This is a genomic window from Paenibacillus sp. ALE2, assembly GCF_054113385.1.
The window spans coordinates 1,030,001-1,122,500 of record NZ_CM134213.1 but is presented as its reverse complement, the minus strand read 5'-3'; the positions used below and the strand labels follow the sequence as shown (position 1 = coordinate 1,122,500).

Below are 92,500 nucleotides of genomic sequence, written 5' to 3'. Positions count from 1 at the left end.
TGGATGTCCGTCTAAGCAGTGAGGCTGATGTGTAGGCAAATCCGCACATCGTAAGGCTGGGCTGTGATGGGGAGCGAAAATTATAGTAGCGAAGGTCATGATCTCAGACTGCCAAGAAAAGCCTCTAGCCAGGAGAAGGTGCCCGTACCGCAAACCGACACAGGTAGGCGAGAAGAGAATTCTAAGGCGCGCGGAAGAACTCTCGTTAAGGAACTCGGCAAAATGACCCCGTAACTTCGGGAGAAGGGGTGCCTCGGTAGGGTGAATAGCCCGAGGGGGCCGCAGTGAAAAGGCCCAAGCGACTGTTTAGCAAAAACACAGGTCTGTGCGAAGCCGCAAGGCGAAGTATACGGGCTGACGCCTGCCCGGTGCTGGAAGGTTAAGGGGAGTGGTAAGCCTTCGGGCGAAGCTATGAACCGAAGCCCCAGTAAACGGCGGCCGTAACTATAACGGTCCTAAGGTAGCGAAATTCCTTGTCAGGTAAATTCTGACCCGCACGAATGGCGTAACGACTTGGGCGCTGTCTCAACGAGAGATCCGGTGAAATTTTAATACCTGTGAAGATGCAGGTTACCCGCGACAAGACGGAAAGACCCCATGGAGCTTTACTGCAGCTTGATATTGAATTTGGGTACGATCTGTACAGGATAGGTGGGAGCCGTAGAACTTTGAGCGCCAGCTTGAAGGGAGGCATCCTTGGGATACCACCCTGATCGTATCTAGGTTCTAACTTGGTACCGTGATCCGGTACGAGGACAGTGTCAGGTGGGCAGTTTGACTGGGGCGGTCGCCTCCTAAAGAGTAACGGAGGCGCCCCAAGGTTCCCTCAGAATGGTTGGAAATCATTCGAAGAGTGCAAAGGCAGAAGGGAGCTTGACTGCGAGACCTACAAGTCGAGCAGGGACGAAAGTCGGGCTTAGTGATCCGGTGGTACCGCATGGAAGGGCCATCGCTCAACGGATAAAAGCTACCCTGGGGATAACAGGCTTATCTCCCCCAAGAGTCCACATCGACGGGGAGGTTTGGCACCTCGATGTCGGCTCATCGCATCCTGGGGCTGAAGTAGGTCCCAAGGGTTGGGCTGTTCGCCCATTAAAGCGGTACGCGAGCTGGGTTCAGAACGTCGTGAGACAGTTCGGTCCCTATCTGTCGTGGGCGTAGGAAATTTGAGAGGAGCTGTCCTTAGTACGAGAGGACCGGGATGGACGTACCGCTGGTGTACCAGTTGTTCCGCCAGGAGCACCGCTGGGTAGCTATGTACGGAAGGGATAAGCGCTGAAAGCATCTAAGCGTGAAGCCCCCCTCAAGATGAGATTTCCCAGTATGTAAGACCCCTTGAAGACGACGAGGTAGATAGGTTGGGGGTGGAAGTGCAGTAATGCATGGAGCTGACCAATACTAATCGGTCGAGGGCTTATCCTAAAGAATAAGACGCAATGAAGTTTCGGATCCAGTTTTCAGGGTGTAACCTTGAAGGTATGTAGAAGTACATACGACAAGCGTATGGCTATTTATTCACACAATTTGTGATGAACCGAATAACCTTACGGAAGAATTTGCGAGGCAAATTCATGTTTGGTGGCGATAGCGGAGGGGTTCCACACGTACCCATCCCGAACACGACCGTTAAGCCCTCCAGCGCCGATGGTACTTGGACCGCAGGGTCCTGGGAGAGTAGGACGTTGCCAAGCAACAAGTAAAGAGGACCATGATCTTACTGAGATCATGGTCCTCTTTTGTATAACCGATTTATTTATCGGTCACCTGAACGGCTCATGCCATGCCTTTGGTTAGAAGTACTACAATACTCTGGTTGCTCCTTGTACAGTACTGCCTGACGTGCTGTTTCAACTGAGATCCAGTATTAACTGTGGGATGTTAATCTATTTCAACCTGTTCTGCCTGGAGGGCACTTAAGGCTTGAAGTTTACGGGTAATTTCCTTTTGCCACTTTGTATCTCCGACTTGTACGGCAAGATTGAGAAGATCCAAATAATCATCGATATGCAGGGAGGTTTTACTAAAAGCTTCTTTCACTGCGGTCCTGCCTCCTTTAAAGTCTATGTGTATTTATTATTTAATAATGATAATCATTATCAAATAAAGATCTTATTCATATTATGCCTGTCTTCTAGATAAATTGCAAGTTATGATATGAATGAATTTTGAAGCACGCAAATGATGGCTTAAAAAAACAAACCCTTCTCCTTAAGTTCACGCATTGTTCACGTCTTTTCTATGTAACATAATGAAAAGAACAAGCGGGCATTGAGTGTCCACCGACTAGGAGGATAAATTGCGCAATGCTTCAACCAGAGGAGGAAAAGGAACATGAGCAGAGTAAAAATGAAAGCGTTTGCCGTTGTGGCGGCGGGCGCCTTGGCATTGACGCTGGCAGCTTGTAATAACGGACAGAGCGCAAGTCCGGGAAATTCAGGGGAAAAGGGTGGAGGCAATGTAACGAAGGATGTGACGATTACCTTTCAAAACATCAATCCTGATCCGAGCACCCCTTCATACAAAATGATAAAGCAGATTGTAAGTCAATACGAGCAGAATCATCCTCATGTCAAAATTGAATTGGATTCGCTAAATACAGATCAGCAAAAGCTCAAGTTGAAAACACAAGCAGCAGCGAAGGAAGTACCGGATATTACGATTGTAAATCCGGCTGCACAGATGAAGCCATTCGTAGATGCCGGGCTACTGGCACCATTAAATGATGTAGCTGATAAAGAGGGGTTAAAAGATACGTTTCAGGATGGCCTTCTTAACTACTATAGCTTCGATGATAAGCTTTACGCTTTTCCAGATGGTAACAATATAGAAGTGGTCTTTTACAATAAAGAACTGTTCGAGCAGGCGGGAATTCAAAAGTTGCCGACCACCTTTGATGAGCTGATAACAACGGTGAAGACACTGAAGGCAAAGGGAATTACTCCAATTGCTATTGGGGAAAAGGATTCATGGACCGGTTCCCTCCTTTTTATGAATATTCTGTTGCGTACAAATGAAGGACCAAATTTCCTCAATGATGTGCTGGATGGCAAAAAGACGTTTAACGACCCGGCTTTTGTGGAAGCTGTGGATGCATTTCAGGAATTAGTGCAGGCCGGGGCTTTCCCGGATGGAGCTACATCTATTGACTATAATGCAGGCGGTAATATTTTTAAAACAGGGAAAGCTGCAATGTATATTATGGGCACCTGGGAAACAGGTTCTATTGATGCCTCCCCGGTAGCGGGTAAGGTCGGAGCGTTTCAATTCCCTACGGTGAATGGCAAAGGGAATGTGAATGAGTATGTCATTGCGCCGGGTAGCGCGTTTGCGGTATCTGCCAATAGTGAACATTTACAGGAGACGAAGGACTTTCTGCACTATTTTATTACAGAGATGCCCAAGATTCAGTTTGATCTGAAGAATGCAATTGGCAGCGGTCAGAAAATGAAAGGCGATCTGAAGGAAGCGGGTTATTCCGAGTTAGCCATTAGTCTCAATGAGCTGTTCAAAAATGTAAAAGGAGGGGACCTTGCTTTTGATAATACGATGAATCCGGCTATTGCACAGGCGCATCTAAGTAGCATTCAAAACCTGTTTGTACAACAAGAAGACTCTGCGCAAGTTGCGAAGGAACATCAGAACACTTTTGAAGCAAATAAATAATTGAGAATTTTGCAAACATCCAATAGGTGGCTTCCAATGAAGAATGTATAGATCGAAATGGCCTAGTTCGTCTAGATATTGCACTTTGGAGCGACTGGAATCGAATTTTGCGAAATCCTGGAGTAGCAGACTTGAGGGGAGGGAGCGAAAGTTCCCTTCCCTGATTCGGAATCACATATGGCTAAGCATTTCCCAGAAAGATGCTTCGAATCAACACAAAGGAGATTAGAGCATGAATGTACTGAAGGTGCCGGCACGCACGATTGCCGTTTTCGTGCTGCCCTGCCTGTTGCTGTATACCTGTATGGTATTTGTTCCGATTTTGGTATCTGTGTATTGCGGGTTGCTGGATTGGAACGGGATTGCAGAGGCGAAGTTTGTGGGGCTGACTAATTTTAAGCGTATTTTCACAGCCGATCCAGTGTTCTGGCCGTCCGTGAAGCGAACGATGATGTTCGCTGTATTTTCTATGCTGGAAATCCCGCTCTGTCTGCTGCTGGCCATTTTACTCAATCGTTATGTGCGTAAGGCAAATACATTGGTGACGATGTATTTTCTGCCGGTCATTCTATCGGTGGTTATTATTGGCCAGTTGTGGAAAACGATCTATAATCCGGCCTCGATGGGTGGGATGCTGAACGGTATATTGATGGCGGTCGGACTGGAAAGCTGGACACGCTCTTGGCTGACAGAACCGCAGATAGCAATGTATGCTCTATATTTTGTATCGTTGTGGCAATATTTTGGCTACCATTTGCTTATCCAGTTTACTGGGGTACAAAACATACCCAATGAGCTGTATGAAGCAGCTAAAATTGATGGAGCAGAAGGATTCAAAGCAGACCGTTACATTACGTGGCCACTCATTGTGCCTATTTTCAAAATATCTATTGTATTAGCCTTTATCGGGTCCTTGCAATCGTTTGATTTGATCTGGGTGATGACGGGTGGAGGACCAGCCCATGCGACGGATACAGTATCCACGTATATGTACAATATGTCCTTTTTATCTATGAAATACGGGTATGGCAGTGCATTGGCTTCGTTTCTCGTAGTAATCTGCTTGTCATTTACAATTGTGATAAATTTTGTTTTCAAACGAATCGAAAATAAGGTAAGCTAAAGGGGATGGGACTGTTGAACGCCTTGAAAAAAATGGGGGTTTTCTCCCTGTTGGCCGTCTTAGTGGTCACCCAGCTGTATCCACTCTTTTGGCTGCTGACCTATTCGTTGAAGACGAATGAAGAGATATTAAGTTCAAGCTTCTTTGCACTCCCTCAAGTGCCCCAGTGGCACAACTACCAGGAAGCCTATGAATCAGGGAGCTACTTACGTTATTTAGGAAACAGTGTGCTGGTGACTGGGGTTACGATGATTTTTGTCATTGTATTAAGCTCGATGACTGCTTATGCAATTACACGTTTTCGTTGGCGTTTCGGGGCTGTTGTGCTGACATTGTTTTTGGTCGGTATGATGATCCCCATGCAAGCTACACTGCTACCGCTGATGGTGATGTTTAAAAACGTCCATATTCTGAATACGTATTTCTCGCTGATTTTACCCTACATTGCTTTTCAGACACCGATTGCGGTCTTCATCCTATCCGGCTTTATGCGGTCCATTCCCCACGAAATTGAAGAATCCGCCTACATTGACGGAGCGAGCATCTATCGTATCTTCCGCAGTGTAATCTTACCCATCTCGATTCCGCCTATCATGACAGTGTGTATTTTAACCTTCATTAATATTTGGAATGAATACATTATGGCTGCCACCTTTATCTCGTCCGAAAAGCTAAAAACGCTCCCTTTCGGCGTGTATACGTTCGTCAGCCAGTATTCTGTGAACTATGGCAACATTGGTGCTTTTCTAGTCATGGGGGCCTTACCGGTCATTATTATTTATTTTGTCCTGTCCGAAAAAATCACCAAGGGCATGGTTGCAGGAGCGGTTAAAGGATAGGCGGCCGATGCGAAAGGAGCGCACAGAGGTATGATGCGCCGTTTTCAATCCATTCAATACCGCTTGTTTGTTCTGTTCCTATTGAGCATGTCCAGCATTGTGCTGGCGGTCAGTCTATTATTTTACAACCGTACTACGGTGCAGTTCCATGATAAGATCAGTGAGCTTGCGCGTAAAAATGTATCTCAGACAGCAGGTCTGTTCGAATTGCTGCTCGACAGCTATAACAGTCTCTCCAAGTCGATCAGCAACAATATGGATTTGGTTCGTCTGCTGACGACAGATCATAGTGATTTACCTGCTGTCAATTACATCAACGAACGTACGATTACGAATATCCTTGGAGCCATCTACTATTCGCGCGAGGATCTAATCGGCATTCATGTCATCACAGACACAGGCAAGGTATACAATTATGGAAATTATATGAATGTCATTGATACTCATTACGAGCATACGGAATGGTACAGGGAAATTCGAAGGTCGGCAGGCAAAATTGCATGGCTGGGTGTTTATCCTCACTCTGTAATCGACCAAGTGGAAACCAGGCCTGTGTTTGCATTTGGACGGCAGCTCTATGATCTGGATGAACACAAGCCGATTGGTATTGTTCTATTTGAGGCTGAACCGCGTTCAATATTGTCCGCTCTCCACAATTTACGGCTGAGCACTAATAGTCAGGTCTATCTGTTGGGCCATGAAAATCGAATTGTATCGGCTACTTCTTCTGATCCACCACCAGATTTGCGAAATCTAGAGCCACAGGTCCCGGAGGAGGATGTAATTGTAGATCGGAATAATGAGAGAGTTGTAATCGCTTCCAAACTTCCGTTTGCCGATTGGTCGGTGATTAGTGTGACACCCAGCGAGGATCTGAATGTGGAACTGGCTCAAACTCAAAGGTACTTATTTATCGTGGCACCTATACTCATTATGGTATCGGCGCTAATTGCGTCTATCGTCTCCAGGGGCATTTCCCTTCCGCTCAAACGAGTTATTCGGGAAATGAAACGGGTAGAGACAGGCAATTTCCGCCACACGGTAAACATCGAATCCTATGAAGAAATCAACCAGTTGGCTACCTCTTTCAACCATATGGTAAGGCAGATTGCAGAACTGATTGAGTTGGTGCGTATATCATCGGTCAGCGAGAAAAATGCGGAGCTACACGCTCTGCAGACGCAGGTTAATCCACATTTTCTGTACAATACGTTGGATATGATCTATTGGATGCTAGATGAAAAGGGGAAGGATCAGCTCGGTGAGGTGGTTCTCTCCTTATCCCATATGTTCCGTTACAGCAGTCACTGGGAAGAGGGAGCTGATGTGAGCCTTCGGGAAGAAGTAGAGCAGGTCGGTCACTACCTCACCATTATCCAGGCTCGGCTGGAGGGCAGGGTATCTGTTGACGTCCACATTGAAGAACGATGGCTGGATATCCGTTTACCTAAAATGACCTTACAGCCGTTGATTGAAAATGCGGTGAAACATGGGCTGGAGCCTCTTCATGCAGATACAGGTGGCACACTGCTCGTCAGAGCGGAGGAGTATGGCGGTGTATTGAGCCTGCACATCATCGACAACGGTGTAGGGATGGAATATGAACGATGGGGGGTGGTCCAGGTCGCTTTGGCAGAACCCGGCAAACAGGCGGGCAGCGGGCAGGCGGGAGGCATCGGCCTGCAAAACCTAAATTTACGGCTACGGCACATGTTCGGAGAAGAGTACGGCCTACGGATCTCCAGCGCACCAGGGGCCGGAACGACAGTCACTGTAAGTGTGCCTCTGCCACAGAAGGAGGAGAAACATGAATATTCTGATAGCTGACGATGAGAATATGATTCGACAGGGGATTCGGCGTACTATTGGCCAAGCACTACCAACCTGCGGCATTCATCTCGCTGCTTCCACCGAGGAAGCAGCAGGCATTCTGGCGGAGCATCCTGTAGATATTGTATTGACCGATATCCTCATGCCCGGTATGGATGGTCTGGAATTCATGCGCATTTCCAAGCGAAAGCATCCTCATCTGCAGTGGGTTGTCATTTCGGCCCATTCCGACTTCCAATATGCGCAAAGAGCAGTAAAGCTGGGTGCCAAAGACTACCTGTTAAAGCCGATCGGTAAAAAGAAGCTACTGGAATGCATTGAAGTGTTAGCAGCCGAAGCCCTTGTGGCCTCGCAACAGGCAAACGAGGGCAGACTTCTTAAATCCAATATGGTCTATTTGCGTGAAGCTGTTTTCCAGCGTTATGCACTCGGATTGGATACAGGTAAGCTGGATATACAGCCCTTCGTCGAAAATTATCCAGAATTCCATCTTTTTATGGTTCGCATGGAACCTGACCACAAGCAGACGCATTTGGAGCATTTTATGATTGAAAATGTACTGTCCGAGCTCATTGAGGCTGGAGGCAGCGGCTTTGTCGTTAGTCTAGACCGCCATAGTCTGCTGGGGATTGCAAGGCTAAGGGATGAAGCAGAGGCTGCACGGCTAGAGACGTTGCTTGAATCCCATTTGAAGCGTTATGTCAGGGTGCCTCTGCAAATTACACGTTCAGGTGTTCACCACAATTTCTCATCCATACCTGAAGAGGTAGCGCGACTAAGACGAACACCAGAGGAGATTGCAGCCGCAGCAGCGGATACAGGAGAATGCCTCCGCAAGGGCATGCATACGGTTGATGTAGCATTGCAATATATCCGGGCTCATTTTACAGAGGAGCTGTCACTGGAAAAAGTGGCCTCAATCGTATTTTTAAATCCGGTGTATTTCAGCCAGTTATTCAAGCAAAAGACGGGACAAGGCTATAAGGATTACGTTATTTCATTGCGTATGGAAGAGGCAAAGCGGCTGCTAAATGATCCTCATCTGCGGCTGGCTGATATTTCCGAGCGGATTGGATATCAAGATATGAGACATTTTACACAGGTATTTCGGCGCAAATGTGGAATGACTCCGACCGAGTATCGGCATCAAGGAGTTAAATAAGTTGGTATCAACGACCGAATGAAGGAAGTTCATACAGCATCAGACTGTTTCAGGAGTAGAGCGGTAGAGCATCTACTCGGGAACAGTCTTTTTCGTGTCTCCAGCTTGTAGCAGTTCAACAAATTTGCGAGCTGCATTGGATAAATAACGATCCTTGCGCCATACGACGGCAGGCTGTGTGAAAGGGAATGGCTCCTTAATGGAGAGTGTGCGAAATCTGTCCCCGTATTCTTGTCCCAAGCCAGCGTCTGGAATAATGGTAATTCCCATGCCTGTGGAAACGAGCGAGAGAATGGTCGATATTTCTGGACAGTCCAATACGACGCGCGGAATAAGATGGTGTTCCTGAAATTTGCGGATGACGGTTTCGTATAGTCCGTATCCTTCTGTTCGGCGTCCCAACAAGAGGTCATAGCTGGCAGCTTCCTGTAATGTAATTTCCCCACTGGGATGGCGATCTGCCCATTCACACGGAAGAACCGCAACAAAAGAAACGCCCTCCAGTTCAATCGTATGGTACGATTTGTCGTCTACCGGAAGCAGCAGCAGGGCCAGATCGACTTTATTTTGATGCAGCAGCTCTTCCAGATGATGTGTGTCTCCGTGTCCTATTTTAACGTATACCTCTGGATAAACCTGATGAAAGTGGCTGAGTTGTTCAGTAATCAGAGACATACAGGCGGATGACGTGCCTATGGCAAGTGTGCCGGTTACTCTGTTTTCAAACTCCCCAATTTCTCTACAGGTGTCCTCCATTTCAGCCAATAATCGTTTGGCGCGTGTATACAGTGTATATCCGGCCTCGGTAACTTCCCACTTCTTTCCTTCACGGTAAATCAGCTTTACACCAAGCTCGTCCTCCATATTTTTGAGTTGTTGACTCAGTGGAGGCTGGGCCATGTTGAGCGTTCTGGCGGCCTTGGTGATTTGCCCTTCCTCCACGATGACGCAAAAGTATTGCAGATGCTTCAAGTCCACTGGGGATTCCTCCTCATTTCTAAACAACGCTTCGACTTAAATACTTTTAAAGTATGCATTACATATATTATATATATTTTTCGTGTGCAGGGAACGGGCGTATAATTTTTGACAGTAATGCATGGGTGAACATAAAACGATGGGATGGAAGGAGGGGACATATGAAGAAAATCATTGTAGGAATATCGGGAGCGACAGGGTCAATCTTTGGTATCCGTATATTGCAAAAATTACGGGAGGCTGGAGTCCAAAGCCATCTGGTGCTATCCCCGTGGGCTATTGCCAACATTCCCTATGAGACAGGCTACACGGTGAAGGATGTGGAGGCAATGGCGGATGCAGTCTACTCGTATAAGGATCAGGCCGCACGTATTTCTAGCGGCTCCTTCCGGGTAGATGGTATGGTCGTCGCTCCTTGCAGTATGAAGACTCTTGCCTCTATTCGTATCGGTATGGCGGACAACCTGCTTACCCGATCAGCGGATGTGATACTGAAGGAGCGAAAGAAGCTGCTGCTCATGACCAGAGAAACACCATTAAGCAGTATCCATCTGGAAAATATGCTGGAGCTGTCACGTATGGGCGTGATGATCCTGCCGCCGATGCCTGCCTTTTATAATCATCCTGCAAGTATCGAGGAATTAGTGGATCATATTGTTTTTCGCGCATTGGATCAGTTCGGTATTGTCACAACCGCAGCCAAACGCTGGGATGGGATGAAGCAGAATGACTCCAGGCTGCACCAGAATTGAGAAATCGAAATACGAAGGAGAATGAATGATGGCTTATAAAGACTTTCGGGATTTTCTACACACCTTGGAAAAGGAGGGACAATTACTCACGATCAGCGATGAGGTAAAGCCGGAGCCGGACCTCGCAGCAGCTAACAGAGCATTAAACAATCTTGGAGATAAGACGCCTGCTCTCTTTTTCAACAACATCTATGGATATACGGATGCTCGTATTGCAATGAATGTGATGGGCTCCTGGCCCAATCATGCCCTCATGATGGGAATGCCCAAAAATACGCCGCTCAAGGAGCAGTTTTTTGAATTTGCCAGACGCTATGAACAATTTCCGGTGCCCGTGAAGCGGGAAGAAGCCGCTCCTTTTCATGAAGTCGAAATTACGGAGAATATTAATTTGTTTGATATTTTGCCGTTGTTTCGTTTGAATCAGGGGGACGGAGGGTTTTATTTGGATAAAGCAATTCTAATTTCACGCGATCTGGATGACCCGGACACCTACGGTAAGCAAAATGTCGGCTTATACCGGATGCAGGTGAAAGGCAAGAACCGTTTGGGCATCCAGCCTGTACCACAGCATGATATTGCGATCCATATCCGTCAGGCTGAGGAGCGTGGCGAAAATCTGAAGGTGGCTATTGCCCTCGGATGTGAGCCTGTGATTACAACGGCTGCTTCTACGCCGCTGATGTACGATCAATCCGAATATGAGATGGCGGGCGCCATTCAGGGCGAGCCTTATCGTGTGGTCAAAGCGAAGGATGCAGATCTGGATCTGCCTTGGGGAGCCGAGGTCATTTTGGAAGGCGAAGTGTTAGCAGGTGAACGTGAGTATGAAGGTCCATTCGGTGAATTCACAGGTCACTATTCCGGCGGTCGCGCGATGCCAGTCATTCAGATTAATCGTGTATATCACCGCAAACAGCCTATCTTTGAGCATCTGTACATCGGGATGCCTTGGACGGAAACGGATTATATGATCGGTGTGAATACAAGTGTACCGTTGTTTCAGCAGCTTAAGGATGCTTTTCCTAATGAAATCGTAGCTGTTAATGCCATGTATACGCATGGGCTGGTCGCTATTATTTCCACGAAAACCCGGTATGGCGGCTTTGCGAAGGCTGTGGGAATGCGTGCGTTAACGACTCCGCATGGATTGGGGTATTGCAAGCTGGTGATTGTGGTGGACGAGGAGGTCGATCCGTTCAATCTGCCGCAAGTCATGTGGGCTTTATCCACCAAGCTTCATCCAAAGCATGATGCTGTCATTGTTCCTGGCTTGTCTATTTTACCGCTTGACCCCGGCTCTGATCCGGCAGGTATGACGCACAAAATGATACTGGATGCGACGACACCTGTAGCACCGGATATTAGAGGCCATTACTCGCAGCCGCTCGATTCCCCGCTGGGTGTAGCGGAATGGGAGAAAAAGTTGAGCCAAATGCTTCGCTAAATATTTTTAAAAACAAAGAAAAATTAAAGGAGTGCTGACAGATGCATATTTGTCCCCGTTGTGAGTCCAATCGTTCAGAAGTCGTTTCCCATTCGCCGGTTAAAGGTGCCTGGGAGGTTTTGTTGTGCCCTGTATGCCTGTTCACATGGCGAACCTCAGAACCGGATAGCATTACTGATCCAGCAAAGTATAAATCGGCGTTCAAGGTAAACCCCCAAGATATTCCGGATGCTGCTCATGTTCCTCCTATTCCAGAGCGGATATAGGGTCGTTCGTAAGTAGCCGTAATTTATGGTATTTTGAAGTTATAGGCCAAATGTAAAGGGGATTATACTTCATGCAGACGCCAAGGATCGGTAAGGAACTGTTCACGCTGCTGAACGGCAAGGAGTTGGAGCACAAGCAACAGGAAGCAATGATGCTGTTGACGGTTACGGAAGATCAGTGGCCGCACGTAGCGATGATTAGTGTGGGTGAGATTGTAGCGCTGGACGAGAAAAATCTGCGTCTGGCACTGTGGCCCGGTACGACCACGACGGGCAACATGATCCGTACGGGGAAGGCGACACTTGCGGTGTTCACCGGGGGAAAGGCACATTATGTGCGATTGTCGCTGGAACATCTGCCCGCTTTGCGTGAAGCCAAGCATGTGCGTGAGCGATTTGCGGCACGGGTTTTCGCAGCTAGAGAGGATTCGGCCCAATATGCGGATATCTTGACAGGTGTCACAATTCGCCTGAAGGAGCCGGAATCGGTGATCAATCGCTGGAAAGAGACGGTGGCAGAGTTGTTGGTATAAAGCTATCTGATTATGACAAATCATCCTTGTAATTACCAAGTTTACCGTTAAAATAGATGCAAGGGAATAAGCGCTTACAAGGAGTCAGGTTGAGCTTGTTGGAACAGGAATTAGAGCGTGAGGGGAAGCTTGTTTCTTTTGAAGGAAAATAGGAGGGATGAAAATGTCTCGTTTTGACAAGGTAGATCAGCTATTGCAACAATTCTTAGCGAATGGACCGGCAGGGTGTGGTTGTGCCATTGCACAAAATGGCCAAGTGTTGTATGAAGGATATCATGGATATGCTGATGTGGAAACTCGGAAACGGATTACTGAAGATACCGTGTATCGCTTGTTTTCCATGACAAAGGTTGTTGTATGTGCGGCTGCCCTTATGCTGTACGAACGCGGACAATTTTTATTGAATGAGCCTTTGTGTGAATATTTACCTGAGTATCGCGATTCGTATGTATTCAAAACTGCTCCTAACGGATACACCTACGTTGACAAGGCGGATAATCCTATTTTAATTAAGCATATATTCAATATGAGTGCGGGGCTTCCTTATGCTTCCGAGTTTTCAGAAACAGGAAAAGCTATGCACAAGGTCATTACAGCTTTAAAGGAAAAGCAAGGGAAATATGACCTGCGTACAGAAATTAAAGCGCTTTCTAAAGTTCCGCTTGCATTTGAACCGGGAACACGATGGTTATACGGATATGGACATGATCTTGTTGCAGGTCTAATTGAAGTCATTTCAGGTAAATCATTAGGACAATTTTTGAAGGATGAAATCTTTGATCCACTTGGAATGAACAATACAGGTTACCGTTATCGTGGAGATATTGAATCGCGGATGGCCTCCATGTATCAACGGACAGACGCCGGAAAACTTGAAAAAATTGAAGGTTTCTTGGATGAACATCATCAGCCAGATGCTATATATGAAGGTGGAGGCGCAGGCTTATATTCGACAGTCAAAGAATACCTGACATTTTCACAAATGTTGTCAAATGGCGGCATGGTAGACGGTGTGAGGCTATTGGGGAGAAAAACCATTGATTTAATGCGCACAAATCATCTGAGTACAGCCCAACTATCGGATTTCACCAATTCATACCATACAGGTTATGGCTATGGACTGGGCGTGCGTACGTTAATGGATAAAGCGGCTGGTCATGCAAACAGCTCGATTGGGGAATTTGGCTGGACGGGAATGGCAGGCACATGGGTTTCTATAGATCCGAGCGAACAGTTCTCCGTCGTTTATATGCATCAGCTTGATCCCAATATGGAAGAGTATCACCATTTGAGAATACGTGCAGCAGCTTATAGCTGTTTGTAAAAGTAAGGGTATATTTTAACGATTTGATCTTCGGTAATACCGATTCTAGTTAATAAGGACCAAATTTTCTTTAAAGTCTAAACTATTCTTTTCCATATGACGACATAAAACGTAGGTGTAGGGATTTTGCGAAATCCTCAATTTTTAGCATTAAAATGGGAGGGAATTAGATTTTGAAGAATAGATGGTCCGGATTTCTGGCGTTGGTCATCCTGATTTCAAGTTTTACATCATATGCAGGGTTTGCATCTGCAGCAGATGCGGTGCTTTCCAAGATTGTCCTTTCCTCTAACGAGGTAACTTTGCAGCAGGGAGATACGGCTGCGCTGACGGCTACGGCTGTTTTTAGCGATGGGACGACCTCGAATGTAACCGTAAGCACGGATTGGAAAAGTGATAATACAGCTATCGCTACAGTGTATAACGGTACGGTTTCAGCCAAAGCTGAAGGGGAAGCGACCGTGGTAGCGACCTATAAAGAGAAGGTGCAATCGGTTCAGGTACATGTTACGAAAAAGGTTAAGGCGCTGACATCCAATGTACAAAGCCTGAACTTACGTTCGAGCGGCACAGGACAGATTGATTTGACAGCGACTTATAGTGATAATACGACAGCTCAGGTTTCAGGTGATGCGACCTGGACCTCGGATAACCAAAAGGTAGCGACTGTAGTCAACGGATTGGTTACTGCTCAGGGAGCAGGTACAGCTAATATTAAGGCTGTTTATGGTCAACAGACTGTAACGATTGCTGTACAGGTAGAGCAGGTTAAACGTCTCGATGTCAGTTCATCAGAGGTTTCTCTTTTGTTGAAGGATACAGAGAAGGTTAAATTGACAGCAACGTTCCCGGATGGATCGGTACAGGACGTGACAGAGTCTGCTGAGTGGAGCTCCAGCAATGCAGCTGTGGCAGATGTACTGAAAGGCACTATTACCGGCTATAGCGCGGGTAAGGCGACGATCACAGGTAAATATGGCACGATGTCCGCTACGATTGCGGTGGATGTAGATCAGACGAATAAGCTGAAAGCCAGCGAAACCAATATTTTTCTCCGTTTGGATGAATCTAAAAAAATTCAGGTATCTGCTGTCTACCCGGATGGAACAGTAACGGATATCACAGATAAAGCTACTTGGGCATCAAGCGATGAAAAAGTTGCAACGGTGAATAAAGGAACGATTATGGCCATTGGAGCGGGTTCAGCTACAGTGACTGCTAAGTATGGAGATAAGACAGTTTCGATCAAGACAGATGTCGAAACCTCTAGATTTCTGGATTTGAGCGAGGACAAGCTGAGCTTGAACGCCAAGGAATCCAAAAAGCTCAAGCTGACTGCAACGTACGTAACAGGTACGGAAGAAGATATCACAAGTAAGGCAGAGTGGAAATCCAGCAATGAAGATATCGCTTTTGTCAGCGCGGGGGAAGTCACAGGTTATAAAACAGGTGAGGCTACGATCACAGCTTCTTATGGCGGCAAAACAGCTACAGCTACAGTATCCGTAAATGTGCCTGGTGATCTGTCTTTGTCTTCCAAAACGGCAACGATTGATATTAATGAGGACTATACTGCAACTCTGACGGCTACTTATGCGGATGGACGCAAGGAAGACGTGACACAGGATGCGGAGTGGGCTTCAAGCGCGGAAGATATTGCTTCTGTATCCAAAGGAACGATTACGGGTAAAGCAGCCGGTAAAGCGGTTATTACAGCGACCTATAACGGCAAAAAACTGACAATAAACGTACAAGTGGGCCTTGTGGACCGTCTGGAAACAGACTCGCGTGTAATTGCGCTTGGTGCTCAGGAAACAAAGCAGCTGAAAGTAACAGGCGTTAAGAGTGGTGGCACAAAAACAGACGTAACCAAGGACGCCACTTGGACTACTAGTAATGTAAAAGTAGTTGAAGTTAGCGAAGGTTTGATTAAAGCGAATGCAAGCGGTAAGGCAACGGTCACTGCTTCATATGGCAAGCAAACCATTACGTTTACGGTAGAAGTGGACGTAGCGCAAAAGATTGAAGCGGATGCCATTGCGTTATCACTAAAATCCGGGGATCAAAAAACGATTGCGATTGTAGTTAAATCCAGTGATGGCAAAGAAAAGGATGTTACAACCCAAGCTGAATGGAAAACGTCCAACTATAAGGTAGCCACCGTCAAAAAGGGTCAGGTTACCGCGGTCAGCTACGGTAAGGCTAACATTCAGGCGAAGTTTGGCGGTAAGGTGATCAGCGTACCTGTTGATGTTGATACGCTTAAATACCTGCAAACGGACGAAGTCGCCTTGACTTTGAAGGCAGGGCAGCTGGCCAAGGTTACGGCTACAGCCACGTATAAGGATGAGTCGGAGAAGGATGTTTCCAAACCTGCTGTCTGGTCCTCGTCCAGAATTATTGTTGCGACCGTCAAAGACGGCAACATTAAGGCACAGGGCAAGGGCAAAGCTGTAATTACAGTGAAATATGCAGGTAAAATGACGAAGGTACAGGTAACCGTTCAGTAATCTGTTAAAATGAAAAGAAAAAGAGCAAGCATACGTCTAGAGACGATATGCTTGCTCTTTTATTTTTTAAAGCTTAGAAGCTACGATTTATTCTTCTTGGTTGATGTGTTGCGTGTCAGTGATTCGGTCAAACGCTTGCCAGTGGGTGTCTGGGCCAAGCCGCCTTTGGCGGTCTCGCGGTGCTTCGACGGCATTGCGCTGCCGACTTCAAGCATCACGTCAATGACTTCGTCAGACGGAATGGCGCTGCGCACACCCGCCAAAGCCATATCCGCTGCGGCAAGTGCGGTCACGGCTCCCAGCCCGTTGCGCACGATGCATGGAATCTCGACGAGGCCGGCGACGGGGTCGCAAATCAGACCGAGCGTGTTCTTGAGCGCTAGGCCTACGGCGTGAACGGCCTGCTCAGGTGTGCCACCGCGTAGCTCCACCATCGCGCCAGCGGCCATCCCGATGGCTGAGCCAATCTCAGCCTGACAGCCTCCCTCCGCGCCGGAAATGAAGGAATTGTTGGCGATGACGTAGCCAATGGCTCCGGCTGCGAACAAGCCGTGTACCATATGCTCATCATCCCAGCCGAACCGCTCCTGCGCACTAATGAACACACCGGGGATGACTCCACAAGAGCCAGCAGTGGGCGTAGCCACAATACGCCCCATGGACGCATTAACCTCCGACACGGAGAGCGCATAAGCCATGGCGAGTGCGGAGGCGTCGCCGGAGCAGGTTTCCCCTGCCCGCAGATACTCGGCCAGACGCTTGCCGTCACCGCCCGTTAATCCACTGCGGGATACGGTGTCTTGTGTCTGACCACGATGAACGGCCTCCTTCATGACTTCATAATAATCAGACATTTGGCGGAAGATTTCTTCTTCCGTTGTATTCGTCTCTTGTACCTGCTCTTGAATCATCAGGCGGCCAATCGTGGTGGATTCCTCCGCGCATATGGCGCTGATTTCATGCAGATGGCTAAATCGCATCAGATTCAGCTCCTTTTTTCAAATTAATCATTTTAATTTCGTACATATGTGGTAAGGATCGTAGTTTTGCGATCAGTTCAGCCGTAGGAGGACTGTCCGTTTCGATGGCGGTAAGTGCTTCTCCATCTCGGCCTTTGCGATCCACATGCATATAGGCAATGTTAATGTCGGCAGCGCCGAGTGCTGAAGTCACCGCACCTAATGTGCCGGGCTTATCCGAGTGAAGAAGCACCAACGTAGCCAGCTCCCCGGTCAGGTTGACTCGGAATTCGTTGAGCTGCTGGACATGGATGCTGCCGCCGCCGATGGAGGAACCCAGCAGTGTGCGCTGATCCTCACCCTTCCACAGTTCAAAACGGACGGTATTTGGATGGGGCGCGGGTAGTCCGCTGACGGCAAACTCCACGGCCATTCCAGCCTGCTCCGCCCATTGCTCGGCATCTGGAATTCGGTGGTCGTCTGTATCGTAATTGAGCAGGCCTGCGATGAGTGCCAGGTCTGTACCGTGTCCTTTGTAGGTGTCGGCGAAGGACCCGTACAGTGTCATGCGGGCACGGTCCGGCTGCGTCCCGAGCCAGTGACGGGCAACGCGTGCAAGCCGCACCGCGCCTGCAGTGTGTGAACTGGAAGGTCCGGTCATGGCCGGACCGATAATGGAAAATACATCTTTGAAACGCATGGTGTGGCCCCCTGTATGTTCTAGTACCATAGTATATGGTATTTCCGCGTTTGTGCGCAGCTATGACGGTTCCTAATGCTGACGTACAATGTGAGCGCAAAAAAGGACAGGATAAGGAAGTTTCCCTTATCTCTGTCCTCGTTACCTGAGAGTTTCGTGCGGTGTACTTACCGCCTTACCCCTTGGGTGGCTTGCGCTCTCTCCAGAGTTGCGTCAGATGACGATACATGGACCTGAGAGATTATCCGCCAGCCGGGTGCTGACGTCTTGCTCCTTCGGTGCCGCCAGCGTGTAAGCCCCTGGACAGACTCTCCCGTCATCTTCATTCGCGTATACCGTTCTACATATCTTTCTTAGCGTAATGTATGCCGTGCTCGGTGTCAATCGCAGGTTTCAATTTTTACATAAACAGGCGAGTTTCCGATAAAAAAGATTAAAATTTACATAATTATGGATGAAATCAGGAAGGAATTAGAAGATTGACAGCTAATCTGATAGAGGACAAGTACATTTATGGAATTATAGGAGGGATATTGACGTATGGTAAAAGGCTTGCGGTTCACAGGTTCACGCTTGAAAGGGGTGCTGCATCTAGCAGCGATCGTATCGCTGTTGATTGGGATCCTCGTTCCATTCGGTCAGGTCAAGGCAGAGGGAGCATTGACAGTAGACGAAGCACTTCAGCGCCAAGGCAGTGGAGGTACAGTGACGGTGGAAGGCTACATCGTCGGACATGCTACCGGATCGAAAACAGCTAATTTTTCTGCTCCGTTTGCGAATGATTTTAACGTACTGATTGCCGACCAGTCCAATGAACGTAGCACGTCTAATCTATTGGATGTGCAGCTGACATCTGCGTACAGAGGGCAATTTGGGTTAACAGGTCATCCTGAACTGGTCGGCAGCAAAATTCGCGTGACAGGTACGCTTGGTGCCTACAATAATTTTGGTGGAGTAAAAAGTCCAAGCGCTGTGGAACTGGTGAGTGGAAGCGAGCCGGGGGAACCAGGTGAACCTGGCGAACCTGAACCTGGCAACCCGGGTCAACCCGGTACTACACTGCCGGATGGAAAAGGCAAGAAGGTGCTGTTCGATAATACGCACGCACAGACGGCTGGTGCAGCAGATTGGGTCATTGAAGGCGCCTTCTCCGACTTTGCCAATGGATTACGTAATGTAGGCTTTACTGTGGATCAATTGAACCGCCCTATTCCTTTTACTTATGGAGAACAGGCCATAACCTATGATAAGCTGCGCCAATATGATGTGTTCATCATCGGTGAAGCGAATGTGGCCTTTAAGGCATCCGAGCAGGCTGCCCTGCTGCAATATGTGAATAACGGGGGAAGTGTGTTCTTCATCTCCGACCATTATAATGCCGATCGTAACAAAAACCGTTGGGATTCCTCCGAGGTTATGAATGGCTACCGTCGTGGAGCCTATACTAATCCGGCCAAAGGCATGACTGCAGAAGAAGCTGCATCGCCGGCGATGCAAGGATTAACAAGCTCCGATTGGCTGGCGACCAACTTTGGTGTTCGTTTCCGTTACAATGCGCTTGGCGATGTAAATGCTCCGGACATCGTAGCCGCAGATCAATCCTTCGGCATTACCAAGGGTGTACGCTCGATTGCCATGCATGCGGGATCTACGCTGGCTATTATTGATCCTACCAAAGCCAAAGGAATTGCCTATATCCCGACAGGTACAAAAAAATGGGGCAATGCAGTAGACCAAGGAGTCTATAACGGCGGAGGCCGTGCGGAAGGTCCTTATGCTGCGATCTCCAAGGTGGGTCAAGGCAAGGCAGCATTTATCGGTGATTCTTCCCCTGTAGAAGATGCTACTCCGAAATATGCGCGTGAGGAAAACGGACAGTCGAAAAAGACATATGATGGTTTTAAGGAAGTAGACGATGCCACCTTCCTAGTGCAAACGGTTCAATGGCTTGCGTGGAAGCAGGACTACACGAAATTATCCGATGTGGCAGGTTTAACGCTGGATCAACCGACGAAGCTGCTGCCGTTTGAAGAGCCTGCGGCTTCCACAGAACCGCAACCGGAGCCTTGGTCTGCTCCAGCAGCAGGCTACAAATGGTACGATCCAAGAACGTTCAAGCCGGGCTCCTATGGAGCGGCTTCATAATAAACGCAAAAAATAATTCAGTGTGAGTGGTTGGGTGCTAGTTAGCCGTTTGGTCCTCTGTAGGGGATCAAACGGCTTTTTTGTGATGAAAATTAACCTGTGGTTGGTTATTTTATTACATTTTGTGCCAGGAAGGTCGCGCTACGGCTGGATCATTGATTTTTTAAATGATGTTGATAGCATAATCTTAATTGATATATCCATATACTGGTGATAGGATGTATTCAAATTATTCCGACAAAAACGGTATGTAATGTTTGTGGAAGGTTTTAACATCAAACATGGTGAGAATAAGCAGGACAAGACCATGGAGAATGGAGGAAGCGCGCGCATTGAATATCGAACCTGTGTTGGAGATTAAAGGATTATCCGTATCTTTTCGCATCAGGGATCAATATCACCCTGCAGTCGATCATCTGGATCTGACGGTCAACCCCAATGAAGTGCTGGCTGTAGTCGGAGAATCCGGTTGTGGCAAAAGCGCGCTGGCGCTTTCCATCCCACAATTGCATGACATGGAGCGGACACGTGTCGAAGGAAAGGTTCTTTTTAAAGGCACGGATCTGATCCGTCTCTCCTCAGGGCAAATGAATAAAATCCGCGGAGCGGGCATTGGCATGATCTTTCAGGACCCGCTGACAGCACTGAACCCGTTAATGAGCATTGGCAAGCAGATCGAGGAAAATCTCGATTATCATACGTCCCTATCTACGAAGCAAAAAAGGGAACGTGTACTGGAGCTACTGGAAAGCGTGGATATACCCAACCCCGTACGTGTGTATGAACAGTATCCACATGAACTTTCAGGAGGAATGCGCCAGCGTGTGATGATCGCGATTGCCATAGCTTGCCGACCCTCACTTATTATTGCAGATGAGCCGACGACTGCGCTCGATGTAACCATTCAATCGCAAATTCTTGACTTGCTCAAACAGCTTCAACAGGAGACTGGAAGCGGAATTATTCTGATTACGCACGATCTTGGCGTTGTGGCCGAAGTAGCTGACCGTGTGGTGGTCATGTATGCCGGAGAAATCGTGGAAAGCGCTGATGTTTTTGAATTATTCCGGCATCCACAGCATCCGTATACGCGTTCCTTGCTAGCCTCCATGCCGGGATCACATACCAAGGGAGAATCGCTGCATGTCATTGGTGGCATTGTTCCCTCATTGCAAGATATTCCTCGCAATAGCTGTCGCTTTGCTTCGCGTATTCCCTGGATTCAGCAGAGAATGCATGAAGACCATCCCCGATTAAAAGAAATTTCCCCCGGCCATTGGGTCCGCTGTACATGTTACCAGCATTTTCATTTTGAAGACGAAACAAAGGGAGAGGCTGCTCATGGCACTACTGGAGCTAAATGATTTGAAGGTTCATTATCCGGTGCGCGGTGGTTTTTTCCAGCGTGTTGTTGATCAGGTAAAAGCAGTGGATGGCGTGTCGATCAGCATAGAGGCAGGCCAAACATATGGGCTGGTAGGAGAATCCGGCTGCGGAAAAACGACGACAGGCAGGACGATTATCGGCCTGAATAAGCTGACGAGCGGACAGATTCTTTTTAATGGAAAGGACCTTGCGGCTTTGAGTCGGAATAACCGCCATCCGCTGCGTAGAGACATTCAGATGATTTTTCAGGACCCCTATTCTTCGCTTAACCCGCGCAAGCGCGTATTGGATGTCATTGCTGAACCGCTGCGGAACTTTGAAAGGCTGAGTAATGAGGAAGAGCGGCGAAAAGTGCAGATGCTGCTGGAAAAGGTCGGCTTGAACGCTGATGCGGCCTACAAATATCCGCATGAATTTTCCGGAGGCCAGCGGCAACGGATCGGGATTGCGCGTGCGCTGACATTAAATCCAAAACTGATTATTGCTGATGAACCGGTATCGGCGCTAGATGTTTCTGTGCAGGCACAGGTGCTTAATTTTATGAAGGATGTGCAGCGAGAGTTCAAATTGACGTATTTGTTCATTAGTCATGACCTGGGTATTATCCGCCATATGTGTGACCAAATCGGCATCATGTACCGAGGTCGCTTAGTGGAACAGGGAAGCGAGCAGGACATTTATGAGCGTCCACAGCATTTGTATACCCAGCGGCTTATTGCCACCATTCCCAGTATTGATCCTGCGAAGCGGCTAGAAAATGCTCGAAAAAGGCAGAAGCTTTTATCCTCTTACAAGTCAGAGCTGCCCAAACATTTAGATGCGAGTGGAAAGCCGTTTGCACTAAAATCAGTAAGTCCATCCCATCAAGTCGCGCTACCTTAAGGGAGGTACAGAATATGTGGAAGTTTACAATGCGCCGGCTGCTGGTTATGATCCCTCAACTTTTTGCACTGAGTGTGCTTATATTTTTCCTAGCTAAGGCTATGCCAGGGGATGCCCTGACAGGGCTCATCACTTCAACACCCAATCTGAATCCGGCTGCACTGGAAGAACAGCGGCAAAAACTGGGACTCAATGATCCGGTGTGGGTGCAATATGGGAACTGGCTTGTCCAGCTTGCTCATGGGGATCTGGGCAAATCTTATGTACATAAAATTAGCGTTACCGATTTGATTGGCAGTCGTTTGGGGAACACGTTCTTTCTGGGTGTAGTGATTCTGGTTCTGACGTATCTGATCGCCATTCCGCTGGGAGTACTCAGTGGTCGGTATCAGCATAGTCTGCTGGATAAAACCGTGGTGGGGTATACCTATCTCAGCTTTGCAACACCTCTGTTTATACTCGCGTTGCTGCTGCTGTACGTGTTTGGATTCAGACTTGGCTGGTTTCCAACCAGCGGCAGTGTGGATGTAGGAGTGGAGCCGGGGACATGGTCATATTACGTGAATAAGTCGTATCATCTCATACTACCGGCGGTTACAGGCGCATTGCTCAGTACGACGGCTACCATTCAGTATTTGCGCAATGAGGTCATTGACACACGTCTGAAGGATTTTGTGAAAACAGCGCGTTCCAAGGGGGTACCCGAAGGAAAGATCTATTCCCGTCATATTTTCAAGAACTCTTTATTACCCATTGCTGCTTTTTTGGGCTACGACCTGACGGGTGTGATTGCCGGCAACATTTTCCTGGAATCTATTTTTGGTTATCCGGGATTGGGCCAGTTGTTTCTTCAGTCTATCACCCAACGGGACTTTTCAGTCGTGAACGCGCTGGTCATGATCTCTGGCTTCTTGGCACTATTAGGAACCCTTTTATCTGATGTCATCCTGAGCAAGGTCGATCCACGCATTCGAATTGAATAGCGAACAAGTCTAGAGAAAAGGAGGGGTTATGGTGTCTATGCAGGTGGAGGAGGTCTTCTCGCCGGAAATCATTCGTAAATCACCATCCAGTTGGTCTGTACTGCGTCGTGAGCTGGTACGTGACAAAATGGCCTTGATTTCCATTGGGTTTGTGGCTCTGTTCTTGATTTTTATATATGCCTCTGTCCTGTTTGTCAATCAGGATGTAGTCACGACGGTCGATTTGGGCGCGATCCGCGAAGCTCCCGGCTCAGTGCACTGGCTGGGTACGGACCGAGCGGGCAGGGATATATTCGGCCAGCTGGTCATTGGGGCCCGCAATTCCTTTACCATTGGCTTTACGATTACTTTGTTATCCGCCGCCATTGGCTTGACGCTGGGCTTACTGGCTGGGTTTTATGGAGGAATGGTCGATAACATCATCATGCGAATCATTGATTTTATTCTGGTGCTTCCATTCTTGATGCTGGTTATCGTATTTGTCAGCATTGTGCCCAAAAGTGGCATAGGGTCCTTTATTTTCATTATGACCGCCTTTTTGTGGATTGGAAAAGCGCGCCTGATCCGGGCCAAGGTACTGTCGGAGCGGGAACTGGACTACGTGCAGGCTTCCAAAACCCTTGGCACACCCAATTGGAAGATCATCTGGTTGGGTGTGCTGCCCAATCTCAGCTCTGTTGTGATTGTTAATCTAACGCTCAGTCTTGCAGGAAATATCGGGATTGAGACCGGGCTTTCCTATCTCGGCTTTGGCTTGCCAGAATCTACTCCAAGCTTGGGGACACTGGTGAGTTATGCCAATGACCCGGATGTATTGCAGAACAGCTGGTGGATGTGGTTGCCTGCCTCACTGCTTATATTAGTGCTGATGCTGGCGATTAATTTTATCGGTCAGGCGCTCAAACGTGCCACGGATGCCAGACAACGATTGGGTTAAACCGAAGTTCAAGGATAAGGACAACGACAAGGAGGGGTTTACAATGATTAAAAGCTGGAAAAAAGGAATTTTGCCTGTTCTATCTGCCATTTTGGTGCTTTCTTTGGCCGCATGCAGCGGCTCGCCTTCCACTTCGAGTGGAGCAAAATCGTCTGACGGTACAGGTGGACCAGGGTCCGACAACAAGCAGGTGAATACGACTGCGCTGGCAAAGGCGGTCAAGAACGATAAACCCCCGATTAAGGGCGGCATCATCAATTATGCACTCGTGTCCGACACCCCTTTTGAAGGTATTCTGAATCCTGTATTTTATGATGGAAATCCGGATTTTGAAGTCTTCCAGTTTTTCTACCCTTCCATGTTTTCGATTGATTCCAATCTGAATATTGACGATAAAGGAGCGGCGACGATTTCCTTTTCCGCAGATAATAAGGCGGTGACTGTCAAAATTGATCCCAAACTGAACTGGACAGATGGTAATCCCGTAACGGCAGAGGACTATGCCTTTTCCTATGAAGTGATCGGTAACAAAGACTACGAAGGTCCGCGTTATGATAGTTTTATGACCAACATTGTAGGGATGGAAGATTATCACGCCGGCAAGGCCAAAACCATTTCTGGCATCAAGGTGCTGAATGAGAAAGAGGTTACCATTCATTTTAAGGAACCTAATCCTTCGGTAAAGTCGGGACTCTGGTCCACACCACTGGAGAAGAAGGTATTTCAGAACATTCCTGTGAAGGACATGGCCGGATCTGATCCTGTCCGTAAACATCCGATTGGCTATGGGCCATTCAAAATTAAATCTATGGTCACAGGTGAATCTGTAGAATTCGTCAAAAATGAAGATTATTTCCGCGGTGCGCCCAAGTTGGATGGCCTTCATCTGAAGGTGGTGAATCCGAATGTCATTACCGAGGCGTTAAAAAGCGGAGAAATCGACTGGGCCAGCTATCCGACCACCCGTTACAATGAGGCCAGTAATCCGAAAAATGTACAGTTTCTCGGTCAGGAGGAATTGTCTTATAGCTATGTAGGCTTTAAGCTGGGCAAATTCGATCAGGCCAAGAGTCTGAATATCATGGACCCGAACGCCAAGCTGGCGAACAAGTCATTACGTCAGGCCCTTGGCTACGCGCTGAATAATGAGCAGGTTGGCAAGCAGCTCTATCATGGGCTTCGGACTCCTGCGACATCCCTGATCCCGCCCGCCTTCAAGGGATACCATGATGTGAATGCGAAGGGCATTGCGTATGATCCAGACAAGGCGAAAAAGCTGCTGGACGAGGCAGGATATGTGGATACCAATGGAGATGGATACCGTGAGGACCCTAAAGGTAAGGAACTGGTGCTCCATTATGCAGCAATGAGCGGGGATGCGACAGCTGAATCGCTGGCGAAGTTTTATTTGCAAAATTGGAAGGATGTGGGACTTCATGTCGAGCTGGTGGACGGTCGTCTGCTTGAGTTCAATTCTTTCTATGACCGTGTGCAGAAGGATGACCCTGGCATTGATATTTTTGGCGGCGCATGGAGTACGGGTACAGATGTAGACCCTAGTGGGCTGTATGGACGCGGAGCCAGCTTTAACTACTCGCGCTTTACCAGTGAAGAGAATGATAAGCTGTTGCAGGAAGGGGTGTCTGTGAAAGCCTTTGACGACAATTATCGTAAAGATATATACAACCAGTGGCAGGCGTATATGAGCGAGGAGGCGCCCATTGTACCGACGTTATTCCGTTATTCGCTGGAGGCAGTGAATAATCGGGTAGCCAATTACGATATTACCCGTGGCAAGGAGTACGATGCAGACGTGTTTGCGAATATTACGTTGACTTCGGAAAAAGCAGAAGTAGATCAATAATCTAAAAAAAGCGCAATAACCTGCGAAGAAGCGCGAACCGGAATGATCCGATCTCGCGCTTCTTTTGACCTGTTCATGCAAACATTCTTGGACTTTCGAAGGGAGAGAAGGAAGACGGAAATACGTCAGCTTCAATACTTCATAGCCGTATGCGAGGAACTGCATTTTACGAAGGCTTCGGAAAAGATCGGTATCTCTCAACCCACACTTAGCTTGCAAATTAAGGCGCTGGAGGAGGAACTGGGCATGACACTCTTTGACCGCGCAGGCAAGAAAATTAAAATGACAGATGCCGGTAAACTGCTGCTACAACACAGTGCCCATGCGCTCAAGGGATTACAGCAAGCAAAGGCATCCATTGAGGAGCTGCGTACCGAGCAACGCGGAAGTTTACGGATTGGTATCGCATTACCTGAGCTGGAGGAGCCTTTGCAAAAGATGCTTGCCCATTTTCATCGGTCATTTCCTAAAATCAGCTTGCACATCTGCCCATCCTTTGATGTAACAGAACAGCTGCTGGATAACCGTGTGGATATTGGCATCACCCTACACTCGGGTACAGATGAAAGGCTTGTCCGGCTTCCTCTCCGCACAGAGAACTACTGTCTTATTGTCCCGGTAAACCATGCATTTTCCAACCGTTCTTCCATTATGCTGGACGAATTGAGGCATGTCCCCTGGGCGATGCAGCCAGAATGCCATCCTGGCAGGAAGCTGATTGAGAAATGCTTTCGTGATCGCGGGTATCCCTTTGCAACCGTCTTGGAAACCAATTCTATAGCTTCAATCCTGCGCTGGGTGCAGGAGGGACTTGCCGTAACCTTACAGACGAAGTCCCTTGCGGCCGAACTGGATCGTTCGCATTTTTGTACGGTGCCTATTTCGCGTGGTGCGCCTCAAGGACAGCTAGAGTTGATTTATCGAGCTGACCGTTACCAGGGAGAAGCAGTGAAACGATTGATAGATAAGATACAAGCTGTGCTGACAGAGCGCTCCAACTAATGGCAACCGTGATGAGTATCACAAGCCTTAATGTGTACGAACCTCCAACCTGCGTGCAATCAGTGACATACTGTAATTAACGGCAAAGTACAGGAAAGCAGCGAACAGCAGAGCTGGAATGACAAAGGATTGATTTTGCCCACCGACGATCTGAATGTTATGCGTCAGCTCCGGCAAACTGATAATGACAGCCAGTGACGTATCCTTAAATAGGGAAATGAACTGGCTGACAATCGGGGGCACCATGCGACGAAGCGCTTGGGGCAGAATGATATGCCATAAGGTTTGAGAATAGCTTAGACCGGAGGAACGTGCGGCTTCCACCTGTCCTTTATGGACCGAATTCAGACCACTGCGCACAATCTCGGCGATCATGGCTCCCTCGAAGATTGACAGTCCTGTAATGGCTGCCCACTTGAGGGAAATTGAAAATCCGATGGATGGCAAAACCATGCCGATGAAGAAAATAATGAGCAATAAGGGCAGATTGCGAATCAGATCAATGATAAAGGCTGCAACCTGTGAGAGCACAGGTAAGCGGGTATAGCGCAGAATGCCGAATACGATACCAAGAGCGAAGCTGAATATGATAGAGTAAATGGCGACTTCCAGCGTGAGCAGGAAGCCCTCCAGTATAAAACGCACATTAGGCCATGCAAACAATCCACCGAAATCCATACGGGCTTCCCTCCTTAGGATGTTTTGGACAAGCGTCGCTCCATAAATAACACGAGAAAGCTGAGCGGAACCGTCAATACAAGATACAGCAGCGCCGTGATCGCATAGACTGTGATGGGCAGGAAGGTATCCGAGTTAATGAGATCCGAGTAATACATGAGATCCAGTCCGGCCACAATGGCCAGCACGGAAGAGTTTTTGACCAGATTGATGAATTGGTTGCCGATTGCAGGCAGTACAATTTTGATGGCTTGCGGTAAAATAATGCTGATCATCGTCTGGTTGTAATTCAACCCGGAGGATCTTGCCGCTTCAAATTGTCCTTTGGGTACAGATTGAATGCCGGCACGTATAGCTTCTGCAATGAAAGAGGCTGTGTACACAGTCAATCCAAGCGTTCCAGATACAAAGCCATCCAAGGGGATGCCCAAAGTGGGAAGACCGAGATAAAAAAACAGTACGACAATCAGCAATGGAATATTGCGGATGACCTCTACATAGACAGTACCGATCCAGTTTAGCCATTTAAAAGGCGCAATTCGGAAGATGGCAATGATAGAGCCCAGAATAAAGCTTCCGATCAAGGCAATAACACTAGCTTGAACAGTATGAAGCAAGCCCTCTCTAAAACGGTCGCCATGATCGAGAAGTACGTTGATATCAAAAGTAAGCATCTACGGGTATACCTCCTTATCCAGAGCTAAGAAAGGAAGGAGCACGCAATCGCGGCTCCTTCACAAGATCATTATTCGGGTTTAACCCCAAGCCATTGCTCATGCAGCTTATCGTATTCACCATTGCTTTTCAGTTCCTTGATCGTATCATTAATGGCTTGCAGCAGTTCGGTTTGTCCCTTCTTCACTGCGATACCGTAAGGTTCCTCTGTGAAGTTCCCGCCTACTAGGGTATAATTCGGATCTTGCTGCTGCATGCCAAGCAGAATAGAGTTATCGGTCGTCAGCGCTTGCCCTTTACCTGCCTTGAGGGCGTTGAAGGCATCTTGATAGTTTTCAAACTCTAAAATCGTTGCTTTGGGCGCTTTTTCGCGGATATTTTTTGCGGAGGTAGAGCCTTTAACAGCGAGCACCTTGGTATCGGGAGTCAGGGACTCCAGACCTGTGATCGGGCTTCCCTTTTTCACAAGCAGGGATTGCCCTGCATTAAAGTAGACATCGCTGAAATCGACCTGTTTTTTGCGTTCATCCGAAATGGTCATCGTGGCGATAATAGCGTCGATGTCCCCATTTTGCAGTAAGGTGATTCGTGTTTTGGACGTGACTTCCTTAAGCTCAAGCTTGGTTTCATCACCAAAAATATGCTTGGCTACAGCCTTAGCGATGTCGATATCAAAGCCCTCGACCTTCCCGCTAGCCGGGTCTTTTAGTCCGAACAACTTGGTATCGTACTTCACCCCAATGACCAGCTTGCCACGCTGTTTGATGGCTTCCAGCCCGTTGGAAGCTGCTGCCTCATTTCCTGACGTTGTTGCTTCTTGCTTGCCTCCACAGCCTGCCAAGACGAGCAGACAGGATAATGCAACCAGCACCAAAGTACTCCACTGAAATCTTTTTCTCATCAAGATGATCCCCTTTCGATTTTTATTCCATTAATAGTCTGTTTAATGATGAATCAGACGGCTCAGGAACAGGCGAGCCCGTTCTTCACCCGGATTCTGAAAAAACTCAGCAGGTTGGCTGTCTTCCAGGATCTGTCCTTTGTCCATAAAAATCACGCGGTCTGCCACTTCACGGGCAAAGCCCATTTCATGAGTGACGATGACCATCGTGATGCCCTGATGGGCAAGCGAGCGCATGACATCCAGCACCTCTCCGATGGTTTCGGGGTCCAGGGCTGAAGTAGGCTCGTCAAACAGCATAATTTTCGGATTCATCGCGAGTCCACGGGCGATCGCCACCCGCTGCTGCTGTCCACCGGACAATTGGGCGGGGTAGCTCTGTGCCTTTTCCTCGATTCCGACACGCTTCAGATAGGTGAGGGCTGTTTGAATAGCTTCTTCTTTCGGGATGCCCAGTACCTTCATCGGTGCCAGTACAATGTTCTCAATCACCTTTTTGTGGGGATACAGATTGAAATGTTGGAATACCATCCCGATATTGCGACGGAAGGCGTTAATATCAATCTTTTTGTCATGCACAGGGACATCGTTAACGATTAGCTCCCCATCGGATATCGTTTCCAGACGATTGATGCAGCGAAGCAGGGTGCTTTTACCTGAGCCGGAGGGACCGATGATGACAACGACCTCGCCCTCCTTAATCTGAAGATTGATGTCTTTAAGTACATGAAAGTGACCGTAATGCTTGTTGACATTGCGAAATTGGATCAGAGAGCTCACCCCTTTTTTTGACTTGAATACATCGCTTAGTAGACGACTGACATGATTAAGCTCTATTAGAATTTCAAAATTTCTCTCATGATACTATAAGCTTACAATAAAAAACAAGATTTTATGTCAATAAACTTTACGTTGAATATGTTTTTGAATGTATTTTTACTAGTTTACTGTTATTTATATGATGAAAGTGAGTATGTATCCACAATTTAATGTCATTAAATTTGACATAGTTTATTGATCTTCGACATGCAGAGGGAGAAACGTGACAAAAGCAGCGCTATGTTTTACAGTAGGGGAGAAGGAATTTAGGGTAAAGGAAGGATAGACAATGACGAAAGCTATTTCACCGCTAGTCACGGCATTGGGCATGGAGCCCCATCCAGAAGGCGGCTGGTACAAAGAGATGTGGAAGGCCAATTTTCAAATTCCGAAGCCTGTACTGCCGGATGTGTATTCCGGTCCGCGCTTTGCAGCTTCGTCTACGTATTTCTTGCTGCATCCGGGTGAGTTCTCCGAGTGGCATGTGGTCCATTCTGATGAGCTGTGGCTATACCATAGCGGAAGTCCTATAGAGCTAAAATTGGGTGGAAGCGGAGAAGAACCTGGCGAAGAAACGGTAATTATCGTTGGTGCAGATGTGGAGGCAGGACAACATCCACAAGCACTCGTACCAGGAACAGTATGGCAAACGGCACGTCCGCTGGGGGATGAGCCTGTGCTGGTAACCTGTGTTGTTGCACCAGGATTCCACTTTGATGATTTTAAGCTGATTGCCAAGAATTCAACTGAAGCATGATGTGAACTATGGCGGGTGTATTTCTGTAAACGAGCAGGAATAGCCCGCCTGATTTATTTTATCCATAGGAATGGGCGATTTAGCTAGGTTTAGGTGCTTAGCTTGGCTTGAACAATGAGACGATGGGTGGGATTCACGAGAGGGTCGCATGTAATTAGCGTGAGCAGCTTATGGTTTTTGAAGCTTTTCAGAACAGACACGTCCATTGGATCGACTACCTTTATGCTGTAAACTTTATACATATACTGGCTACCTTGAGCGTTAACAACAATTTTATCTCCAATCTTCAGTTCATGAAGACGATTAAATAAACGTCCGGGAGTACGGGCTCGATGAGCAGCAATAGCAGCATTCCCCACTTGTCCCAGCTTTCCCGTTTCCGGCATATGTACTGCCGCATATTTCATGTTTTTCCTCGTTGCGCCTTCCAACACAGGGAGCTTTAAAGCAATACGACTTATGCTAATAGTGGCTATAGGAGTTTGTTCATTAACGCTGGCATTGGGAGCGGGGGATGGAAAGGTATGTTGCCGTGCCTCACTAACCGGAGCTTCCGCAACCCGAGTGGGCAGGTGAGCATAGCTGTCTGCAAGACTAGAAGGCAATACCGAATTGCTTTTTTCTAGAGATAACTCCGCTGCTTGTAACAGCTTGTGTTGTTCTCGATCCTCATTCCATTCGGTCGCTTTAGGAAACAAAATAAAGAGTAAGCCCAACCCAATAAACAGATAGGAAAGTTTACGCAGATTCAGCAATCTCATCTCCCCTAAGCAATGTACGGATGATACATACTTTGAAAAAAATGCCCCATTTCCGTCTCATTCCACTCGGGAATGAGACGGAAGATCAGGGCAGGTAGATTGCATTTATTTTTTGTTTGTTCGTCTAAATTTCAAAAATACGCCGCATATAATCATGGCAATGCCTGCCAAATAAAACGGAACGGGGCTACTTTCACCTGTTTGGGGCAACTGATGCACTGCAGGTGGCTCCTCGGGCTCTTTCTCCGGATCATGGAGACGGATTTTAGGTTTGGGCTCGTCGTTCGGCTCCACTGGAGGAGACGGATCTTGATGAGGCATGACGGCTGGTGGTTCAGGCAGTGCTTTGGGTTCCTCCCGGGCTGCTGGTGGCGGTGTGGGTGCGGGTTGCTTCTGTGGAGGGACAATGCCTTCCGGAGGCCTTGGCAGTGACGGAGGAACGGTTATAGATGGTGTCACGGGCACCTCGGGATCTTTATCATGTTTTTTTCCGGAGCCTCCCGCTGGGGGAGACGGCTCTGGGTGGGTAGGTGTGCCCGGGTCTACAGGTGTTTCGGGTTCGTTTTTCTTTTCTTTACGATTGGTGATCACAACCCTCTTTATGCCAGAGCTTTGTTGGAGTGCTGCGTCTATTCTGATCTCAAGCTTACCCTCTGTTATTTCATACCCCTCCGGTGCTGCCAATTCTTCCAAAATGTAATCGTCATGAAGCAAGGAGGAAAAGATGATTTTGCCTTCCGCATTGGTCGTTTGTATAAGCGGTGCTCTTTTTTGTCCCTTATCATAGAGTGCAAACCGGGCGCCAGGCAGTACTCTGTCGGGAGCATCCTGATCTACCTTGGTCAGCTCAAGGGTTTCGGTTACGCCCCCACCAGAACCGGAGCCGGAAGATGTTCGTACGATGATTTCCTGACTGGTTTCCCGCAGTTCTGTCGTCAAACGATCTCCTGCAAAAGCAACCTTGTTGCTCACCTTAGCTTTATCCTCAGCATGAATGAACGATTGATATTCAAGAATAAAAGCAGTGGAAATATCCTTGGCAAAAGTAAGCTCAAAAGTTTGCTGGCCCTGAGTGTCTGTCTTGATGTGAAGCCAGTAATCTCGGTTTTTGATTAATTCGGTGCCCTTGGTGGTATTTCCATTGGCAGCCATGATTGCAGAGTATAAATGAAAGGAATCTTCAATTAAGATTTGGTTGTTGCTAGGCTGATCGACTATTTTAGCGTTGGACACATGTGATTGTCCTTCATTGATACGAATGCTCCAGTCGATCTTATTTCCATTTTGTGCGCCGGCCTTAGACACATATTCCCCGCCATGAGGTACCGTAACTTGGGCTGTCCAATCGGAGACGGTTTTTTGTCCATCCAGTAGAAGAGCGCGATTATGAATTTCCTTTTCAATCAATTCTCCTTCCAATGAAGTTTGAAAGGTAATCCAGTACGGAGTCTGTATCGGCTTCTTGAACTGGATACGCAATTCATTACTATTTTGTTTAGTGGGAGGAATAATTGTATATTGATCTGCCGGGATTTCAGCCCCTTTTTGTACGCCATCCCACCATCCCAGCAAGGTCATATCGTATACTTTTACGGAGCCAGGCAGTAACCTCTGACCTTGCAATAAGACATCTCTCACTTCCGCATGATTCAGGATCTTGCGATTATAGTTGGCTTTAATATCCCAGGTAATGAGTTTGGAGCTCGCATCATAGCTTCCTTGCTTGGCCCCGTTCCGTTGTGTCATAAAGTCCGGCCAGATCGGGCATTCCACCTCATGCGATGATGTTTCACCATTTTCATATTGATAATCTATAAAGGATTTGTTGCGAAATTCGGGCTTCGTCGTATCTGTTTTCCAATCATTGTTGTAGAGAGTTGAATATTTGATCGTATAAGCTTTCTGAATCGTTTTATGAAAAATAAGTGTAAACCCTTGTTTATAGTCCGCTGATCGTGGAACTAGCTCATAATCCATGGGTGCGAGTAGTTCCGTTGTACCGTCAACACTTTGAATTTTCAGGGTGTCGGGCAACAAGGCGAGGCCCCCATTAGGGAACACATCCTTAATGACAATATTTTTCATGGTGTATGAGTCTGTATTAATGGTGATCACCCAAGGTATGACTTTCGTGTTGTAATTGGGCGTGTCATACATTTTAGTCATAACTCCGCTTGTGATTTCCGTCGATATGATCTTCTGGGTTCCATCTGTGGTGATGATGTTTGTAATTTTTTCATCTTCATAGACGCGGCCTCTAGCCTGGGTCTGATATCGGATGGTATAGGCTGAATCTACGTCGAAGTTGAATTGAAGTTTGAAGCCGTTACGGTCGGGATAGTCAACCGGGATGACGGTGTACGCCCACGATGGAAGCTCCTCCAGTGTATTTCCCTTAAATACTTTCAAAGAACCGGGCAGCAATTTTTGAGTTTTGTTGAAATGATCAATTAAAAGGGCTTTGGCTTCGGGGATTTTTGTCTCGCCAAAGTTATATCTTATGGCCCACGAGAGTGTTTGTGTGGCATGATCATACTTTTCAACTTTTTTGGACAAAAATTCACCACGCTCCACCTGAACTGTAGCGGTGGCAGCAACGTTATCTATCGCATCCCCTGAAAGCGTCGCTGTGTTGGAAAAGCGAGTTTCGTTGCCAGTAATGCGGGTGGAGTATTGGATCTGATAGGCAGTGCTAATGCTAGCATCTTGAAAACGAATTGCAAATCCGGTCCCGGCTTGATCCGATTCAATGGCGTATTTACTCGCATTCACTAGGTCTTTGACAACGGTCGTGCCATCGATATTGACTTGCAGATGATAGAGTCGGATAGAGCCTCTCACGAGTTCCAGTCCTGAAGGAGTTGGATCGGTAATGAGGGCGTGTTTAACGGTGTTTAGCTGTTTGTTCACATCAATGGCCCAGTCGATCTGGTGGGTGCCATTTATTTTTCCTTGCTTGCTTAAGGTTGGCCCTGACTGGGGTTTCACATTTACGATGACCGTTTGAACCCCGCCTTTAATTGGAATCGCAATGATGACTTCTGTGCTGCCTTTCACCGTTTCTTTTGTGAATTCGGTTTTAATTTGCAGTTTGCCGCTGACATGGGAATGGTTCTCTACATATTGGTTAAAGGTCATGATGACCTTACCCTGACGATCTACTGTAAAGAACCCCACGGTCCCGTCTGTAGTCACTAGCGGAGATGAGATATCAGTGTAGATGACAAACTGTTCTGGTAAGTGAAAGGTGAAGGTATCCCCTGCTTTATAAGTATCGTCAGGAAGCTCCCATTCATAGCCAAGTTGGATGGCTGATCCAATGTCGAACGTACTACCTGGATTATATACCGCATCAATGACACGTCCGGCTTCGTCCGTTAGACTCAACTTCGTTAGTATACTCTGGGGAGCTGCTTCCTTTTGAGACTTTGAATGAGCTGCTCCTTGCACGGAAGGGACAGTGTTTGGCGGAACCTCCTTAGGGGGTTCAGGGTTTGGGACCGCATATACAGCATCCGTAACGGTTGTAGGATCGGATACAGCACTGTGCGGCAGTTCAGGGGCAGGAGGATCTGCGTAAGCCAGTGTGGTGCTGAAAAAGCTTTGGACAATGAGCAATAAGGCAATAATCATGACATTTATTTTGGTTCCCATGCTCCAAGTGATTCTCCTATTCATCGTAATATGGCAAGCTCCGGCGGTTATGTTGTGTTATATTGTTTTCCTTCCCTCCTCCTAGTTCGAAATTAGTATATTCAGCATGCTAGGTTGACATGACTACCCCAACAGAAAAAAACCTTGATCATAGTGATCAAGGTTTTTTCTTCGAGAGAGGTATAGCAATTTTGTGATGGAGCTATGTAAAAAGGCATAATAAAAAGCTCGTTCACCTGGTAACTGGCTGCCATCCGAGTAGGAAGGCCCTATAGTTTTGCGTCACTGTCTTTCGACAGCTTTGCCATTAGCTTGAATAGCTTGTTCGTCTATCGTCTATCAAACGGAGTACATGAGACCTCCTATTTACAGTTTGGAGCGGTTTCCCCATTTTTTACGGAAGGAATGAGGTGTTTCCCCTACATGTTCCTTGAATAGGTTGATAAAATGGCTTGTATTGGGAATCCCAACGTACCTTGCGATATCCACAATGGATATGTCACTGGTTTTAAGCCATCCCTGAGCGGCTGTGATCCGGACATTAATGAGATAATCAATTGGAGAAAATCCAATCTGTTTTTTGAAATTTTTAGCAAGATTAAATTTGTTTAGGTTGAACATGTCTGCCAGTGAGTCTAGCGTAATTCGTTCACAATAGGACTGGTCCAAGTACTGCTGCACCCGACGTACTTCGCTGAGCGTTCCAGCATTTACATGCCGCTGATCATAAGGATGCTGCAAAATGTACGTCAGTATCTCACCAATGAGTCTGGACGTTAGCAGCTCGCCGGAAAGGCTCCGATCAGACTGTCCGCAGATTAGAGCATGCAGCTTGTCCAATATAATAGACGGATTGTGCACGGATATTACCGGTTTATTATGCTTGGCAAATTGTTCGTAAAAATGCTCGATCAGGTTGCCGTACAGGTATAAGCTGATAAACTTCCAGGCTTCATCACCGGAGGTGCTGTATTGTACATATTCCTCGCAATTAACAAAAAACAAATCATGAGGCTTTAAAATATATTTCTTGTCCTGGTACAGTAACTCTCCCTTACCAGACAGCGTAAAAACAAGCAAAAAGGAGGTGAGTTCTTTCCTTTCTATTGTAAAATCAGAGGTTTTTTGGAAATATCCTAATTCCTGAATATATAAAAGGGATTGCTTGGCAAAAGCGGAGGGGGTGCGCACAATTACGACAGGTTCGCCGTTCCAGAGGCCCTCGATGTTTTTTTGGTCTGTTGTCATATTCAATTCCTTTACAAAAAAGCAATTTTATCTAGCTTATCTTGGTTTGTTTTACCAATATATAATGGCTGATTAAACATGATTTACTATTTAATAAAAGTTTATTTTATCACATTAAATATGTCTAATATCAAAATTTGCACTTTATAACATTAAATATGTCTATATATCAAATTAAGTGTGTTAGTTTTATTGAAGCCTCGCTTCTTATGGATATTCAACTTGGTCATCCGTATAAAAGGTCGAATATTGTTGAAAGAATTCTGAGGTCATCATGGATTCAAATCCTTTCTGGGGTCAAATATAGGATAGTGTTGAAAAAAATATCTTACATGCCCATTCAACTTTTCCATTCACTTCTCCTTTCGGTTTAAGAAATTTAGGACTTGGTTCTGATAAAATGGTTCGTAAGGCTTATTATTGAAAATGAGATTTTGGACCCAGTGTTGTGATTTGGTTCACGAACATGAATGTAAAAAAGAGAGATATATGCATAAAAAATTACGCAAAAAATGTCCTTATGTGTTGAATTATAAGTGCTCTCAACTTTGGAAATTACACAGGCAATGATATGATGGGTAATACATGTATAGTAGCTTAACTTATCGATAGTCAGTTTGGAGGATTACAGAATGGAAAAACCCAAAAATACGAAAACCGCAGCGGCTTGGTCGCTCGTTATTCTAGGGGCAGGCTTTGCAGCCACCGTGCCCTTCCAGCAATATGGCTGGGTTCGATTGTTAGCCGGAGCCTTTGAGGCAGGACTTGTAGGGGGACTGGCAGACTGGTTCGCTGTCACAGCATTGTTCCGTCATCCGCTAGGCATCCCGATACCACATACGGCGCTTCTCCCCAAAAATAGGGACAAGCTCACGAATGCATTGGTGAATACGGTGGAAAATAACTTGCTGAACAAAGACAGCATTGCTTCTAAAATCGCGGACATTCGTTTGGCGGAGCTGATGCTGGGCGGTGTGGAAAAAGGATTGCGTACACCAGAAGCAGCAGCATCGATAGATGTGCTCGCCAAGCGGCTCGTCCAGTCGCTCCCGCTCGCGGAATTGGCTCCGATTATCGTGGCTGAGATCAAGCGACAGGTGACGGACATCGATGCCGGACCACTACTGGAGGCGCTTGCCCGCCAATCCAGTGAGAAGGGCTATGATATTCGCGCACTGGATTACACGCTGGAGCAGGCGGAATCCTGGCTTTTGCGACCGGAAACAGGCTATACACTTGGCACCTTAGGGATGCAGGCTGTCAGTGGTTTGCAGGTGAGCGGGCTGATGCAATTTGCCTTGAACGCCTTCCTCGGCTATCTGAACGAAGAGCGCATGGGTGAAATGATTCGTCATTTCCTGCTGGATCAGGTAGCAGAGCTGCAAAGGGAAGAGCATCCGCGCCGTCTGGCAGTGATCGACGGTCTGAGAACACAGGTGACCCGATTGGCAACGAAGGAGACGGTTCAGGAAGGGCTGAACGGCTGGAAGGATAGCCTGATTGAAGCTTGGGAAGGCGAAGCGTCCGTGCTCGGTAAAATGGAAGAGCTTCGTACCCGCTTATTGAACTATATGGAAGACGAAGACTATGTGCCGACCTACATTTTACCGTTACTGGATCGGATGCTGGCTGATTTAAGAGGGAATACCGAATTGCTCGATAAAATTAATGCACGAATCGTGGAAGGAATTACTAGTCTCGTGGAAGCCAATCATAGCCGGATTGGTAACCTGGTGCGCGAAAATGTAGACAAAATGGATAACAAATCCCTGATTGCACTGATGGAGGACAAACTGGGACAGGATTTGCAGTGGATACGTATTAACGGCGCAGTAACAGGCTTCCTGATCGGTATTGTACTGACAGGTATCCGTATGCTAATCCAATAATACAGAAAAAGCTACAGATAAGGTTGTGGAAGCATGAGGCTTTGGCATGAACAATTGATTGGCAAGCTGCCCCGTCCCCAACTGTTGGGACAACATCGTGAGTGTTGTGCCCTGCGGGGGAACGGGTGGGGAAAGCCACACGCCACAGTGAATTATGTGTTCGACTATCACCCCATGCTGCTGGTACGCTATCATAAGCTCATTATGGACGAAATGAAAAGCAGAGGATACAATGTTGATCCACTATGGGAACAGCCATTGTATCGTGGTAAGCAGTGTGAACCTTGGGAAGCGGAGCTAGGCGAGGAACTGGCAGGCGTGGACGCATATGTGGAGCATGATGACGAATATATGAAGGAGTGCCTGGATAACCTGGCTTCCAAAGGAATTTTAATAGAGATTGAAGTGATCTAAAAAAGCGGGCTACGGTGTGTTCATCATTCAGATGAAGCGCCGTAAGCCCGCTTTTTAGATGCTTTAATGTCCAAGGTTTGGAAGGGTATGAGTCGCAGGCTACAGAACCCAGTGTGTGACCTTCTCCAGTGGTTGCCTGGATTTTTCCCGCTTGGGTTCATGAGCACGATAACCGAAGGCAGCGATGACTGAAATATCCAGCAGCCCGTCCTCCAGCAGGCCTTCTTCCTCCAAAATGGCATGCACCTGATCATAGTTAAAGCCTTCAATCGGGCAGGAATCAATGCCGATCTGAGCTGCCGCTGTCATCATATTACCTAAGGCAATATAAGTTTGCTTGGAGGCCCAGTCGAATAACGTGCGTTCGTTTTCCAGCAGGCGTTGGTTTTCACCTTGGAAAATCTTATAGCGGCCTGGTAGGGAGGCGAAGTCTTCGTCAGACATACCCTTCACCTCTTTATACATGTACTCCACGTAAGGTGAATCATAACGGACATCCTTACGTGCCAAAATCAAAACGACATGGCTGGCCGCTGGGATCTGCTTTTGACCACCACTGGAAACCGCAGCCAGTTTTTCTCTCAATGCCTGATTTTGTACGACTACAAACTGCCAAGGTTCAAATCCTACGGAGCTTGGGGAAAGTCGTCCAGTTTCGAGAATGAATTGAAAATCCTCCTCCGGTATGATGCGATTAGGGTCGAATTCTTTCGTGGCATGTCTGAATAGAAAGGCATCCAGAATTTCCTGTTTTTTAGCTGATGTATTGGACATGAAATGTACTCCTTTAGATTTGGGTTTAGTTGGTGCTCTATCGGTTTTCTGCTACTATAATGAGAGTTGATATCGAATATATAGTCATCATATAGAAAGTTTTTTGCGGGAACAAGTACGCACATATTTGTACCTTGTAGGTCTGGGGCTATTAGTCTACAACCTGTAGAAAGAAGGGGAATACATGGCACAGGAGATGGAACATACAGTTAGCGTTAATTTTGGGTGTCCTGTCGCGACAACTGTTGGGATTATAGGCGGCAAATGGAAGGGGGTCATCTTGTATCATTTGACCACAGGACCACGGCGCTATAATGAAATTCGACGGACCCTCCCTAATATTACACAGCGGATGCTAACCTTGCAGTTGCGCGAATTGGAGCGTGATGGCATTGTGCACCGTGAAATTTATAACGAGAACCCACCGCGTGTGGAGTACTCGCTTACCCCGTTGGGAGATACGTTAAGACCGTTGCTGGATTTTATGAGAGACTGGGGTATCTTCTACGGAGAACAGGGTTGCGAGACTGTGGCGACAACTTCCAAGTCAGGCAAGCATTTTGCTAAAATAGACATGAAAAAAGCCCACCAATGATTTCATAGCAGACGCATGAGAAACATTAGCGGGCGGAATAAGGACGGGATATCTTTATAAAATATAATCTTATTTAAACTCGATGGCTTCGTTCATCTGTGCCCAAGCTGTTTCTCCGATGATGCCCAGACGCCAGATAGCGATTCCTTTGAGGTCATAACGTTTGGCTAAACCGATCTTGGCGTTAACGGTGCTGTCTTTTTCGCTACCCATTGAAATTCCCAAAATGAGCTTATCCCGCGAGGTTTCCTTCAACGCCAGTTTTATGGCTTCGTCCACTTTATCCAATGGCTCAGGCGTAGATTTTTGTCCGTAATCATAGGCCATAATGATCAGATCGTCCGCCAGATTACCCAGCGTCTTGTAATCATAACCAGTGTAAGAGCTATTCAGCGGATGCAGAACGACGGTGAGCTTGAGTCCCGCTTGATGCGCTTTGGCCGATAACTTTTTAATAAAAGCGTTGTAATCAGAACGAGCTTTGGCCTTATCACCGCTCCAGCCTAACCCTTCAAGATCTAACGTAATGCCCTTGAACTGCTTATCGGTGGCAGTGCTGACGATTTGGGAAATGGTCTGTTCTTGAAGCTGCGTATTTTCCAAAACCTTGGTTAGCTCATGATTACCGTCTACAGAATAAACCATCAGGTAAGGGGAAGTCCCCTGGCTATCTGCCTCCTGTAAAATAGACTCAGGCGTTACAGCTCCGGCAGCTTGTGGCCATTTATATTCTTTGCCAGTCGTTGTGAATTGTCCGTTCGTATCAATTCGGCTCCAGCCGAAGGCAACGGCATTAAAATTTGGTATTTTGGATTTTTGGTCAAAGGAAGACAGCGCATAGAAGCCTACAGTATACATAGCTTCACGTGGCGATGTAATAGAGACCGTCCGTGTTCCCTGATTCCAGTTCACTGTGGCTCCAAACTGTTGCCCGAAAAAGCCCAGCGGAATCATCGTGCTGCCGCGCACGGTTTGCGGTGCGGCTGTTAGTTGAACGGTTTGTCCGTCTACTGTGGCATTGCGACTCCCCATTTTGAGAACTACCTGCTTGGTTGCACTGCCTTGCGTTTTGGTAGCGGTGATGCTTTGGCTGGCTTGATCCCATTTCACTGTAATGCCCAGAGCCTCAGAAATAGCGCGAAAGGGAACCATCGTCGTGCCGTCCATCATGGCAGGCTGTACAGGGAACGGCAATGGATATCCGTCCAGCATGATGCTGATCTTACTCGCCTCCGCTTGTGCCATGGGGCTATAGATGCCCGCTGCGGTACTCAGAAGGATAACGCTAGATAACAAAGCCTTATTTACGATTTTCATCCTATGATCTCCTATGCTCAATAGATTGCAATGCTATCATGTTAGAATCGTGAGGTTTCTACCATTTTACCAAAAAAATGATAGATAGGTGAATGTGAAATGATAGGATGAGATAAATCTGAGTATGTATTTAAGCTGAATAGTATAAGAAAAACATCGTTATTTTTCATATAAAAAAAGCTGACACCTTTTAAAACGGTGTCAGCCTTTTCTTTTTAAAACAGTCTTATATTTTATTGTAACCCAGATTATTTGCGGCGTTTGAGTGCAATGCCGACAGCTACGGCACCAAGAACGACTGCAATGATCGAGAGGACAAGTGCTGTGGTTTGTGCAGTAGAGCTGACTGGAGCAGAAGCAGCAGGGGCAGCCTCAGCAGCATTGTCCGAGGTAGGTGCGGTGCTGCTGCTATCTTTAGCCGTATCTGTGCTTGCATGACCCTCTGCGGTGCCTGCCGAATCATGTCCGCTGTCTGCGGCAGGAGCAGGAGTTTCCGGTGTGGCATCCGCCGTGATTGTAGTAATGGAATGAGGATTGTTACTTCCTTCATCGCCTGTCCATTCCACAATACTTCCGTCACTGTAATATTGGAAGGCGTCCCAGGCTGCTGCAGTATTCTGATCTGCATTTTGTGCTACAAAGCTGAACCGTTGGTACTGACCCGCTTGGATTCCGTCTTTTTCGGACGTCCAGGTGACGGTAGTTATTTTGCCGGAGCTGTCTTTTTCGGTGGCTACCTTCCATTCCGGTACAGGCTCGTATTGTTTGAAAACGACCTCTTTGGGAATTTTCAAGGCCACTTTGGTAGTTGGAATGTTTTTTTCCACAGGCACTTTCAACGTGTACGTTTCCCACGCATTAGGTTGTGAAACGGAAGGCTTGACCGTCACATGCGCACTGGCCATACCTGCAAAAAGCAAGGCACCAGCCGCAATTAGACCCATGGAAGTTGCTAACCTGGAAAACCTGGATTTTGCTGTTTGAATCGTTGTATTCATATTTATTTCGCTCCTTTTAAGAATAAAATAATTATTTTTTACCGTCTACTTGCAGAGTGAATTCAGCATCAACCGCATCGAGTGATGCTGTCAGAGCATGTACTTTTACCGCCCATGTTCCTTCGGAGGTTATCAATTCCTGACTGCGGAAAGGCTGTTGCTGCTTCACGGGCAAGACAAATTCCTGTTGATCTTGGTCAGGATTAGCTGGGATAAGCGTTAATGTGACCTGCTGGATTCCTGAAACGGCAGCCCCCTTGCTATCCTGAACGGATACCTTAAATTCATTGCTGCCCACAGCATTAGGGCTGACTGCCAGTGTAACGCTGTATTCGCCAGTAGTGCGAGTCTCCTCAAACGGTACAGCAGGTGCCTGGCCAGGTGACAGGTGAGTGAGCACCGCTGCCAGTAGCATCACGAGCAGACCGACGGACAGCTCGGTACGCAATCCTCCGGCGGCTCGCTTGCTCGCCGCCGCTTGCCGAGCGCTGCGAAACTGGCTGGCTGCGAAGACCAGCATCACTAGCAGTAGCGCTGCTTTACCAAGCAGAACGAGTCCATAGGATGTGTTCAGCAGCATGGAGGGAGCTGGAATGTACAGCACCGCTCCATAGATACCAGTGGCGAGTAGCGCCGCCACCATAGCCATGCCCCAGCCAGCGAAGCGGCGCAGGACCGTTTGTCGCAGAGTTGCCTGCACGGATACAGGGAGCTCCAATCCGGCAACAGGCAGGCACACCACCATGACGGCAAGTGATCCGATCCAAAAAGCTGACGCTGCAAGATGGACGAAATCTGCCACAATGGCTGGAGCCGGGTGGGTGGCTGCTGCCGGATGCCCGACAAAGGCCTTGGACAGCATGAGGCTCAGCGTGAGTAAAACGGAGCTGTAGCCCCAAACACGGCGCTGGCGATCAGAAATGCTGGGATCGATCGCATAAATTAGCGTTACGCTTAGAAGCAGCACGAGAATCATCTGGATAAACCAGATTTGCCCTGCTCCCGTAAATTGAAGAGCTTCTCCCAGAATAGGGAGTGAGAAGCCCTCCCCGATGGAAACTCCGGCATCCCAAGACGCCTGAAGCGGTAGGCTAATTAAAATGACAGCAGACGTTATGCCGTAGCCGCTCCAGAGGAGCTTAGTCCAACGGGGTAATGTGTCAGAGGGTCGCTGACTAAGCATCTGCTGTTCACTGCGATTCTTGGCTCGGTTTATGCTCGGTAAGAGGAACAGTCGGAAACAAATCGCTCCAAACAGCAGCGATAACCCTATGTAAAGGAGCCAACGGACAGCAATTAAGTCGATTCGTGATGTCCCAGAGCTTTCAGAAGGGGTAGCTTGATCGGTATACGCATTGGAACCGCCACCTACTTGAAATGGAATCACTCCATTGACTGGGTGTCCATCTGCGGACAAAGCTCTCCAAGTGATGGTGTAAATTCCATTCTTCACCCCTGGAATCAATTGGATTTCCATGGTGGATTGGTGCTCTGGATTGAGCTGTGCTTTTCCTGTGTCGACCCGCTTGCCTGTTTCATCAGTCACTTTGATGGACATGAAGGCAGACTGCAAATCTTCGTTGAAAGTGATAGTCACCTGAGAAGGGGACTTGTCCAAAACCTGATTTTCGGTCGGGCTGGATTCAACGACAAATGCATGAGCCCACGATGAGTGAGGAAACAGGAGCAGAAGAGGGAGACACAGCAATAAAAGACAAGCCGCACGGGCTGGTCTGGACAGGTACAACATGCCTGTGAAGTCACCTTCTCTCGATTACTTGAAGCGAGGATATCCTCATTTGTAGCATTTTATACGGACAAACCAATTCCTATCTTAATCATAGTGCATATAGCGTGAATAGATGGAGTGAATTATGACATTTATATGAAATTTGAAATAATAAGCATGATGCAAAATGCCGCTCTTATGAAAAGTCCCTACTGTGGAAGAAATCGCCTGGATTTCTTTTCACAGTAGGGATAAAGTGGAATAGTGTATGAGACATTAGATGCCTGCTTCTATAGACTGCGTGAAAGCAGGTTGCTTATGTTGAATATATTGGATAAAAATAGCCGTTAGATCGGGATCGAATTGGCTCCCCGAACAAGTACGCAATTCTTCAATGGCCTCCTCGAATGTTTTGGTCGGTTGATAGGGACGTTCTGTTGTCATCGCGTCAAAAGAGTCGATGATCGTCAGCATCCGACACAGTCTTGGGATTTGCTCGCCCTTAAAGCCAAACGGATAGCCTCCCCCGTCATAACGTTCATGATGCAGCTCCACAAAAGGAACTAAATCTATGAATCGTTCATTGGCTTCGACAATACGTTTGCCCCACATGACATGAGCTTGTACCATCCGCCATTCCTCGCTAGACAGCTTCTCTTTTTTATTAAGAATATTCCAGGGTATTTCCAGTTTGCCAATGTCGTGAATGAGAGCTCCCAGTAAAAAACGCCGCTTATCCTTCGGACCGAGCTGAAGCACATCGCTCATGTCCGCTGCATATCTGAATACCCGTTTGGAATGCTTGAAGGTGTTAATATCCTTGTACAAGAATAGATTAAGCTGCTGCTCCAGATCACGAATATCCTGTCCGAGATCGACCTCACGTTCCACTTCATTTAGACTGCCGTGTGTATGAACGATATTTTTGCCCTGTTTCTTGGCATAGTACAGTGCTTTATCCGCTAGATCGACCAGCTGTGATTTGTCGTAGATGTCAATGCGGCTTTGTGCAATGCCTGCGGAGAAGGACAGACACCCGTGTGGGAAAATTTCAACTCCCTCGTAACGGGAATCATTCAGTCTTTTTCGGATAGCATTGACCTTTTCATAAGCTTGTTCAGCAGTATGATCGGGCATAAGCAAAGTGAATTCTTCTCCACCATAGCGGGATACGGTAATATGAGTACCGAACGTTTCCTTTTTGAGAAACTCACCGAGAAACCCCAGTAGCTGATCGCCCTTGAGATGACCGAAGTGATCATTGTATTTTTTGAAATCATCAATATCAATCAGCGCCAGACTTAGGGGAGTATTCTGCGATCTGGATGTATTTAGTTCAGCTTCAAGTGTATTTTCAAAGTAGCTGTGATTGTACAGCCCTGTTCTGCGATCCGTGTTGGCTTTTTCTTCAATCTCACGATACATCGTGAACATTTGCTTGAACGCGTGGGATAAGAGCATGCTTAGCCCCAAGAACAGCAAAAGTCCTAAAATGCCGTTGTAATAAATCAGCGTGGTCAAGACCAAAGACAGGATGAGTGTACATAAGTATACAAGCAGGGATTCTGCCAAAAAAGCCTGTTTGAGCTCATTGAACGACCCTTTATATGCGATATAGAAGTAGATGCCCAAGGTGATTGTGTTTACCGTAAAGTAGCAGATCAATGCGAGCAGGTAGGAAGCAAAATGGTCCTCGTTCAAGGCTCCCTGCGTTCCGCCGCTTAGTTCGAACACGGTTGACGACAGGAAAATGGAAAGTGCGTAAATGGAAAAATTGACAGCATGTTTCCACCAGGACAGTTCTGTATGCCGAAACGCAGCAATGATCACATTGAACAGCAAAATCAAAATGGCAATTTCAGTGCCATGCACAAAAATACAAGCGAGGTACACGGAGGAATCCATGGACTGCTTGTTACTGGCTGGTGGCAACTGGAATGTAAAATGCTCCAGAATCAGAACTGCTCCCAACAGGGAATAGATCGTGACCCACTCTGTCGTCGAATAGTGCAAAAAGGACCAATGGTTCGTATACAAGAGAACGATCAGGCCTACCATACACATGAAAAATACGTATATTCCCGTCGTGGTAACCCGTTCTTGCAGCTTTTTTAATATACTCATCATTTTTTCTCCTGCCTTGTCGTATCTTGATGTCAAAGCTACCAGGGGTGAATGGGATAATTTACAATTTTGTAATCGAAAATTTCACATGAAAAAACAGGCCGGAATCCAGCCTGTTTTGTTGAGCCTGTGCTTCCTTTTTTTCTTTATCGGTGACTAGCCTCCAATTTTGTAACCGGAAGTCAAAGCGATTACGACAGAAGCAACGATAATAGCATTGATAATCACACGGGAGTATTTCAAGTTTTTCATACGGTTCCCTCCCTTCCTTGGAATAAGCTCTGAACTAGGCATGGTGGGGGTTGGTTTCTTGTTGATTATCCTTATTTCTTTTTACGACCATCACATTTTGGATAAACAGGAACATCCCGAAGTTCATGACGACATCTCCAATACTAATCACCTGCGTGCGGGGATAGGGCTTGGAAAGGGGAATGATGTCACCAAGCAATGATAAACGTGTGCTCGCATCCATCATGTAATGTTTCGAGATGACACTGCCGGATTTAAGCATATCTGTATAATAGGGACCCAGTACTTCAGAAGCGCTCAGCGAGACCGGCATCCTGCCGCCATTCACTGCCATAACGATAAAATTCATCAACACGCCGATTAAAATAAGCTTGAATCCCTTATGATGTCTGTTCAACCAGAGAAATATCAATCCGACCACGTAGACTCCCATAAATAGATACCCATTAATGGCTGCCAGCCAAGCCCACTTTTCCTGAGCATAAAAAATAATGAATTGAACCACCAGCAGCAGGGGGAACATCCAACCGGCTATAAGGCGAATATGACTGAAACGGATCAGACCTTGCCGCCAGCCTCCTCTAAACAGGCCTACAATGAGACCCAGCAGCACTCCATCATAGACCATTATCATTCTCCAAATTCTACAATTTTTTTGTTTTGGTTACCGTGTAATTCGACCTGAAATTGGTAAATTCCTGCCTGATTTATAGCAATTTTGAAAAAAAATCGCGGATTAGCGTGTAATTATTCGAAGCCAGACGAAATGAATGATATCATAATATATTGAAGTCATTATTTATATTTTAGTGAAAAGGATGATTATTATCATGAATCGGTTATCCAATACGGTAATGGTTGCCGCAGATATGACCAAATCACGAATATTATGGATTGCCTTTGTTCTGGGTGCATTAAGTGCCTTCGGACCATTGTCCATAGATATGTATTTGCCGTCACTGCCTACATTAGCCGACAATTTGCATACGACTACTTCGCTGGCACAGCTTAGTTTGACAGCCTGTCTGTTGGGACTGGCCGTTGGTCAGATCGTTGCTGGTCCGCTTAGCGATGTGAGGGGTCGCAGAGGACCGCTGGTGATTTCGCTTATTCTGTACGCCGCGGCATCGCTGTTATGTGTGTTTGCTCCAAATATCGCTGTGCTCATTGCGCTTCGCTTTATTCAAGGGCTTACGGGATCGGCGGGGATCGTGATTTCCAGAGCAGTGGCCCGTGATCTGTACTCGGGCAAAGAATTGACACGCTTTTTCTCACTGCTCATGCTGGTGAATGGTGTGGCTCCCATTGCTGCACCTGTGCTGGGCGGAGTCATTTTGAATTTTGTTTCCTGGCGCGGTGTTTTCATGGTGCTGTGTGTAGTTGGTGTGGCCATGCTAATTGCCGTTGTATTGGGTCTTCCAGAAACGTTGCCAACGAACCGTCGTTCATCCGGTGGCTTGAAGCAGACGCTAGGAACACTCGGTCATCTATTTGCAGATCGGCGCTTTATGGGTTATGCCCTCTCGCAGGCACTGATTACAGGGGCGATGTTTGCGTACATCGCTGGCTCGCCTTTCGTGCTTCAGGATATTTTCGGGGTTTCTCCCCAGACGTATAGCATCATTTTTGCGGTGAATGGTTTGGGGATTGTACTGTTTTCCCAGTTGACGGGTAGACTCGTGGGTCGATTTAGCGAACGACAATTGCTCTTGTCAGGTCTGATAATTGCGGCTGTAGCCGGGATCAGCTTGCTTACCGTAGCTTTTACCGGAGGCCAATTGTTAGCTGTATTAATTCCGATGTTTTTTGTCGTATCCTGCGTAGGTATTGTGAGTACAACGACGACTTCATTGGCCATGCAGAGTCAGCAGCGTTCCGCAGGCAGTGCGTCCGCCATGCTTGGCTTGCTGCCTCTATTGCTGGGCTCCATCGCTTCACCGTTGGTAGGCTTGGGTAGTGGAACAACCCCCGTACCGATGGCGGTTGTTATTGCTATAGCTGAGCTTGGTGCGCTGTTAAGCTTTGTTGTACTTGCCAAGGAAGCACGCTCAAAAGTGTGAAACAAGGCAAAATGGTGACATTTTTCAGGAATGTTGACATACCCCATGGGGGTATATTATGATGGGGGATATATTAAATGCATGAGTGCATTACACCACACAGGAGGCTGATGTATGGCTGAGGAGCAACCTGTTTCCCAAACTGAAGTCCACGGGACTCATTGTGGAACAGATGGGGAGAAGACAGTTAGAAAAAGTCATCATTCGGCGGAATTCAAGAACAGCCTTGTATCCCGGTTAAACCGTATTGAAGGGCAGGTACGCGGGATTAAGGGCTTGATTGAGAAGGACACTTACTGTGACGATGTGCTGAACCAGATTGCGGCTGTTCAGTCGGCCCTGAATGGTGTCGGCAAGCTACTGCTGGAAGGGCATATGAAAAGCTGTGTCATTGAGCGCATGCAGGCAGGAGAGCAGGAAGTGATTGATGAGCTGCTGGTTACGGTTAAGAAGCTAATCCGTTAAAAGTAGCAGATATACACATTATGGGTATGGACGTACCCTTGAGGAGGAAACGAAAATGGCACAAGTTACATTGAACGTAGAAGGCATGAGCTGCAATCATTGCGTGAAAGCCGTAGAAGGAGCTTTGGAAAAAGTAGGCGCTACCGGCAAGGTCAACCTCGAAACGAAACAAGTAAGTGTAGAATATGACGAATCCAAGCTGAGTGTTGAAGCGCTGAAAACAGCCATTGAAGACCAAGGCTATGATGTTGTTTAAGATTAAGATGCTGTATGATGCGTGAACAGATTTGTTCGAAGAAGAAGCTTCCTTGTAAGGAGCTTTTTCTTTTTGAACACAATATACCCCACTGGGGTATGTAGAAGGAGGACTACCATGGAAAACCGTGCGACCGACGGTGATAAGCATACAACACTTCATATTACGGGGATGTCCTGCGCAGCCTGCGCAAGCCGTATTGAAAAAGGTTTAAACCGAATAGACGGAGTGGCGCAGGCTAATGTGAATTTGGCATTGGAGCAGGCGTCTATATCCTATGACCCCAAGCAGGTGGAAATCCCTGAATTCCGCGATAAAATTGCTTCTCTTGGTTTTGGAACTGTGAGTGAAGAAGCCAATTTGAATGTGACGGGCATGACTTGCGCAGCCTGTGCAGCTCGAATTGAAAAAGGATTAAACCGAATACCAGGCGTAACAGGTGCTACGGTTAATTTGGCGATGGAAACAGCTCATGTGGAATATGCTGCTGGGAGTACTACGGTTAGTGATCTGGTAAGCAAGATTGAACAGCTGGGCTACAGAGCGATCCCACAGAGTGCTGAGGACAATATTGCGGATGTTCGCAGTAAGGATATCCAACGTAAAAAATGGAAGTGGATAGTATCGGCAGTGCTGTCGCTTCCGTTATTGTGGGCGATGGTGGCTCATTTTTCCTTTACCTCATGGATTTATGTACCGGAACTGTTCTTGAATCCATGGTTTCAACTTGTACTGACAACACCCATTCAGTTCATCATTGGATGGCAGTTTTATGTGGGCGCGTATAAAGCGCTTCGCAACGGCAGTTCGAATATGGATGTGTTAGTTGCACTGGGTACGTCTGCGGCTTATTTTTACAGCTTGTACCTTACCCTGCGTCCGTCTGATGTCATGGAGGGAATGGCGGGAATGCCTGTCATGACCATGCCAGAGCTGTATTACGAGACAAGCGCGGTACTCATTACGCTTATTCTGGTCGGCAAATGGTTCGAAGCGGTAGCCAAAGGACGTTCGTCTGAGGCGATCAAGAGCTTGATGAACCTACAGGCGACAACGGCACGTGTGGTACGTGATGGACAAGAGCTAGATATACCGATTGAACAAGTGCGTGTAAAGGATATCTTTATTGTGCGTCCAGGAGAGAAAATTCCCGTCGATGGTGTAGTCGTGGATGGGCGTTCGGCAGTGGATGAATCCATGTTAAGTGGCGAGAGTCTTCCGGTTGAAAAAGGAGAGGGTTCCCCAGTCACAGGAGCCACGCTCAATAAAAACGGAATACTTCGTATCCAGGCTGAGCGTGTGGGTGGTGATACGGCGTTGGCCCGTATTATTAAGGTCGTGGAAGATGCGCAAAACTCCAAGGCCCCGATTCAGCGGATTGCGGATCAAATCTCGGGTATCTTTGTTCCCATCGTAGTTGCTATTGCCGTGATGACGTTTCTCGTCTGGTTTTTCCTTGTGACACCGTCTGATTTTGCAGGATCATTGGAGAAAATGATTGCAGTTCTCGTCATTGCTTGTCCTTGTGCGCTCGGATTGGCTACCCCAACGTCCATTATGGCAGGATCGGGACGTGCCGCTGAGTACGGTATTTTGTTCAAGGGCGGCGAGCATTTGGAAATGACCCGTTCCGTCAACGCAGTGATTTTGGATAAGACAGGTACGGTTACGAACGGCAAGCCAGAGCTAACGGATGTTATGGTTGGCGCAAGCAGCCTGGCTGAAACGGATTTGCTGCGATTGCTCGGTGCGGCAGAAAAAGGCTCGGAGCATCCGCTGGCAGAAGCTATTGTAAAAGGGATTGCTGATCGAGGTATTGAGCTAGTGAGCCCGACGGATTTTGAAAATATTCCGGGTTATGGTGTGAAGGCCTCTGTGGAAGGCAAGCAGGTATTGGTGGGCACACGCCGGTTAATGAGCAGGGAAGGCATCGCGATTGATGACTCAACCGAGCAGCAAATGAATGAACTGGAAGGCGCAGGGAAAACGGCGATGCTTGTCGCTGTGGATGGTTCCTATGCCGGATTAGTGGCCGTCGCGGATACAATTAAAGAAACGTCACGAGAAGCTGTTGCCCGTCTGCGGGCGATGAACATTGAAGTCATCATGATTACGGGTGACAATGAAAGGACGGCGCGGGCCGTTGCCGCCCAGGCGGGAATTGAACGGGTGCTGGCGGAAGTGTTGCCTGAAGGAAAGGCCGAAGAGGTAAAGAGACTTCAGGAACAGGGCAAGATCGTAGCCATGGTCGGGGACGGTATTAACGATGCGCCGGCGCTGGCTACAGCTCATATAGGGATGGCAATGGGTACGGGTACGGATGTGGCTATGGAGGCTGCCGATATTACGCTCATGCGTGGTAACCTAAATAGCATTCCGGACGCGATCGAAATGAGCCGGCGGACCATGACAAACATACGGCAAAATCTGTTCTGGGCGCTCGGTTATAACGTGATCGGCATTCCGATTGCTGCTTTAGGCTTTCTTGCTCCATGGTTGGCGGGAGCGGCCATGGCATTCAGCTCTGTTTCGGTCGTGCTGAATGCGCTGCGTCTCCAGCGCGTGAAGCTGTAAATGTTTTGATGTATTAGGCAGACGCATACTGCTGGATATTTGCAGCAAGATCGATTTGTAATTTGGAGCAAGTACGCACAATTTTAGCTTTGTGCGTACTTGCTTTTTTGCTAAGTTTTTCATTTGTCTAATCCATGGTGCCATCTTTCATCGCGTCAGGTTGCTTATCATTGGCGAAAGTTTCATAATATTTGTAGGAGTGCCATGCAAACATGCAAAAACCTACTCGTGTACTCACAGCTTGAAGCAGATAAAGAGCTTATATTATGGATTAGGAGTGAAGCCGTCATGAATGATACGATTTCCTTGTTGATGAACCACCGGTCTGTTCGAAAATTCAAGTCAGACCCCATTACCGACGAGCAGCTCGCAGCTATTGTGGCAGCTGGCCAAATGGCATCCTCGTCCAGCAATGTGCAGGCATATACCGTTATTGCCGTTACCGAGCCTTCCTTAAAAACAAAACTGGCCGAGTTGGCAGGAGGGCAGGCTTATGTTGAGCAATGCCCTACATTTCTGGTGTGGTGCGCAGACCTGTATCGTTTGAAGCAGGTGACGATTCATCATCAGCCAGGCCAGCCTTCCTACGAAGGGTCCGTCGAAAATTATACAGTTGCAACCATTGATGCCGCGTTAGCTGCACAAAATGCAGCGGTGGCCGCTGAATCACTCGGCTTGGGCATCGTTTACATCGGGGGCATTCGTACTAAAATAGCAGAGGTATCCGAGTTGTTAGGGTTACCAGAGCTGGTATATCCAGTGTTCGGTATGTGCATTGGTGTACCGGATCAGGAAACGGGCTTGCGTCCACGTCTTCCACTGTCCGGTGTTTTGCATATGAATGGTTACGATAAAAATCAGACGATGAAAGCTGTAGAGGTATACGACCATACATCAGCTGAATATCTGAAGGAACGTACGGGCGGTCAACGCTCTACACCTTGGTCTGAGCAAATGGCGACGAGATTGACCGAGCCAGCGCGTTTGCAGTTGAAGCCATTTTTGGAACAGAAGGGTTTCTTGAAGCAATAAAGTGGAGCAACGTCAAAAAACGTTGCAATGGATGAGCCGCATTTTAAGCAACACGTGTATGTAAAATTACAAGAACCTCCTTAATTACGCATGATAAAGTATCGCGTATATAAGGAGGTTCTTTGCTTTGACTACAAGTTATGGTTGTGAGCCTTTTAGTAAATAGCTGATATGCCTTTATGAATTGGACAGGGAGTAGAAGCGGCTCGTATTATCATAAAACAATTGACGGACAGTAGCTTCATCTTGACCGGTCAGCTTGCTATACTCGCAAATGACCTCGGCAGTCATCCGTGGATGTGTCTGCTGTCCGGTAAAAGGGCCCTCGAATGGCCATGGGCCGTCTGTCTCTGCCATGACCTGATTAGACGGATACTGTCTTGCCAAACTGCGGATTTCTTCTTCGTACAGGAGATCCGGTGTGAAGGACACATAATAGCCATTACGGGCCATACGTTCGGTCGTGGCGGCAGAGCCCTTGAACCAGTGAAAATGCGCCTGCGTAACGCCGTGACGTTCCAAGAGGTCGCAGGCCATGTCTGCATCTTCATAAACGGCGTGCAGCACGATGGGTTTGCTATGCTTGCTTGCAAACTGGATAAAACGCTCCAGTAGCACTATGTAGGGAGCGAGGTCAAAAGCATCTCCGCTGCGTGAGGCTTCCAGCCGATTGTAATAGGGCAAGCCGACTTCACCCACCGCGACCATCTGGTGTACATGTTCGTCCATCCAGTGGAACAACAGGTCAAGCTCGGCTTGTGATGGCAGAGCCTGTTCTGGATGAAAGCCGAAGGCTGGACGTACTAGCCTGGGCCAACGCTCAGCTAGGCGCAAGTTGGCTTGGCTGGAGGCTAGATGCATGGACACGGCTACGATGGCTTCTACATGGTTGTCGACAAGCGAAGCGAGCAATAGCTCCTGTTGTTCAGGTGGGTAGCTGTCTACATGAATGTGTGCGTCGATTAAGGGAACAGTTGCTGTCGCGTTCAATCTCAATGCAGAGTGCACATTCCAATCATTCATAATGGTTTACCCCGCCGTCAGAGGTGTTTTTACGGACACTTTCAGCGGTGTCCATATCGCCGTCCAGTTTGTGCTTTTCCTCACGCATCCAGCCAGTCATTGTCCGCTTCCATTCCATAAAGCGTGGATCGAGGGTGATTTCTTCCCTACGCGGGCGAGGAAAAGGAACGTCTACGACATGCATCACTGAAGCAGGTCGCGCCGACAGCACATAAATGCGGTCGGAGAGCAACAGCGCTTCTTCAATGCTGTGGGTAATGAACAGCACAGAGCGGCGGTTCTTCTCCCACATCCGCAATAACCATTGCTGCATGTCTGCACGTGTCAGCGCATCGAGTGCGCTGAACGGCTCATCCAGCAGCATTAATTCCTGTGGGCTAAGCAGGGCACGAAGAAAGGCCGCACGTTGCTGCATGCCACCAGATAACGTATGCGGATACGCCTTCGCGAACTTGCCCAGCCCAACCTGCTCAAGCCATTGCAAGGCTTCTTTGCGCCGTTCACGTTCGCTGACGTATCGGGAGTCCGCTGCTGCATCCTTTCGCGGTGCGTTTTCCTGCCCGAGTAGTATGTTGTCCAGCGTGGTGCGCCAGGGGAAAAGGGCGGGCTGCTGCGGCATATAGCTAATATGACCGCGTTCACCAGTCACGTCCTGTCCATGCATACGAATACGTCCCTGCTGCGGCTTGAGCAGCCCGCCGATGATGTGAAACAGCGTACTTTTGCCACTGCCTGACGGACCAATGAGGGAGACAAATTCGCCCGGTTTAACGGTAAGGGATACATCCTGTAGTACAGGCAGTGAGCTTCGCTTTTCCCGGAAGGCGAGGCTGATCCCGTCCAATTCCAAAGCAGGAGGAGCAGGTGTCATTACCTGCGGTTCTCCGGCTTGTTGCTGTTCATCAGCCACGGGTGGTGATGTCAAGTCAGTCGGATGCAGACTCATATGTGCCACGTCCTTTCATTAATGCTTTAATGCAATATGTGGAGGCTATTCTTGATCAGGCTTCCAGCGCACCAACCATTTCTCCAGTAGTAGAATAACGACAAACATCAGTAAGCTGAGTGTAACAATAATCCCGATAGCGGCAAAAATGAGATCCGTACGATAGGCAGATTTTTGCAGCAACATATAATATCCAATTCCTTCACTGGCCCCAATCCATTCGGCAATAATCGCGCCCATCACACTGTAGGTAGCAGCGATTTTAATGCCAGAGAAGACTTGTGGCAGAGAGTGTGGCAGCTCCAGCTTCATAAAAATAGCCCTGCGGCTTGCACCCGACATCCGCATGTAGTTCATCATCATACGATCTGTCCGTGTCAGCCCGTCCATGGCTGCTACAGCCACTGGAAAAAAGCATACTAATGTAATGACCATAAGCTTGGGCAGCACGCCAAAACCGAACCATACCATGAGCAACGGACCGAGGGCGATGATCGGAATGTTTTGGCTAAGGATCAGGAGCGGGTACAGAGCAGATTTGAGAAAAGGAATCGTATGGAGAACGATGGCGATCAGCAGTCCTGTTGCTGTCCCTATAGCAAATCCCGCAAGCGTCAGGCGAATCGTAGCCCATGTATGGGCACCAAGCAACGCCGACTGCGCCATACCCTCTTGTACGATTAGGGATGGAGCTGGCAGCAGCCAGGATTCAATATGTAAATAGGAAACCGCTCCCTGCCAAGCCGCTAAAAAGAAGAGGACCGCCACAAGGGGCGGCCATACGCTTTTCCACCAGGATGCGTTCTTGCCTTTCGGATTCATGGGCGATACTTCTCGGTCAGCTTGTTCATGCTGATGCCCTGTGGGTTATGTGCAATTTTGATCTGTGAAATGACGCTGGGACTTCCAGCTTCCGTCAAAGCCTCGTGCATTTCTTTAACCACTTTCAGCAACTCGTCGAGCTCGCCCTCCATGGTCGTATCCAATGGATTCACCTGATGTTTGACACCGGAACGCTGGATGACCTCAATCGCCTTGTCTACATAGGGGTAAGAGTCTTCGTTATTAGGTGTTTTAGGGATTACTTGAATGCTGAGCAGTGTATTAGCCATGTGAATTTCACCTGTCCTTTATTGTTTAAGTTATTAGGAAAATAAATTGGTTTAAGGCGGGGAGACCGCTTCGCGTTTCATTTGATCCTACGATCGCTGTTGCCATGGGATTCTTTGAATTAAATTTTAAAGGTAAGAATTCCCTAAGTGTATGCTTCCGAAGCTAGCTTTCCTAAAGAAAGCTTCAGGCGAACGCTTCGCTTCTCCAGATTCAAATGAACCGCTCCGCTACCAACCGCCTTAAAAGCACTTTAGTTTTTTGATAGGTTGTGTGGCATTTTTACACACAAAGCGCGTAGTGGCGCTTCGTTCACTTCTCTAGTCAAGTCTTATTTAGCGTTTTAACAAAATGATCAACGCTTGGGCAAGAAGTCGTTTGTGAAGGCCTTATCGACTTCCAAAGGTTTGCTGAGCAGCTTGCGTTCATACATCCAGTCCGAGTAGTTTTGCCATACCTCTGCTTTTTGTAAGCCCCATTGCGTGGCATCGTCCTGATAACGCGGGCTTAGCCATTTTTGGCTAGCAAGTACCAGTTTTTTGTCCAGCTCTGGCACAGCTTTAGTTAAGATATTCGCCGCTTCTTCTGGATGGGCGATAGTGTATTCATAGCCTTGTGCGGTAGCATCCATGAACGCTTTGACTAGGTCAGGATCATTTTTTATCGTCTGTTCATTGCTCACAATTACAGGTGTATAGTAATCGAGACTTTTGGAATAATCTTTTACATACAGCATATCCAAGGGCTCGCCTCGAAGCTCGGCCTCAATCCCGGTCCATGCGTAGAAAATCCAGGCAAAGTCAATATCCCGCTTCACGGCTGTAAAATAGTCTGCATTGCCCATATTGACGATTTTCACTTTGCTCACATCACCTTGGTCTGAATCCATGATGGATTTCATGACCGCTTCTTCTACAGGAGAACCCCAGCCGCCGTAGCTTTTACCCTCGAAATCTTTCGGGCTTTTAATTCCGCGGTCTACCGGAGCTGCGAAGCCAGAGGTGTTATGCTGAATCACCGCAGCGATGGATACGAGCGGTACGCCTTGGATGCGAGCCTGAGTGACGCCTTCTTGATAGCTGATACCAAAAGGTGCAGCATTCGAAGCAACCATTTGGTCGGCTCCTCCTGAACCTGGTTGAACGATTTGGACATTTAAGCCTGCTTTTTCGTAAAATCCTTTGTCCTTGGCGACATAGAGTCCCGTGTGATTCGTATTGGGTGTCCAGTCGAGCACGACTTTAACATCTTTGAGCCCCTTTGCCGAGGTAGACGTTGAAGTGTCGGCAGCAGGAACCTCCTTTTGAGATGTAGGGGGATTGCCGCCGCAAGCGGTCAGAGTCATAGCCATGAGCCACAGACTGATCAGACCCAGGCTTAACATTTTCATGCGCTTCATCGTTGTGTTCTCTCCTTTTTAATTACCCGTTATCCGTCCAATCAGACAGTTTATATTCCCCATTTTCACAAAAATCACATCTGCCGGAAGCAATCTTTCCAACAACTTTATCTTCAACAAAAAAAGCGTCCCGAGATTCCGGGACGCTTGCGCTTGTATATACCAAAGTAAGGGATGTCCTGTTTTAATAAAAGGCACATCTTGCTTAAGCATTCCTACGCTGGCATTACCCAGATCAGGTTGTAAGGGTCAGTGTCTTGGGACACACTCTCAGCCGGCCGATTCCAGCACCCCTGGCATTGTATGGTTTAATGGGTTCGTTTATTCGGGTTTACTACGACGATTATATGCCTTGAAAGCGGGTCTGTCCAGCTTTGAGGAAGCGCTCACGGTTCATTTGCCGAACGACAGGGTACACTTTTACTGTGAGCTTTGATCTGAAAATGAACATGAATCATTCAGATCTGTTTGGTCATGTTATTTTTAGAACAGCTACACTGTATGTTTAGGAGAGCTGGTGCCAAGTGGCATAGCCCTATAGAATTCTAATTCGTAAAAAGGAGTTGTTGTACTGTGGGTAAAACGGAGACACTGGATCGCAGTCAGCTGGAACAAGCCATTGTGAAGGCTTTGGATAACAACAAATTTTGCTCGTTAGGTACGGTAGAGGGCGGAAAGCCGAAAGTACGCTATATGGCCCTTTTTAACGATGGAATGAACATTCATCTGGCGACGGATCGCAAAACACATAAAGTGGATGAGCTAAAGGACAATCCGAATGCTTATTTGCTGCTGGGCTATGAAGTGGGTGGCACGAAGGAAGTCTTGGAAGTGGAGGCTACCGTCCAGATTACAGCTGATGAGGGGTTACGCAAACAAGTGTGGAATGATTCTCTGAAAAAATGGTTTTCCGGACCAGATGATCCCGATTATGTCATTTTAGACGTCAATCCAACTCGTATTGAGTACGTGGGTCAACAAACGGAGCGCCAGGTGTGGACGAAATAGAAACAATATAAACGGACAAGCCAGTAAATTTCCAATTTTTTTAGGAGATTTACTGGCTTTTTTTATAAGCAAAATAATTATTTTTTCATAAATATTTTAAGCAAATGACTACTCTTTTGTCTGGCGTTGGATTAAAATAGGAATGGTGGGTTCAAAGCTTACATATATGTGCAAAAGTATGTATATGAGGCATACACCTTAATGAGGAGGGGTATATTTTGTTATTTCGTAAAAATTGGTTTAGAGGGTTTACAGCAGCAGTTGTAGCTTGTAGCCTACTGGTGTTTTCAGCCGCTCCATCCTGGGCAGCTAGCAATTCTCGCGATAGCGCTACGGTGAATTTGCGGATCATGGAGACAACGGATATTCATGGAGCGCTCATGAATTATGATTATTATTCGGACAAAGAAACCAACGAATATGGCTTGATTAGGACAGCAAGCTTGATCCAACAAGCGCGTAGTGAAACAAGAAACAGCATGCTGTTCGATAACGGTGATTTGCTGCAGGGCAATCCATTAGACGATTATATGGCCCGCAACAAAACCTTTGAGAAAGAAGGCGGTGTTCATCCGGTCTATAAGATGATGAACTTGATGGACTATGATGCGGCTACTGTCGGCAACCACGAATTTAACTACGGTCTCGATTTTCTGGACAAATCGCTCAAGGGTGCTGATTTTCCTTACGTAAATGCGAACGTTTATGTTGATAAAGGGGGGCAAGCTACTAAAAATTATTTTACCCCTTATCAGATTCTTGATAAAACAGTAACAGATGAGAAAGGCGAAGAGCATACACTCAGAGTGGGTGTTATCGGTCTAGTAACACCTCAAATTATGCAGTGGGATGAAGCTAATTTGAAGGATAAGGTCGTTACAAAGGATATCGTGGAAACAGCCAAAAAGTTTATTCCACAAATGAAAACAGAAGGTGCTGACATTATTGTTGTGCTTGCACATACAGGCTATGAGGATGTGCCGCAAACACCAATGATGGAGAATGCCGTTAAGTATTTGAGCCAGGTGGACGGAATTAACGCGATTCTGTTTGGGCATGCTCATAAATCTTTCCCTGGCCCTGATTTTAAAGATATGAAGGGTGTAGATCTGGATAGAGGAACCATTAATGGCGTGCCGGCCGTGGAAGCTTCTTCATGGGGTAAGGATCTGGGGATTATTGACCTGAGCCTGGAAAAGAAGAAAGACGAGTGGAACGTAATCAACTCTCAGTCTCAAGTGCGTCCAGTTGTGAGTACTACCAATCAGTCTGTGCAGTTTACTCCTGAATTTAAACTGATTGATGCGATCAAAGAAGAGCATCAAGGAACGCTGGATTATGTTCGTCAACCTGTCGGAACAACGACTGCACCGATTACCAGCTATTTTGCATTAGTACAGGATGACCCGTCCATTCAAATTGTGACAAATGCACAGAAATGGTATGTTCAAAACCATCTTAAAAGAACCGAATACGAAAATCTCCCCGTATTATCGGCAGGCGCTCCATTCAAAGCCGGTGGTCGCAACGGTGCCGAGTATTATACCAACATTCCTGAAGGTACAATAGCGATTAAAAACGTGTCCGATCTGTATGTGTACCCGAACACGGTTCATGCTGTAGAAGTTACTGGTGCTGAAATTCAGGAGTGGCTGGAGTGGTCTGCGGGTCAGTTCAACCGCATTGATCCTAGCAAAACTGAGGAACAATCGCTGATTAACAAAGATTTCCCAACCTACAATTTTGATGTGATTGACGGTGTGAATTACCAGATTGATGTAACTCAGCCTGCACGATATGATGCCAAGGGAACTATTATTGATTCTTCAGCCCATCGTATCAAGGATCTGCAATACAACGGGAAGGCTATTGATCCTGCACAGAAATTTATTGTTGCGACCAATAACTATCGTGCTTCCTCCTCCAAACTGGCCAACCCAGATGGCAAACGTATTGTGATGGCAGCACCAGATGAAAGTCGCCAAGTCGTTGTTGATTATATCCGTACGAACGGAACGATTAATCCGTCAGCGGACGGCAACTGGTCTATTGCTCCTTTTGGTCAGGCCAAGGTTACTTTTGAGTCCTCTCCTGATGCCAAAGACGTGCTGGCCGGAAATCAACAAATTTCATACTTGAGCAGCGCGGCAGACGGGTTTGCCAAATACAGCTTGAAAGCTGGCGCTAAGCCTAGTGCAGCAACGACCTCTGTGAAGGAAGCTGCGGCACCTGCGAAAGCAACCGCGAAGCCAGCTGTCAAAACAACTAAACCTGCGGCTGCAAAACCGGCTAAAACAACGAAGCCAAAGGCGTCCAAGTAACTTGGGATTTTAGTCTCCACTCCATAACAGAATGAAGCAGTAAGTCTCTTTAAATAAGAGATTTGCTGCTTTTTTTGATGCCCAATACAACAGTACCGTGTTTATTATGAGTGTAAAAAAGGCTTTGTTTTTGTCGAATATGTACTTAAGTCCTAAGTTGTTGTTCGGAATAAGCTTATTTTTTGTCAAAACACGTAATTATATAGTACTTTTGTTCTAATTGTTTGTGATATAATGGTGAAAAAACCGGGAAATTGTTCCGAGGAGGACCATTATGACTTGCAGCAATTGCAGCATCATATTACCTATTAAGGATCAAGGATTGCTGAAAATTAGGCATTCTAGGGTGTCGCTTACTCCAGCATTAGAGGGCTTGGGTATGCTATCGGAACAAATGAAACCAGAATATTGGTGTGAGGATAACATCGTGTTTCGCTACGACAGCCGTTCACAGTTGGAACAGCTAGTTAACGGACTGGCTCGTCTGCCGCAGGAGTGCTTGGACCGAATGCAAGTTGTGGTGACTGGTTTGCAACATGTTGAGGGATTTGAGGACTGGCTTTTATTTAGTCAATTGCAAGCTCGACTGCAACATCCGGATCTGGTGAGTATTATTAAGAATCAAAACTTTACCAGCCATATGCAGCCTATTGTTGACTACAAGCTGAATATCATCGGCTTTGAGTTTTTGCTGCGTCCATCACAGCCCGATAAGTCTTTTCAGCCTTTCCGATTGTTTGAAGTTGCTCGTGAAGCTGGCTTGCATGCTCATTTGGATCGCTCGGCTCGTATTTCCGCCATTGAAAAAAGTGCGACATGCCTTCCGACGGGAATTAAACGATTTATTAACTTTCTCCCTTCAACCATTTATAATCCGGCTTATTGCTTGAATCACACCTTTGAGACAATTGATCGGTTATCCATGAATACGGAGGATTTTGTGTTTGAGGTCGTAGAGACGGAAGAAATAGACGACCTGAATTTTTTGCATCAAATCTTTGAACAATATCGTACACGGGGAGTTTCGGTGGCACTGGACGATGTAGGGGCAGGCTATTCTACGACAGAGCTTATGAATTGCCTCCAGCCCGATTATGTTAAAATTGACCGCAGTATAATTGATGGCTGTCACAGTAACAGTGATCAAAAACGCCAAATTACTGGGATAGTGGAATCGGCTTTTCGTTTTGGTGGTCAGGTGTTGGCTGAAGGTGTAGAGCAAATGGAGGATTTTGAATTTTGTCGTGATGCAGGTGTGTCGCTAGCTCAGGGTTATTTGTTTGGTAAGCCGGAGCCTACTCCACCATCCAATTTTATACTTAGTAGAGTAGTGTAATCTGAAATAGCGTATTCTATAAAGAAATCGACACAAATAACCCGACGATCTATGGTCACCGGGTTATTTGATATTTTTAGAACAATTACATCTTAATTATATTCTTTGCACTATTGAGGCGACCCATGTGTCCATCTAATGTTATTACGATTATAGTGTGATCACGTATAAACCCAGCGGAGTAGTCGCGCTACCTGCAACCATGAAGCTAAGAGAATAGCTCGACTGGCCAGGCGGGACGCGGATGTCAGTCAGTCGGCATACCTTGGTATTATCTTGTAGCAAGGGGATACCGTATACATGACCATCTACGCGTACAGACCCGGCGAATGCACCTCCACGTGGATTGGCGTAAATTCGTACGGTACGTACCTCACTACTGTGATTAACGATAGGAATGGTTGCGTTATATATTGTTCCGAATTGTCCGCGATTATCAAGCGCAGGCCCCAGCTCGCTGCGTTCCCCTGTAAACAGTAGATCGGCAGGAGTTTCGCCGTTCAGTTTCTTAGTGGCACATGCTCGGTAGTTGGCGCTTTCTCCTACTACATACTCCGGCATACGCGCATTTGTTTCAGAAAAGGACCATACGCCCCGTGGATGCGCCTGTGGAGGGGGTACAGGAGGGAGCGCATCCTCATGAATCTCGCGCAGATCAGTCTGCGTATCTTTGCTGACTACGGTGCGAATCACATAGTCCAGCGTACCGTGGCCTTCGGCATATTCTACCGTGAGGTCATAGACGAATCCGGCCAGTGATCCTTCGGGTAGCTCAAATTCCTCCAGCAAGGCGGTGCCTCTGCCGAATTTGTGACGGTCTACTGGCTTCAGACGTTTCATCGTACCCGCCAAACAGCTTTTGGCAATAGATTGCCCGACATCAATAATCCAGTTGCCATCCTCAGGTACAATCTCCAGGGCACGTTCAATATGGCGTACTTCCAGGCGGGCCGTGCTTTTATTCTCTATGGTGATCCCCAGTTTAACAGAGCTGCCGATTTTGTTATAATGCCAGCCGAAAATTCGGTGCTTGACTGTCCGGGTGGTGGTGTGAACCACATCATGCCACAAAGTGGCTTGCTCGGTAGGTACCGTCACGTGGGTAAGCGTCTCCGGGTTATCACTAAGCATCAGGCGGCGTGTTCCCCCCTCAGTGGCTGACTCCACATCCACATGGATGTTGGGCGGGATCACAGCAGTTTCCACAATCAGATCCTTTGGCTCCTTGGGTCGATGGTTCATATCAATTCCTCCCTAAATTCAAGAATGGCACCGCTTTGGGTTCAAGTATATGGGTAGTTCATAAATATAGGTAACGCCAAGTCCATGTATACAACCTGTTTTTCAAAAAAAATTAAAAAAAACATATCGTAGGCTATAGCAGCTCTGCTTGTGTACCTAAGCAAGCTTACAAGTCCCTCATTTTCCTACACCGACGATTCGCATACAGGTATTGCGTGTATGTTAAGAGCATAAGCTATTGGATGTACAGAGAAGATACAGGAGGGAAACATGCCTAAAAAAATATGGTGGAAGGAAGCTGTTGTTTATCAGATATACCCGATCAGTTTTCAGGATTCTGACGGAGACGGAAAAGGGGACCTGCGCGGCATTTTGTCTCGGCTGGATTATCTGTCTGAGCTGGGTATTGATGTGATCTGGATTTGCCCGATATATAAGTCGCCCAATCACGATAACGGATATGATATTAGCGATTATTATGCCATTATGGATGAGTTTGGAACGATGGAGGATTTTGATGAACTCCTTCATCAGGCGCATGAACGAGGTATCAAAATTATGATGGATTTGGTATTAAACCATACGTCGGATGAGCACCCGTGGTTCACGGAGTCACGCTCGTCCAAGGATAATCCGAAGCGGGACTACTACATATGGCGAACAGGCAAAAATGGCGGATATCCGAACAACTGGGAATCGTATTTCTCCGGTTCTGTATGGAAATATGACAAGCTTACAGACGAATATTACATGCATCTATATTCCGAGCATCAGCCGGATCTGAACTGGGAAAATGAAGAGATGGTGGGTGAACTCTATCGTATGGTGGAATGGTGGTTAAAAAAGGGAGTCGATGGCTTCCGCTTTGACGCCATTGCCCATATTGTCAAAGCCGAAGGACTGCCGGATGCGCATAATCCTGACAAACAAACCTTGGTGCGTGCCTATCAGCTCTTTTCCAACCTTGAACAGGTACATGTACTTCTACGGATGCTGAACGAAAAGGTACTGGAGCGTTATCCCTTAATGACGGTTGGTGAAACGTCCGGTTTAGGGCCAGAGCAGGCACTGGATTATGTGGGAGATCAGCGGCATGAGCTGAATATGGTGTTCCAGTTTGAGCACATGTTTATTGATGCCCAAGGGTTAGGAACGGAAAAATGGAAGTACAAGTCGTGGACGCTGGTGGAACTGAAAAAAATAATGAGTAGTTGGCAGACGGTGCTTCATCAGGAAGGATGGAATGCCAATTATCTGAACAATCATGATCAACCGCGGGCTCTCTCGCGTTTTGCGAATGATGGCCAGTACCGTGCGGAATCAGCTAAAATGCTGGCAACCTTCACACATATGCTTGAGGGTACGCCTTATATTTATCAGGGTGAGGAAATTGGAATGACGAATATTGCCTTCCCGTCGATTGATGATTACCGGGACGTAGAAACATTGAATTATTATGAGCAGCAACGAAAGGTCGGTGAGCCAGAGGAGCAGATTATGGCCGCGATCTGGCGAAAAAGTCGGGATAATGCACGCACTCCCATGCAGTGGAATGCCGGACCTGCAGCCGGATTTACCGATGGAGAGCCGTGGATGAAAATTAATGATAACTACACGCACATTAATGCAGAGGCGGAAAGAAATAATCCGAACTCGATTTATCACTATTATCGCAAGTTGATTGCTCTGCGCAAACAACATGAGGTCATAGTCTATGGCGAATACAAGCTGTTGTTGCCACTTGATACAGAACTGTATGTATTTGCGCGCATGCTGGGACAAGAGCGTTTGCTAGTCATTCTGAATTTTTTTGACCGTGATCCAGTGTTCCACTGGCCCGACGGTGAGGAGTTTCCTATCGCCAAGGCGGAGCTGCTTCTCTCCAACTATGAACCGGTAAAAGGAGAAAATTTGCACGCTTTGAAGCTGCGCCCTTATGAAGCTAGAGTGTATAAGCTAACCTTAAAATAAATGTTTGTCATCCTTAAGATGCTAAAAAGAAGGGGAGGCTCATAGAGGAGCCTCCCCTTCCTTAGCGTTGGACTACACAGTTACTGTTTCAGCCAATTCGCGTATTTTGGCGATAATCCGTTCTTCTTGATTTTCCCCCTCATTAGGGATAGATTCAGTCGCGTAGGCAGCCAGTTCAGCATGATGATGAATCATGATGGCATGGTGTGCCTCTTTGAACATTGGAATATCATTCGCATCATTACCAAAGGCGATAAATTGACGAGGCTGCACACCTAGCTTCTGAAGCGCGTTCCATTTATGGATATTCTGTGGGCTAATGTCCAGTACCTGTTCATTGCGGTGTTGATGAATGACCACACCCAGCGGTAGAAGCTTAGCAGCCAAGCCTTCCATATCGTCAGCAGTTAAAATGAGTATTTTTACAATAGATTTCAGGGCCGCCAAAGGCAGCTTTTGCGCCAACTTGCTAACATCCACATTGTTGAGTATGGGATGATCAGCTGGGCCTGTATACGCATAATCCCACTCACTGTCAATCAAGTAGGTAGCTTGGTGTTCCTCCAGCAGTGGGAGCAGAGCATTCTGTACTTCCGGAAGAAAGGACTCTACGTATTTTACACTGCCATTTTGGGAGATCATTGAGCCGTTACCGCCAATCAGGGTATAGTTGTGAAAGCGTTCAGGAAGTACAGGCAGCATGTCGCGGATTGGTCGTGCCGAGGCAAAAATGACTTCATGTCCCGCTTGAGTTAACTGTTCCAAACAGCCTGCAATCTTATCCGACACACACTGCCCCTTGAAGCAGATCGTCCCATCCAAATCAAACACAAAGTGCATAATAGATGTACCTCCAAAAAAGTGTTCTCCAAATCGTTTCTTACGTCATTATATCCATGACCTTCCTTATTCGTAAACTAAAAAGCCCGATTCACACTGTCTGCTAGAGCAGATGTGGATCGGGCTGATGACGGTATTAAGTCATTAAGTTAGAGCTATTTTTAGTGATAATGCTTAACTTTAAGGTCATCCAGGCTTTTGAACTCATATCCTTGCTTACGAGCCTCGTCAATGATCGAGCCAAGTGCCTCGGCATTATCCTTGGATACGGAATGGAGCAAAATGACCGCTCCAGGGTGGAGCTGCTGCATGACTTGGCGATAGGCATAGTCCGTTCCTCGCTGAATATTCGTGTCCCAATCCTTGTAGGCTACCGACCAGAACACACTCGTATATCCGGCTTCTCGACAGGATGCCAATGCTTTTTCATTAAAAATGCCACGCGGTGGCCGGACATATTTCATTTCCTTTTGCCCGGTCAGCTCTGCAGATGCAGTTCGTACCCGATCCAGCTCAGATCGAATCTCTGCCGAAGAGATGGTGCTCATATCAGGATGGCTCCATGAATGGTTTCCGATAATATGGCCTTCACTCGCCATGCGGCGCATTAAATCCGGTTGGTCTTTTACAAAATGCCCAGTAACAAAGAAGGCGGCCGGAACCTTTTTCGCTTTCAATACATCCAGTACCTTGGGAGTATATCCATTTTCGTAACCGTTGTCGAAAGTAAGAAATAATTCTTTCTTAGTCGTATCCCCCAAAAAGATGCCGCCTTGTCTTTCAATCAGGTGCATAAAGCCTTCTTGTGCGATGGAGGGCAGCTCGCCGCCCTTGCTTTTTTTAAACCCAAAATGATACGGTTGTCCGTCCACAGCTTGGGTAGCTGATGCCGATTCTCCCATAACTGTGGACATTCCCATCATTGCAATGCATAGCCACAAGGTCAATATTCGCTTCATCTATGTTCCTCCGCTTCCGCCCCGGTTCGGGTAAGATGTGTATACTTCGGCATATTCCATACCATCTGCAATATCATGTTCATTTATGCAAAGAAAGAAATGCTTGCACCAAACTTAAAACACATATTGACATCAATATAAAATCGAAGTAGTATACTCTATAAAACTTACTAAAATACTCGGATTTAATTCGAGTATTCATGCCATAGGAAAGAAATCAACTCAGAGAGATCTTACATACTTGATGGAGCGGAAGGAGTTAGGAGCTATGATTGAACTTAGGAATGTATCCAAAACCTATGTAAGAAAAGGCTTAAGCATTCAAGCGTTAAAAAATATAAATATCACAGTAGATAAAGGAGATATCTTTGGTTTTATCGGATTTAGTGGTGCAGGGAAAAGTACGCTTATCCGTTTGGTCAATCGTCTGGAGAAAGTAACGACTGGTGAGGTTCTTGTCGAAGGGGAGAGCTTAAATGCCTATTCGACCTCCGGGCTGCGAAAAGTAAGGAAAAAGATCGGAATGATTTTTCAGCATTTTAATCTGCTGGAATCGAAAACAGTATTCGAAAACATTGCCATTCCATTGGTGTTGCTCAAGCGCAACAAGCGGGAAATTGAGAGGCGTGTAACAGAGTTGCTGGCATTCACAGGATTATCGGATAAGGCAAATAGCTATCCCAGCGAGCTTTCCGGCGGGCAAAAGCAGCGTGTCGGGATTGCGCGGGCGCTTGCGAGCAACCCGTCCATTTTGCTCTGTGATGAGGCAACCTCGGCACTTGATCCGCAGACCACGCAGTCTATTCTTGATTTGCTTCGCAAAATCAACAAGGAATACAAGATCACCATCTTGATCATTACCCATGAAATGTCGGTGATTCAGCGGATTTGCAATAAGGTGGCCGTCATGGAAAAGGGAGAAATCATTGAGCAGGGCAACGTGCTGGAGGTATTCGGACAGCCGAAGCATCCAACGACGCAAAGCTTTGTACGCACAGTTATTCATGATCAAGTGCCGGATAGTGTACTGCAAACGTTCGAGCAGCAAGAGTCGCAACGCATCTACAAGCTGGAATTTATCGGACAGGCAGCTTCCGACCCAGTGGTTCATGAATTGATTCGGAAGCACGATATCCATGTGAACATTTTGTTTGCCAACATGACGGAGATTCAAGAAACGACGATTGGCTATATGACACTTCAATTGCGCGGTGAGCAGCATGCCGTTCAGCAGGCTGTTGATTTTATCAAGAGCAAAGGAGTTCATATTCAGGAGGTGGAGAGTCTATGATGATTACAGGTACCACGATAACTTGGGATCAACTGTGGGAAGCTTTGTATGAATCCGTGCTCATGGTCAGCATATCATTATTTATTGGCGCTCTAATTGGTATCCCTATCGGTATTTTACTCGTCGTCACCCGTCCAGGCGGAATTTTGGAGAACAAATGGCTGTACAGTATTTTAAATCCGATCATTAACATTGTTCGTTCCTTACCGTTTATTATTTTGCTGATCGCGATCATTCCGTTAACCCGTCTGATTGTGCATACATCCATTGGGACCAGTGCGGCGATTGTCCCCTTAATTATTTATATAGCACCCTATATCGGTAGGCTGGTCGAAAATTCGCTGTTGGAGGTCAATCCGGGGATATTGGAGGCAGCAGATGCGATGGGAGCAACTCCGTTTCAGGTCATTCGATACTTTTTGCTGCCCGAGGCATTCAGTTCTCTGATTTTGTCGTTAACGACAGCCGCCATTGGACTGATTGGTGCAACGGCTATGGCTGGTGCGGTCGGCGGCGGCGGCATTGGTGATCTGGCGATAGCGTATGGCTATCAACGTTTTGATACGCTGGTTATGCTCATAACCGTCGTCATTCTAGTCGTGTTTGTACAAGGGGTTCAATCCTTGGGCAACCTGCTCTCTCGCAAAGCACGCAGGGGTTAATGAACAAAACGGATATTCACATATGTAGTTGGCATGTTAGGTTTTAGCATTATTCCATTATCCAAGAGCATCCTCGCTCACTATGAGCAAATTGCAAATATTTAGATTTCACCTCCTCATTTCTGATCAAGAACGCCCTATATCAATGGATAGGGCGTTCTTGTCATTTCTTATATTAGAACGGTCATAGTCATTTTCCACCGTCTCACCCATCCTCGCTAGTTCTGTCTAAATAACCATTCGCAGCAATAAATTAAATGAATACAAGCATATTAGGCCATGTGTAGTTAGCTCCAAGTCAAGCAATATTCTACGAAACACGTTGTATAGGCCTAATTGTTCAGAATCGGTTCAGTGGGGTTTCGTATAATTCTTTTAGCATAGTTCCTTGGTTGCATAAATCGTAGAACTAAACATGACTAAAGCCTTTGATATAACAGGATATATGCCAATAAATAGCGTCTAGGAGTGAAAATATTGAAACTTGTAAATCGAAATAAATGGATTGCATCTGCAATGGTGCTGGGGATTGCTTCAGGCTCCATTGTATCTCTGCCTTGGATGGGCGGCACCCAGACTGCTTATGCAGCGACAGCAGATACGCAAAGTGAAACTGGATTTGTAGCACAAGCTCGCACTTTGGGTTTGATGACAGGTGGTAATCAGGGCGATTTTATGGCACAAAAGAATTTGACCCGCGCCGAAGCGGCTAAAATTTTGTGCAGTCTGTTCCAGTTGGAAGTTAACAATCAGCCGCAAACTTCTTTTATGGACGTATCCTCGGATGCATGGGGTGCTCCCTATATTGAGGCTGTACGTGCAGCCGGGTATATGACAGGCAACGGAGAACTGTTCCGTCCGGGGGATGCCATTACCAAGGAAGAACTGATCGTTTCGCTAGTACGCGCAATGGACTTGCAGGATGCAGGTAATGCGGACGCACAGCAAAATGCAGTTCAGGTAGCTCGCAATTATGGTCTATTATCAGAGGATGCTTCTGCAACAGATTTGAAAAATCCGTTGAACCGGGAGAGTGGTGCCGAAGTATTTGTTAGCCTGTTGGATCATCCAGTAGGAGAAGTGAAATCAGAGGGCAATACGGTTCGAATCGGAAATATCCCTTACCAGCTGGAAGGATCTTTGCAAGGTTTGTTCGGTGAAAATAATAAAGCGGTATTAAAAGGGGCAAAAATCGATCTTAACCGTAATTTGCGTACACTCACAGGTGTAAATAAGCTGGAAATTAACGCAGACGGTGGCGTATTTGACGGTAAGGGTGTGTCTTTTGATGGGCGCCTAATCGTCAATGGTTCGGTAACCTTGAAAAACATGTCCTCCACAGGCGTATTAGAAATCAAAGGCTCAGGTACCCAGCCGGTATCAGCCATTTTGGAAAATACGACATGGTCTGGTGTTGAGCTTGGCTCTCAAGATGCACAATTGACAGCAACCGGGACGACAAAGATTGACAACTTGACGCTGAAAAATGATGCATCGATCGTGACCGAAGGTAATGCCGCGATTAGTCGTGTTTCATTGCAACAGGGACTTGGCAAGCTGTTGGTTAACGGTAGTATTGGTTTGCTGGATGCATCTCAATATGTGGGCGTTCCTTTTATTACGTTGGCTAAGGGAGCAGCAATCAGCCAGCTTAACCTGCCGGAACAAAAACAGCCACAGGATGTTATTATCAACTATAATGCGATGAAAGAAGCTGTTAGTCTCGTGAATGGTACGACGAAATCGTCCTCTACTGGAGCGGTTGTCACGGATACAGACAGCAAAGATAAGAAAAAACACAACAGTGACATTATCAGCGTAGACCGCAGTCGGCTGGAGACAGAAGTCCATGCAGCCAAAGAACTGCTGGAGCGTGCAGGCGAGGGTGGAACGGATCAAGCACTTTACCCAGCCGGAGCGAAGGAAAACCTGTCCATAGCCATCCATCAAGCTATGCTGGTACTAAACAATACAGCAGCTACACAAGTAGAAGTAGACCAAGCGCTCAGCACATTGAAACAGGACGTTTCTGTGTACACAGCCTCAGCCACAGAACCGGTGATTGGAACACAGGAATTAACTAGACTGATTCAGTTAGCTTCGACTACCCTTGAACAAAATCGAATGATTGGTGACGAATTTCCGCCTCTCTGGGATGACTCACTAAGTCAAGCGATTCGATTTGGCAACAATGTGTTGGAAGGGAATGCGCCTCAGAATATTGTGGATCGGGAAGTAGAAAGCTTGGGTCGAGTAATCAAGGTATACAAAGCATCAGTAAAACTCAGAGATACCTATCTGCATTTTCTCGATGTAACGGATCGTGTGGAGAATTTGAAAACGGACAAAGCGCGTTACAAGTCCATAGTGAGGGAAGGATCAAAAGTATATCTGAATCCATTATCTACAACTGAGCAGTTGGAGGAATGGACACAAAAAATAGAAGGTGCCACAGAATCATTCCTGGCACTGCAAGCAGCGGACTTCTCAGTGCTTAAAAATACTTTACAAGAAGCGCAGGTTATCTACGATCAGAGTGGTTCTCAAAATACTGAACTAGACAACCTCATTCAGGAATATACAGAGAAGATGCACACCGCTATGACGCAGCAGGATGTATTGAATTTGAACACGGAACTGAGTCAAAGGCTTGCGGAGTTCAACGCCCCAGAGCCTGCTACAGCTCGTGAAAAACTACAGCAGTTGGTTCAAGATGTTCAACTCAAGCTGCTGTCTAACCCTGTGGCTCGTAATTACTTGAATACGGAAATGCAGCTTTTAGATCAACAAACAATGCAAGCCCACTTTGCACTCATGTTTCCGCTTACTCCCGAGGAGCAATTGGTGATCTCTTATAACCAATTAAGTCAGGCTAAAGAGACCTATATTGAAAAATATAACGAGAAAAGGCTACAATTGAGACACGAAATCATTGAAATGCAGACATCGATCAATGAAGTTTTGTTGCAAAACTCAGGAGCGTTAAGCGCTGAAGCCCAACAAGCCCTGTCTTTTGCTTCAGAGCATGCCTCCATCTTCTTGGGGATGTCCAGCTTTGAATTGCAAGACGTTGTTCCCGTATACGAGGAGCTGCAACGGGTACAGAGCCAGTATGCTGCACCAATAGCAGTGGATACCATGTTGTTAAATTTCAACATAAGTATAGCTAATAATGAGGTTCAGACGTTCGGTCGTCATTATACCGAACAAGATAACGTAGAACTTCAAGGACAAATTAATCAGGCAAACCTTGTGCTTAATACTCCGTATATTACACAGCTGCAGGTAGATCAGGCTAACACAGATTTGATTACGGCGATTTCGAACTACCAATCCAAATGGATCGTAACTGATCTTGACATCCAAGAGCTCAAGAACATTGCGAACAATCTAATTACAGTAAATGGTACAGATCCTACGACGGTCTACTTTCACAGAGTAGTGGATGCATTCAATCGTCTGGACCCGTATTATCCTATGCCGGAAGTTAAGAAAAATTATATGAATCTGGAAGATGCGATTCAGGAGTATAAAGATTTTATAGACAGCCAGCAACAAAGTAGTGGTGGAGCAACGCCGCCAAGCGATAGCAGCGGAACAGGAAGCGGCGACAGCAGCGGTGGAGCAACGCCGCCGAGCGATAACAGCGGAACAGGAAGCGACGACAGCAGCGGTGGAGCAACGCCGTCGAGCGATAGCAGCGGAACAGGAAGCAGCGACAGCAATGGTGGAGCAACACCGCCAAGCGATAGCAGCGGAACAGGAAGCAGCGACAGCAATGGTGGAGCAACACCGCCAAGCGATAGCAGCGGAACAGGAAGCGGCGACGGTTCAGGATCGATTCCTGGCGGTGGCAATGATGACGGTTTGATTCCTTAATAGGAAAAGTTAGGAACTACAAGGATGTATAGAAGGGGACGATTCCGCACAGATTTTATCTGCGGCGGGCGTCCCTTTTTGTATGGACAACGCTTCTAATGTAGCTGGATAGAATAACCGATACAAAAAGATAGACGTTATTGAAAAGAGCGGGGGATTTATGAAAAAACAGGGTATTTTATTTTTTATTATACTTCTGCTTGCGGTTGCGTTGCCGGTGTATCCGTTAGTGTCGGGTGTATTATCCGGAAACAGTCATTGGAAAGCTCACAACGGTGTTATTGATTTGCGTAATTGGGACCCCGACAAGGAAGGCGCTGTACAGTTGGGAGGAGAGTGGGAGTTTTATCCTAATCAACTTTTGCAGCCTTCATCTTTTCAGGAAACGCGAGATCAGGATTGGGAAAATCGTGGAAACTCCTCCAAATTGGGATCAGGCACCGGATCTTCCGCCAAAATTGTGGATGTGCCTGGTAGATGGAATCAGTGGATGCCTGGGGGACAGGCGACTGGATATGGAACCTATCATGTTCGTGTACTGTTACCTGAAAAATTGGAAAATCTGTACGGCATCCATATGCAAAACATTCGCAACTCCAGCCGAGTATGGATTGACGGAGCAGAGGTGGGTGCGAGTGGTGTTCCCTCCGTTTCAGCCGACAAGGGCGAGCAGGGCAACGCCCCCTTTGTTGGATTTGCTGCAGTAGATGGACATTCGGCTGATATTACCGTGCATGTGGCTAATTACAGCTATTCCTCCGGCGGGATCATTTATCCGCTGCTGTTTGGGGATTATGCCAGTATTACGCATAGCCGGGAAGTAGCGATGGCGGAGGACACCGTACTAGTCGCAGGATTTTTTATCCCTACTGTATTTTTTATCATGCTGTACCTTTTACGTAAAAAAGAGAAGGCCTTGCTTTACTTAGCATGCTTTTGCGTCGCGGCACTATTTTACATTCTGACACATGGAGAGAAGCTGCTAGTCTGGGGCATGCCGTATTTACCTTATGAATGGATATTAAAAATACAGTCGTTCTCTTCAACGCTGTTCTATTATTTTTTAATCAGGTATGTTCATCTTTCGACGCAGATTGTTATGAATCGAATCGTGCTGCGACTCTATAGTATTACAACCGCACTGATGCTGGGTATGGGGCTATTGTTGCCTACACTGGTACTCTCATCCTTTGAAGCGTTTATCCTTCTTTTTGGTGTAGTCAGTGTGGGATATGTATTACTGATCCTAATTCGTGGACTTGTTCAACGTACGGACGATGCTGCACTGCTAGTCATTAGTATTATGAGCATTCTTATGATTGTGGTGACCAGTTTTGTGTATGTTCTGGGATGGGGAGATGTACGTGGGGTAACAGCCTATGAAATGCTCATATTCGTATTGGCTCAAACGCTGTTGCTGGCCAAACGTTTTGTATATTCGTTCATGGAGGTAGAGAACCTGTCACGACGGTTGCTAACCCTGGATGGGTTAAAGGACGAATTTCTGGCGAACACGTCACATGAGCTGCGCACTCCTCTACATGGAATTATTAATATTGCTCAATCCATGCTAGACCGCTATGGGACACAATTCAATGAGCCGCAAAAGCACAATTTGGCCTTGATTGCGAATGTAGGGCGCAGGCTTTCCTATTTGATTAACGATATTTTGGATTTTTCTAATTTGAAAAATGGAAGATTAGCCTTAAACCGCCGGCCTGTAAACGTACAAGCTGCAGTGAACTCTGTGCTGGAGGTATTGGGTCATTCGGTAGGTAAGAAAAAGCTCCAATTCGTCAAAGAATGGCCTAATTCGTTGCCTAAGGTGGATGCAGATGAACATCGCCTGAATCAGATCTTATACAATTTATTGGGGAATGCGATGAAGTTTACGGAGGAAGGCGAAATCGTAATCTCTGCCAAGACCAGGAACCGCGAAATGGAAATTAGTGTGAAGGATACCGGACCAGGTATTGCCCCAGACCATCTTTTGCACATATTTGAACCATTTAACCGAGGGGCGAATGCTGAGGACGAAGGATATAGTGGAACTGGGCTTGGGTTAGGCATAACCCGTCGTCTGGTGGAGCTGCATGGAGGCCATATCCGAGTAGAGTCCAGATTGGGTAAAGGTTCGACCTTTTATTTTACACTGCCCTTAGCGGAGACTGGTACGTCGGCACATGAAGCTCAAAAAAATGTTTTGTCTGAGGTTATATTGCAGCCTGGTGTGACCTCGAGTCAGGATGTGAATCCGCTTGAAGAAGATGGATTGGAGCAAGTAAGGAATGTTCCTTACAGAGTGCTGGCTGTAGATGATGATGAGGTTAACCTTCGGGTGTTGGAAGAGCTGTTATACACCACAGGTTGTAGTGTGGTGGCTGTGGAACATGCTGAGGAGGCGCTTCAGCTGCTGAATAGCCGTACCCGATTTGACCTGGTCATTACGGACTGGATGATGCCAGAAATGTCCGGTATTGAGCTGTGCCGACGGATTCGCGAACGGTATTCTCTCTCCGAACTACCCGTGTTGCTGCTGACGGCACGCGACCTGCCCGGCGATATCCGTGCAGGCTTCATGGCTGGAGCCAATGACTTTCTACGTAAGCCTGTTGATGCTGAGGAATTAAAGGCGCGTGTGCGCACCCTGCTGAACATGCGCCATTCGGCAGAGGAAGCGGTGCGTTCGGAAATGGCCTTTTTACAGGCACAAATCAAGCCGCACTTTCTGTACAATGCATTAAATGTCATTGTTTCGACCGTAGCGGTAGACCCGGACAAAGCAGCGGAGCTGCTCATGGAGCTGAGCCAGTATTTGCGGGGAAGCTTTGATTTTCAGAACAGGGAGAATACAGTTCCGCTATGCAAGGAACTGGAATTGGTAGAATCGTATGTGGCATTGGAAAAAGCACGTTTTGAAGAACGTTTGCAGGTGACTATAGAGGTAGGGAGGAACATCCGGTCGCTGATCCCGCCATTAAGCATTCAGCCCATTGTGGAAAATGCAATACGACATGGTGTAATGCAGCGGGCCACAGGTGGAACGGTGCGGGTGATTGTACAAGAGGCTGGAGCCGATTTTGTGGTCAGCGTGACCGATGACGGCGTAGGGATTCCGCCAGAGCGACTGCGACACTTACTGTCGGAGGAGCATGTATCCTCCAGTGTGGGGCTGCGTAATATCCATCGCCGTCTGATCCATATGTATGGAGAAGGATTGGAGATTGAAAGCAATCCTATGCAAGGGACGACAGTAAGCTTCCGTGTGCCGGAAATGACCTTATCTCGCCCTAGTGAATGAATAAAAAATACAGTGCATCTGCCGAAAAAAGCTAATGTCGCGCCCGAGTTTATACGATATATAAAATATAAGAAATTAAAAATCGGATGGTAAAGCAGACAGCTTGGTCATGGAGCAATGTAATGGATGGTTGCAGCAGGAAGGGAGCGCGGACACAGATGAAGGCGATATTGATTGATGATGAGAGGTCGGCACTAACCTACTTGGAACGGTTGCTGGAGGCGGACGGACGATTAACGGTCATGGGCAAATATACGTCTGCACAAGCTGGATTGGATCATCTGGCGGCAGAACGTGTGGATATTGTTTTTATAGATATCGGAATGCCGGAGATGAACGGACTGGAGGCCGCCGAGTGGATTCAACAGCTGGACTCGCATATTCATATCGTCTTTGTGACTGCGTACTCGGAATATGCTATTGAAGCATTCGAATTGCAAGCACTGGATTACTTGTTAAAACCTGTTCATGCCCGGCGGCTTAATAAAACGTTGGATCGGATTGTAGCCACGCTGGCAGATTCCCGTCCTTCCAGCTTGGTCGTCGCAGCAGAGCAATTACCCAAAGTACGTTGTTTTCAAAGGCTTGAAATTTTGGAGGATGGACAAGGAGCCGTGGGAGCAAAGCCATTCAAATGGCGTACATTAAAGTCGCAGGAGCTATTCTCCTTTTTACTACACCATGAAGGGGAATGGGTTAGCAAGGAGCAATTGCTGGATGCGCTGTGGCCCGAATATCATTTGGACAAGGCTGTTGTTCATCTACACACGTCCATTTACCAAATTCGCAAGGCGCTGAAAGAACGGATGCAAGATACGAAGCTGGAGTACAATCTGGATCGCTATCGTTTGAACCGTAATGGCTGGGTTACAGATGTGGAGCTATTCGAGCGGGGAATTTCCGAATGGGCGGCATCTGGCAGCGGCGGTACGCCGCGTATCGAGAGCCTGTTGGCCCTGTACCGTGGCAATTATCTGGAGGAGCACGATTACCCATGGGCGTATGCAAAAAGAGAAAAGCTGCGCAATATGTATCTGGCATGTGCTTCAGAACTGGCTAGAGAAGAGCTCCGTTCAGGTCGTGCCCGGCAGTCTGTCCAGCGCTTGCTCAACCTACAGCAGCGGGAACCTTATTCAGATGATATCTGCGGTTTGCTGCTGACTGCTTATGCCCAACTGGGAGAGTATATAGCTGCTCAAAAGCATTATGAAAGCTTCGTCAGCTTACTGGAAGATGAGTTGGGTATTGAGCCGCAGCAGGTGACACACCAGTTGTACGTACAATTGAAAACACAGACGCTACCTGCGTAGACTGTTGTACTGTTTCAGGTAGCCGCTCAAAAACCACTTCAAAAGGTACTTCATTTGAAGCGGTTTTTTTGTGTGGATAAAATCATTTTAATCGCCTCTTTTCGCTATGATCTGATATTCGCCGAGACCTGTTTTCTTCAGCGGCATATGCATATAGCATATCTCTTCACAGTTAGGCCATATTGAGAGGTTTATAAAGCCACGAAGACTTAAGGAGGCCATGGCATTGGGGAAAAGGAGACGAACTGGCTTTAAGGGCAAAAGAATTAGGGTGGATGTTAGACAATCTTCATCAGCTCACACAGGACAAGGCGGTAACCCCATTTCGATCAATGCTTCGGATGTTGGGGTAGTAAGAACAGATGTCAAAAATAAATAATCAGCTTGTGCAAAAGCTACATCCTCGACGTAAAAAGATCGCCGGGAACAAATTATCTAACTTGTTCCCGGCGATCTCGTTTTTTGCCATAGTCGGCAGGTGCTTTCATCAGCATCCGCGCCTACATAACTTATGCCTTTCTTCTCGTCTTCACACCACCATCTTAAGCAGGTTTTACTGACCGGGCAGGTGCTGCCTTCAGCACAGCGTATCCGTAGGGTGGAAGCTCGACATGCAGCCCCTCCGGTCCTACGGACCACTGGCTTTCGCCAAAGGCTACCTCCCATTCCTGCTCTGGAATAGACAGTTCAAAAGTGTGATGCTCATCGGAACGGTTGAATAGCACAAGCAGCACTTCTTCGTCGCTGCGGCGCTCATAGGCGAGTGAAGCACCTTCCGGCTGTGCCTCCAGGAAAGTGATGCTTCCTTGATCACGAAGGACAGGGTGTGCCTTGCGAAGAGCGATCAGCTCACGATAAAAGTCGAACAGCTCGTGGTCCTGCTTATCGGTGTCCCACTCCATGCACTGGCGGCAGCCTGGATCAGCATCTCCATCCAGACCGACCTCATCGCCGTAAAAAATGCAGGGCGCACCCATGTACGTGAACTGGAACAAAGCAGCCAGCCGCATCAGTCGCTTGTCGCCCCCGCACAGTGTCAACAGGCGCGGTGTATCATGACTATCCAGCAGATTGAAGGCAACCTCGGATGCCTGTTGTGGATAGCGGGCAAGCTGTCGCCCAATGGCAAAGGCAAAGCTCTGGGCATCGGTCACTTTTTTGACGAAAAAATCATTCACCGCATAGGTGAACGGATAATTCATCGTCGCGTCGAATTGGTCCCCCTGAAGCCATTCAGACGATTCATTCCACATTTCACCCAAAATATATGCATCTGGATTAGCCTGCTTGACCGTCGTACGGAATTCACGCCAAAAGGCGTGGTCCACCTCGTCTGCCACATCCAGTCGCCAGCCGTCAATACCAATCTCTTCAATCCAATGCTTTGCCACATTCAACAGGTATTCTTTTACCTCAGGATGTTCCGTGTTCAGCTTGGGCATCATCGGTTCCAGCCCGAATGTATCGTAGGTCGGTGTACCATCGACCACTTCCAGCGGAAAGCTATGGACATGGAACCAGTCCTTGTAAGGCGAGGCTTCGCCTTTTTCCAGTACGTCCACGAACGGTTTAAAGGTACGTCCTGAATGGTTGAACACCGCATCCAGCAGTACCCGGATTCCCCGCTCATGGCAGGCCTTGACCAGTTTTTTTAATATCTCCTTGTCCCCAAAGTGCGGATCTACCTCCATGTAATCCTCGGTATCGTATTTATGATTGGTCGTCGCCTTGAAGACAGGGGTCATATATATGGCGTTGATCCCTAGCTCGCTCAGATGATCCAGATGATCGAGAATCCCTTGTAGATCGCCACCGAAAAAATTGTCTCTTTGCGGTGTGCCACCCCAGTCCTCAGCACCTTCCGGGCTAATGGAGGGGTCGCCGTTGGCAAAGCGTTCCGGGAAAATCTGATAAAAAACAGCATCCTTCACCCATGCAGGTGGCTTCAATATATCAATCGGATTTAGAAACGGATATTGGAACAGACTGTCTGCATTTTGGGGTTCCTCGGTGGTGAAATCGTTCTCGTTCATCCAAATTCGTTCCTCGCCGTCTTCCAGCAAAAACCCATATTTCAGCCGACGGTGAGTAGGCTTTACAGTACATTCGTAGTAATCGAACCTGCCATCGGTGGCAAATTTAGACATCGGAATAAGCTGCCGAGTACGATCCCAGTCGTACTTATCTACGGTAAGAACGTGAACAGCAGTCAGGTCATTTTTCTTTGTACGGAGCCGTAAAATTATCGTTTCATCATCATAACCAAAAGCCCAATTACGTTTCGGGTGGTGGTATATCGCTTCCAGCAGCATCAGATAGGCCTCCTTGTTCACCTGCATTCAAATTTGAAATTGTGAAGCGTATGTCGTATAAGGTAGTTATTAACCTTTTTAAGTGGGTTATGTACCATAACTGCTATAATGCCCATTACATAAAAGAAAAACGATAAGTAGGTGTCTATTATGAAAACAAATGTGCTATACATCGAAGATGATCAAGATATTGGTGCTTGGACGCATCAGTATTTGGAAGAGAGGAATTACGCTGTAACCTGGCTTCGCAGTGGGGATGGAGCTGTGGAAGCAGCTCGCGCGTGCCGACTCGTGATTTTGGATGTGATGTTACCCGGCCTGGATGGGTTCACCATTGGGAAGCGGCTCAAGAAAGAGTACCCGGAGCTTCCCATCCTCATGTTGTCTGCCCGTACGTCCATTGATGATAAGTTACAAGGACTGGATTTTGCTGACGATTATGTGACAAAGCCCTTTCACCCCGACGAACTCATAGCACGTATGGAGATTTTGCTGCGGCGATCAGGAAGCGTGTCCGAAGAATCTCTACAACTGGGGCATCTGTCTGTGTTTCCTCCAGATAATCGTATTGTGAATCGTGATACCGGGGAGGAAATTACGCTAACAGGCAAGCAGTATCATATCTTTGCTTATTTGCTGCGGCATTTGGGCCAGATTATGACGAAGGAACAAATGTATGAGGCAGTCTGGGGAGATCCGTATATCGACGGAGACAAAACCTTAATGGTCCACATTCGGCACTTACGGGAAAAGCTGGAGATTGATCCTGCGGCACCCCGTATCATTGAGACGATCCGTGGTGTAGGTTATCGGGTGAAAGCATAATGAGCGGTATGCGTAAGAGGTGGGCATGGTGGCGTCGCAGCTCCCGTCCAGCCCAAAGAGGGCGGTTTCGTAATTCACTGTTGTTCCGCTATTTGGTCATTATTGTGTTGGCTATGATGCTGTTGCCCATTGTATTGCCTGTTACAACCTTGATATATAGCATACTGTTGAATTTGCAGACGGATATCAAGCCTAAGAATCCTTACTATCCCTCTACGACCCATACTGAACATAGCTGGCATCGAGAAGCTATAGACTTGAAGGGAGCTAATCCAGAGCAAATTTCAGCCCATCTGCGTAAAATACAGCAGGATATGTTCCCAGATTCACAAATATTTTGGGTCGATACCGCAGGGTTAACCAGACTGGAGCTACCGACACAACCTACCATTCCAAAACAATGGAGTGCGGCGCAAGCTATAGCTCTTATGAAGCAAGCCAGCTCTGAGGGGCCGTTTACGGTCGTGGCCTTTATTGGCGGGGGCAAGGATGATGTGAATCAGGGCTATATGGTATTAAAAGTGCCCCGTTCGTTCTTTGAACATCCGACTAGTGACAATGGCATGTTGATGTATTATCTCCTTTTTATTCTATTGGTTCTGGGGGCTTTTATATTCGTATCGCTTCTGTTTTTTGGAGGCATTAGGCGGAGGCTGTTGCAGCTTCAGGCCGCCATGTCGCAGCGAGGCGAGGATGGATTACCCATTCTCGTTGCTACCGGACGCCCGGATGAAATCGGCAAACTGGAAGAGTCGTTTAATCGGATGGTTGAGCAGTTGGCAGAGAGTCGAGGACGTGAGCGTCAGGAGGAGGAACTGCGGAAGAGACTAGTCGCCGATCTGTCACACGATATTCGAACACCACTTACGGTTGTGCGCAGCCATCTGTATACCCTGGATGCGGAAAATCTCAGCAGCAAAGGGAAACAGTCGATTACACTGATGGAAAATAAGTTAAAGGACCTTGGGAGTCTGATCGACAACTTGCTAACCTATAATTTGCTATCCAGTGGCAAATACACCATGAATAACGAGCCGCGTGATATCTTGCGGCTGGTGCGCGAGTGTGCAGCCAACTGGTACCCAGTGTGGGAAAAGGAAGGCTTTGAAGTGGATATCGACCTGCCTGAGCATAGTTTGGTATGGAATGTCGATGAGCAAGGCTTCTGCCGTCTGCTGGACAATCTTTTTCAAAATGTAGTTCGGCATGCCGCCTCCGGTCGATATATCGGTATTCAAGTACAGAAGGATAACGGAAGAGAGGCATTGGTCATCACAGATAAAGGCCCGGGAATGGAACAACAATCCAGTGAAAAAGGAGCTGGAATTGGCCTGGCGATTACAGAGCTTTTGGCGCGCGAAATGAATTTGGAGAGGGAGATTTCTAGTTCATCAGCCGGGACACAAATCCGTTTTTTAAACAAAACTTAAACTCAGAGTTCCCTTGGCTTTAAACTTGGCACGTTACGATAGGTGTCGAGGTGAGGAACTTGAACGAAACAATTATTGAAACGAACAGTCTCAGCAAAATATACAAAGGCCGCGCCGCGGTTAATCAGCTGGACCTGAAAATAGCACGGGGAGATATTTACGGATTTCTCGGTCCCAATGGAGCAGGGAAAACGACAACAATCCGCATGCTGCTTGGGCTTATTCGCCCAACTCGAGGAACGATCCGTATATTCGGCAAAGATATCCGCAGACATAGACTCGATATTTTGCGTAAAGTCGGTTCGTTGGTAGAGTATCCTTCATATTATGGTCATTTGAACGCCATCGAAAATCTGGAGGCTATCCGTCGTATTTTGAATGTACCGAAAGAGAACATTGCGGAAGTATTGGAGGTCGTTCGGTTGACCAAGCACGCCAAACGCCCGGTTAAAGGCTACTCGCTGGGCATGAAGCAGAGACTTGGTATCGCAGCAGCCCTGCTCGGCAATCCCGAAGTGCTAATTCTGGACGAGCCCACGAATGGCTTGGACCCCGAGGGCATTCAGGAAATGCGCGAATTGATACAGGCGATGCCCAAGCAGCGGGGGATCACTGTACTGGTATCCAGCCATCTGCTGAGCGAGGTAGAGCATATGGCGAATACCGTCGGCATTATCCGTGAAGGACAGCTGGTCTTCCAAAATACAATTCACAATCTCCGTCAAGAGTCCGCAGGGGGGATTCGGATCGTAGTATCGGAGCCGGAAGCAGCCCAATTCATTGCACGTGAGCAGGGCTACCATTCAGTGATGAACGGGGCAGCGCTGGATTTTGACAACATGAATGACGCGGCTGTTGCGCTGCTGGTCAGAAGATTGGTCGAAAATACACATGCTGTATATCGTGTGGAGGAACGCCGCAAATCGCTGGAGGATATGTTCATGCAGGTGGTGGGCAAAGGAGGGGGCTCCCTATGATGCTGCGAGCGCTGACAGCGGATCTGCTCAAAGCACGCAGAAAGGGAATCTGGTTCCTGGTATTCCTCGGTCCTCTTGGACTGGTGGCCATGCAGGGACTGAATTTCGGACTCCGCTATGACTATCTGATTCCACGATATAAGGGTCGCTTATGGGAAAGCTTGATGGATAACATCGCGTTGTTTGTCCCCCTTGCGCTAGTGCTTGGAGCTACGATGGTCGCTTCCATGTTGGTGAATGTGGAGCATACATCTAACTCCTGGAAGCAGCTGCTGGCTTTGCCTATTTCCAAATTTAGTGTTTATATGGCAAAGCTAACATTAGCCATTGGAATGCTGTGCGTGTCCTGCCTACTTTTGACGATTGGGACTTGGACATTAGGAATGCTTCTTGGCTTTGGGGGAGAGCCTGCACCAATAGGGGAGCTACTGCGGCTCGGATTTTGGCCCTTGGGCGGCACGCTGCCTATACTCGTATTGTTGTTGTGGCTAACGGTCACGTTCCATAATCAAGCGCTACCTGTAACACTGGGCATTACGTTAGGCATTGGGAGCTTGTTTGCTTCCCAGTTGTCCGAATGGTTTCCGCTGGCTTGGCCGCAATTCGCATGGGTTGCGCCACAAGCGTGGATATTTGCGTCCATCGGATGCGGAACAGGTGCAATTCTCAGCCTGCTGACCGCAGCTCATTTTAGTCGAAAGGATGTGGCGTAATGCTTGGAGGATACGTGCGGCTACTTTCTGTCGAACGCATGAAAATAGCAAAATCGCCCGTCTGGCTGCTCGCGCTCGTCAGTCCAGCGATTGCCGTCCTGATTGGTTTGCTGGCGAATCCGGGAGGAAACTGGCTGTTGCTGCTGGCTGCTATGCTTACAATACATGCAATGCTGTTCCTGCCGATGCTGACCGCCGTGTTTGGGTCTCTTGTCTGTCGTTTTGAGCATGGGGGTGGCGGCTGGAAGCAACTGATGTCGTTGCCGTTGTCTCGCACGGGGTTGTACGCAGCCAAGCTGACCATCATCATGGCTATGGTCGGACTGACTCAGCTGCTGTTTGGAGGAGCGCTGCTGGGTGTTGGAGCTGTGCAGGGGATGAACGGACCGATCCCTTGGGCCGTGATCGCCCAAAGCCTGCTTGCAGGCTGGGTTGCTTGTCTGCCGCTGGCTGCCCTGCAGCTGATGGTGTCCTTTTTGTGGTCTAGCTTTGCTGCACCGCTTGCTTTGAATTTCGTCTTCACCGTGCCCAATATGCTGGTCGCCAACTCTCAGACCTATGGTCCATACTATCCATGGACACAGCCTCTATTGGCGATGATGCCGAGTGGGGGAGATAATTTCGGGGCGTTCATGGTGCCAACAGATACACTGTTGATGGTGGTACTGGGTAGCTTTGTCGTGTTTGCGTTTGCTGGCCTGATGATATTTCGTTATAAAGAGATATAAGACGAAATGTGGAAACTGCAAAAGCTCCTTATCCTAAAAAGAGGGTAAGGAGCTTTTTTGCTGTGCTGCAGGTTCGTGTTCTGAATAAGACACTTACTCTATGGCTTACACTAAGCCTGAAATAGCACGAATATTATCGCTGATCAGGCGGCAAGAGGCGTCAAACTTGGCTTGTTCTTCTGGACTCAGCTCAAGCTCGATGACCTCCTGAACTCCTCTACTGCCGATGATTGCTGGAACGCCCGTGCAGACATCAGTGTGTCCGTACTCGCCGTCCAATACGGCAGAGATCGCTATAATTTTACCATCGTCATTCAAAATGGAACGGGTAATGTACGCCAGCGCATTGGCAATACCAAAATAAGTGGCACCTTTGCGGGTGAAAATCTCCCAACCGGCATCCCTTGTTTTACGGGCGATGTCATCCAGATCAACGTGTCTGAATCGTTCCTTATGCTGACGCAAAATGTGCAAGAGCGGCTTGCCGCCAATCGTAACGTGCGACCAGGCCACGAATTGGGATTCGCCATGCTCGCCCAAGGCATACCCCTGTACACTGCGTGGATCTATGGAAAACACCTCAGAAAGCAACGTCTTGAGCCGGGATGAGTCGATAGAGGTGCCCGTGCCGATCACCTTGTTGCGCGGCAGACCAGATATACTCTGCACCAGATAAGTAACAATGTCGACAGGATTAGCGGCAATAACGAAAATACCGTCGAAACCGCCCTCCATAATAGCTGTTACAATCTCTCTGGTGATATGCACGGCATCGTCCAATACAGATAGGCGGTCTTGACCCGGTTTAGGATTGGACCCAGCCGTTATAATCACAACATCCATATCTGTGCAGTCTGCATATGTGCCTGCACGGACCTTGGTGCGTGTAGACGTAAAATCCATACAATGGGACAGATCCAGTGCATGGGCCAAAGCCCGGTCATACGTGCGGTCAATCATCATGATTTCGTCACAAATGGACTGATTGACCATTGAGTAGGCACAGCTCGAACCGACCATTCCCGCGCCGACAATCGCTACTTTCCTTGCCTTCCCCTTCATTTATGTTTCCTCCTCGTTCCAACGAACGTTAATATGCTACAAATTATGCCTGAAATCCATTTTACGTTACATAACATAACATATTGCTGATCTTTTGAAAATATCCATTTTTTTGTCCTCATTCCGATAAATTAAAAAAGAACGGTGAATAGGGGGAGCAATTTAGGATTAATCAAAGAATAAGTGTAGATTACCCATATTCTTTTATTGGAAGACAGGATGTAAGTTATCTATTTATTTATAAGTGGTTTCCGTATAAATCATAACATGAGCCATATCCATGGAAGAAAAGTTTACGTAACAATATTGGGAGTATCACATTTATGTGACGTTTCTTAACGAGTCTCAAGAGTATACAGTGCAGGAGCATTCTTAGCGATGTCGCTTCTTGTATGTTTTTAAATTATTCGTTTATGACAAAGGTTCTTAGCAGTCTGCAATATTAGAACTATTTTGCCAAAGGATTTCCAATGGTTTCCGCGAATCCTACATATACAAGCTTTTTCTTTCCATACCATCCGGGGAGGTAATGATTAAATGGAAGAAAGCAAGTCGACGACGGAAGCAGCAAAGCAACTGGGAATCGGGGCGAGTACCCTTCGTAAATATGCAGCGGCGCTGGAGGAACAGGGATATGTGTTTCAACGTTCCACTAATCAGTCAAGAATGTTCAGTGCAGAGGATGTTGAGTGCTTGAAGGTGATGCGGAGGGCGTTGCGTGAGCAGCATATGACAATGGAGCAATCCGTTCAGGTGGTACTTGAGAGAATAACCGCTCCTTTCCAATTGGAGGATGAAGAATTCCGCTTGCCACCCATCTCGGATGCTGAGTCACTGACTGCAACCTGGCAAGAAATAATGGCGGCGGCTGAGGGTAGAGAAGAGGCGGTCATGCAGGAGCAAGCTGCTGCTACGGTTGAGCTGACAGAGATACAGGATGAAATGAATGTTCAGGAGCTACCAGAGGAGCCCATGCAGTCGCAGGAACAGTTCCAAACTTTGACCCCAACCATGGAGTATAGATTGGAGCAAGCACCTGTATCCGTACAAACGCAGGAGTCCATAGAGCCACAAGAACTGGCGCAGATGCAGGATATGGTGCAAACCGCTTTGTTGGAAATGCGGAGCCGTTTGGAGGAACTGGAAGCAGAGCACAGCCGTTTGGTGGAGAAGAATGTTAGCTTATCTAACCAACTAGAGGACCATAAACGTTGGATGAAAGAAAGGGTCGAGGAAGAACGGGATCGGCAGTTAATCACTAATCTACGTACCTATCAGGGCCGGCAACGCAAAACGCGCAGTTCGCTGTTGTCCTGGCTCGGTCTGACACCACGTAGCCGCAGAGAGGCATAACGATCATTATCTTGTCTAATAAGACCATCAGACCTACCCGGCTCTGATGGTCTTTTGGCGTGGATGATATAATAACGGAATACAAGAATACGAGGACAAGTCGCATAGGAAACGTGGCTGCGGCATGTATAGGAAAGGATCTAAGTATGTTTGCTTGGTTGAGGAACATTTATGAATCATGGATAGATTATCCCAAACAGCCTGGTGATTTGCTGAGCGGACGTTATTGTGTTCGTTCGCTTTTAGGCATGGGTAGCTATGGTCTAACCTACCTTTGTCTGGATCGGCACAGCGGACAGGAGGTGGCGGTAAAACTGCCCAGACCGAGCAAACGAGCGCAGGCAGTTCAACTATTGCAGCGCGAGGCTCACATTATGCGAAAGATGGAGCACCCTTTTATTCCAAAGTTGCTTGAAATTGACCAACATTCGGACGGAATGTATATGGTCATGGAATACGTCTGCGGTATGACCTTGGAAGAGCTTATCTTTGAACAGGAGCGTTCCTTTACGGAACAGGAATGTATCGTCTACATTTTAGAGTTAATGGAGCGAGTTCTGCATGTGCATGAACGGGGATACATCCATCGCGATATCCGTATTCCTAACGTAATTCACCGCGAAGGGAAGCCGTACCTAATCGACTTTGGGCTTGCTTTGGCCGTGGGAGAACGACAGGAGGATGTATTCACCGAAGCCATGCTGGAAAAGCGCGCACCTGAGCGACAAGATGTCGCCTTCTACAGCGATTTGTATGATGTCGGGCACTTCATGCTTTTTATGCTGTATAGCAGTTATGAGCCTCAGCCGGATCAACCCCCTGGAAGCTGGCAGGAAGAATTAATGCTGAGTCAACCTGTGCGTCATATACTGGAGCGGCTTTTTCAAATTCGTCCACGTTATGAACATAGTCGACAGTTTATGCAGGAGTTGGAGGAAGCATTATTGCAGTTAGAGGTTAATCCATAACTTTAATCCCTAAAAATAAACAGGCATTCGCCGCAAAAATGGGGGAATGCCCCTTACGCATTTGACTAGGTCTACATACAATGATCCTGAAATGAGCGAAGGGAGTGTTGTAAATGAGTCATATGTGTGGAGTAGGCGGTATGGGTTGCGGCGTAGGAGCCTGGACCTCTGTAGGAGCGATTCTGGTACTGTTTATTTTGTTGGTGATTATCTCTAAAACCCTATTTCTGTAATTTCGGTTATAGCCGATTTCCTGTAAAATGCACTGATGTTGCTCTGCGTAACGAAGGGCGCACAACAATAAAGCGAAGGCCCTTGATGAGAAGGGGCTTCGCTTTATAAGCTTAAGGAGCCTGTGGCTTGCTTCTTGTTTTACGTTGTACTCCGCCACTGCTTTTTGTTGTGTGGCTAGGAACTGGAGTAGTGACGGCGTTTATCCTTATAATATCGGTGACCGTTATGGCTGTTCTTGTATCCGTCTGATGAAGAATGGCGTCTACGGTCGTAATAACGATCTGAGCTGCTGTATCGCCGCTTATGGGAATGAGAGGTGGAATGTAGCAGGCGGTGCAGTAATTTTTTGAGCATCGTCTAATCCTCCTTCTTATCCTATCCAACTGAGTATAGACAGGTCTTATAAAACGATAATACGCAACAACATTAGAACAGGTTCCGCTAATTTAAGATTGTAGGGACTTGACCTGAAATTCTGCAATATCCTTGAACTCTTCTTCAAATTTACGTGAAATGCGAATATAGATCGGCAGTAAATCGCGATAGATATCTACATGCTCTGCCGCAGGTTTATGCTGATGAGTGGTGCCGATCATACCGGATACTGCATCTAGCGAATCAATTCGCCCTAACGCGTACAAGCCTAGAATAGCTGCGCCTAGACATGAGCTTTCCAGACTTTCGGGGATAATGACTTCCTGATCAAAAATATCCGCCATGAGCTGTCTCCACAGCTCCGAGCGTGCAAATCCACCCGTGGCGTGAATGACAGACGGTCTGTCGATGACTTCCTCCATAGCGAGCATGACTGTATACAGATTGAACAGTACACCTTCCAGTGCGGCGCGAATCATATGCTCTTTTTTGTGCCGCAGGGACAGGCCGAAGAAGGAGCCACGCGCATTTGGGTCCCACAGAGGAGCGCGTTCGCCAGATAGATACGGAAGGAAAAGCAGACCGTCCGAGCCTGGACGCACCTGCTCTGCGATTTGGGTCAGCACATGATACGGATCAATTCCTAAGCGTTTGGCAGTTTCCACCTCAGAGGCTGCAAATTCATCCCGTATCCAGCGGAATACGATACCGCCGTTGTTCACCGGGCCGCCGATGACCCACAGCTTTTCGGTCAAGGCATAACAGAAAAAGCGCCCTTTCGCATCGGTGAGAGGCTTATCAACTACAGTACGGATGGCTCCGCTGGTGCCGATGGTAACAGCGACAACTCCAGGTTTGATTGCATTCACACCGAGGTTGGACAAGACACCGTCACTGGCCCCGATCACAAAAGGGGTCGTCTCCAGCAGGCCCATGTCATGTGCATAGGCTGCGTCCAGTCCTTTTAGCACATGAGTTGTCGGTACCAGCTCGGACAGCTGCTCCTTCGTCACACCTGCAATAGTGAGCGCTTCCTCGTCCCAATCCAGCTGCTTCAAATTCATGAGTCCGGTAGCAGAGGCGATCGAGTGATCCACGACATATTGGTGGAATAACCGGGCAAAGATATATTCCTTTATAGAAATGAACTTGTACGTCTGGGCCGCTACATCCGGTAAATCTCGTGTAATCCACATCAGTTTTGTCAGCGGTGACATGGGGTGAATGGGCGTTCCCGTGCGTAAGTAAATATCGTGTCCATTGTATTTATGTTTGAGCGCTTCAGCCCATTTGGCACTACGATTATCTGCCCACGTGATGGAGGCGGTCAGTGGTTTACCGTTCTTGTCCACCGCCAGTACGCTGTGCATAGCCGAACTAAAGGAGACGAACAGCACATGTTCGGCGGGTACTCCGCTTTGTGTCATGACCTCTTGCACCGTCTCTACGACAGCTTTGAGAATATCTTCAGGGTCCTGTTCTGCCGCATCTGGCTCAGGTGTATGGAGTGGATAGCCCACATGATGCTGCGCGGCAATATTGCCGTTTTCTTCAAAAAGCACTGCCTTGGTACTGGTCGTGCCAATATCGACGCCGATCATATATCGGGTTTCAGTCATATTCATTCTCCCCTTCACTTACCTTATTAGCTATTATCGTTAAATTAACACATCCAGCAGTATAATCAAACCGAATGCGACTAGGGAGAGGATGGTTCCATAACATTCAAAGAGTAAAGGTGCTAATATGTATAGTTAATTGTATACTTGTCGACAATTTAGTCTGAAAAGAGAACCGCGTCAGTTGGAGTGGGCATAAAGACGCGATACAATTGGCTCTTTGTCGGGTATGTTCCGGCTAGGATAATGTCTTTCTATAGGAGGACAAAACACTATCGTTAACCGCGTTGCGAGTGTCTCGGTAATGTTCCTCAATGAGTCGGGATAATTCTTGATCATTTCCTTGTTTTAAAGCATTTGCAAAGGTGCGGTGCTTGTGAATCGTGACTTGAGATTCTTCGATGTTAGACGCAAAACGTTGTTCTGTCGCAGCCAGCATAACCGTCAGGATCAACTGTCTCATACCATTCCAGGTATGGAGAATACGGGTATGGCCTGCTTCCAGAACCAGAGCTTCATGAAAATTAAAATCCTGAAGTGAAAATTCAGCGATATCTCTGTGCTTGAGAGCGACTTCCATTTTGTCGATCATCTGATTTAAAGTGTTTACCAATATGGTATTATCCCTATGTACATACCTTTGAACAACAAAATGCTCAATCAGCATTCGTACGTCGAATAGCTCCTCCATATCATCGGGTGTCATGCCGATCACAACCGCCCCCATGCGCTCCAAGCGGATAAGTCCTTCGCTTGAGAGCACTTTCATGGCTTCACGCACAGGAGAACGGCTGGTACCAAAATCGGTAGCAATCTGATTTTCAGATAGAACAGTGCCGGGTGTCTGCATACCACGTATAATCTGAAGTCGGAGTTCACAAGCAATCCTCTCTCCAAGCGATGCGCCCTGTAACCAGGTTGTTGGATATTTCATAGAATACTCCTATCTTGCAAATAATTTTGCATACTTGTATACAAATTATGGAGTATTATAAACCCCGTTTAAGCCCTTGTAAACGGTATCAATTGACATCGGTTCCATTTCACTGCTTTTAGCGTTACAATAGAAGCAGAAAAAAAGAAGCAGTGAAAAGTGGAATGAACATGGATAAGAAGGAGAACATTTAATGATTATCATTAAAACCAAAGAACAAATTGAAAATATGAAAAAAGCCGGCGAAATTTTGGCTGCTTGCCACCGGGAAATTGCTAAAATGATTAAGCCAGGTATTACGACACTGGAAATTGACGCCTTTGCAGAATCATTTATGAAGAAGCACGGCGCAACGCCGGAGCAAAAGGGTTATAACGGCTACCAGTTTGCAACTTGTGGTTCCCCTAATGATGTGATTTGCCACGGCTTTCCGAACAAAACACCATTGAAGGACGGCGACATCGTGACGATCGACATGGTTGTGAACCTGAATGGCTGGCTGGCAGATTCCGCTTGGTCGTATGCGGTGGGGAATGTGTCTGAGCAGGCCCAAAAGCTGTTGGACGTTACCAAAGAGTCTCTGTATAAAGGGATTGAGCAAGCTGTTGTTGGTAATCGGATCGGGGATATTTCCCATGCGATCCAAACTTACGCGGAAGTGGAAGGCTTCTCGGTCGTACGCGAATTTATTGGGCATGGCATCGGGGAAGAAATGCATGAGCAACCGCAGGTTCCGCATTACGGACCTCCGCACCGTGGACCACGCTTGAAAGAGGGCATGGTTATTACAATTGAGCCGATGCTTAACACAGGCACATACCGCAGTAAGATTGATGCGGACGGTTGGACCGCACGTACGTTGGACGGTGGTTTGTCGGCACAATACGAGCATACGCTGGCAATTACAGCAGACGGTCCTATCATCTTGACCCAGCAATAAAAGCAGGCATCCATCAGTAACCTACAGACTAGCGAATTAAATGAGTTAGACCTATTACAGAAAAGAGGCTGTCCAGAGGACAGTCTCTTTTGCCGCGTGCATTCTAAAAAGAATTTTCTGACGCGGATTTGATTCTGTTAATGGCCCCATATCCCCGTTTCTGCATGTAGTGAGG

75 protein-coding genes, 2 rRNA genes and 3 riboswitches (1 of these 80 only partly in view) are annotated in these 92,500 nt (G+C 47.2%); of the genes, 47 read left to right on the top strand and 30 right to left on the bottom strand.

Annotated features, from left to right (window positions below; genetic code table 11):
* Both ACXHJ1_RS04740 and rrf read left to right on the top strand, forming a co-directional pair.
* A 23S ribosomal RNA gene (locus ACXHJ1_RS04740) occupies positions 1 to 1,422 on the top strand (it extends 1,504 nt beyond the left edge of the window).
* Positions 1,423 to 1,574: 152 nt separating this feature from the next.
* A 5S ribosomal RNA gene (gene rrf / locus ACXHJ1_RS04735) occupies positions 1,575 to 1,691 on the top strand.
* 187 nt (positions 1,692 to 1,878) lie between these two features.
* Here rrf and ACXHJ1_RS04730 read toward each other — a convergent pair.
* On the bottom strand, positions 1,879 to 2,037 hold the full coding sequence (locus ACXHJ1_RS04730; RefSeq protein ID WP_013369026.1) for a hypothetical protein: 159 nt from the start codon (positions 2,035 to 2,037) through the stop codon (positions 1,879 to 1,881).
* Between the two features lie 294 nt (positions 2,038 to 2,331).
* Here ACXHJ1_RS04730 and ACXHJ1_RS04725 point away from each other — a divergent pair, with 294 nt between their 5' ends.
* The 5 genes from ACXHJ1_RS04725 (at position 2,332) to ACXHJ1_RS04705 (ending at position 8,617) form a co-directional block, all read left to right on the top strand.
* On the top strand, positions 2,332 to 3,663 hold the full coding sequence (locus ACXHJ1_RS04725) for an extracellular solute-binding protein (RefSeq protein ID WP_016818882.1): 1,332 nt from the start codon (positions 2,332 to 2,334) through the stop codon (positions 3,661 to 3,663).
* A gap of 232 nt (positions 3,664 to 3,895) precedes the next feature.
* Entirely contained in the window at positions 3,896 to 4,786 is an 891-nt protein-coding gene (locus ACXHJ1_RS04720; RefSeq protein ID WP_250248544.1) for a carbohydrate ABC transporter permease, read from the top strand.
* Positions 4,787 to 4,791: 5 nt separating this feature from the next.
* Entirely contained in the window at positions 4,792 to 5,625 is an 834-nt protein-coding gene (locus tag ACXHJ1_RS04715) for a carbohydrate ABC transporter permease (RefSeq protein WP_371317264.1), read from the top strand.
* 30 nt (positions 5,626 to 5,655) lie between these two features.
* Positions 5,656 to 7,452 (top strand): sensor histidine kinase, encoded by a 1,797-nt coding sequence (locus ACXHJ1_RS04710; RefSeq protein WP_457905696.1) that lies wholly within the window; start codon positions 5,656 to 5,658, stop codon positions 7,450 to 7,452.
* Positions 7,433 to 8,617 (top strand): response regulator, encoded by a 1,185-nt coding sequence (locus ACXHJ1_RS04705; protein WP_019685899.1) that lies wholly within the window; start codon positions 7,433 to 7,435, stop codon positions 8,615 to 8,617. The genes ACXHJ1_RS04710 and ACXHJ1_RS04705 overlap by 20 nt, the downstream gene beginning before the upstream one ends.
* 72 nt (positions 8,618 to 8,689) lie before the next feature.
* Here ACXHJ1_RS04705 and ACXHJ1_RS04700 read toward each other — a convergent pair whose 3' ends face one another.
* Positions 8,690 to 9,595, bottom strand: a complete 906-nt coding sequence (locus tag ACXHJ1_RS04700; RefSeq protein ID WP_025363805.1) for a LysR family transcriptional regulator — start codon at positions 9,593 to 9,595, stop codon at positions 8,690 to 8,692.
* Positions 9,596 to 9,756: 161 nt separating this feature from the next.
* On the opposite strand from ACXHJ1_RS04700, the gene ACXHJ1_RS04695 reads away from it, so the two are divergent.
* The 6 genes from ACXHJ1_RS04695 (at position 9,757) to ACXHJ1_RS04670 (ending at position 16,427) form a co-directional block, all read left to right on the top strand.
* The gene (locus ACXHJ1_RS04695) at positions 9,757 to 10,347 is read left to right on the top strand and encodes a UbiX family flavin prenyltransferase (RefSeq protein ID WP_016818876.1); all 591 of its coding nucleotides are present in this window, start codon (positions 9,757 to 9,759) and stop codon (positions 10,345 to 10,347) included.
* A gap of 28 nt (positions 10,348 to 10,375) precedes the next feature.
* Complete coding sequence (locus ACXHJ1_RS04690) at positions 10,376 to 11,794, top strand: non-oxidative hydroxyarylic acid decarboxylases subunit C (protein WP_457906163.1); 1,419 nt, start codon at positions 10,376 to 10,378, stop codon at positions 11,792 to 11,794.
* 41 nt (positions 11,795 to 11,835) lie between these two features.
* Positions 11,836 to 12,060, top strand: a complete 225-nt coding sequence (locus ACXHJ1_RS04685) for a non-oxidative hydroxyarylic acid decarboxylases subunit D (RefSeq protein WP_016818874.1) — start codon at positions 11,836 to 11,838, stop codon at positions 12,058 to 12,060.
* Between the two features lie 71 nt (positions 12,061 to 12,131).
* Positions 12,132 to 12,593, top strand: coding sequence for a pyridoxamine 5'-phosphate oxidase family protein (locus ACXHJ1_RS04680; protein WP_290410536.1), 462 nt, complete (start codon positions 12,132 to 12,134; stop codon positions 12,591 to 12,593).
* A gap of 163 nt (positions 12,594 to 12,756) precedes the next feature.
* The gene (locus ACXHJ1_RS04675) at positions 12,757 to 13,917 is read left to right on the top strand and encodes a serine hydrolase domain-containing protein (protein ID WP_457905695.1); all 1,161 of its coding nucleotides are present in this window, start codon (positions 12,757 to 12,759) and stop codon (positions 13,915 to 13,917) included.
* A 173-nt stretch (positions 13,918 to 14,090) separates the two neighbouring features.
* Positions 14,091 to 16,427: an Ig-like domain-containing protein gene (locus ACXHJ1_RS04670; RefSeq protein ID WP_019685905.1), complete on the top strand. Its 2,337-nt coding sequence runs from the start codon at positions 14,091 to 14,093 to the stop codon at positions 16,425 to 16,427.
* Positions 16,428 to 16,507: 80 nt separating this feature from the next.
* Here the strand turns inward: ACXHJ1_RS04670 and sdaAA are convergent, their stop codons facing one another.
* A complete protein-coding gene (gene sdaAA, locus ACXHJ1_RS04665) occupies positions 16,508 to 17,407 on the bottom strand; it encodes an L-serine ammonia-lyase, iron-sulfur-dependent, subunit alpha (protein WP_016818870.1) in 900 nt (299 codons plus the stop codon).
* Positions 17,397 to 18,086, bottom strand: coding sequence for an L-serine ammonia-lyase, iron-sulfur-dependent subunit beta (sdaAB, locus tag ACXHJ1_RS04660; RefSeq protein WP_019685906.1), 690 nt, complete (start codon positions 18,084 to 18,086; stop codon positions 17,397 to 17,399). Before sdaAB ends, sdaAA begins: the two co-directional genes overlap by 11 nt.
* 211 nt (positions 18,087 to 18,297) lie before the next feature.
* A riboswitch (glycine riboswitch) is annotated at positions 18,298 to 18,412 on the bottom strand.
* Positions 18,413 to 18,626: 214 nt separating this feature from the next.
* Between sdaAB and ACXHJ1_RS04655 the strand changes: the two genes are divergently transcribed.
* From ACXHJ1_RS04655 to ACXHJ1_RS04625, 7 genes are all read left to right on the top strand, one after another.
* Entirely contained in the window at positions 18,627 to 20,231 is a 1,605-nt protein-coding gene (locus ACXHJ1_RS04655; protein ID WP_457905694.1) for a DUF6359 domain-containing protein, read from the top strand.
* A 332-nt stretch (positions 20,232 to 20,563) separates the two neighbouring features.
* Positions 20,564 to 21,595: an ABC transporter ATP-binding protein gene (locus ACXHJ1_RS04650; protein WP_457905693.1), complete on the top strand. Its 1,032-nt coding sequence runs from the start codon at positions 20,564 to 20,566 to the stop codon at positions 21,593 to 21,595.
* Complete coding sequence (locus ACXHJ1_RS04645) at positions 21,573 to 22,499, top strand: ABC transporter ATP-binding protein (protein WP_016818866.1); 927 nt, start codon at positions 21,573 to 21,575, stop codon at positions 22,497 to 22,499. Before ACXHJ1_RS04650 ends, ACXHJ1_RS04645 begins: the two co-directional genes overlap by 23 nt.
* A gap of 14 nt (positions 22,500 to 22,513) precedes the next feature.
* Complete coding sequence (gene opp4B, locus ACXHJ1_RS04640; RefSeq protein ID WP_017427175.1) at positions 22,514 to 23,482, top strand: oligopeptide ABC transporter permease; 969 nt, start codon at positions 22,514 to 22,516, stop codon at positions 23,480 to 23,482.
* Positions 23,483 to 23,519: 37 nt separating this feature from the next.
* Positions 23,520 to 24,419 (top strand): ABC transporter permease, encoded by a 900-nt coding sequence (locus ACXHJ1_RS04635; protein ID WP_017427176.1) that lies wholly within the window; start codon positions 23,520 to 23,522, stop codon positions 24,417 to 24,419.
* A gap of 43 nt (positions 24,420 to 24,462) precedes the next feature.
* Positions 24,463 to 26,283, top strand: a complete 1,821-nt coding sequence (gene opp4A / locus ACXHJ1_RS04630) for an oligopeptide ABC transporter substrate-binding protein (protein ID WP_457905692.1) — start codon at positions 24,463 to 24,465, stop codon at positions 26,281 to 26,283.
* A 42-nt stretch (positions 26,284 to 26,325) separates the two neighbouring features.
* Entirely contained in the window at positions 26,326 to 27,285 is a 960-nt protein-coding gene (locus tag ACXHJ1_RS04625) for a LysR family transcriptional regulator (RefSeq protein ID WP_457905691.1), read from the top strand.
* A 27-nt stretch (positions 27,286 to 27,312) separates the two neighbouring features.
* Here the strand turns inward: ACXHJ1_RS04625 and ACXHJ1_RS04620 are convergent, their stop codons facing one another.
* From ACXHJ1_RS04620 to ACXHJ1_RS04605, 4 genes are all read right to left on the bottom strand, one after another.
* Entirely contained in the window at positions 27,313 to 27,963 is a 651-nt protein-coding gene (locus tag ACXHJ1_RS04620) for an amino acid ABC transporter permease (protein WP_017427179.1), read from the bottom strand.
* A gap of 14 nt (positions 27,964 to 27,977) precedes the next feature.
* Complete coding sequence (locus tag ACXHJ1_RS04615; protein WP_107735146.1) at positions 27,978 to 28,637, bottom strand: amino acid ABC transporter permease; 660 nt, start codon at positions 28,635 to 28,637, stop codon at positions 27,978 to 27,980.
* 71 nt (positions 28,638 to 28,708) lie between these two features.
* A complete protein-coding gene (locus ACXHJ1_RS04610; protein WP_016818859.1) occupies positions 28,709 to 29,539 on the bottom strand; it encodes a transporter substrate-binding domain-containing protein in 831 nt (276 codons plus the stop codon).
* A gap of 42 nt (positions 29,540 to 29,581) precedes the next feature.
* Positions 29,582 to 30,319 carry an amino acid ABC transporter ATP-binding protein gene (locus tag ACXHJ1_RS04605; RefSeq protein ID WP_274597397.1) on the bottom strand — a complete coding sequence of 246 codons (738 nt, stop codon included), beginning with the start codon at positions 30,317 to 30,319 and terminating at the stop codon, positions 29,582 to 29,584.
* 328 nt (positions 30,320 to 30,647) lie between these two features.
* On the opposite strand from ACXHJ1_RS04605, the gene ACXHJ1_RS04600 reads away from it, so the two are divergent.
* Positions 30,648 to 31,115, top strand: coding sequence for a cupin domain-containing protein (locus ACXHJ1_RS04600; RefSeq protein WP_016818857.1), 468 nt, complete (start codon positions 30,648 to 30,650; stop codon positions 31,113 to 31,115).
* Positions 31,116 to 31,204: 89 nt separating this feature from the next.
* Here the strand turns inward: ACXHJ1_RS04600 and ACXHJ1_RS04595 are convergent, their stop codons facing one another.
* From ACXHJ1_RS04595 to ACXHJ1_RS04585, 3 genes are all read right to left on the bottom strand, one after another.
* Positions 31,205 to 31,870: a class D sortase gene (locus ACXHJ1_RS04595; protein ID WP_090891396.1), complete on the bottom strand. Its 666-nt coding sequence runs from the start codon at positions 31,868 to 31,870 to the stop codon at positions 31,205 to 31,207.
* Positions 31,871 to 31,981: 111 nt separating this feature from the next.
* Complete coding sequence (locus tag ACXHJ1_RS04590; protein WP_457905690.1) at positions 31,982 to 35,530, bottom strand: collagen binding domain-containing protein; 3,549 nt, start codon at positions 35,528 to 35,530, stop codon at positions 31,982 to 31,984.
* Between the two features lie 235 nt (positions 35,531 to 35,765).
* Positions 35,766 to 35,846: riboswitch (cyclic di-GMP riboswitch) on the bottom strand.
* Positions 35,847 to 35,896: 50 nt separating this feature from the next.
* Positions 35,897 to 36,778, bottom strand: a complete 882-nt coding sequence (locus ACXHJ1_RS04585) for an AraC family transcriptional regulator (RefSeq protein WP_090891393.1) — start codon at positions 36,776 to 36,778, stop codon at positions 35,897 to 35,899.
* A gap of 632 nt (positions 36,779 to 37,410) precedes the next feature.
* Between ACXHJ1_RS04585 and ACXHJ1_RS04580 the strand changes: the two genes are divergently transcribed.
* Positions 37,411 to 38,667 (top strand): DUF445 domain-containing protein, encoded by a 1,257-nt coding sequence (locus ACXHJ1_RS04580; protein ID WP_457905689.1) that lies wholly within the window; start codon positions 37,411 to 37,413, stop codon positions 38,665 to 38,667.
* Between the two features lie 33 nt (positions 38,668 to 38,700).
* Positions 38,701 to 39,081, top strand: coding sequence for a TIGR02328 family protein (locus tag ACXHJ1_RS04575; RefSeq protein ID WP_457905688.1), 381 nt, complete (start codon positions 38,701 to 38,703; stop codon positions 39,079 to 39,081).
* A gap of 99 nt (positions 39,082 to 39,180) precedes the next feature.
* Here ACXHJ1_RS04575 and ACXHJ1_RS04570 read toward each other — a convergent pair whose 3' ends face one another.
* Positions 39,181 to 39,855, bottom strand: coding sequence for an NAD(P)H-dependent oxidoreductase (locus ACXHJ1_RS04570; protein ID WP_457905687.1), 675 nt, complete (start codon positions 39,853 to 39,855; stop codon positions 39,181 to 39,183).
* A 184-nt stretch (positions 39,856 to 40,039) separates the two neighbouring features.
* Between ACXHJ1_RS04570 and ACXHJ1_RS04565 the strand changes: the two genes are divergently transcribed.
* Positions 40,040 to 40,450 carry a winged helix-turn-helix transcriptional regulator gene (locus tag ACXHJ1_RS04565; protein WP_457905686.1) on the top strand — a complete coding sequence of 137 codons (411 nt, stop codon included), beginning with the start codon at positions 40,040 to 40,042 and terminating at the stop codon, positions 40,448 to 40,450.
* 69 nt (positions 40,451 to 40,519) lie between these two features.
* On the opposite strand, the gene ACXHJ1_RS04560 is transcribed toward ACXHJ1_RS04565, so the two are convergent.
* The 5 genes from ACXHJ1_RS04560 to ACXHJ1_RS04540 all read right to left on the bottom strand — a co-directional run bounded on the left by ACXHJ1_RS04560 (position 40,520) and on the right by ACXHJ1_RS04540 (position 47,498).
* Positions 40,520 to 41,767 (bottom strand): stalk domain-containing protein, encoded by a 1,248-nt coding sequence (locus tag ACXHJ1_RS04560; RefSeq protein WP_016818849.1) that lies wholly within the window; start codon positions 41,765 to 41,767, stop codon positions 40,520 to 40,522.
* Between the two features lie 248 nt (positions 41,768 to 42,015).
* The gene (locus ACXHJ1_RS04555) at positions 42,016 to 42,765 is read right to left on the bottom strand and encodes a YcnI family copper-binding membrane protein (RefSeq protein ID WP_457905685.1); all 750 of its coding nucleotides are present in this window, start codon (positions 42,763 to 42,765) and stop codon (positions 42,016 to 42,018) included.
* A 31-nt stretch (positions 42,766 to 42,796) separates the two neighbouring features.
* Positions 42,797 to 44,515: a copper resistance CopC/CopD family protein gene (locus tag ACXHJ1_RS04550; protein WP_457905684.1), complete on the bottom strand. Its 1,719-nt coding sequence runs from the start codon at positions 44,513 to 44,515 to the stop codon at positions 42,797 to 42,799.
* Between the two features lie 255 nt (positions 44,516 to 44,770).
* Positions 44,771 to 46,621: a bifunctional diguanylate cyclase/phosphohydrolase gene (locus tag ACXHJ1_RS04545; RefSeq protein ID WP_019685925.1), complete on the bottom strand. Its 1,851-nt coding sequence runs from the start codon at positions 46,619 to 46,621 to the stop codon at positions 44,771 to 44,773.
* Positions 46,622 to 46,904: 283 nt separating this feature from the next.
* Positions 46,905 to 47,498, bottom strand: coding sequence for a DUF5317 domain-containing protein (locus tag ACXHJ1_RS04540; RefSeq protein WP_017427192.1), 594 nt, complete (start codon positions 47,496 to 47,498; stop codon positions 46,905 to 46,907).
* Between the two features lie 202 nt (positions 47,499 to 47,700).
* On the opposite strand from ACXHJ1_RS04540, the gene ACXHJ1_RS04535 reads away from it, so the two are divergent.
* The 5 genes from ACXHJ1_RS04535 to nfsA all read left to right on the top strand — a co-directional run bounded on the left by ACXHJ1_RS04535 (position 47,701) and on the right by nfsA (position 53,257).
* Complete coding sequence (locus ACXHJ1_RS04535; RefSeq protein ID WP_019685926.1) at positions 47,701 to 48,930, top strand: multidrug effflux MFS transporter; 1,230 nt, start codon at positions 47,701 to 47,703, stop codon at positions 48,928 to 48,930.
* A 114-nt stretch (positions 48,931 to 49,044) separates the two neighbouring features.
* Positions 49,045 to 49,395, top strand: coding sequence for a metal-sensitive transcriptional regulator (locus tag ACXHJ1_RS04530; protein ID WP_457905683.1), 351 nt, complete (start codon positions 49,045 to 49,047; stop codon positions 49,393 to 49,395).
* Positions 49,396 to 49,450: 55 nt separating this feature from the next.
* Entirely contained in the window at positions 49,451 to 49,651 is a 201-nt protein-coding gene (locus ACXHJ1_RS04525; protein ID WP_016818841.1) for a copper ion binding protein, read from the top strand.
* A 117-nt stretch (positions 49,652 to 49,768) separates the two neighbouring features.
* A complete protein-coding gene (locus ACXHJ1_RS04520) occupies positions 49,769 to 52,225 on the top strand; it encodes a heavy metal translocating P-type ATPase (RefSeq protein WP_457905682.1) in 2,457 nt (818 codons plus the stop codon).
* 288 nt (positions 52,226 to 52,513) lie between these two features.
* The gene (gene nfsA / locus ACXHJ1_RS04515; RefSeq protein WP_013369076.1) at positions 52,514 to 53,257 is read left to right on the top strand and encodes an oxygen-insensitive NADPH nitroreductase; all 744 of its coding nucleotides are present in this window, start codon (positions 52,514 to 52,516) and stop codon (positions 53,255 to 53,257) included.
* Between the two features lie 177 nt (positions 53,258 to 53,434).
* On the opposite strand, the gene ACXHJ1_RS04510 is transcribed toward nfsA, so the two are convergent.
* The 5 genes from ACXHJ1_RS04510 to ACXHJ1_RS04490 form a co-directional block, all read right to left on the bottom strand.
* Positions 53,435 to 54,280 (bottom strand): TatD family hydrolase, encoded by an 846-nt coding sequence (locus ACXHJ1_RS04510; RefSeq protein WP_457905681.1) that lies wholly within the window; start codon positions 54,278 to 54,280, stop codon positions 53,435 to 53,437.
* Positions 54,273 to 55,226 (bottom strand): ABC transporter ATP-binding protein, encoded by a 954-nt coding sequence (locus ACXHJ1_RS04505; RefSeq protein WP_457905680.1) that lies wholly within the window; start codon positions 55,224 to 55,226, stop codon positions 54,273 to 54,275. Before ACXHJ1_RS04505 ends, ACXHJ1_RS04510 begins: the two co-directional genes overlap by 8 nt.
* Before the next feature lie 45 nt (positions 55,227 to 55,271).
* Positions 55,272 to 56,048 carry an ABC transporter permease gene (locus ACXHJ1_RS04500; protein WP_044787782.1) on the bottom strand — a complete coding sequence of 259 codons (777 nt, stop codon included), beginning with the start codon at positions 56,046 to 56,048 and terminating at the stop codon, positions 55,272 to 55,274.
* On the bottom strand, positions 56,045 to 56,338 hold the full coding sequence (locus ACXHJ1_RS04495; protein WP_016818835.1) for an MTH1187 family thiamine-binding protein: 294 nt from the start codon (positions 56,336 to 56,338) through the stop codon (positions 56,045 to 56,047). Before ACXHJ1_RS04495 ends, ACXHJ1_RS04500 begins: the two co-directional genes overlap by 4 nt.
* A 353-nt stretch (positions 56,339 to 56,691) precedes the next feature.
* Positions 56,692 to 57,735 carry an ABC transporter substrate-binding protein gene (locus ACXHJ1_RS04490; protein WP_123796678.1) on the bottom strand — a complete coding sequence of 348 codons (1,044 nt, stop codon included), beginning with the start codon at positions 57,733 to 57,735 and terminating at the stop codon, positions 56,692 to 56,694.
* A 195-nt stretch (positions 57,736 to 57,930) separates the two neighbouring features.
* Positions 57,931 to 58,040, bottom strand: a riboswitch (TPP riboswitch).
* Between the two features lie 268 nt (positions 58,041 to 58,308).
* On the opposite strand from ACXHJ1_RS04490, the gene ACXHJ1_RS04485 reads away from it, so the two are divergent.
* From ACXHJ1_RS04485 to ACXHJ1_RS04475, 3 genes are all read left to right on the top strand, one after another.
* Positions 58,309 to 58,743, top strand: a complete 435-nt coding sequence (locus ACXHJ1_RS04485) for a pyridoxamine 5'-phosphate oxidase family protein (RefSeq protein ID WP_016818833.1) — start codon at positions 58,309 to 58,311, stop codon at positions 58,741 to 58,743.
* Positions 58,744 to 58,961: 218 nt separating this feature from the next.
* Complete coding sequence (locus ACXHJ1_RS04480; protein ID WP_457905679.1) at positions 58,962 to 61,064, top strand: bifunctional 2',3'-cyclic-nucleotide 2'-phosphodiesterase/3'-nucleotidase; 2,103 nt, start codon at positions 58,962 to 58,964, stop codon at positions 61,062 to 61,064.
* 274 nt (positions 61,065 to 61,338) lie between these two features.
* Entirely contained in the window at positions 61,339 to 62,400 is a 1,062-nt protein-coding gene (locus ACXHJ1_RS04475; RefSeq protein WP_044787778.1) for an EAL domain-containing protein, read from the top strand.
* A 150-nt stretch (positions 62,401 to 62,550) separates the two neighbouring features.
* Here the strand turns inward: ACXHJ1_RS04475 and ACXHJ1_RS04470 are convergent, their stop codons facing one another.
* Positions 62,551 to 63,642: a hypothetical protein gene (locus ACXHJ1_RS04470; RefSeq protein WP_457905678.1), complete on the bottom strand. Its 1,092-nt coding sequence runs from the start codon at positions 63,640 to 63,642 to the stop codon at positions 62,551 to 62,553.
* A 270-nt stretch (positions 63,643 to 63,912) separates the two neighbouring features.
* On the opposite strand from ACXHJ1_RS04470, the gene ACXHJ1_RS04465 reads away from it, so the two are divergent.
* Positions 63,913 to 65,613, top strand: coding sequence for a glycoside hydrolase family 13 protein (locus ACXHJ1_RS04465; protein ID WP_457905677.1), 1,701 nt, complete (start codon positions 63,913 to 63,915; stop codon positions 65,611 to 65,613).
* Positions 65,614 to 65,685: 72 nt separating this feature from the next.
* On the opposite strand, the gene ACXHJ1_RS04460 is transcribed toward ACXHJ1_RS04465, so the two are convergent.
* Together ACXHJ1_RS04460 and pdaA are read right to left on the bottom strand one after the other, a co-directional pair.
* Positions 65,686 to 66,453 carry an HAD-IIB family hydrolase gene (locus ACXHJ1_RS04460; protein ID WP_457905676.1) on the bottom strand — a complete coding sequence of 256 codons (768 nt, stop codon included), beginning with the start codon at positions 66,451 to 66,453 and terminating at the stop codon, positions 65,686 to 65,688.
* Positions 66,454 to 66,614: 161 nt separating this feature from the next.
* The gene (gene pdaA / locus ACXHJ1_RS04455; protein WP_016818827.1) at positions 66,615 to 67,412 is read right to left on the bottom strand and encodes a delta-lactam-biosynthetic de-N-acetylase; all 798 of its coding nucleotides are present in this window, start codon (positions 67,410 to 67,412) and stop codon (positions 66,615 to 66,617) included.
* 268 nt (positions 67,413 to 67,680) lie between these two features.
* Here pdaA and ACXHJ1_RS04450 point away from each other — a divergent pair, with 268 nt between their 5' ends.
* The 5 genes from ACXHJ1_RS04450 to ACXHJ1_RS04430 all read left to right on the top strand — a co-directional run bounded on the left by ACXHJ1_RS04450 (position 67,681) and on the right by ACXHJ1_RS04430 (position 77,855).
* On the top strand, positions 67,681 to 68,703 hold the full coding sequence (locus ACXHJ1_RS04450) for a methionine ABC transporter ATP-binding protein (protein ID WP_016818826.1): 1,023 nt from the start codon (positions 67,681 to 67,683) through the stop codon (positions 68,701 to 68,703).
* Positions 68,700 to 69,365 carry a methionine ABC transporter permease gene (locus tag ACXHJ1_RS04445; RefSeq protein WP_016818825.1) on the top strand — a complete coding sequence of 222 codons (666 nt, stop codon included), beginning with the start codon at positions 68,700 to 68,702 and terminating at the stop codon, positions 69,363 to 69,365. Before ACXHJ1_RS04450 ends, ACXHJ1_RS04445 begins: the two co-directional genes overlap by 4 nt.
* 477 nt (positions 69,366 to 69,842) lie before the next feature.
* Positions 69,843 to 73,244: an S-layer homology domain-containing protein gene (locus tag ACXHJ1_RS04440; RefSeq protein ID WP_457905675.1), complete on the top strand. Its 3,402-nt coding sequence runs from the start codon at positions 69,843 to 69,845 to the stop codon at positions 73,242 to 73,244.
* Positions 73,245 to 73,404: 160 nt separating this feature from the next.
* Entirely contained in the window at positions 73,405 to 76,545 is a 3,141-nt protein-coding gene (locus ACXHJ1_RS04435; protein ID WP_457905674.1) for an ATP-binding protein, read from the top strand.
* A 158-nt stretch (positions 76,546 to 76,703) separates the two neighbouring features.
* Positions 76,704 to 77,855, top strand: coding sequence for a response regulator (locus ACXHJ1_RS04430; protein ID WP_457905673.1), 1,152 nt, complete (start codon positions 76,704 to 76,706; stop codon positions 77,853 to 77,855).
* A 542-nt stretch (positions 77,856 to 78,397) separates the two neighbouring features.
* Here ACXHJ1_RS04430 and ACXHJ1_RS04425 read toward each other — a convergent pair.
* A complete protein-coding gene (locus tag ACXHJ1_RS04425; RefSeq protein WP_457905672.1) occupies positions 78,398 to 80,167 on the bottom strand; it encodes an alpha-glycosidase in 1,770 nt (589 codons plus the stop codon).
* A gap of 150 nt (positions 80,168 to 80,317) precedes the next feature.
* Between ACXHJ1_RS04425 and ACXHJ1_RS04420 the strand changes: the two genes are divergently transcribed.
* From ACXHJ1_RS04420 to ACXHJ1_RS04400, 5 genes are read left to right on the top strand one after another with little or no spacing between them, the layout of a single operon-like run.
* Positions 80,318 to 80,992: a response regulator transcription factor gene (locus ACXHJ1_RS04420; protein ID WP_017427209.1), complete on the top strand. Its 675-nt coding sequence runs from the start codon at positions 80,318 to 80,320 to the stop codon at positions 80,990 to 80,992.
* Entirely contained in the window at positions 80,992 to 82,422 is a 1,431-nt protein-coding gene (locus ACXHJ1_RS04415) for a sensor histidine kinase (protein WP_457905671.1), read from the top strand. The genes ACXHJ1_RS04420 and ACXHJ1_RS04415 overlap by 1 nt, the downstream gene beginning before the upstream one ends.
* Before the next feature lie 59 nt (positions 82,423 to 82,481).
* The gene (locus ACXHJ1_RS04410; RefSeq protein ID WP_457905670.1) at positions 82,482 to 83,399 is read left to right on the top strand and encodes an ABC transporter ATP-binding protein; all 918 of its coding nucleotides are present in this window, start codon (positions 82,482 to 82,484) and stop codon (positions 83,397 to 83,399) included.
* Complete coding sequence (locus tag ACXHJ1_RS04405; protein ID WP_457905669.1) at positions 83,396 to 84,112, top strand: ABC transporter permease; 717 nt, start codon at positions 83,396 to 83,398, stop codon at positions 84,110 to 84,112. The genes ACXHJ1_RS04410 and ACXHJ1_RS04405 overlap by 4 nt, the downstream gene beginning before the upstream one ends.
* A complete protein-coding gene (locus ACXHJ1_RS04400; RefSeq protein ID WP_017427211.1) occupies positions 84,112 to 84,840 on the top strand; it encodes an ABC transporter permease in 729 nt (242 codons plus the stop codon). Before ACXHJ1_RS04405 ends, ACXHJ1_RS04400 begins: the two co-directional genes overlap by 1 nt.
* Before the next feature lie 105 nt (positions 84,841 to 84,945).
* On the opposite strand, the gene ACXHJ1_RS04395 is transcribed toward ACXHJ1_RS04400, so the two are convergent.
* Positions 84,946 to 85,902 (bottom strand): L-lactate dehydrogenase, encoded by a 957-nt coding sequence (locus tag ACXHJ1_RS04395; RefSeq protein ID WP_107735169.1) that lies wholly within the window; start codon positions 85,900 to 85,902, stop codon positions 84,946 to 84,948.
* Positions 85,903 to 86,439: 537 nt separating this feature from the next.
* Here ACXHJ1_RS04395 and ACXHJ1_RS04390 point away from each other — a divergent pair.
* From ACXHJ1_RS04390 to ACXHJ1_RS04380, 3 genes are all read left to right on the top strand, one after another.
* The gene (locus tag ACXHJ1_RS04390) at positions 86,440 to 87,255 is read left to right on the top strand and encodes a MerR family transcriptional regulator (protein ID WP_290403971.1); all 816 of its coding nucleotides are present in this window, start codon (positions 86,440 to 86,442) and stop codon (positions 87,253 to 87,255) included.
* Positions 87,256 to 87,401: 146 nt separating this feature from the next.
* Positions 87,402 to 88,223 carry a serine/threonine protein kinase gene (locus ACXHJ1_RS04385; RefSeq protein ID WP_430211339.1) on the top strand — a complete coding sequence of 274 codons (822 nt, stop codon included), beginning with the start codon at positions 87,402 to 87,404 and terminating at the stop codon, positions 88,221 to 88,223.
* A 113-nt stretch (positions 88,224 to 88,336) separates the two neighbouring features.
* On the top strand, positions 88,337 to 88,456 hold the full coding sequence (locus ACXHJ1_RS04380; protein ID WP_013369112.1) for a hypothetical protein: 120 nt from the start codon (positions 88,337 to 88,339) through the stop codon (positions 88,454 to 88,456).
* Positions 88,457 to 88,631: 175 nt separating this feature from the next.
* Here ACXHJ1_RS04380 and ACXHJ1_RS04375 read toward each other — a convergent pair whose 3' ends face one another.
* From ACXHJ1_RS04375 to ACXHJ1_RS04365, 3 genes are all read right to left on the bottom strand, one after another.
* Complete coding sequence (locus ACXHJ1_RS04375) at positions 88,632 to 88,811, bottom strand: hypothetical protein (RefSeq protein ID WP_080561121.1); 180 nt, start codon at positions 88,809 to 88,811, stop codon at positions 88,632 to 88,634.
* Between the two features lie 92 nt (positions 88,812 to 88,903).
* Positions 88,904 to 90,451 (bottom strand): gluconokinase, encoded by a 1,548-nt coding sequence (gntK, locus tag ACXHJ1_RS04370; protein WP_457905668.1) that lies wholly within the window; start codon positions 90,449 to 90,451, stop codon positions 88,904 to 88,906.
* A 238-nt stretch (positions 90,452 to 90,689) separates the two neighbouring features.
* A complete protein-coding gene (locus ACXHJ1_RS04365; RefSeq protein ID WP_017427213.1) occupies positions 90,690 to 91,385 on the bottom strand; it encodes a GntR family transcriptional regulator in 696 nt (231 codons plus the stop codon).
* A 193-nt stretch (positions 91,386 to 91,578) separates the two neighbouring features.
* On the opposite strand from ACXHJ1_RS04365, the gene map reads away from it, so the two are divergent.
* Entirely contained in the window at positions 91,579 to 92,325 is a 747-nt protein-coding gene (gene map / locus ACXHJ1_RS04360; protein ID WP_457905667.1) for a type I methionyl aminopeptidase, read from the top strand.
* The last annotated feature ends 175 nt before the right edge of the window (positions 92,326 to 92,500 follow it).

Bases quoted from the DNA above. Each gene is read 5' to 3' on its own strand.
- ACXHJ1_RS04600 (WP_016818857.1), top strand. From the start codon at position 30,648: ATGACGAAAGCTATTTCACCGCTAGTCACGGCATTGGGCATGGAGCCC.
- ACXHJ1_RS04705 (WP_019685899.1), top strand. From the start codon at position 7,433: ATGAATATTCTGATAGCTGACGATGAGAATATGATTCGACAGGGGATT.
- sdaAA (WP_016818870.1), bottom strand. From the start codon at position 17,407: ATGCGATTTAGCCATCTGCATGAAATCAGCGCCATATGCGCGGAGGAA.
- ACXHJ1_RS04400 (WP_017427211.1), top strand. From the start codon at position 84,112: ATGCTTGGAGGATACGTGCGGCTACTTTCTGTCGAACGCATGAAAATA.
- opp4B (WP_017427175.1), top strand. From the start codon at position 22,514: ATGTGGAAGTTTACAATGCGCCGGCTGCTGGTTATGATCCCTCAACTT.
- ACXHJ1_RS04380 (WP_013369112.1), top strand. From the start codon at position 88,337: ATGAGTCATATGTGTGGAGTAGGCGGTATGGGTTGCGGCGTAGGAGCC.
- ACXHJ1_RS04365 (WP_017427213.1), bottom strand. From the start codon at position 91,385: ATGAAATATCCAACAACCTGGTTACAGGGCGCATCGCTTGGAGAGAGG.
- ACXHJ1_RS04450 (WP_016818826.1), top strand. From the start codon at position 67,681: ATGATTGAACTTAGGAATGTATCCAAAACCTATGTAAGAAAAGGCTTA.
- ACXHJ1_RS04535 (WP_019685926.1), top strand. From the start codon at position 47,701: ATGAATCGGTTATCCAATACGGTAATGGTTGCCGCAGATATGACCAAA.
- ACXHJ1_RS04430 (WP_457905673.1), top strand. From the start codon at position 76,704: ATGAAGGCGATATTGATTGATGATGAGAGGTCGGCACTAACCTACTTG.
- ACXHJ1_RS04550 (WP_457905684.1), bottom strand. From the start codon at position 44,515: ATGTTGTACCTGTCCAGACCAGCCCGTGCGGCTTGTCTTTTATTGCTG.
- ACXHJ1_RS04420 (WP_017427209.1), top strand. From the start codon at position 80,318: ATGAAAACAAATGTGCTATACATCGAAGATGATCAAGATATTGGTGCT.
- ACXHJ1_RS04680 (WP_290410536.1), top strand. From the start codon at position 12,132: ATGCAGACGCCAAGGATCGGTAAGGAACTGTTCACGCTGCTGAACGGC.
- ACXHJ1_RS04555 (WP_457905685.1), bottom strand. From the start codon at position 42,765: ATGAATACAACGATTCAAACAGCAAAATCCAGGTTTTCCAGGTTAGCA.
- ACXHJ1_RS04565 (WP_457905686.1), top strand. From the start codon at position 40,040: ATGGCACAGGAGATGGAACATACAGTTAGCGTTAATTTTGGGTGTCCT.
- ACXHJ1_RS04615 (WP_107735146.1), bottom strand. From the start codon at position 28,637: ATGCTTACTTTTGATATCAACGTACTTCTCGATCATGGCGACCGTTTT.
- ACXHJ1_RS04495 (WP_016818835.1), bottom strand. From the start codon at position 56,338: ATGGCTAATACACTGCTCAGCATTCAAGTAATCCCTAAAACACCTAAT.
- ACXHJ1_RS04540 (WP_017427192.1), bottom strand. From the start codon at position 47,498: ATGGTCTATGATGGAGTGCTGCTGGGTCTCATTGTAGGCCTGTTTAGA.
- map (WP_457905667.1), top strand. From the start codon at position 91,579: ATGATTATCATTAAAACCAAAGAACAAATTGAAAATATGAAAAAAGCC.
- ACXHJ1_RS04500 (WP_044787782.1), bottom strand. From the start codon at position 56,048: ATGAATCCGAAAGGCAAGAACGCATCCTGGTGGAAAAGCGTATGGCCG.
- ACXHJ1_RS04545 (WP_019685925.1), bottom strand. From the start codon at position 46,621: ATGATGAGTATATTAAAAAAGCTGCAAGAACGGGTTACCACGACGGGA.
- ACXHJ1_RS04415 (WP_457905671.1), top strand. From the start codon at position 80,992: ATGAGCGGTATGCGTAAGAGGTGGGCATGGTGGCGTCGCAGCTCCCGT.
- ACXHJ1_RS04675 (WP_457905695.1), top strand. From the start codon at position 12,757: ATGTCTCGTTTTGACAAGGTAGATCAGCTATTGCAACAATTCTTAGCG.
- ACXHJ1_RS04525 (WP_016818841.1), top strand. From the start codon at position 49,451: ATGGCACAAGTTACATTGAACGTAGAAGGCATGAGCTGCAATCATTGC.
- ACXHJ1_RS04570 (WP_457905687.1), bottom strand. From the start codon at position 39,855: ATGTCCAATACATCAGCTAAAAAACAGGAAATTCTGGATGCCTTTCTA.
- ACXHJ1_RS04655 (WP_457905694.1), top strand. From the start codon at position 18,627: ATGGTAAAAGGCTTGCGGTTCACAGGTTCACGCTTGAAAGGGGTGCTG.
- ACXHJ1_RS04610 (WP_016818859.1), bottom strand. From the start codon at position 29,539: ATGAGAAAAAGATTTCAGTGGAGTACTTTGGTGCTGGTTGCATTATCC.
- ACXHJ1_RS04425 (WP_457905672.1), bottom strand. From the start codon at position 80,167: ATGCTGCTGGAAGCGATATACCACCACCCGAAACGTAATTGGGCTTTT.
- ACXHJ1_RS04685 (WP_016818874.1), top strand. From the start codon at position 11,836: ATGCATATTTGTCCCCGTTGTGAGTCCAATCGTTCAGAAGTCGTTTCC.
- opp4A (WP_457905692.1), top strand. From the start codon at position 24,463: ATGATTAAAAGCTGGAAAAAAGGAATTTTGCCTGTTCTATCTGCCATT.
- ACXHJ1_RS04585 (WP_090891393.1), bottom strand. From the start codon at position 36,778: ATGACAACAGACCAAAAAAACATCGAGGGCCTCTGGAACGGCGAACCT.
- ACXHJ1_RS04560 (WP_016818849.1), bottom strand. From the start codon at position 41,767: ATGAAAATCGTAAATAAGGCTTTGTTATCTAGCGTTATCCTTCTGAGT.
- ACXHJ1_RS04590 (WP_457905690.1), bottom strand. From the start codon at position 35,530: ATGGGAACCAAAATAAATGTCATGATTATTGCCTTATTGCTCATTGTC.
- sdaAB (WP_019685906.1), bottom strand. From the start codon at position 18,086: ATGCGTTTCAAAGATGTATTTTCCATTATCGGTCCGGCCATGACCGGA.
- ACXHJ1_RS04580 (WP_457905689.1), top strand. From the start codon at position 37,411: ATGGAAAAACCCAAAAATACGAAAACCGCAGCGGCTTGGTCGCTCGTT.
- ACXHJ1_RS04645 (WP_016818866.1), top strand. From the start codon at position 21,573: ATGGCACTACTGGAGCTAAATGATTTGAAGGTTCATTATCCGGTGCGC.
- ACXHJ1_RS04715 (WP_371317264.1), top strand. From the start codon at position 4,792: ATGGGACTGTTGAACGCCTTGAAAAAAATGGGGGTTTTCTCCCTGTTG.
- ACXHJ1_RS04460 (WP_457905676.1), bottom strand. From the start codon at position 66,453: ATGCACTTTGTGTTTGATTTGGATGGGACGATCTGCTTCAAGGGGCAG.
- ACXHJ1_RS04620 (WP_017427179.1), bottom strand. From the start codon at position 27,963: ATGGATTTCGGTGGATTGTTTGCATGGCCTAATGTGCGTTTTATACTG.
- ACXHJ1_RS04490 (WP_123796678.1), bottom strand. From the start codon at position 57,735: ATGAAGCGCATGAAAATGTTAAGCCTGGGTCTGATCAGTCTGTGGCTC.
- ACXHJ1_RS04635 (WP_017427176.1), top strand. From the start codon at position 23,520: ATGCAGGTGGAGGAGGTCTTCTCGCCGGAAATCATTCGTAAATCACCA.
- ACXHJ1_RS04375 (WP_080561121.1), bottom strand. From the start codon at position 88,811: ATGCTCAAAAAATTACTGCACCGCCTGCTACATTCCACCTCTCATTCC.
- ACXHJ1_RS04510 (WP_457905681.1), bottom strand. From the start codon at position 54,280: ATGAATGATTGGAATGTGCACTCTGCATTGAGATTGAACGCGACAGCA.
- ACXHJ1_RS04710 (WP_457905696.1), top strand. From the start codon at position 5,656: ATGATGCGCCGTTTTCAATCCATTCAATACCGCTTGTTTGTTCTGTTC.
- ACXHJ1_RS04695 (WP_016818876.1), top strand. From the start codon at position 9,757: ATGAAGAAAATCATTGTAGGAATATCGGGAGCGACAGGGTCAATCTTT.
- ACXHJ1_RS04395 (WP_107735169.1), bottom strand. From the start codon at position 85,902: ATGAAGGGGAAGGCAAGGAAAGTAGCGATTGTCGGCGCGGGAATGGTC.
- ACXHJ1_RS04520 (WP_457905682.1), top strand. From the start codon at position 49,769: ATGGAAAACCGTGCGACCGACGGTGATAAGCATACAACACTTCATATT.
- ACXHJ1_RS04475 (WP_044787778.1), top strand. From the start codon at position 61,339: ATGACTTGCAGCAATTGCAGCATCATATTACCTATTAAGGATCAAGGA.
- ACXHJ1_RS04625 (WP_457905691.1), top strand. From the start codon at position 26,326: ATGATCCGATCTCGCGCTTCTTTTGACCTGTTCATGCAAACATTCTTG.
- ACXHJ1_RS04435 (WP_457905674.1), top strand. From the start codon at position 73,405: ATGAAAAAACAGGGTATTTTATTTTTTATTATACTTCTGCTTGCGGTT.
- ACXHJ1_RS04385 (WP_430211339.1), top strand. From the start codon at position 87,402: ATGTTTGCTTGGTTGAGGAACATTTATGAATCATGGATAGATTATCCC.
- ACXHJ1_RS04505 (WP_457905680.1), bottom strand. From the start codon at position 55,226: ATGAGTCTGCATCCGACTGACTTGACATCACCACCCGTGGCTGATGAA.
- nfsA (WP_013369076.1), top strand. From the start codon at position 52,514: ATGAATGATACGATTTCCTTGTTGATGAACCACCGGTCTGTTCGAAAA.
- ACXHJ1_RS04405 (WP_457905669.1), top strand. From the start codon at position 83,396: ATGATGCTGCGAGCGCTGACAGCGGATCTGCTCAAAGCACGCAGAAAG.
- ACXHJ1_RS04470 (WP_457905678.1), bottom strand. From the start codon at position 63,642: ATGAACCATCGACCCAAGGAGCCAAAGGATCTGATTGTGGAAACTGCT.
- ACXHJ1_RS04445 (WP_016818825.1), top strand. From the start codon at position 68,700: ATGATGATTACAGGTACCACGATAACTTGGGATCAACTGTGGGAAGCT.
- ACXHJ1_RS04725 (WP_016818882.1), top strand. From the start codon at position 2,332: ATGAGCAGAGTAAAAATGAAAGCGTTTGCCGTTGTGGCGGCGGGCGCC.
- ACXHJ1_RS04390 (WP_290403971.1), top strand. From the start codon at position 86,440: ATGGAAGAAAGCAAGTCGACGACGGAAGCAGCAAAGCAACTGGGAATC.
- ACXHJ1_RS04720 (WP_250248544.1), top strand. From the start codon at position 3,896: ATGAATGTACTGAAGGTGCCGGCACGCACGATTGCCGTTTTCGTGCTG.
- gntK (WP_457905668.1), bottom strand. From the start codon at position 90,451: ATGACTGAAACCCGATATATGATCGGCGTCGATATTGGCACGACCAGT.
- ACXHJ1_RS04465 (WP_457905677.1), top strand. From the start codon at position 63,913: ATGCCTAAAAAAATATGGTGGAAGGAAGCTGTTGTTTATCAGATATAC.
- ACXHJ1_RS04575 (WP_457905688.1), top strand. From the start codon at position 38,701: ATGAGGCTTTGGCATGAACAATTGATTGGCAAGCTGCCCCGTCCCCAA.
- ACXHJ1_RS04690 (WP_457906163.1), top strand. From the start codon at position 10,376: ATGGCTTATAAAGACTTTCGGGATTTTCTACACACCTTGGAAAAGGAG.
- pdaA (WP_016818827.1), bottom strand. From the start codon at position 67,412: ATGAAGCGAATATTGACCTTGTGGCTATGCATTGCAATGATGGGAATG.
- ACXHJ1_RS04530 (WP_457905683.1), top strand. From the start codon at position 49,045: ATGGCTGAGGAGCAACCTGTTTCCCAAACTGAAGTCCACGGGACTCAT.